Origin of the sequence: Demequina sediminis, from assembly GCF_039545075.1 — a bacterium.
GTDB lineage: Bacteria > Actinomycetota > Actinomycetes > Actinomycetales > Demequinaceae > Demequina > Demequina sediminis.
This window is the reverse complement of record NZ_BAABRR010000001.1, coordinates 54,764-169,562: the sequence shown is the minus strand read 5'-3', so window position 1 is coordinate 169,562 and position 114,799 is coordinate 54,764. Positions and strand designations below refer to the sequence as shown.

General features: G+C 70.4%; 101 protein-coding genes, 1 tRNA gene and 1 other RNA gene (2 of these 103 cut by a window edge). 51 read left to right on the top strand and 52 right to left on the bottom strand.

Going from position 1 to position 114,799, the window contains the following annotated elements; translation table 11 throughout:
* A protein-coding gene (locus tag ABEA62_RS00825; protein ID WP_345378035.1) for a LysM peptidoglycan-binding domain-containing protein crosses the window boundary here: on the top strand, positions 1-1,159 show its 3' portion. The gene continues 179 nt to the left of window position 1, outside the view; 1,159 of the gene's 1,338 nt are visible here — the last part of the coding sequence; its start codon lies beyond the left edge, outside the window; the stop codon is at positions 1,157-1,159.
* A gap of 65 nt (positions 1,160-1,224) precedes the next feature.
* Positions 1,225-3,180: a Stk1 family PASTA domain-containing Ser/Thr kinase gene (gene pknB / locus ABEA62_RS00820; RefSeq protein WP_345378033.1), complete on the top strand. Its 1,956-nt coding sequence runs from the start codon at positions 1,225-1,227 to the stop codon at positions 3,178-3,180.
* A 94-nt stretch (positions 3,181-3,274) separates the two neighbouring features.
* On the opposite strand, the gene ABEA62_RS00815 is transcribed toward pknB, so the two are convergent.
* The 4 genes from ABEA62_RS00815 to ABEA62_RS00800 form a co-directional block, all read right to left on the bottom strand.
* Entirely contained in the window at positions 3,275-4,645 is a 1,371-nt protein-coding gene (locus tag ABEA62_RS00815) for a class II 3-deoxy-7-phosphoheptulonate synthase (RefSeq protein WP_345378031.1), read from the bottom strand.
* 5 nt (positions 4,646-4,650) lie between these two features.
* Complete coding sequence (locus tag ABEA62_RS00810) at positions 4,651-5,850, bottom strand: pyrophosphate--fructose-6-phosphate 1-phosphotransferase (protein ID WP_345378029.1); 1,200 nt, start codon at positions 5,848-5,850, stop codon at positions 4,651-4,653.
* Positions 5,851-5,933: 83 nt separating this feature from the next.
* A complete protein-coding gene (locus ABEA62_RS00805; protein ID WP_286215791.1) occupies positions 5,934-6,647 on the bottom strand; it encodes a lysophospholipid acyltransferase family protein in 714 nt (237 codons plus the stop codon).
* Positions 6,648-6,654: 7 nt separating this feature from the next.
* Entirely contained in the window at positions 6,655-7,617 is a 963-nt protein-coding gene (locus tag ABEA62_RS00800; protein WP_286215790.1) for an ROK family glucokinase, read from the bottom strand.
* A gap of 84 nt (positions 7,618-7,701) precedes the next feature.
* Between ABEA62_RS00800 and ABEA62_RS00795 the strand changes: the two genes are divergently transcribed.
* Together ABEA62_RS00795 and ABEA62_RS00790 are read left to right on the top strand one after the other, a co-directional pair.
* Positions 7,702-9,495 carry an AMP-dependent synthetase/ligase gene (locus ABEA62_RS00795; protein ID WP_286215789.1) on the top strand — a complete coding sequence of 598 codons (1,794 nt, stop codon included), beginning with the start codon at positions 7,702-7,704 and terminating at the stop codon, positions 9,493-9,495.
* Positions 9,496-9,895: 400 nt separating this feature from the next.
* Complete coding sequence (locus ABEA62_RS00790; RefSeq protein WP_345378024.1) at positions 9,896-11,617, top strand: DEDD exonuclease domain-containing protein; 1,722 nt, start codon at positions 9,896-9,898, stop codon at positions 11,615-11,617.
* 67 nt (positions 11,618-11,684) lie between these two features.
* Here the strand turns inward: ABEA62_RS00790 and ABEA62_RS00785 are convergent, their stop codons facing one another.
* The 3 genes from ABEA62_RS00785 to ABEA62_RS00775 form a co-directional block, all read right to left on the bottom strand.
* Positions 11,685-15,332 (bottom strand): endo-1,4-beta-xylanase, encoded by a 3,648-nt coding sequence (locus ABEA62_RS00785; RefSeq protein ID WP_286215785.1) that lies wholly within the window; start codon positions 15,330-15,332, stop codon positions 11,685-11,687.
* A gap of 249 nt (positions 15,333-15,581) precedes the next feature.
* Complete coding sequence (gene trpD, locus ABEA62_RS00780) at positions 15,582-16,622, bottom strand: anthranilate phosphoribosyltransferase (RefSeq protein WP_286215784.1); 1,041 nt, start codon at positions 16,620-16,622, stop codon at positions 15,582-15,584.
* A gap of 10 nt (positions 16,623-16,632) precedes the next feature.
* Positions 16,633-17,061 carry a response regulator gene (locus ABEA62_RS00775; protein ID WP_286215783.1) on the bottom strand — a complete coding sequence of 143 codons (429 nt, stop codon included), beginning with the start codon at positions 17,059-17,061 and terminating at the stop codon, positions 16,633-16,635.
* Between the two features lie 156 nt (positions 17,062-17,217).
* On the opposite strand from ABEA62_RS00775, the gene ctaE reads away from it, so the two are divergent.
* From ctaE to ABEA62_RS00750, 5 genes are all read left to right on the top strand, one after another.
* Positions 17,218-17,847, top strand: a complete 630-nt coding sequence (gene ctaE / locus ABEA62_RS00770) for an aa3-type cytochrome oxidase subunit III (RefSeq protein ID WP_286215782.1) — start codon at positions 17,218-17,220, stop codon at positions 17,845-17,847.
* Between the two features lie 10 nt (positions 17,848-17,857).
* On the top strand, positions 17,858-18,643 hold the full coding sequence (gene qcrC, locus ABEA62_RS00765) for a cytochrome bc1 complex diheme cytochrome c subunit (protein WP_286215781.1): 786 nt from the start codon (positions 17,858-17,860) through the stop codon (positions 18,641-18,643).
* Positions 18,640-19,743, top strand: a complete 1,104-nt coding sequence (gene qcrA / locus ABEA62_RS00760; protein ID WP_425557934.1) for a cytochrome bc1 complex Rieske iron-sulfur subunit — start codon at positions 18,640-18,642, stop codon at positions 19,741-19,743. Before qcrC ends, qcrA begins: the two co-directional genes overlap by 4 nt.
* On the top strand, positions 19,743-21,365 hold the full coding sequence (qcrB, locus tag ABEA62_RS00755; RefSeq protein WP_286215780.1) for a cytochrome bc1 complex cytochrome b subunit: 1,623 nt from the start codon (positions 19,743-19,745) through the stop codon (positions 21,363-21,365). The genes qcrA and qcrB overlap by 1 nt, the downstream gene beginning before the upstream one ends.
* 225 nt (positions 21,366-21,590) lie before the next feature.
* Positions 21,591-22,211: a superoxide dismutase gene (locus tag ABEA62_RS00750; protein ID WP_286215779.1), complete on the top strand. Its 621-nt coding sequence runs from the start codon at positions 21,591-21,593 to the stop codon at positions 22,209-22,211.
* Between the two features lie 185 nt (positions 22,212-22,396).
* On the opposite strand, the gene ABEA62_RS00745 is transcribed toward ABEA62_RS00750, so the two are convergent.
* The 4 genes from ABEA62_RS00745 to ctaC all read right to left on the bottom strand — a co-directional run bounded on the left by ABEA62_RS00745 (position 22,397) and on the right by ctaC (position 27,890).
* On the bottom strand, positions 22,397-24,808 hold the full coding sequence (locus ABEA62_RS00745) for an ATP-binding cassette domain-containing protein (RefSeq protein WP_286215778.1): 2,412 nt from the start codon (positions 24,806-24,808) through the stop codon (positions 22,397-22,399).
* An 82-nt stretch (positions 24,809-24,890) separates the two neighbouring features.
* Complete coding sequence (locus ABEA62_RS00740; protein WP_286215776.1) at positions 24,891-25,292, bottom strand: cytochrome c oxidase subunit 4; 402 nt, start codon at positions 25,290-25,292, stop codon at positions 24,891-24,893.
* Between the two features lie 10 nt (positions 25,293-25,302).
* Positions 25,303-27,015: an aa3-type cytochrome oxidase subunit I gene (ctaD, locus tag ABEA62_RS00735; RefSeq protein ID WP_345378016.1), complete on the bottom strand. Its 1,713-nt coding sequence runs from the start codon at positions 27,013-27,015 to the stop codon at positions 25,303-25,305.
* Positions 27,015-27,890: an aa3-type cytochrome oxidase subunit II gene (ctaC, locus tag ABEA62_RS00730; RefSeq protein ID WP_286215774.1), complete on the bottom strand. Its 876-nt coding sequence runs from the start codon at positions 27,888-27,890 to the stop codon at positions 27,015-27,017. Before ctaC ends, ctaD begins: the two co-directional genes overlap by 1 nt.
* 32 nt (positions 27,891-27,922) lie before the next feature.
* On the opposite strand from ctaC, the gene ABEA62_RS00725 reads away from it, so the two are divergent.
* On the top strand, positions 27,923-29,056 hold the full coding sequence (locus tag ABEA62_RS00725) for a cysteine desulfurase family protein (protein ID WP_286215773.1): 1,134 nt from the start codon (positions 27,923-27,925) through the stop codon (positions 29,054-29,056).
* A 110-nt stretch (positions 29,057-29,166) separates the two neighbouring features.
* Here the strand turns inward: ABEA62_RS00725 and erpA are convergent, their stop codons facing one another.
* Positions 29,167-29,520, bottom strand: a complete 354-nt coding sequence (gene erpA / locus ABEA62_RS00720) for an iron-sulfur cluster insertion protein ErpA (protein WP_286215772.1) — start codon at positions 29,518-29,520, stop codon at positions 29,167-29,169.
* Positions 29,521-29,644: 124 nt separating this feature from the next.
* Positions 29,645-30,625, bottom strand: coding sequence for a glycerate kinase (locus ABEA62_RS00715; protein ID WP_286215770.1), 981 nt, complete (start codon positions 30,623-30,625; stop codon positions 29,645-29,647).
* Between the two features lie 39 nt (positions 30,626-30,664).
* Between ABEA62_RS00715 and nadA the strand changes: the two genes are divergently transcribed.
* The 4 genes from nadA (at position 30,665) to ABEA62_RS00695 (ending at position 34,332) form a co-directional block, all read left to right on the top strand.
* Positions 30,665-31,870: a quinolinate synthase NadA gene (gene nadA, locus ABEA62_RS00710; RefSeq protein WP_286215769.1), complete on the top strand. Its 1,206-nt coding sequence runs from the start codon at positions 30,665-30,667 to the stop codon at positions 31,868-31,870.
* 42 nt (positions 31,871-31,912) lie between these two features.
* Positions 31,913-32,482, top strand: coding sequence for a DUF3043 domain-containing protein (locus ABEA62_RS00705; RefSeq protein ID WP_286215768.1), 570 nt, complete (start codon positions 31,913-31,915; stop codon positions 32,480-32,482).
* A 136-nt stretch (positions 32,483-32,618) separates the two neighbouring features.
* Positions 32,619-33,626: an aldo/keto reductase family protein gene (locus ABEA62_RS00700; RefSeq protein WP_286215767.1), complete on the top strand. Its 1,008-nt coding sequence runs from the start codon at positions 32,619-32,621 to the stop codon at positions 33,624-33,626.
* A gap of 397 nt (positions 33,627-34,023) precedes the next feature.
* Complete coding sequence (locus ABEA62_RS00695; protein WP_286215766.1) at positions 34,024-34,332, top strand: phosphoribosyltransferase family protein; 309 nt, start codon at positions 34,024-34,026, stop codon at positions 34,330-34,332.
* Here ABEA62_RS00695 and ABEA62_RS00690 read toward each other — a convergent pair.
* Entirely contained in the window at positions 34,329-35,225 is an 897-nt protein-coding gene (locus tag ABEA62_RS00690) for a LysR family transcriptional regulator (protein WP_345378014.1), read from the bottom strand. The genes ABEA62_RS00695 and ABEA62_RS00690 overlap by 4 nt on opposite strands.
* Before the next feature lie 82 nt (positions 35,226-35,307).
* On the opposite strand from ABEA62_RS00690, the gene ABEA62_RS00685 reads away from it, so the two are divergent.
* Positions 35,308-36,393 (top strand): SLAC1 family transporter, encoded by a 1,086-nt coding sequence (locus tag ABEA62_RS00685; RefSeq protein WP_286215764.1) that lies wholly within the window; start codon positions 35,308-35,310, stop codon positions 36,391-36,393.
* Here the strand turns inward: ABEA62_RS00685 and ABEA62_RS00680 are convergent.
* Positions 36,380-37,396 carry a quinone-dependent dihydroorotate dehydrogenase gene (locus ABEA62_RS00680; protein WP_286215763.1) on the bottom strand — a complete coding sequence of 339 codons (1,017 nt, stop codon included), beginning with the start codon at positions 37,394-37,396 and terminating at the stop codon, positions 36,380-36,382. The genes ABEA62_RS00685 and ABEA62_RS00680 overlap by 14 nt on opposite strands.
* 33 nt (positions 37,397-37,429) lie before the next feature.
* Between ABEA62_RS00680 and ABEA62_RS00675 the strand changes: the two genes are divergently transcribed.
* The gene (locus ABEA62_RS00675; protein WP_286215762.1) at positions 37,430-38,866 is read left to right on the top strand and encodes a leucyl aminopeptidase; all 1,437 of its coding nucleotides are present in this window, start codon (positions 37,430-37,432) and stop codon (positions 38,864-38,866) included.
* 457 nt (positions 38,867-39,323) lie between these two features.
* On the opposite strand, the gene ABEA62_RS00670 is transcribed toward ABEA62_RS00675, so the two are convergent.
* From ABEA62_RS00670 to ABEA62_RS00660, 3 genes are read right to left on the bottom strand one after another with little or no spacing between them, the layout of a single operon-like run.
* A complete protein-coding gene (locus ABEA62_RS00670) occupies positions 39,324-39,653 on the bottom strand; it encodes a DUF3817 domain-containing protein (RefSeq protein ID WP_042329407.1) in 330 nt (109 codons plus the stop codon).
* Positions 39,650-40,222, bottom strand: a complete 573-nt coding sequence (locus ABEA62_RS00665; protein ID WP_286215760.1) for a TetR/AcrR family transcriptional regulator — start codon at positions 40,220-40,222, stop codon at positions 39,650-39,652. The genes ABEA62_RS00670 and ABEA62_RS00665 overlap by 4 nt, the downstream gene beginning before the upstream one ends.
* A 17-nt stretch (positions 40,223-40,239) precedes the next feature.
* Positions 40,240-41,739 carry an MFS transporter gene (locus ABEA62_RS00660; protein ID WP_345378005.1) on the bottom strand — a complete coding sequence of 500 codons (1,500 nt, stop codon included), beginning with the start codon at positions 41,737-41,739 and terminating at the stop codon, positions 40,240-40,242.
* 332 nt (positions 41,740-42,071) lie between these two features.
* Here ABEA62_RS00660 and ABEA62_RS00655 point away from each other — a divergent pair, with 332 nt between their 5' ends.
* The 3 genes from ABEA62_RS00655 to ABEA62_RS00645 are packed head-to-tail and all read left to right on the top strand — an operon-like array spanning position 42,072 to position 44,891.
* Entirely contained in the window at positions 42,072-42,674 is a 603-nt protein-coding gene (locus tag ABEA62_RS00655; protein WP_017836496.1) for a recombinase family protein, read from the top strand.
* 1 nt (position 42,675) lies between these two features.
* Complete coding sequence (locus ABEA62_RS00650) at positions 42,676-44,076, top strand: Mu transposase C-terminal domain-containing protein (protein ID WP_017836497.1); 1,401 nt, start codon at positions 42,676-42,678, stop codon at positions 44,074-44,076.
* Positions 44,073-44,891 carry an AAA family ATPase gene (locus tag ABEA62_RS00645; protein WP_017836498.1) on the top strand — a complete coding sequence of 273 codons (819 nt, stop codon included), beginning with the start codon at positions 44,073-44,075 and terminating at the stop codon, positions 44,889-44,891. Before ABEA62_RS00650 ends, ABEA62_RS00645 begins: the two co-directional genes overlap by 4 nt.
* 97 nt (positions 44,892-44,988) lie before the next feature.
* Here ABEA62_RS00645 and ABEA62_RS00640 read toward each other — a convergent pair whose 3' ends face one another.
* Complete coding sequence (locus ABEA62_RS00640; protein ID WP_286215755.1) at positions 44,989-45,318, bottom strand: oxidoreductase; 330 nt, start codon at positions 45,316-45,318, stop codon at positions 44,989-44,991.
* A gap of 87 nt (positions 45,319-45,405) precedes the next feature.
* Between ABEA62_RS00640 and lpdA the strand changes: the two genes are divergently transcribed.
* Genes lpdA through ABEA62_RS00625 form a run of 3 tightly spaced genes read left to right on the top strand, consistent with a single transcriptional unit; the run spans position 45,406 to position 49,539 of the window.
* Positions 45,406-46,794, top strand: coding sequence for a dihydrolipoyl dehydrogenase (lpdA, locus tag ABEA62_RS00635; protein WP_286216648.1), 1,389 nt, complete (start codon positions 45,406-45,408; stop codon positions 46,792-46,794).
* A 27-nt stretch (positions 46,795-46,821) separates the two neighbouring features.
* A complete protein-coding gene (gene sucB / locus ABEA62_RS00630; protein WP_286215754.1) occupies positions 46,822-48,633 on the top strand; it encodes a 2-oxoglutarate dehydrogenase, E2 component, dihydrolipoamide succinyltransferase in 1,812 nt (603 codons plus the stop codon).
* A gap of 6 nt (positions 48,634-48,639) precedes the next feature.
* Complete coding sequence (locus ABEA62_RS00625; RefSeq protein ID WP_286215753.1) at positions 48,640-49,539, top strand: TIGR01777 family oxidoreductase; 900 nt, start codon at positions 48,640-48,642, stop codon at positions 49,537-49,539.
* Here the strand turns inward: ABEA62_RS00625 and ABEA62_RS00620 are convergent.
* Both ABEA62_RS00620 and ABEA62_RS00615 read right to left on the bottom strand, forming a co-directional pair.
* Complete coding sequence (locus tag ABEA62_RS00620; RefSeq protein WP_286215752.1) at positions 49,523-50,782, bottom strand: protein kinase family protein; 1,260 nt, start codon at positions 50,780-50,782, stop codon at positions 49,523-49,525. The two genes, ABEA62_RS00625 and ABEA62_RS00620, sit on opposite strands and share 17 nt — an antisense overlap.
* Before the next feature lie 75 nt (positions 50,783-50,857).
* On the bottom strand, positions 50,858-53,005 hold the full coding sequence (locus ABEA62_RS00615) for an MMPL family transporter (protein WP_345378000.1): 2,148 nt from the start codon (positions 53,003-53,005) through the stop codon (positions 50,858-50,860).
* A 109-nt stretch (positions 53,006-53,114) separates the two neighbouring features.
* On the opposite strand from ABEA62_RS00615, the gene lipB reads away from it, so the two are divergent.
* The 3 genes from lipB to ABEA62_RS00600 are packed head-to-tail and all read left to right on the top strand — an operon-like array spanning position 53,115 to position 55,569.
* Entirely contained in the window at positions 53,115-53,807 is a 693-nt protein-coding gene (gene lipB / locus ABEA62_RS00610; protein WP_286215751.1) for a lipoyl(octanoyl) transferase LipB, read from the top strand.
* Entirely contained in the window at positions 53,804-54,820 is a 1,017-nt protein-coding gene (gene lipA, locus ABEA62_RS00605) for a lipoyl synthase (RefSeq protein ID WP_286215750.1), read from the top strand. The genes lipB and lipA overlap by 4 nt, the downstream gene beginning before the upstream one ends.
* A gap of 47 nt (positions 54,821-54,867) precedes the next feature.
* Entirely contained in the window at positions 54,868-55,569 is a 702-nt protein-coding gene (locus ABEA62_RS00600) for a DUF4191 domain-containing protein (protein WP_286215749.1), read from the top strand.
* Positions 55,570-55,583: 14 nt separating this feature from the next.
* Here ABEA62_RS00600 and ABEA62_RS00595 read toward each other — a convergent pair whose 3' ends face one another.
* Entirely contained in the window at positions 55,584-56,228 is a 645-nt protein-coding gene (locus ABEA62_RS00595; RefSeq protein WP_286215748.1) for an HAD-IA family hydrolase, read from the bottom strand.
* Positions 56,225-56,698, bottom strand: a complete 474-nt coding sequence (locus ABEA62_RS00590; protein WP_286215747.1) for an RDD family protein — start codon at positions 56,696-56,698, stop codon at positions 56,225-56,227. Before ABEA62_RS00590 ends, ABEA62_RS00595 begins: the two co-directional genes overlap by 4 nt.
* Positions 56,699-56,875: 177 nt before the next feature.
* On the opposite strand from ABEA62_RS00590, the gene glnA reads away from it, so the two are divergent.
* Entirely contained in the window at positions 56,876-58,309 is a 1,434-nt protein-coding gene (glnA, locus tag ABEA62_RS00585) for a type I glutamate--ammonia ligase (protein WP_345377995.1), read from the top strand.
* A gap of 169 nt (positions 58,310-58,478) precedes the next feature.
* Here glnA and ABEA62_RS00580 read toward each other — a convergent pair whose 3' ends face one another.
* The 7 genes from ABEA62_RS00580 to ABEA62_RS00550 all read right to left on the bottom strand — a co-directional run bounded on the left by ABEA62_RS00580 (position 58,479) and on the right by ABEA62_RS00550 (position 65,259).
* On the bottom strand, positions 58,479-59,279 hold the full coding sequence (locus ABEA62_RS00580) for a helix-turn-helix domain-containing protein (RefSeq protein ID WP_345377993.1): 801 nt from the start codon (positions 59,277-59,279) through the stop codon (positions 58,479-58,481).
* A complete protein-coding gene (locus ABEA62_RS00575; RefSeq protein WP_286215745.1) occupies positions 59,243-59,635 on the bottom strand; it encodes a DUF2249 domain-containing protein in 393 nt (130 codons plus the stop codon). Before ABEA62_RS00575 ends, ABEA62_RS00580 begins: the two co-directional genes overlap by 37 nt.
* 30 nt (positions 59,636-59,665) lie before the next feature.
* Entirely contained in the window at positions 59,666-62,290 is a 2,625-nt protein-coding gene (locus tag ABEA62_RS00570) for a multicopper oxidase domain-containing protein (RefSeq protein ID WP_345377991.1), read from the bottom strand.
* Positions 62,287-63,411 (bottom strand): hypothetical protein, encoded by a 1,125-nt coding sequence (locus ABEA62_RS00565; RefSeq protein WP_286215743.1) that lies wholly within the window; start codon positions 63,409-63,411, stop codon positions 62,287-62,289. Before ABEA62_RS00565 ends, ABEA62_RS00570 begins: the two co-directional genes overlap by 4 nt.
* A gap of 40 nt (positions 63,412-63,451) precedes the next feature.
* Positions 63,452-64,429, bottom strand: a complete 978-nt coding sequence (locus ABEA62_RS00560; protein WP_345377988.1) for a hypothetical protein — start codon at positions 64,427-64,429, stop codon at positions 63,452-63,454.
* Positions 64,416-64,937 (bottom strand): MarR family winged helix-turn-helix transcriptional regulator, encoded by a 522-nt coding sequence (locus tag ABEA62_RS00555; protein WP_286215740.1) that lies wholly within the window; start codon positions 64,935-64,937, stop codon positions 64,416-64,418. Before ABEA62_RS00555 ends, ABEA62_RS00560 begins: the two co-directional genes overlap by 14 nt.
* Before the next feature lie 76 nt (positions 64,938-65,013).
* On the bottom strand, positions 65,014-65,259 hold the full coding sequence (locus ABEA62_RS00550) for a hypothetical protein (protein ID WP_286216805.1): 246 nt from the start codon (positions 65,257-65,259) through the stop codon (positions 65,014-65,016).
* Positions 65,260-65,468: 209 nt separating this feature from the next.
* On the opposite strand from ABEA62_RS00550, the gene ABEA62_RS00545 reads away from it, so the two are divergent.
* Positions 65,469-66,164, top strand: a complete 696-nt coding sequence (locus ABEA62_RS00545; protein ID WP_345377985.1) for a fasciclin domain-containing protein — start codon at positions 65,469-65,471, stop codon at positions 66,162-66,164.
* An 89-nt stretch (positions 66,165-66,253) separates the two neighbouring features.
* Here the strand turns inward: ABEA62_RS00545 and ABEA62_RS00540 are convergent, their stop codons facing one another.
* Complete coding sequence (locus ABEA62_RS00540) at positions 66,254-66,973, bottom strand: GTP cyclohydrolase II (protein ID WP_425557932.1); 720 nt, start codon at positions 66,971-66,973, stop codon at positions 66,254-66,256.
* Positions 66,974-67,231: 258 nt separating this feature from the next.
* Here ABEA62_RS00540 and ABEA62_RS00535 point away from each other — a divergent pair, with 258 nt between their 5' ends.
* The 3 genes from ABEA62_RS00535 to ABEA62_RS00525 are packed head-to-tail and all read left to right on the top strand — an operon-like array spanning position 67,232 to position 70,872.
* The gene (locus ABEA62_RS00535) at positions 67,232-68,896 is read left to right on the top strand and encodes a glycoside hydrolase family 13 protein (protein ID WP_345378278.1); all 1,665 of its coding nucleotides are present in this window, start codon (positions 67,232-67,234) and stop codon (positions 68,894-68,896) included.
* 46 nt (positions 68,897-68,942) lie between these two features.
* The gene (locus ABEA62_RS00530; protein WP_286215739.1) at positions 68,943-69,980 is read left to right on the top strand and encodes a LacI family DNA-binding transcriptional regulator; all 1,038 of its coding nucleotides are present in this window, start codon (positions 68,943-68,945) and stop codon (positions 69,978-69,980) included.
* On the top strand, positions 69,973-70,872 hold the full coding sequence (locus ABEA62_RS00525; RefSeq protein ID WP_286215738.1) for a carbohydrate kinase family protein: 900 nt from the start codon (positions 69,973-69,975) through the stop codon (positions 70,870-70,872). Before ABEA62_RS00530 ends, ABEA62_RS00525 begins: the two co-directional genes overlap by 8 nt.
* On the opposite strand, the gene ABEA62_RS00520 is transcribed toward ABEA62_RS00525, so the two are convergent.
* The 4 genes from ABEA62_RS00520 to ABEA62_RS00505 are packed head-to-tail and all read right to left on the bottom strand — an operon-like array spanning position 70,826 to position 76,966.
* Positions 70,826-71,749 (bottom strand): hypothetical protein, encoded by a 924-nt coding sequence (locus ABEA62_RS00520; RefSeq protein WP_286215737.1) that lies wholly within the window; start codon positions 71,747-71,749, stop codon positions 70,826-70,828. The two genes, ABEA62_RS00525 and ABEA62_RS00520, sit on opposite strands and share 47 nt — an antisense overlap.
* A gap of 5 nt (positions 71,750-71,754) precedes the next feature.
* Positions 71,755-72,633 (bottom strand): hypothetical protein, encoded by an 879-nt coding sequence (locus ABEA62_RS00515; protein ID WP_286215736.1) that lies wholly within the window; start codon positions 72,631-72,633, stop codon positions 71,755-71,757.
* Positions 72,630-75,629, bottom strand: coding sequence for a bifunctional [glutamine synthetase] adenylyltransferase/[glutamine synthetase]-adenylyl-L-tyrosine phosphorylase (locus tag ABEA62_RS00510; protein WP_345377981.1), 3,000 nt, complete (start codon positions 75,627-75,629; stop codon positions 72,630-72,632). The genes ABEA62_RS00515 and ABEA62_RS00510 overlap by 4 nt, the downstream gene beginning before the upstream one ends.
* A gap of 2 nt (positions 75,630-75,631) precedes the next feature.
* Positions 75,632-76,966 carry a glutamine synthetase family protein gene (locus ABEA62_RS00505; RefSeq protein WP_286215735.1) on the bottom strand — a complete coding sequence of 445 codons (1,335 nt, stop codon included), beginning with the start codon at positions 76,964-76,966 and terminating at the stop codon, positions 75,632-75,634.
* Positions 76,967-77,040: 74 nt separating this feature from the next.
* Here ABEA62_RS00505 and ABEA62_RS00500 point away from each other — a divergent pair, with 74 nt between their 5' ends.
* Both ABEA62_RS00500 and panB read left to right on the top strand, forming a co-directional pair.
* The gene (locus ABEA62_RS00500; protein WP_286215734.1) at positions 77,041-78,687 is read left to right on the top strand and encodes an NAD+ synthase; all 1,647 of its coding nucleotides are present in this window, start codon (positions 77,041-77,043) and stop codon (positions 78,685-78,687) included.
* A gap of 23 nt (positions 78,688-78,710) precedes the next feature.
* The gene (gene panB, locus ABEA62_RS00495) at positions 78,711-79,517 is read left to right on the top strand and encodes a 3-methyl-2-oxobutanoate hydroxymethyltransferase (protein ID WP_286215733.1); all 807 of its coding nucleotides are present in this window, start codon (positions 78,711-78,713) and stop codon (positions 79,515-79,517) included.
* Positions 79,518-79,671: 154 nt separating this feature from the next.
* On the opposite strand, the gene ABEA62_RS00490 is transcribed toward panB, so the two are convergent.
* Complete coding sequence (locus ABEA62_RS00490) at positions 79,672-79,869, bottom strand: hypothetical protein (RefSeq protein ID WP_286215732.1); 198 nt, start codon at positions 79,867-79,869, stop codon at positions 79,672-79,674.
* A gap of 31 nt (positions 79,870-79,900) precedes the next feature.
* On the opposite strand from ABEA62_RS00490, the gene map reads away from it, so the two are divergent.
* From map to ABEA62_RS00465, 5 genes are all read left to right on the top strand, one after another.
* Positions 79,901-80,782 (top strand): type I methionyl aminopeptidase, encoded by an 882-nt coding sequence (map, locus tag ABEA62_RS00485; RefSeq protein ID WP_345377978.1) that lies wholly within the window; start codon positions 79,901-79,903, stop codon positions 80,780-80,782.
* Positions 80,779-81,645, top strand: a complete 867-nt coding sequence (gene ppgK / locus ABEA62_RS00480; protein ID WP_345377976.1) for a polyphosphate--glucose phosphotransferase — start codon at positions 80,779-80,781, stop codon at positions 81,643-81,645. Before map ends, ppgK begins: the two co-directional genes overlap by 4 nt.
* Before the next feature lie 31 nt (positions 81,646-81,676).
* A complete protein-coding gene (locus tag ABEA62_RS00475) occupies positions 81,677-82,288 on the top strand; it encodes a GNAT family N-acetyltransferase (protein WP_286216643.1) in 612 nt (203 codons plus the stop codon).
* A 68-nt stretch (positions 82,289-82,356) separates the two neighbouring features.
* Positions 82,357-82,797, top strand: a complete 441-nt coding sequence (locus ABEA62_RS00470; protein WP_286215730.1) for a DUF305 domain-containing protein — start codon at positions 82,357-82,359, stop codon at positions 82,795-82,797.
* A 43-nt stretch (positions 82,798-82,840) separates the two neighbouring features.
* Complete coding sequence (locus tag ABEA62_RS00465) at positions 82,841-83,626, top strand: leucyl aminopeptidase family protein (RefSeq protein WP_286215729.1); 786 nt, start codon at positions 82,841-82,843, stop codon at positions 83,624-83,626.
* A gap of 19 nt (positions 83,627-83,645) precedes the next feature.
* On the opposite strand, the gene ABEA62_RS00460 is transcribed toward ABEA62_RS00465, so the two are convergent.
* Positions 83,646-84,665: a GmrSD restriction endonuclease domain-containing protein gene (locus ABEA62_RS00460; protein WP_286215728.1), complete on the bottom strand. Its 1,020-nt coding sequence runs from the start codon at positions 84,663-84,665 to the stop codon at positions 83,646-83,648.
* A 47-nt stretch (positions 84,666-84,712) separates the two neighbouring features.
* Positions 84,713-85,183, bottom strand: a complete 471-nt coding sequence (locus ABEA62_RS00455; protein ID WP_345377969.1) for a MarR family winged helix-turn-helix transcriptional regulator — start codon at positions 85,181-85,183, stop codon at positions 84,713-84,715.
* A gap of 224 nt (positions 85,184-85,407) precedes the next feature.
* Between ABEA62_RS00455 and ABEA62_RS00450 the strand changes: the two genes are divergently transcribed.
* Positions 85,408-85,743, top strand: coding sequence for a thioredoxin domain-containing protein (locus ABEA62_RS00450; RefSeq protein ID WP_286215726.1), 336 nt, complete (start codon positions 85,408-85,410; stop codon positions 85,741-85,743).
* Here the strand turns inward: ABEA62_RS00450 and ABEA62_RS00445 are convergent.
* A complete protein-coding gene (locus ABEA62_RS00445; protein ID WP_286215725.1) occupies positions 85,740-87,143 on the bottom strand; it encodes an O-antigen ligase family protein in 1,404 nt (467 codons plus the stop codon). The genes ABEA62_RS00450 and ABEA62_RS00445 overlap by 4 nt on opposite strands.
* 215 nt (positions 87,144-87,358) lie before the next feature.
* Here ABEA62_RS00445 and ABEA62_RS00440 point away from each other — a divergent pair, with 215 nt between their 5' ends.
* Together ABEA62_RS00440 and ABEA62_RS00435 are read left to right on the top strand one after the other, a co-directional pair.
* The gene (locus ABEA62_RS00440; protein ID WP_345377965.1) at positions 87,359-88,234 is read left to right on the top strand and encodes an oxygenase MpaB family protein; all 876 of its coding nucleotides are present in this window, start codon (positions 87,359-87,361) and stop codon (positions 88,232-88,234) included.
* 67 nt (positions 88,235-88,301) lie between these two features.
* The gene (locus ABEA62_RS00435) at positions 88,302-91,028 is read left to right on the top strand and encodes an HAD-IC family P-type ATPase (protein WP_345377963.1); all 2,727 of its coding nucleotides are present in this window, start codon (positions 88,302-88,304) and stop codon (positions 91,026-91,028) included.
* On the opposite strand, the gene ABEA62_RS00430 is transcribed toward ABEA62_RS00435, so the two are convergent.
* Complete coding sequence (locus ABEA62_RS00430; protein ID WP_286215723.1) at positions 91,025-92,212, bottom strand: LCP family protein; 1,188 nt, start codon at positions 92,210-92,212, stop codon at positions 91,025-91,027. The genes ABEA62_RS00435 and ABEA62_RS00430 overlap by 4 nt on opposite strands.
* A 105-nt stretch (positions 92,213-92,317) precedes the next feature.
* Here ABEA62_RS00430 and ABEA62_RS00425 point away from each other — a divergent pair, with 105 nt between their 5' ends.
* The 3 genes from ABEA62_RS00425 (at position 92,318) to ABEA62_RS00415 (ending at position 96,235) form a co-directional block, all read left to right on the top strand.
* Entirely contained in the window at positions 92,318-93,010 is a 693-nt protein-coding gene (locus tag ABEA62_RS00425) for a GTP pyrophosphokinase (RefSeq protein WP_286215722.1), read from the top strand.
* Positions 93,011-93,018: 8 nt separating this feature from the next.
* The gene (locus tag ABEA62_RS00420; RefSeq protein WP_345377960.1) at positions 93,019-93,693 is read left to right on the top strand and encodes a uridine kinase family protein; all 675 of its coding nucleotides are present in this window, start codon (positions 93,019-93,021) and stop codon (positions 93,691-93,693) included.
* 157 nt (positions 93,694-93,850) lie between these two features.
* The gene (locus ABEA62_RS00415) at positions 93,851-96,235 is read left to right on the top strand and encodes a putative bifunctional diguanylate cyclase/phosphodiesterase (RefSeq protein WP_345377958.1); all 2,385 of its coding nucleotides are present in this window, start codon (positions 93,851-93,853) and stop codon (positions 96,233-96,235) included.
* 2 nt (positions 96,236-96,237) lie between these two features.
* On the opposite strand, the gene ABEA62_RS00410 is transcribed toward ABEA62_RS00415, so the two are convergent.
* Together ABEA62_RS00410 and rnpB are read right to left on the bottom strand one after the other, a co-directional pair.
* Positions 96,238-98,394, bottom strand: a complete 2,157-nt coding sequence (locus ABEA62_RS00410) for a DEAD/DEAH box helicase (RefSeq protein ID WP_286215719.1) — start codon at positions 98,392-98,394, stop codon at positions 96,238-96,240.
* A gap of 121 nt (positions 98,395-98,515) precedes the next feature.
* An RNA gene (gene rnpB, locus ABEA62_RS00405) (RNase P RNA component class A) lies at positions 98,516-98,898 on the bottom strand.
* 95 nt (positions 98,899-98,993) lie between these two features.
* Here rnpB and ABEA62_RS00400 point away from each other — a divergent pair.
* A complete protein-coding gene (locus ABEA62_RS00400; protein WP_286215718.1) occupies positions 98,994-99,767 on the top strand; it encodes a YaaA family protein in 774 nt (257 codons plus the stop codon).
* A 41-nt stretch (positions 99,768-99,808) separates the two neighbouring features.
* Complete coding sequence (locus tag ABEA62_RS00395) at positions 99,809-100,660, top strand: formate/nitrite transporter family protein (RefSeq protein ID WP_345377955.1); 852 nt, start codon at positions 99,809-99,811, stop codon at positions 100,658-100,660.
* Between the two features lie 23 nt (positions 100,661-100,683).
* Here the strand turns inward: ABEA62_RS00395 and ABEA62_RS00390 are convergent, their stop codons facing one another.
* The 5 genes from ABEA62_RS00390 to ABEA62_RS00370 form a co-directional block, all read right to left on the bottom strand.
* On the bottom strand, positions 100,684-101,724 hold the full coding sequence (locus tag ABEA62_RS00390; protein WP_286215717.1) for a zinc-binding dehydrogenase: 1,041 nt from the start codon (positions 101,722-101,724) through the stop codon (positions 100,684-100,686).
* A gap of 97 nt (positions 101,725-101,821) precedes the next feature.
* A complete protein-coding gene (locus ABEA62_RS00385; protein WP_286215716.1) occupies positions 101,822-102,772 on the bottom strand; it encodes a helix-turn-helix domain-containing protein in 951 nt (316 codons plus the stop codon).
* Positions 102,773-102,796: 24 nt separating this feature from the next.
* On the bottom strand, positions 102,797-103,624 hold the full coding sequence (locus tag ABEA62_RS00380; RefSeq protein WP_286215715.1) for a histidine phosphatase family protein: 828 nt from the start codon (positions 103,622-103,624) through the stop codon (positions 102,797-102,799).
* 11 nt (positions 103,625-103,635) lie between these two features.
* Positions 103,636-104,373 (bottom strand): zinc ribbon domain-containing protein, encoded by a 738-nt coding sequence (locus tag ABEA62_RS00375; protein ID WP_286215713.1) that lies wholly within the window; start codon positions 104,371-104,373, stop codon positions 103,636-103,638.
* 16 nt (positions 104,374-104,389) lie between these two features.
* Entirely contained in the window at positions 104,390-105,202 is an 813-nt protein-coding gene (locus tag ABEA62_RS00370) for a Nif3-like dinuclear metal center hexameric protein (RefSeq protein ID WP_286215712.1), read from the bottom strand.
* A 73-nt stretch (positions 105,203-105,275) separates the two neighbouring features.
* Between ABEA62_RS00370 and ABEA62_RS00365 the strand changes: the two genes are divergently transcribed.
* Positions 105,276-105,437, top strand: a complete 162-nt coding sequence (locus ABEA62_RS00365; RefSeq protein WP_286215711.1) for a hypothetical protein — start codon at positions 105,276-105,278, stop codon at positions 105,435-105,437.
* A gap of 111 nt (positions 105,438-105,548) precedes the next feature.
* Complete coding sequence (locus ABEA62_RS00360; RefSeq protein ID WP_286215710.1) at positions 105,549-105,830, top strand: hypothetical protein; 282 nt, start codon at positions 105,549-105,551, stop codon at positions 105,828-105,830.
* An 18-nt stretch (positions 105,831-105,848) separates the two neighbouring features.
* On the opposite strand, the gene ABEA62_RS00355 is transcribed toward ABEA62_RS00360, so the two are convergent.
* The 5 genes from ABEA62_RS00355 to ABEA62_RS00335 form a co-directional block, all read right to left on the bottom strand.
* Positions 105,849-105,922 (bottom strand) — tRNA-Val (locus ABEA62_RS00355).
* A gap of 56 nt (positions 105,923-105,978) precedes the next feature.
* Complete coding sequence (locus tag ABEA62_RS00350) at positions 105,979-106,635, bottom strand: hypothetical protein (RefSeq protein ID WP_286215709.1); 657 nt, start codon at positions 106,633-106,635, stop codon at positions 105,979-105,981.
* Complete coding sequence (locus tag ABEA62_RS00345; RefSeq protein ID WP_286215708.1) at positions 106,635-107,261, bottom strand: SatD family protein; 627 nt, start codon at positions 107,259-107,261, stop codon at positions 106,635-106,637. The genes ABEA62_RS00350 and ABEA62_RS00345 overlap by 1 nt, the downstream gene beginning before the upstream one ends.
* Positions 107,262-107,344: 83 nt before the next feature.
* A complete protein-coding gene (locus tag ABEA62_RS00340; RefSeq protein ID WP_286215707.1) occupies positions 107,345-107,809 on the bottom strand; it encodes a redoxin domain-containing protein in 465 nt (154 codons plus the stop codon).
* Positions 107,806-108,234 carry a DUF3052 domain-containing protein gene (locus tag ABEA62_RS00335; RefSeq protein WP_286215706.1) on the bottom strand — a complete coding sequence of 143 codons (429 nt, stop codon included), beginning with the start codon at positions 108,232-108,234 and terminating at the stop codon, positions 107,806-107,808. The genes ABEA62_RS00340 and ABEA62_RS00335 overlap by 4 nt, the downstream gene beginning before the upstream one ends.
* Positions 108,235-108,449: 215 nt before the next feature.
* Between ABEA62_RS00335 and aceE the strand changes: the two genes are divergently transcribed.
* From aceE to ABEA62_RS00315, 4 genes are all read left to right on the top strand, one after another.
* On the top strand, positions 108,450-111,164 hold the full coding sequence (aceE, locus tag ABEA62_RS00330; RefSeq protein WP_286215705.1) for a pyruvate dehydrogenase (acetyl-transferring), homodimeric type: 2,715 nt from the start codon (positions 108,450-108,452) through the stop codon (positions 111,162-111,164).
* Between the two features lie 485 nt (positions 111,165-111,649).
* Positions 111,650-112,819, top strand: coding sequence for a PucR family transcriptional regulator (locus ABEA62_RS00325; RefSeq protein ID WP_345377935.1), 1,170 nt, complete (start codon positions 111,650-111,652; stop codon positions 112,817-112,819).
* Between the two features lie 78 nt (positions 112,820-112,897).
* The gene (locus tag ABEA62_RS00320; protein ID WP_345377933.1) at positions 112,898-113,806 is read left to right on the top strand and encodes an ACP S-malonyltransferase; all 909 of its coding nucleotides are present in this window, start codon (positions 112,898-112,900) and stop codon (positions 113,804-113,806) included.
* On the top strand, positions 113,806-114,799 hold the 5' portion of the coding sequence (locus ABEA62_RS00315; protein WP_286215701.1) for a beta-ketoacyl-ACP synthase III. The gene runs 8 nt beyond the window's last position; the window shows 994 of its 1,002 coding nt (coding positions 1-994); the start codon lies at positions 113,806-113,808; the stop codon falls past the right edge of the window. Before ABEA62_RS00320 ends, ABEA62_RS00315 begins: the two co-directional genes overlap by 1 nt.

The following is a 114,799-nucleotide window of genomic DNA, read 5'->3' as shown; positions in this document are numbered from 1 at the left end:
GGTCGACGCGATCGTCGCGGCCAACAACCTCGACTCGCGCGCGACGCTCTACGCCGGCACCACGGTCGTCATCCCGTCCAAGGAGTCGTCCACGGCCGCGCGCCCCGGCAGCCACACCGTCTCGTCGGGAGAGACGCTGTCCGGGATCGCACTGCGATACGGCACCACCGTCGCGGCAATCGCTCGCGCCAACGGCATCGCGGACCCGTCGATCATTCGCGTCGGCCAGCGCCTCACCCTGCCCGGAGGCGAGGCAGGTGCCGCGGCGAGCACGAACGCGGCGCAGTCGGCGACCGTCCACACCGTCGTTGCCGGCGACACGCTGTCCGACATCGCGCAGCGCTACCGCAGCACCGTCGCCGCGATCGCGAAGGCCAACTCCCTCGCCAACGCCTCGCTCATTCACATCGGCCAGCGGCTCACGATTCCGGAGGCGGGCGCGGCGCGCGACGCACGCGCGGCCTCGACGGCCTCGACCGCCTCAACCACCTCGACCACCGCGACGAGTTCGACCGTCCACACCGTGCGCTCGGGCGACACGCTGTCCGCAATCGCCCAGCGACACGGCACCACTGTCGCCGCGATCGCGAAGGCCAACTCCCTCGCCAACGCCTCGATCATTCACGTGGGCCAGCGCCTCACGATCCCCGGCTCGAGCGGGGCTCCCACCGGCCTCGTGGGCGACACGTTCCTGGGACGCACGTATCCCAAGGACGTCGTCGCGGCGGCCAACGTCAACAAGGCCGCACTCAACGCGACGGATGTGCCCAGCCGGGCGGCGATGCAGCAGTTGATTGTGGACACCGCACGGGCGTATGGCGTCGACCCTGCCCTCGCGCAGGCGATCGCCTACCAGGAGTCGGGCTTCAACATGCGGGCCGTCTCGCCCGCGAACGCGATCGGCGCGATGCAGGTCATCCCGAGCTCGGGCGAGTGGGCTTCCGACATGGCGGGCCGCCCGATCGACCTGCTCGACCCCGAGGACAACGTGCTCGCCGGCGTGCTCATCCTCCGCTCGCTCACGCGCACCTTCGACCGCCTCGACCACGCGATCGCGGGCTACTACCAGGGGGCGGCCGCGGTGAAGCGCCACGGCCTCTACGACGACACCGTCGACTACGTCGCCGCGGTGCGCGCCCACATGGCCCGGTTCGCCTAGCATCCCCGCGCCGCGCCGCAACCGAGTCTCCTGAGCAACACCACACCGCGCCTACAATGAGCAGCGTGTCCAGCACCCTCACCGATCCCCTCCTCGGCCGCGTCATCGACGGCCGGTACGAGGTGCGCGAGCGGGTGGCAGCAGGGGGCATGGCGACCGTATATCTCGCCTTCGACCGGCGGCTTGAGCGCGACGTCGCGCTCAAGGTGATGCACCCCCACCTCGAGATTGATCCGAACTCGCGCGAGATCGTCGCGCGGTTCCGGCGCGAGGCCAAAGCCGCGGCGCGACTCACCCACCCCGGCATCGTCCGCGTGTACGACCAGGGAGTGGACGCCGACGTTTCGTACCTCACGATGGAGTACGTCGAGGGCGAGAACCTGCGCGAGCGCATGACCCACGAGGGAACACTCTCGCTCGGCGAGGCGCTCACGACGCTCGACCACGTGCTCGACGCGCTGGCCTCCGCGCACCGCCAGGGCCTGGTCCACCAGGACGTGAAGCCGGAGAACGTGCTCATCGACCCCGAGGGGCGCCCCAGGGTTGCCGACTTCGGGCTCGCGCGCGCCGTCACCGAGGTGACCGCGAGCACGTCAGGCACGATCCTCGGGACGGTCGCGTACCTGGGCCCCGAGCTCATCAGCAACGGCCACTCCGACGCGCGCACCGACGTGTACGCGGCGGGCGTCCTGCTCTACGAGATGGTCACCGGACGTCAACCGCACACCGGCGCGACGGCGATGCAGGTCGCGACCAAGCACGTCCACGAGGACATTCCCGCGCCGTCGACCGTAGTGCCGTGGCTGCCTCCCGAGATCGACGCGCTCGTCGAGTCGCTCACCGCGCGTGACCCCGATGCCAGGCCCGCCGATGCTGCGGCCGCCCTGCAGCTCGTGCGCCAGACCAGGATGGTGCTCGACGACCCGACCCTGGATCGCCGTGCCGACCCTCCGAGCGGGGCCCACCCCACGCGCGTGGATCCCGATGCCACCGCGGTGCTCGACGCGCCCGCGGCCGGCTCGACCGTGGCGCTGCCGATCGGGCTCGGCCATCCCTTCCCCGCAGTGGGCCAGCAGCTCGAGGAGATCCCCGAGGACGACCCCGAGGCCAAGGAGCCGCAGCGCACCGACCGCCGCGCGGGCTGGTGGATCGCCGCGGTGCTCATCGCCGTCCTCGCGCTCGGCGGCGGCGGCCTGTGGTGGTACAACTCGATCGGCCCCGGCGCCTACACGACCGTTCCCACCGTGGTGGGCGAGAAGGAAGCAGACGCGCTGACGGTGCTCGACGGCGCGGGACTGATCCCGAGCGTCGAGTACACGAACGACGACGAGATCCCGGAGGGGATCGTCATCAGCACGGATCCCGGCGCCCAGGGACGCATCGAGAACGGCGGCACTGTCGTGGTGACGGTGTCCGAGGGACCGCGCATGAGCGAGGTTCCGAACGTGGTCGATGCGATGCGCGACGAGGCCGAGAGCACGCTCGCCGAGCTCGGCTTCCCCCTCGGCGAGATCACCGAGACCTACTCCGACACCATCCCCGCGGGTCAGGTCATCTCGATGACCCCCGCCGCGGGAGAGACCGTGCGCCACGACACCCCCGTCGCGCTCGAGGTCTCCGGTGGGCCGGAGCCCATCACCTTCCCCGACGTCAGGGGCATGTCCGAGGCCGATGCGGTCGCGGAACTCGGTCGCTATGCGCTTGACGTGTCGATCGAGCGCGCCCGCACCGATGACGCCCCCAAGGGCGAGGTCTACCTCCAGAGCCCCGAGGCGGGCGCTGACGGCCGGCGCACCGATGCGATCACCATCACGGTCTCCGAGGGCCCGCCGCTCGTCACCGTCTCGGACTACGTGGGTCTGGGCGTCGAGGAGGCCGAGCGGGCCGCGAAGGACGACGGCCTCAAGGTCGAGCTGTACTCGAAGTGGCCGTGGAGTTCCCCCAACTCGATCGTCGACCAGTCGCTGGTGCCTGGCGCCGAGGTCGAGAAGAACACCTCGATCGTCCTCGTCTACAACTGACGCACGGCATCGTCCCCTCTCCTGCCGGCGCGGGAGAGGACGCCAATGCCCCGCCCCGGCGAACCGGGACGGGGCATGAGGGACGATGCTGGGGTTAGAAGATCTCTTCGCGCTCGGGACGGTGCTTCTTGAGCAGGTCCGCCACGAGGAACGCCATCTCCAGCGACTGCTGGTGGTTGAGTCGCGGGTCGACCTTGGTCTCGTAGCGCCGCGCGAGGCCCTCGTCGTCGATCTTCTCGGTGCCGCCGATGACCTCGGTGACGTCGTCACCGGTGAGCTCGACGTGGAGGCCGCCCGGCACGGTGCCCAGCGCCTCATGCACCTCGAAGAAGCCCGTGACCTCGTCGAGAATCGTGTCGAAGTTGCGCGTCTTGTAGCCCGATTCCGACGTGTACGTGTTGCCGTGCATCGGGTCCGTGAGCCACGTCACCGCGAGACCGGCGTCACGCACGCCCTCGACGATCGACGGCAGCGCGTCGCGCACCTTGCCCGCGCCCATCCGCGCCACGAACGTGAGGCGGCCGGCGATGTTGTCGGGGTTGAGACGCTCGGCGAGCGCGATCGCGTCGCCCGACGTCGCCGTGGGGCCGAGTTTCACCGCGAGCGGGTTGTGCACCTTCGACAGGAACTCGACATGGGCGCCGTCGAGCTGACGCGTGCGCTCCCCGATCCACAGGAAGTGGGCCGAGCAGTCGTACGGGAGGCCCGATCGCGAGTCGATGCGCGTCAGCGCACGCTCGTAGTCGAGCAGCAGCGCCTCGTGGCTCGAGAACAGCTCGACCGTCTTGAGCGCGTCGAAGTCCCCTCCCGCCGCCGCCATGAAGCGCACCGCGCGGTCGATCTCCTTCGCGAACTGCTCGTACTTTGCGTACGCGGGATTCGCGGAGAAGCCCTTGTTCCACTGGTGGACGCGGCGCAGGTCCGCGAATCCACCCTGGGTGAAGGCGCGGATGAGATTGAGCGTCGACGCGGACACGTGGTACGCGTCGAGCAGCCTCTCGGGGTTGGGGATGCGCGACTCGGGCGTGAAGGCCGACGAGTTGACGATGTCACCGCGGTAGACCGGCAGCGTGACGCCCCCGATCGTCTCGGTGTCGGCCGAGCGCGGCTTCGCGTACTGACCGGCCATGCGGCCGATCTTGACGACCGGAGTCGACGCGCCATACGTGAGGATCACGGCCATCTGCAGGATGGTCTTGATCTTGTTGCGGATGCGGTCGGCCGTGGCCTCCGCAAAGATCTCGGCACAGTCGCCGCCCTGGAGCACAAAGGCCTCGCCGCGCGACGCGGCGGCGAGCTGCTCGCGCAGCCGGTCCGCCTCGCCAGCGAACACCAGAGGGGGGACCTGCGTGAGACGGTCGGTCGTGCGGCGCAGCGCAGCGGCGTCGGGCCACTGCGGCTGCTGCTTCGCCTCCTTGGAGAGGTACGAATCCACACCCGCCGCCGTCAGGGCAGCCTCTGTCATGGTGATTAGGCCTGTCCGATCGCCGCGAGCGTGTCGACGTACCAGTCGGTGGTCGTGTCGAACGGCTTGTGGCCCGCGATGCGGGGGAAGGCGATCGCCTTGAGGCGGTCGCCGTCCTCCTCGTCGTGACCGATCACGCCGGCCTCGCCGCGCAGCGCGCACTCGACCGCGTAGTCCGTCATCGACTTGATGAGGCGCAGGTCCTCGGCGTTGGCCGCCGCGGCACGCGAGTAGTAGCCCGACTTCTGGACCATGACCTTCTCGGCACCCAGGCGCTCGGCGAACTGCTTCGCGAACCACTGGCCCGGGTTGATCTCGTCGAGACGCACGTGACCGAACGGGTCGCGGCGCACCTCCTGGCCGGAGGCCTCCATCTCCGCGATGATCTCGGGCACGCCGGCGCCCTCGGACAGGAAGATGTTGACGTTGCCGATCTCGTCCATGACGGTCCGCAGGCGTGCGGCCTCGGCGTCGAGGTCGATCTTCGCCTCGGGCACGTAGACGGCGTGGATGTCCCAGCGCTCCTTGCTGAGGCCGATTCCGGGCAGGAACTCACGGGTCTCGAGGTCCTCGCGGTACTTCATCGCGGCGGCCGCGGTGAGCCAGCCGCACGCGCGGCCCATGACCTCGTGCACGATCAGCATGCGCGGTCCCGAGCGGTGCTCGCCGATGATGTTGCGGGCGAATCCGGCGGCCTCCTCGGCCGCGGTCCATGCGCCGAGCGACTGGCGGATAGGCACCACGTCGTTGTCGATCGTCTTGGGCAGTCCCACGACGGTCAGTCCGTAGTCGTGCTGGGCGAGGTACGCCGCGAGGTCGGCTGCGGTGGTGTTGGTGTCGTCGCCGCCGATCGTGTGGAGCACGTCGACGCCGTCGGCCTTGAGCTGGTCGGCGGCCACCTGCAGCGGGTCCTGACCCTCCTGGACCAGTCCGCGCTTGACGCAGTCCGCCACGTTGGTGAGCTTGACGCGCGAGTTGCCGATCGGCGAGCCGCCGAACTCGTGGAGCAGTCCGGCCTTTGCGCGCACCTCGTCGTCGATGACGATCTTCTTGCCGAGCAGCAGGCCCCAGTAGCCGTGCTCATACGCGATGATCTCGACCTCGGGAGCGATCTCGGTGTAGCGCTCGATGAGGCCGCCCACGGCGGACGACAGGCAGGGGGCGAAGCCACCCGCGGTCAGAAGGGCAACACGGCGAACCGACATGACGAACCTTTCGATGGGTAACGTGCGGATTTCTTGGCTCATTCTAGGTGCGCGCACACGCGCGCGAGACCGGGACGGGGGACCTACTCCCCCGCCTCCTCGCGGGCCTGCTTGGCAAGCTCGCGCTTGACGATGGCGGCGTCGCGGTCGACATACTCCTGGCCCGACAGCTCCCTGATCGCCTGCATGATGCGGTCCGTTGCCTCGCGCAGGGCGGCACGGTCGGACTGGCGTCCCTGGAACTCCGCGAGGCTGATCGGGGCGCCGATGCGGGCGCCGATCGGGTGGCGCGACGGCACCTTCTGGCCGATCGGCTGGGCGATGTGCGTGTCGATCATGGCGACGGGAATGACGGGAGCGCCCGACTCGATCGCGAGTCGCGCCGCGCCGGACTTGCCACGATAGAGGCGGCCATCGGGGCTGCGCGTGCCCTCGGGGTAGATCCCCAGCAGCTCGCCGCCCTGCAGCACCTGAAGCCCTGTCCGCAGCGCGGCCTCGGACGCGCGCCCGCCTCCGCGGTGGACCGGAATCGTGCCCACGCCCTCCATGAAGGCGCGCGTCGCGAAGCCCTTGGGCCCCTTGCCGGTGAAGTACTCCTCCTTGCCCAGGAAGACCACCTTGCGCGAGATGACGAGCGGAAGCCACACCGAGTCGGAGAACGACAGATGGTTCGACGCGAGGATCGCGCCTCCCGTCTCGGGAACGTTCTCCGCACCCTCGACCCACGGCTTATAGATCGCCTTGAGCGGCGGGCCGAGCAGGACGTGCTTAAAGAGTCGGTAGTACGTGTCGCTCATGTGTTCCTCACCGGCGGGCGGAGGCGATGCGTGCGAGGTCGGCCGCACCCACGATTCCCGCGTCATTGCCCATCTGCGCGGGCACGATCGGCACGATCGGACGGTGTCCACGCGCGGGCAGGTTCTCCTCGAAGGCGTGGCGTGCCGAGCCAAGCAGGAGGTCGCCGGCCGCGATGACGCCGCCGCCGATCACGAAGAGCTCGGGGTCGAGCGCCGCGGCGAGCGAGGCACAGCCCTCGCCGATCCAACGCCCGAGCTCCGCGAGCAGCTCGATGCCGAGGTCGTCGCCCGCGACGGCGACCTGGGTCACCTGCGGGCCGGTGATCGCGGACGGGTCGCCGCCGGCGAGCTCGAGGAGCGCGGCGGCACGCACGGGACGCTCGATAGCGGCGCGGCGCGCCTCGCGCGTCAGCGCGGAACCCGACGCGTACTGCTCCCAGCAGCCGCGCAGTCCGCAGCCGCACGAGTGCCCGCCGGGCACCACGCGCAGGTGGCCGAGCTCGGCGGCGAAGCCGTACGCGCCGCGCACGAGCTTGCCGTCGACCACCATCGCCGCACCCAGACCGGTGCCGATCGTGAGCAGCACCATGTGCTGCACGTCGCGCGCGGCGCCGAAGGCGAATTCCGCCCACCCGGCCGCGTTCGCATCGTTTTCCACGACCACCGCGACATCATCGCGACCCAGCAGCGCGCGCACGTTGGCCGCGAGCGGATAGTCGCGCCACGCGATGTTGGGAGCGAACAGGACGTGCTCCTGGTCGGAGGACACGAAGCCGGCGGCCGCGAGGCCCACCGAGTGAAACTCGTGATCGACCGCGAGCTCGGCCACGGCATCGGCGATTGCGGCATCGATGCCCGCCGGGTCCTGCGGCTTGGTCTTGCGCTTGGTCTTCGCGACGATCCTGCCGTCCTCGTCCACCACACCGACCGCGATCTTGGTGCCGCCGATGTCTACGCCGATTGCATGCATGCTGTGTGTCGCCTTCCACTTCCCTGGGACTTCGTCAAGGCTATCTTGTGAGGGTCCCACCTACTGTCACTGGAGTCACGCCTCATGAGCCAGCCCGCGCGCGCGGACTACGCGCCGAACATCGCAGCACTCATCGCCGAGTCGTGGCGCCGCCACGCCGACGCGGTGGTCATGCGCTACGCCGACTCCGAGGACCGGTGGCACGACGTCACGGGAGCCGAGGCCCAGGCGCGGGTCACCGCGGTCGCCAAGGGCCTCATCGCGCGCGGCGTCGAGCCGGGTCAGAGCGTGGGGCTCATGGCCCGCACGCGCATCGAGTGGAGCATCCTCGACGTCGCGATCTGGACGGTCGGGGCGCTGCCGGTGCCGATCTACGACACCTCGTCGAGCGCGCAGATCGACTGGATCACCTCCGACGCCGAGATCTCTCTGCTCGTGGTCGAGACTGCGGCGCATGCCGAGCTGGCGCGCACGGTCGCGGGCGATTCCGAGAGCCCGGTGCGCGACATCCTCGTGATCGACGAGGGCGCGCTGGACGACCTCAGGGACGCCGGCGTGGGCATCCCCGACTCCGTGGTCGAGCAGCGGGCGGCGCTCGCGACGCTGGACAGCCCGGCCACCATCATCTACACGTCGGGCACCACCGGCCGCCCCAAGGGCGTGACGCTCACGCACTTCAACTTCGTGCGACACACCTACGGCATTCAGGACGAGCTCCACGACGTGCTCTTCGGGGAGGGCGCGAGCACGGTGCTGTTCCTCACGCTCGCGCACTCGCTTGCGCGGCTGGTGGAGGTCGCGCTACTGGCCTCGGGGACCGTGATCGGGTACTGCCCCGACGCCAAGAAGCTGGTGCCGTACTTCGCGTCCTTCAAGCCCACGCTCATCCTCGCGGTGCCGCGGGTCTTCGAAAAGGTCTACAACTCCGCCGAGCAGAAGGCCGCCGCGGGCGGCAAGGTGAAGATCTTCCGGTGGGCAGCGAAGCAGTCGATCGACTTCTCGCGCGCGCTCGCGACTCCCACCGGGCCCTCCCTCGCGCTCAAGGCGCGCCACGCGGTCGCCGACCGGCTCGTGCTGTCCAAGATTCGCGAGGTGCTGGGCGGCCGTGCGCGCCACGCGATCTCGGGGTCGGCGCCGCTCGGTGAGCGACTCGGCCACTTCTACAACGGACTGGGACTCCAGGTCCTTGAGGGATACGGGCTGACCGAGGTGACGGCCGCGTCGCACGTCAACCGCACCCGCCTGTCGAAGATCGGCTCGGTGGGCGCAGCCCTGCCCGGCTTCGAGGTGCGGATCGCCGACGACGGCGAGATCCTCATGCGCGGCGACATGCTGTTCGCCGGCTATCACCACAACGCCGAGGCCACGGCGGAGGCGATCGTCGACGGGTGGTTCCACACCGGAGACATCGGCCACCAGGACGACGAGGGCTACCTGTACATCACGGGCCGCAAGAAGGAGATCATCGTCACCGCCGGCGGCAAGAACGTCGCTCCTGCGGTGCTCGAGGACCGGCTCCGTAGTTATGCGCTCATCAGCCAGTGCGTCGTCGTGGGAGACGGCAAGCCGTTCATCGGCGCTCTGCTCACGCTCGATGCCGAGGCGCTTCCTGCCTGGTTGTCGGGCAAGGGCCTGCCGGCGATGACCGTGGCAGAGGCGGCCGCGCACCCCGTGGTGCGCGAGCACCTCGAGAAGGCGGTCGCGCGCGCCAACCGCGCGGTGTCGCGCGCCGAGTCGATCCGGCGCTGGGAGATCCTCGCCGACGACTTCACCGTCGACAACGGCTACCTCACGCCCTCGCTCAAGCTCAAGCGCGGTCAGGTGCTCCGTGACTTCGCGGATGACGTCGAGGCGCTCTACACCGAGGGCGCTCAGTAGGAGCGCTTCCCCGGTCCGTGCGTCTCAGGTCAGCTCGCGCGCGGTGGCTGCACCAGACGCAGAGGAGGAACGAGCCCTCCCTCCGCCAAGGCAGACAGCGCGCTCGACTGGTCGGCATCAAGCTCGACGCTCGACCGGTCGCTCGGCCGCACCTCGATCGTGAGAAACGACACCACACAGTCCCCGCACTCGCGTCCGCGCATCTCGCACGTTCCACAGTCGATCAGCATGGCTGCACTCCCTTCACCTCGTGCCGGTGCGTGGCGCTCGTGCGCAGCTCCGGCGGAGACCATGCGGTCACCGTGCTTGCCACGCTAGGGAGAGGGTCTGACATCACGCTGTACGGCCTGGTGAGAGGACGATGCGCGGTGATGTCTGAGCGCTGACGTACCGTCATCGCATGACGTCGCCCCCCGCCTCGATCGAGGAGCTGTTGCCCACGCAGCGGTCCTTCGAGGACATCGGCGAGCCCCTGTCGCAGACCACCTTCGTGGTGGTCGACCTCGAGACCACCGGCACGTCGCCCGGAGCCGCCGCGATCACCGAGATCGGCGCGGTCAAGACGCGCGGCGGTGAGGTGATCGGCGAGTTCCAGACTCTCGTCGATCCGGGTGCGCCCATTCCGCCCATGATCGTGGCGCTCACCGGCATCACGGATGTCATGGTGAGCGCGGCCCCGCGCATCGAGGCCGTCCTTCCCGCGTTCCTCGAGTTCCTCGGGGACGCGGTGCTCGTGGCCCACAATGCCCCGTTCGACACCGGCTTCCTGCGCGCCGCGTGCCGCGCGCACGGATACCGGTGGCCGGGCAACCAGGTGGTCGACACCGTGACGCTCGCCCGCCGCGCGACCACCAAGGAAGAGGCGCCCAATAAGAAGCTGTCGACGCTGGCGCGCGTGTTCGGCACCGCCGTCGAGCCCAACCACAGGGCCCTCGAGGACGCGCGAGCGACCTCGGAGATCCTGCACAGGATGCTCGAGCGGGTGGCCGCGTTCGGCATCACGCACCGCGAGGACCTCGAGTCGCTGCGCAATCCGATGCCCGAGCGCATCCGCAAGAAGTCGGCGATGGCGGCGGCGGTGCCCAGCAAGCCCGGCGTCTACACCTTCCGCGGGCCGCGCGGCGAGCGCCTCTACGTGGGCACCTCCAAGAACCTGCGCGCACGCGTCAAGTCCTACTTCACCACGGGAGAACAGCGCCGCTCGGTGCGCGACATGCTCGAGCTCGCGGTCGGCGTCGACACGATCGTCTGCGCGACCGAACTCGAGGCGAACGTGCGCGAGGTGCGACTCATCGCCGAGCATCGGCCCCGCTACAACCGGCGATCGGCGCGACCCGAGCGCACCTCGTGGGTGCGACTCACCGAGGAGCGCTACCCGCGGCTGAGCGTGACACGCGGGGTCGAGGGGCCGTCAGGAGCGCTCGGGCCCATGAGATCCGCCACCGACGCACGCCTGGCGATCGAGGTGCTGCAAGGGGCGATCGGCGTGCGGACCTGCACCACGAGGCTGCCGATCACCCCGCGCGCCTCCGCGCGCGCGTGCCTGCTCAAGGACCTCGGCGCCTGCGCCGCCCCGTGCGTGCGGGGGGCCGACTCGGGCTACGACGCCACGGCCCGCGCGGCTCGCGAAGCCCTCGAGAGGGACCCCACGACCGTGGTCTCGGTGGTCGAGCGCCAGATTGCCGATCATGCCGCCGGCCTTGACTACGAGCGCGCGGCCGAGCTGAGGGACGGGGTGAGCGCGGTGGTCGACGGCGCGATGCGCGCGCAGCGGCTCGGCTCGCTCGCGCGGTGTTCGATCGTCGCGGTGCGCCCCGACGGCGAATGGTGGGACGTGGTCGCCGTGCGCCGTGGAGCGCTCGTGGGTTCGGAGCGCGTGCGGGCCGGCGTGTGGGAGGCGGCAGACCGCCTTCGCGCCCTGACGTCCGACCTCGGTGTCGACTCACCGGTCCTGGTCGAGGAGCGCGAGCTCGTGTCGCGGTGGATCGAGACCCCCGGCACGCGCCTGCTCTACGTCGACGGCGAGTGGTCGAGCCCCGTCGACGGCGCGGGCCGTCACGCACGCTGGGTCGACGCGCGGCGCGCGGACCGGACCGTGACGGGCGTCCTGCGCCGCACGTGACGGAAGCGCGCCGCCACCCCCAGGCGGTGGGGATGGCGGCGCGCCGTCTTAAGGAGGAGAAGTCAGTTCAGGAATCGCCTCCTTCCATGTAGCGGTAGAGGAATGCCGCGAAGGCGTCGCGCGTCACCGGCCGCAGCGGCCGGAACGTGCCGTCCGACCAGCCGGTGCTGATGCCTGCCTCCGCGAGCCAGCTGATCTCGGTGTAGAACTCCGAGCCGGACGCGGTGACGTCGCTGAACAGCGGCGTCGCCGGCGCCTCATACCCGTCGACCTCGGCGAGACGGTAGAGGAACGCCGCCATCGCGTCGCGAGAGGTGCGACTCAGGGGACGGTAGGTGCCGTCGGAGAATCCCTGCGAGATGCCGCTCTCCCCCATCCAGCTGATCTCGGTGTAGAACTCCGTGCTCGTGGGAGTCACGTCGGAGAACACCGGGGTCGTGGGTGCCTCGTAGCCCTCGGGGGCCTCGAGGCGGTAGAGGAACGCGGCGATCGCGTCGCGGCCGATCGGGGCGTACGGACGGAAGGTGCCGTCCGAGAAGCCCGTCGTGAGACCGTTCTCCCACATCCACTGAATCGCCTCATAGTGCTCGAGGGACTCGTCGACATCGGAGAAGGGCATGCCCGCCGGCACGAGCTCGGCGACACCCCAGCGGGCGGTCGACTGGTAGCCGGCGCCGGTCGGGTCCGCCCAGTTGCGGATCGCCTGGCGAGCCCCGGCCGCGGCATCGTTCACCTGCACGTCGAGGCCGTGGAACGTGCCCTCGCCGCCGTACTCGAGGAGCGAGATCGCAACCTCGACCACGTAGCCGCCGTCGACGATGCTCGTCGCGGAGTCGACTCGGTTGGCCTGGAACGTCTCGTCGCCCGTGCCGAACGACACGACGTTCTCCGCGTTGATGCGAATCTGCGTGTCGTCGTACCGGTACGCGCCGTTCTTGGCGTTGCCCGCGTCGAGGTAGATCTCGACCGAGTCCTGGATCCACGGGTCGGAACCGGTGACATCCACCACCGGGTCCGCGATCTCCGCGTACATGTACAGGGTCTGGTCACGCCACAGCGTGTGGAACGTGCCGATCGCACCTCCGGTGCCCGACACCTCCTTGTCCGTGGTGAGGACGGCCGCGCCGTCCCACGCCGCGTCGCGCTCGCCGTCGATGACCGGCGCGTCGCCCGCCTCGGGGATCGAAGCGAACGAGAGCTCCTCGACCAGCGTGAGCGTGCCGAGGGCGCCCGGCGTGTTCCATCCGGACACCTCGCTGCCGTCCACCACGCGGACGTCGGCCTGCAGGGTGTCGTTGATCGCGGCCCCATCGAGCGGGACCTCGACCACGATGTCGTAGCCGTCGCCACGCTCGGTGACCACCGCGGGCGCGTCGCCCGTGCCGTCACGACCCACCGCGTAGGTGGCGGAACCGACCTCGATCTCGACCCCATCCGCGGCCTCGGCCACGGCATCGTCCACCGTCACGTAGGCGGTGAGGGCGTCCTCGCTCCACCGGAGCTGGAAGGCGCCGGCCGAGCCAAGGCTGTGCAGGGGCAGGCGGTCCCACTCCGGCGAGGACGTCGCCGAGTCATCGAGCGCCACGGCGCCGGCGAACACGTTGGCCGTCCGGGATCGCGGAGGCAGCGGCTCCTCGGAACCGTCGGGCTCCACGATGCCGTAGTAGGCGTACTTGGCCTGCAGGGCATCGTCGAATACGAGCGGTCCGCCACTCGAGTCCCGCCACGAGCGGGAGTCGATGAGACCCCACACGGTGACCGAGAACATCTCGCTGGCGTACGCCCTGAACACGTCGAACGCGTCCCGGAAGTAGTAGCCCTGGTCGATGAACTTGGCCTGCGACTCCGGAACGCCGGTGGTCACGTCGAACTCGGTGACGGCCTGGATGAGGCCCAGCTCCGAGGCGTCGACAATCGCCTGCTCGAGGTTCTCGACCGGCATCGCGAGGCTGACGTGGAACTGGTGGCCGATTCCATCCACGGGCGCGCCGCGGTCGAGGAGACGGTCGATCAGCGCCAGGTAGCGTCCACGCTTGCCCGCCTGCTCGGTGTTGTAGTCGTTGATGAACAGCGTCACGGGACGGTCAGCGGACGCGTCCGCATAGGTCTCGTTGAACGCCTCGTCGGCGTACTGGAAGGCCAGGTCGACAAACTCCTCGCCCAGGATCCGGTACCACTCCGAGCGGCGCATGCCGTCCGCGTACGCGGCGCTGTCATCGATGACCTCGTTGACCACGTCGAACGCGGTCACCGGGTTGTCGCCACCGAACTCTCCCCACCCGGTCGAGAGGTACTCGGCCACGTTGAAGATGTGCTCGCGCATGCGGTCGCGCAGGATCTGCTTGTCCTCCTCCGAGGTGGTCAGCGGCGTGCCGTCCTCGTGCTGGAAGAAGAACGCAGGGGTCTGGCTGTGCCACACGAGCACGTGTCCGTAGACGTCCAGGCCGTTGTCTCGCGCGAAGTCCATGACCGCGCCGATCTCGGATGCGTTCGGGGACCACTCGCCCGCGGCGTTGTACCAGGCCTCCGGCTTCATGTAGTTCTCGGCCGTGATCTGGCCGAAGTGACGGAGCGTGAGCTCGGCGGACGCACCCACGGTCTCGCGGCTGTCGATCGCGACACCCATCGGGAACGGGACGGTGTCCTTGATCGGCGTGAGGTCCTGGATCAGGGCCGGAGCCGCCGTGCGGACCTCGATGTCATCGACGTAGAAGTCCGACGTGTTGCCCGTCGCCCCTCCGTCCCAGGCCGTCTCGAAGTAGAGCAGGGCGGTGTCGAAGCTCGAGGGCGTGAAGCTCCCCGAGACCTCGGTCCACCCGGAGTTGGAGACGCCGGTGAAGGTGAGCAGGTTGTCGTAGGACGTCGTGCCGTCCGTGGTGCGGGCAAGCGAGAGGACGATGTCGTCGGTCGTTTGACCCTCGCCGAACCTCACCCACGCGGTGACGTCGTACGTGACCCCAGCGGTGAGCTCGTCCGTGATCGGGAAGCCGATTCCCGAGCCCTGGCTCGTGCGCGCGGTCACCGCCGCCGACTGCACGCCCTCGTGGGCGTCGTCGGTGGTCGTCGCCACGCTGTGGCTGCCGGCCTCGACCTCACGCGCGATCCAGCCATCGAGGCCGTCCTCGAAGCCGGTCGACAGCACCACGGTGATCCCGTCGCCGGTGTCCTCCGTCGTGGTGACGAGGATGTCGTCGACAAGGTACGTGTATGCGGTCGCGCCGCCGGAGAGATTGCCGGTGCCGATGTAGGCGCTCAGCGTCGCTGGATCCGCACCCGCGGGAACCGTGAACTGGCCCGTCACGGTCGTCCATGCCTCCGCGGACACTCCAGAGGTGTTGCCGATCCAGGTGTAGTCGGGCTTCATCACGAACCGAGCCGAGGTCGTGCCAGGCGTGCCCTCGGCGAGACGCATGCGCATCGACAGCGTGTAGGTCGTGTCGGGCTCGAAGATGCCCGTGGGGCTCTCGAGGCCCACGTAGTCGGCCGTGCGGGCGATCGACGCCACCTTGGTGTCGTCGTCGATCACCGAGAGGGTCGAGCCGTCACCGCCGGACTGCGTCCACGTTCCGGTGGTGCCGTCCTCGAAGTCGACGGAGGACACGGTGGTGGTGGCCGCCTGCGCCACGGACAGCGGCGACGCTGTCACGGCGAGGGTCACCAAGAGGGAGAGGGCCGCTATCGCGGCGGATGGTCGGATGGCATGAAGACGATGCACGTGCGCTCCTTTACGCGACGGGTCGCCGTCCCCCTGGGCCGAGCTTCCTTGCGCGCGGAGGGGACGGCGGTCTTACATCGATATCGTTATCGATAACGATGTCGCTGACGCTATCCCCCGACCGCGGCGGGCGTCAAGCATGTGACGGGGAGCCGGCAACATCGCAACGTTTCGCGCGGCACATCCGCGCGATGTGAACGTTAATCCTGGTAGGTCCGCATGTCGAGGGGTCGCCACGACGGCGGCGCGTCAGGACTGGGTGGCGACGACCCAGCGATCCAGGACGTCGGCCGCCGCGCCCGAGTCGATCGAGCGCGCCGCGTGTGCGAGCCCCGCGGTGAAACGCTCGACGAGCGTTCCACTGGCGGTTCCCTCGAGGGTGGCGTCCGCGACCAGCCCGGCGGCGGCGTTGAGGAGGACCGTGTCTCGCACCGCTCCCGCGTCTCCCGCGAGCACGCTGCGCACGACCACGGCGTTCTCGTCGGCGTCACCGCCGCGCAGATCGCCGATCGTGATGGGTGCGAGGCCGAGGTCGGCGATCGGGTCGAGCCGGAGCTCCGTCACCCCTGACCCGCGCACCTCCCACACCGTGGCCGCGCCCGTGGGCGCGAGCTCGTCGAGGCCATCGTCGCCGTGGAAGACGAGCGCCTCGCGCCCCTGCGACGCGATCACGCCCGCCAGGACGGGAGACACGCGCAGGGACGACGACCCGATGGCCGTGGCCTGAGGCTGTGCCGGGTTGGTCAGCGGGCCCAGGATGTTGAACGTGGTCGGGATCCCCAACTCCTTGCGGATGGGCATCGCGAAGCGCATCGACGGGTGGAAGACCTGGGCGAAACAGAACGTGATGCCGACCTCGGTCGCGAGCTCCTTGACGCGCTCAACAGGCAGGTCGAGCCTGACACCGAGCGCACCCAGGACATCGGCCGAGCCCGACCGCGAGGTCGCCGCGCGGTTGCCGTGCTTCACGACCGTGGGACCCGCACCCGCGATCACGATCGACGCCATCGTCGAAATGTTGACCGTGTGCGCACCGTCGCCGCCGGTGCCCACGATGTCGACCGTGCGTCCCGGCACCTCGAAGCGGATCGCGTGCGCGAGCATCGCCTCCGCGAGCCCCGCGACCTCGGCCGCCGTCTCGCGCTTGACGCGCAGCGCGGCGAGGAAGGCACCCATCGCCACCGGCGAGGCGGAGTCGGTGAGCACCGAATCCATCACGGCGGCGGTCTCCTCCGACGTCAGGTCCTCATGCTCGACCAGGCGCGCGAGGAGGTCCTGCAGCGTCGGCATCGCGTGTGCCTCAGGCGTCCGCGTCGGCGGGGACGAAGAATGCGTCGACGGCGTCGCGCACCGCGAACGGGTCGAGTGGGTGCGCGACCGCGGCATCGGCCTCGGACCACGTCGCGAGCCACGCGTCACCGGGCCGTCCCACGAGCAGCAGAATCGGCGGGCACACATACAGCTCGTGACGCATCTGGCGGGCGATTCCCATGCCGCCCACCTTCGCGGCCTCGCCGTCGAGGATCACGAGGTCGAACGTCGTCGAGTCGAGCTGAGCGGTGACCGCGGCGTGCGTCGCCGCCTCGACCCACTCGATGGGCCGGCCGTGGGTGGTGGGCCCGACGGCGAAACGCACCTTCTCGCGCACGTTGCGGTCGTCGCTGTACAAGAGGATCCGGGCCGGGCGGACGGAGACGTCGCCAGACTCGTGCTTCACCACGTCGCTCATGGCGCCCATTCTGGCATGACCGGGCGGGCACGATCCCCTGCCCACGGCCCCGGAGCGTCGCCACGTGCGGCGGAGGTCCCGGCACGGGGAACCCGTCGGACCTCGCGAGCGTTTCGCGTGTGTGAAGCGCGTGCTCCGTGCGCTTTAATGGGACCTATGTCCCACGCCACGACTGCGCCGTCGCCCATTCACGCGACCCGGCCCAATCAGGTTGCCGTCGGCACCATCGTGTGGCTGAGCTCCGAGCTGATGTTCTTCGCGGGTCTGTTCGCGATGTACTTCACGCTTCGCGCTCAGGTACCCGAGGTCTGGGCCGAGGCCACCGAGCTGCTCAACGTCCCCTTCGCGACCGCCAACACCGTGATCCTGGTGCTGTCGTCGTTCACCGCCCAGGCCGGCGTCTTCGCGGCCGAGCGCTATCAGCGCCGCCGCACCGGAAGCCTGTGGCAGGTGAAGACCTGGGGAATGCACGAGTGGTTTGTGCTCACCTTCATCATGGGCTCCGTCTTCGTCGGCGGCCAGGTGTACGAGTACGCCGTGCTGGTGTCCGAGGGCCTGACGATCTCGTCGAGCCCCTACGGCTCCGTCTTCTACCTCACCACGGGCTTCCACGGCCTCCACGTGATCGGTGGACTGCTCGCGATGCTCTTCGTGCTGGGACGCTCGTTCGCCGCCAAGAAGTTCGGCACGCACGAGGCCACGACGACCATCGTGGTCTCGTACTACTGGCACTTCGTCGATGTCGTGTGGATCGCGCTGTTCGCGGCGATCTACCTGATTCAGTAAGGGACAGCCGATGCACGCGCTCGCACGACACCGCTACCACCGGGCCGCCCCGGTGGTCCTTGTTCTCCTGCTGCTCGCCCTCATCGCCGGAGTGGCCGCCGCCGTCTCGACGGCATCGTCAGCCGAGGCCACCACCGCCACCGCCGACGACGTCGCCGAGGGTGAGAAGCTCTTCGCCGCCAACTGCGCCTCGTGCCACGGACTGGGCGCCGAGGGCCAGGACGGCGTCGCGCCGTCCCTCGTGGGCGTCGGCGCCGCCGCGGTCGACTTCCAGGTGGGCACCGGCCGCATGCCCATGCAGGCCTCGGGGCCCCAGGCCCCCGCCAAGCGCCCCCAGTTCTCCGCCGAGGAGATCTCGCAGCTCGCGGCCTTCGTCGCCTCGCTCGGCGCCGGCCCCGGAATCCCGACGGCCGAGCAGGTCGACCCCGCGCTGGGTGACCCCGCCAAGGGCATGGAGCTGTTCCGCACCAACTGCGCGATGTGCCACGGCTCGGTCGGTGGAGGCGGCGCCCTGACGCAGGGCAAGTACGCCCCCAACCTGTGGGAGACCACCCCCACGCACATCTATGAGGCCATGCTCACGGGACCGCAGTCGATGCCCGTGTTCAACGACGCGAACATCACCTCCGAGGGCAAGCGCGACATCATCGCCTTCCTCAAGGCCCAGGACGAGGGTTCGCCTGGCGGCCTGCGCCTCGGCACCATCGGCCCCGTGGCCGAGGGCATGTGGGGGTGGCTCGTCGCCCTCGGACTGATCATCGCCAGCACCGTGTGGATCGGAGCCCGTTCTTCATGAGCACCGCAGACCAGCCCGTCGGTCACGACTCGGCCGACTCCTCGACCGCGGCACAGGCCGACGAACAGACCCCGGAGATGTTCACCGATCCCGGCCTTCCCTACCACCGCCCGCGTCGCGCGGACGTCGACCCCAAGGCCGACAAGCGCGCCGAGCGTCAGGTCGCCGCCCTCTTCGGGCTGTCGATTCTGGGCACGATCATCGCGATCGGCTCCTACCTCGCTCTCGACATGACCGAGGAGATCGCCTCGATCCGATTCGTCAACATGATGATCGGACTGGGTCTCTTCCTCGCGATGATCGGAATCGGCCTGGGCGCCGTGCACTGGGCCAAGACCCTCATGCGCGACCACGAGATGGTCGAGGAGCGCCACGAGCTGCGATCCTCCGAGGAGGCCCGCGAGGGCGCCGTCCAGAACCTCAAGGACGGTGTCGAGGACTCGGGAATCGGCGGCGTGAAGCGCCGCCCGGTGCTCGTCGGCTCGCTGGTGGGCGCGATCGCGCTCGCACCCCTCGCCGTGCTGTTCCCGCAAATCGGCAACATGGGTGGCGACTGGAACACCAAGAAGTTCGCGCACACGATGTGGCGCAAGGGCACGCGCCTCGCGCGTGACCCCGACGGCACCCTCATCAAGGCCTCGGACGTCACCATCGGCTCGGCGTTCCACGTGATCCCCGATGGGCTCAACGAGCTTGAGCACCACCGCATCGAGGAGAAGGCCAAGGCCGTCGTGCTGCTGGTCCGCCTCGACCCGCGCGACCTCAAGATCCAGCCCGGACGCGAGGACTGGTCGTTCGACGGCATCGTCGCGTACTCGAAGATCTGCACGCACGTCGGCTGCCCCGTGGCGCTGTACGAGCAGCAGACGCACCACCTGCTGTGCCCGTGCCACCAGTCGACCTTCGACGTGGCCGACGGCGCCAAGGTGGTCTTCGGTCCCGCCAAGCGTCCCCTTCCGCAGCTTCCGATTGCGGTCGACGACGAGGGTTACATCGTCGCGCAGAGCGACTTCCACGAGCCGATCGGTCCGTCCTACTGGACGCGCCTCAAGCACACGTCCGACGGTCTGAACGACTCGTCCGAGGGGAGCAGCCACTAATGGGCGCGCGTCTCGATTCCGCCGCATCCGGCACCGCCAACTGGGTCGACGAGCGCACCTCGATCGGCTCGTTCGTCAAGTTCATTGCGCGCAAGGTCTTCCCCGACCACTGGTCCTTCATGCTGGGTGAGATCGCGCTGTACTCGTTCATCGTGCTGCTGATCTCGGGTGTGTTCCTCACCGCGTTCTTCGTGCCGTCGATGGGCTTCGTGACCTATGACGGCCCGCTCGAGACCATGCAGGGCGTGGAGATGTCCGAGGCCTTCGCCTCGACGCTCCACATGTCCTTCGAGGTACCCGGTGGCCTGCTCATGCGCCAGATCCACCACTGGGCAGCGCTGCTCTTCACGGCGGCAATCGTCACCCACATGGCGCGCGTGTTCTTCACGGGGGCCTTCCGCAAGCCGCGCGAGCTCAACTGGCTCGTGGGCTTCACCCTGATGATCCTGTCGCTCGCGGCCGGCTTCTCCGGCTACTCGCTTCCCGACGATGTCCTCTCCGGCAACGGCCTGCGCATCATCGAGGGCGTCACGCGCTCGATTCCGATCCTGGGCGAGTACATCTCGTACTGGATCTTTGGCGGCGAGTTCCCCGGCGAGATCATCATCCCCCGCCTGTTCACCATGCACATCCTGCTGGTGCCCGGCCTGATCCTGGGGCTGATCGCGCTTCACCTGTTCCTGGTGTTCCTGCACAAGCACACCCAGTACCCGGGCCCCGGCCGCACCCACAAGAACGTCGTGGGCCTGCCGCTGTTCCCCGTGTACACCGCGAAGGCCGGTGGATTCTTCTTCGTGGTCTTCGGCGTGATCGCGCTCGTGGCCGCGGTGTTCACCATCAACCCGGTGTGGAACTACGGACCGTACGATCCCTCCCCCGTCTCGGCGGGAACGCAGCCCGACTGGTACATCCTGTTCGTCGACGGTGCGCTGCGCCTCATGCCGGGCTGGCTCTTCGACGTCATCCCCATGGAGTGGGAGCTGTGGGGCTACACGCTGTCGTGGAACATCCTCATCCCCGCGGTGATCGTTCCCGGCCTGTTCTTCGGCTTCCTGGCGTTCTACCCGTGGATCGAGGCGTGGGCCACGGGTGACCGCGGCGAGAAGCACGTGCTCGACCGCCCGCGCAACGTGCCCGTCCGCACCGGCCTGGGCGTCGCGCTCATCATCTTCTACGTGATCCTCGTGCTCGAGGGCGCGAACGACATCATTGCGACGCTGTTCCACCTGTCGCTCAACGACCTCACGCTGTTCCTCCGCGTCGGCATCTTCGTGCTGCCAGTGCTCGGGTTCCTCATCACGCGACGCATCTGCTTCGGTCTCCAGCGCAAGGATCGCGAGCTGGTGCTCCATGGCAAGGAGACCGGGCGCATCGTCCGCCACGAGCACGGCGAGTACATCGAGGTCCACGAGCCGCTCACCGAGCACGAGCGCTGGATCCTCGTGTCGTACGACGACATCGCTCCGCTCGAGATCGCTCCCGAGTACAACGAGCGAGGCGTGCGCCGCAAGGGATACCGCTGGGATCGCTTTAAGCAGCGCCTGTCGCGCTTCTACTTCGAGCACCGGGTCTCCCCCGTCACGCCCGAGGAGCTCGAGTCGGCCTCGCACGCGCACCACTAGCACCACGCGATCCCGTCAGGGGCGTCCGGCATCGGCCGGGCGCCCCTGACGGCGTCTCCGGCCCGTGCCGGAATTCCTGGCAGGGACCGGAATGCCCGTGCCTCCACCGAGGTTGTCTCGGGTGTCCCACTTCGCTCCGAGACGTGCGTCTCGCTAGGCTCGGAGCGTTCCCGGAAACCCGGCCGTGCCGCCGTCGCGGCGCCGCGGCCCCACCTTGGAGGAAGAATGGCCGACTACACGCTGCCGGACCTCAGCTACGACTACGGAGCACTCGACCCGCACATCGCGGGCCAGATCATGGAGCTCCACCACAGCAAGCACCACGCGGCCTATGTCGCCGGAGCCAACACCGCGCTCGAGAAGATGGCGGCCGCGCGCGAGTCGGGCGACTTCGGCGCGATCGCGGGCCTCGAGAAGGCGCTCGCCTTCAACCTGGGCGGTCACACCAACCACTCCGTGTTCTGGACCAACATGTCCCCGGACGGCGGCGACAAGCCCACGGGCGAGCTGGCGGCGGCAATCGACGAGCACTTCGGCTCGTTCGACGGTTTCCGCGCCCACTTCACCAACAACGCGATGACCATCATGGGCTCCGGCTGGTCGATCCTCGCGTGGGACACGATCGGCAAGAAGCTGCTGATCGTCCAGCTCTACGACCAGCAGGGCAACGTCCCGGTCGGCCTCATCCCGCTGCTCATGCTCGACATGTGGGAGCACGCGTTCTACCTGCAGTACAAGAACGTCAAGGCCGACTACGTCAACGCCTGGTGGAACGTGGTCGACTGGGCGAACGTCCAGCAGCGCTTCGCCACCGCGTCCGCGACGCAGGGGCTCATCGTCTCCTAGGTTCACCCACGGCCTTCAGAAGGGCGGTCTCCGGGTTCGGAGGCCGCCCTTTGTGGTCTGCGGGCCCCGCCCTTTCCCCACGCCGCCTTTCCCCACGCCGCCTTTCCCCACCCCTGCACGCTATGGGACGGCCATGGTCGTTTCTCGAAGGTCTCAGCGCGCCATGGGACGCTCAGCGTCGCCGCTCACGCGATCCCGACGTACCGCGCCAGGTGCTCCCCCGTCAGCGTCGATCGCGCCTCGACCAACGCGGCGGGCGTCCCCTCGAAGACCACGCGCCCGCCGTCGTGGCCGGCGCCCGGCCCCAGGTCGATGATCCAGTCGGCGTGCGCCATCACCGCCTGGTGGTGCTCGATCACGATGACCGACTTGCCCCCGTCGACCAACCGGTCGAGCAGCGCGAGCAGCTGCGCGACGTCCGCGAGATGCAGACCGGTGGTCGGCTCGTCGAGCACGTAGACGCCGCCCGACTCGGCCATGTGGGTCGCGAGCTTGAGGCGCTGTCGCTCGCCTCCCGAAAGCGTCGTGAGTGGCTGGCCGAGCGCGAGGTATCCCAGCCCGACCTCGACCAGGTGGCCCAGCACCTTCGCAGCCGCCGGGTTCTTCGCTTCTCCCGCCGCGAACAGCGCGTGCGCCTCCTCCACCGGCATCTCGAGGACGTCGGCAATCGAGAGGCCCGCGAGACGGTACTCGAGCACGTCCTCGCTGAACCTACGCCCCTCGCAGGCCTCGCACACGCTCGCGACGGTCTCCATCACACCCAGCTCGGTGTAGATGAGCCCCGCACCCTTGCACACGGGACACGCCCCCTCCGAGTTGGCGCTGAACAGCGCGGGCTTGACCCCGTTGGCCTTCGCAAAGGCCTTGCGAATGGGATCGAGCACGCCGGTGTACGTCGCGGGGTTCGAGCGCCGCGAGCCGCGGATGGGCCGCTGGTCGACCGTCACCACGCCGGAGTCGGCCGGCAGCGCGCCATGGATGAGCGAGCTCTTCCCCGAGCCGGCCACCCCCGTCACGACCGTCAGCACACCCAGCGGGATGTCGACGTCCACGTCGCGCAGGTTGTTGAGCGAGGCACCCCGAATGGACAGCGCGCCCGCCGCGGTCCGCACCGCGTCCTTGAGCGCCGCGCGGTACCCGAGGTGCCTGCCCGTGAGCGTGTCGGAGGCGCGCAGGGCTGCGACGCTGCCCTCGAAGCACACGGTGCCTCCCGCGGTCCCCGCGCCGGGTCCCAGGTCGACCACGTGGTCCGCGATCGCGATCGCCTCGGGCTTGTGCTCGACCACGAGCACGGTGTTGCCCTTGTCACGCAGCCGCAGCAGCAGCCCGTTCATCCGCTGGATGTCGTGCGGGTGGAGCCCCACCGTGGGCTCGTCGAACACATAGGTGATGTCGGTCAGCGCGGAGCCGAGATGACGAATCATCTTGGTGCGCTGAGCCTCGCCTCCCGACAGCGTGCCCGCCGCGCGGTCGAGCGACAGGTAGCCCAGCCCGATCTCGACGAACGACTCGAGGGTCGAGCGCAGCGCGCTCACCAGCGGAGCCACGGACGGCTCGTCGAGGTCACTCATCCACTCGGCGAGGTCGGAGATCTGCATCGCTGCGAGGTCGGCGATCGACGCCCCGCGGATACGCGAGGACCGCGCCCGCTCGCTGAGTCGCGTGCCGCCACAGTCCGGGCACGTCGCGAAGGTCACCGCGCGGTCGACGAACGCACGGATGTGCGGCTGCATCGCCTCGGGGTCCTTCGACAGCACCGACTTCTGCAGCTTGGGGATGAGCCCCTCATAGGTCATGTTGATGCCAGCGATCTTGACCTTGGTGGCCTCCTTGTAGAGCAGCGCGTCGCGCTCCCGCGCCGAGTACTCCCCCACCGGCTTGTGCGCATCCAGGAACCCCGACTCGGTGTACATCCGCACGGCCCAACCGTCGGCGGTGTAGCCCGGGATAGTGATGGCCCCCTGCGCGAGCGACCTCGCACCGTCCACAATCTGGGTGATGTCGAGCTCGCTGATGCGGCCCGTGCCCTCGCACCGCACGCACATCCCGCCCGTCACGGAGTACTCGCGATGTTCGCGCGCGGTCGAGCCGTCCGTGCGGGTCACGGTGGCCGACCCCGAGCCGGAGGAGGACGCCACATTGAAACTGAACGCCTGCGGCGGGCCCACGTGCGGGTCACCTAGACGCGAGAAGAGGATGCGCAGCATCGCGTGGACGTCCGTCGCGGTGCCCACGGTCGAGCGGACGTTCGCCCCCATGGGCTCCTGGTCGACGATGATCGCGGTCGTGAGCCCCTCGAGCACGTCGACGTCCGGGCGCGACTGGCTGGGCATGAAGCCCTGAATGAACGAGCTATAGGTCTCGTTGATCATGCGCCGCGACTCCGCCGCGATGGTCTCGAACACGAGCGAGCTCTTGCCCGATCCCGACACCCCCGTGAAGACCGTGAGACGCCGCTTCGGCAGCGTGAGCGTCACGTCCTTGAGGTTGTTCTCGCGCGCGCCTTCCACGCGGATGAGGTCGTGAGAATCGGCGGCATGGGCGGGCGAGGACGTCACGGTTGCTCCCGTCGGTGGGGACGATGCGGCGCTCACCATTGTGCCCGGTGCCTGCCCCCTTGGGGAGACAGCGAAGCGGCCCGCCCCCTCACGGGGACGGGCCGCTGTCGCGCGCGGTCGCTCAGTGCGCGTGCTGCCCGCGCGAGAACTCGAACACCCAGCCGACGAGTCCGATCACGCCGACGATGGCGGCCGGAACCATGATCCACCAGCCCACGGCCATGGCCGTGAACGCCAGCGCGGCACCGAGGCCGCACACGAGCGGCCACCAGCTCCAGGGGGCGAAGACGCCCTGCTCGCCGGCGTCCTCCGAGATCTCGGCGTCCTCGCGGTCCTCGGCACGCTGACCGTGGCGCTTCTCGAGCATCTTGAAGTACACGCCGACCATGAGAAACATCGCGCCGGTGAGGTAGATGGCGAGGAAGCCCACCCACTCGGACCAGTCGGTGAAGTAGCCGTAGACGGTGCCCGCCACCAGGAAGAACGCGACGGGGATGTTGAAGAGATTGGCTTCGATGCGCATCGGTCTCTCCTTACGCGACGGGCGCGTGATCGGTGTTGTCACGCTCCGCCTGGTAGTGATCGCGCGCGGCGGCTCCCGGGTGGTGCAGATCGAACGCGGGACGCTCCGAGCGGATGCGCGGGATGGACGTGAAGTTGTGACGCGGCGGCGGGCACGAGGTCGCCCACTCGAGCGAGTTGCCGAAGCCCCACGGGTCGTTGACCGTGACCTTTGGCGCGCGGCGCGAGGTGATGTACACGTTCCACAGGAAGGGCAGCGTCGAGATCGCGGTGAGCACCGCGCCCACGGTGGATAGCTGGTTCATCCAGGTGAAGCCGTCCTCGGGCATGTAGTCGACGTAGCGCCGCGCCATGCCCCGAGCGCCCAGCCAGTGCTGGACCAGGAAGGTCATGTGGAAGCCGAAGAACAGCAGCCAGAAGTGGATCTTGCCCAGTCGCTCGTTGAGCATCTTGCCCGTGAACTTGGGCCACCAGAAGTAGAAGCCGGCGAACATCGCGAACACGACCGTGCCGAACACCACGTAGTGGAAGTGCGCGACCACAAAGTACGAGTCGGAGAGCGGGAAGTCCAGGACCGGCGAGCTCAGGATGACTCCCGTGAGACCACCGAAGAGGAAGGTCACGAGGAAGCCGATCGACCACAGCATCGGCGTCTCGAAGGTGAGCTTCCCTCGCCACATCGTGCCGATCCAGTTGAAGAACTTCACGCCGGTGGGCACCGCGATGAGCATCGTCATGAACGCGAAGAACGGCAGCAACACGGCGCCGGTCACGTACATGTGGTGCGCCCACACCGTCACCGACAGCGCGGCGATCGCGATGGTCGCGTAGACGAGGCCGTGGTAGCCGAACAGCGGCTTGCGCGAGAAGACCGGCAGGATCTCGGAGACGATGCCGAAGAAGGGCAGCGCGATGATGTACACCTCTGGATGGCCAAAGAACCAGAAGAGGTGCTGCCAGAGGATCGCTCCCCCGTTGTCCGGATTGAAGACTTGAGAGTCGAGCACGCGGTCCGAGCCGAGCGCGAAGAGCGCCGAGGCGAGCGGCGGGAAGGCGAGCAGCACGAGCATCGACGTCACGAGGATGTTCCACGTGAAGATCGGCATGCGGAACATCGTCATGCCGGGCGCGCGCATCGTGACGATCGTCGTGATGAAGTTGACCGAGCCGAGGATCGTGCCGAAGCCACCGAGCGCCAGGCCGAAGACCCACAGGTTGCCACCCACGCCGGGCGAGTACACCGCGTTCGACAGCGGCGCATACGCGAACCAGCCGAACGAGGCCGCGCCCTGAGGCGTGAAGAAGCCCGCCATCGCGATGACTCCGCCAAAGAGGTAGAGCCAGTACGCGAGCATGTTGAGACGCGGGAACGCCACGTCGGGCGCGCCGATCTGCAACGGCATGATGAAGTTCGCGAAGCCCGCGAACAGCGGTGTCGCGAACAGCAGCAGCATGATCGTGCCGTGCATCGTGAACAACTGGTTGTACTGCTCCGCGGACTGCACCACCTGGATGCCCGGCTCGAAGAGCTCGGCACGGATGAGCAGCGCGAGCAGTCCACCCACGATGAAGAAGAAGAACGACGTGATCAGGTACATGTACCCGATGGTCTTGTGGTCGGTGGAGGTGATCCACTTCACCACGATCGAGCCGGAGCGCGCGGGCGCGGTCGGGAGCGTCACGGTGCGGCGGTCGTCGCCTGCCTCGTGGGGGACGGTAGCCATCAGGACGCGGCCTCCTCGTGGGTCTCGGTGAGCTGAACCACCTGATCGCGGCTGTAGTCGTCGACGCCGATCTGCCCGGTGTAGCCCTCGTTGCGCAGCTCCTCCATGCGGGCGTCATACTCGGCGCGCGAGACGACGGCCACGTTGAAGAGCATCGAAGCGTGGTACTCGCCGCAGAGCTCGGCACACTTACCCTGGTAGATCCCCTCTTCCTGAGGAATGACCTGGAAGGTGTTGGTGCGCCCTGGCACGGCGTCGATCTTGTAGAGGAACGCGGGGATCCAGAACGAGTGGATGACGTCGCGCGAGTCGATCGTGAACTCGACGCGCTCGTCCACCGGCAGGTACAGCGTGGGGAGGGTCGCCTCGACGCCCTCCTCGCCCGTGAGGGCAGCCTGCACACCCGGGTCGTACACGTCGTCGTCGACGTAGTTGAAGTCCCAGCTCCACTGCTTACCCACCACGTTGATGTGGATGTCGGGAGTCGCCGACGTGTCCTTGATCGCCCAGATGTCCTCGGCGGTGTACTTGAACAGCACGCCGATCATCAGCAGAGGGACGATCGTGTACATCAGCTCCAGCGGAATGTTCGCCCTGGTCTGCACGGGCAGCTTGGTGTCGCCCTTGCGCTTGCGATAGACCACGACGGCCCACAGGATCAGCCCCCAGGTGATCACGCCGACCGTCAGGGCGGCGATCCAGGAGCCGTTCCAGAGGGTGATGATGCGACCCGTCTGGTTGGTGATGTCAGGGGAGCTGGGCAGCGCGCCATTCTCGATGCCGTTGGCGCATCCTGCCAGGAGGGACGTGAGTCCTACGACAGCGATGCCTGCCAGGGCTTTTCCGGGCACGCGGGGACGTGAAAGGAGGGACACACGGGCAGTCTAGCGCGCTGTACCGTGAAGGCATGCAGGTTGCGCGCATGTTCCTCGACGCCTCGGGTTCCGCTCCTTTGACGAACCGCACGCTCGAGGCGTTCCAGGCGGGTCTCGCGGACGGATGGGCGGACCCCGCAAGACTCCACGCGGAGGCGCGCCGGGCGCGTCAACTGCTCGACGGTGCGCGAGAGGCCATCGCCGAATCACTGGGCGCTCGCCCCGAGCACACGCACTTCGCTCCGACCTTTGCGATCGGCCTCGAACGCGTCATGGCGGGCATCTACGCCGCGCGCCGCGGTCGCGACCGGGTGGTGGCGACCGCGATCGAACGCGACGCGACCCTCCACTCCGCCGACTACGTCTCGGGCGGCGGGCTCACGCTCGTCGAGGTCGACGGCGCGGGCCACGTCGTCCTCGAACACCTGCGCGAGGCTCTCGACGTGCCCGACGTCGCGCTCGCCGCCGTCCAGCACGGCAACCACGAGATCGGCACGGTCCAGCGCCTGGGCGACGTCGCGGAGGTCACGACGGCTGCCGGCGTGCCGCTCGTCGTGGACGCGACGGCGAGCATCGGTCATGGGGAGGCACCCGAGGCGTGGGACGCGCTCGTCGCGAATCCCGCGGACTGGGGCGGCCCGGCCGGGGTGGGAGTCGTCGCGCTCCGCCCGCGCACCCGCTGGCTCCCCGTGTGGCCCGAGGGCGGCGACTGGGCGCCGGGCGGCGTGAGCGTGCCCGCCGCTCTCGCCGCTGCGGTCGCCCTCCAGGAACGGCGCGAGCACCTCGCCCAGACCGGCCCGCGCCTGCACGCGCTCATCGAGCGAGTGCGCCTCGAGGCCGCCTCGTGGCCAGGCGTCACGGTGGTCGGCGACCCCGACCACCGCCTCCCCCACATCGCCACGCTCTCGTGCCTCTACGTGGACGGAGAGGCGCTGCTCACGCGGCTCGATCGCCACGGCATCGCGGTCGGGTCTGGATCGGCCTGCACCACGAGCTCCCTCGAGCCCAGCCGTGTGCTCGAGAAGATCGGCGCGCGCGGACACGGCAACGTGCGGCTTGGTCTCCACCCCGGCGTGTCGGACGATGACGTCACGCGCCTTCTCGAGGTGTTGCCGCGCGTGATCGGCGACCTCCGTGCCGAGGCAGGAGCGCCCGCGCTGTCCTGACGTCGCGTCGCGCCTCGTCCGACCCCTCAGACAACACGTGACCCCAGAGACACCACAACGGGCGGCGAGGCCGTAGCCTCACCGCCCGTCGGTGCTGGTATCCCTGGGGATCAGCTGAAGGAGTCTCCGCAAGCGCAGGAACTCGCGGCGTTCGGGTTGTCAATCGTGAAACCCTGCTTCTCGATGGTGTCTGAGAAGTCAATCGTCGCGCCATCGAGGTACGGGACCGACATCTTGTCGACCACGACCCCCACGCCGTCGAAGTCGCGAACCGCGTCTCCGTCAAGCGTGCGCTCATCGAAATAGAGCTGGTAGATGAGGCCGGAACAGCCTCCGGGCTGCACCGCGAGGCGCAGCTTGAGGTCGTCGCGGCCCTCCTGCTCAAGCAGGCTCCTGACCTTCGCCGCCGCGGCATCGGTGATGACGACGCCGTGGGACGTGGTCTCGGTTGCGAGATCAGTCATAGACGCCTCCTCTCTCTCGGGTGTCTTGATAAGCGTACGCCGCGAGAGGGATATTCCGAACCCCGACGCGCGATGTGTGGATGCGTCATCTTCGTGACGCCACGCGCGGACAGTCGAGGTCGGGCTAGCGCGCGGGCGTCCAGGTGTGCGCGAGCCGGCGCACCTGGGCCGCCAGGCCCTCCTCACCACGCTCGCCCTCGTGCGCGCCGGCGATCCCTCCTGCCATGAGGTCGCGTCTGCCGACACCCAGGTGACCGGTGGCGACCACACACGGGGCGCCCCGCCTGCCCGCGAGCCACGCCGCCGCGGCGGCGGCGCCGTGGTCGAGGTCGGCCGCCCGCAGCCGAGCGACCACGGCGACCACCAGATCGGCCTCCTCAGCGGCATCGTTCAGGCCCACCATCTCCGCCACCGCGCGCGATCCCGGCACGAGCCGCGCACCCAGGGCCGCCAGCGCGTAGGCGAGGCCGCCCGCCGCTCCCGCACCCGGCTCGTCCGACAGCCGTCCCACGCCCATCAGGACCTTGCGCGATGCGACCGCGTCCGCCTCACGTGCGATAGCCGCCCACCGCTCCTCCTGTGCCTGCGCGGCCAGGGCGAGCGCGGCATCGGCCTCGCGCCCCTCCCTCACCGCGGCACTCATGCCGCGGAATCCGAGCAAGGGCCGGTCCGCACCCACGAGCGCGACGATGTCGAGACCGGCCACTGCGGCACGCGCCGCGGCGAGGCCGCCGCCCCACAGGTCGACCGCGTCGCCTGCGGGAGGCTCGTCGCCCACGGGCACGACGACCCGCGCGCTCTCCCCCGCGGCGGCGAGTCCCAGCAATGCCGAGGACAGCGCGCCCGGCTCCCATCGCGTGCCGCGCGCGGGAGCCAGCACCACGGCACCCCTCACGCGGCGGGCGATCGCGCCTCCGACGCTCCACCGCTCCCCGGTGAGCGCGTCGCCCGTGAGCGGTCCGCCGTCAGGGACCGCGCGCACGTCAAGCGCGACGTGTCCGGCGGCCTGGGTCCAGGCCTCGCGCGCGACCGCGGCGGTGCGCTCGGGGGTGAGGGATTCGGTGTCGGACAGGGGCCAACTCTGGGCGGCGACGGCAACACGCATCCCACCAGTGTGCCCGCTGCGTCATGCGACAATGTGCGAATGACCCAGACGTTCCACGAGCCCTCGCTGTCCCCCGCGCTGCTGCTCCTGGGTGAGCGACGCGATCCCCTGTCGGAGCGGGGCGTCGACTGTCCCGGCGACCTGCCGCCCGCATCGGACCCCGACCTAGTCGCGCGTGCGCGCGCCGCGAAGGAGGCGCTGGGTGACCGCGTCTTCATCCTGGGCCACCACTACCAGCGCGACGAGGTCATCCAGTTCGCGGACGTGACGGGCGACTCGTTCAAGCTCGCGCGCGATGCCGCCGCGCGTCCCGAGGCGGAGTTCATCGTGTTCTGCGGTGTGCACTTCATGGCCGAGAGCGCGGACATCCTCACGTCGGACTCCCAGGCCGTCGTGCTGCCCGACATGGCGGCCGGCTGTTCGATGGCCGACATGGCGAACATCAACCAGGTGGACGATGCCTGGGCACAGTTGGAGGAGGCAGGCATCGCCTCCCGGACGGTGCCGGTGACCTACATGAACTCGACCGCGGCCATCAAGGCCTTCTGCGGCGAGCACGGCGGGGTGGTCTGCACGTCGTCGAACGCCGAGGTCGCGCTGCGCTGGGCCTTCGACAAGGTGGGCGGCGTCGAGGGCGACGGCAAGGTCCTCTTCATGCCCGACCAGCACCTGGGACGTAACACCGCGGTCCTGCAGCTGGGGCTCTCGCTCGACGACTGCATCGTGTGGGATCCGCGCAAGCCTCTCGGCGGCAACACCCCCGAGGCGATCGAGGCCGCCCGCATGATCCTGTGGAAGGGTCACTGCAGCGTGCACGGCCGCTTCCGCAAGGAGAACGTCGACGCGATCCGCGCCAAGGTGCCCGGCGTCAACGTGCTCGTGCACCCCGAGTGCGCGCACGATGTCGTGACCGCGGCGGACTACGTCGGATCGACCGAGTACATCATCAAGACGCTCGACGCCGCCGAGCCCGGCTCCGCGTGGGTGATCGGCACGGAGCTCAACCTGGTGCGCCGCCTCGCGAACGCCCACGCCGACAAGGACGTGCACTTCCTCGAGGACACGGTGTGCTTCTGCTCGACCATGAACCGGATCGACCTCCCTCACCTGGTGTGGGCGCTCGAGTCGCTGGTCGCGGGCGAGGTGCCCAACCGGATCGTGGTCGATGACGAGACCCAGCGCCTCGCCAAGATCGCCCTCGACCGCATGCTTGCGCTACCCGCGCTGAACCCCGCCAAGGACTGACACAAGGGAGAGACAGCGGGGACGCACGTCCCCGTCACCACCATGAGCGACCACACCACGCCCGAGCCCGACGCGCCCGGCATCGAGACACCCGGCAAGAAGAACCGCCCCACGCCCAAGCGCAAGGAGCAGGAAGCCGCGCGACGTCGCCCGGTCATCGCCGACTCCAAGACCGCGCGCCGCGACCAGCGCGAGAAGCAGCGCCTCCAGCGCGAGAAGGAGTTCCAGGCGATGCGCGAGGGCGACGAGCGGAACATGCCGCTCGAGCACCGCGGTCCCGAGCGACGGTGGCTGCGCGACTACGTCGACGCCCGCACCTCCCCCGGCGAGTTCCTGCTGCCGCTGTCGATCGTGTTCGTCATCGCGTCGCTGGCGATCCCTGGCAACTCCGTGGCGGGCCTGCTGCTCATCGCGATCTTCTACATGCTGGTGCTCGCGGTCGCGATCGACACGTGGCTCATGATCCGTCGCATGAAGAAGCGGTTCGTCGCGAAGTTCGGCGCCACCAAGCTGCCGCGCGCCTGGACCTTCTACGTGATCGCGCGAGCGCTCAACATCCGCCGCTTCCGCGCGCCCAAGCCGCGTGTCGCGAGGGGCGAGTACCCGGTCTGACCCGGCGCGGGCATCGTCCTCCCCCACGGGAGGGCGCGCCTCGCGGCCGCGGCGCGCGCGCATTCCCACGTTCGCGTCGAGCCGAATCGACGTGATGAGCGGGCGAGGCACCCGCCACCGGCAATATCGTCGACACATGGTCAACTATCGATACCTGGGCAACTCCGGCCTCAAGATCACCGAACTCACCTACGGCAACTGGATCACGCACGCCTCGCAGGTCGAGAACGCGCAGGCGACCGCCTGCGTGCGCGCCGCGCTCGACGTGGGCATCACGTCCTTCGACACTGCGGACGTCTACGCCAACACGGCGGCCGAGGAGGTGCTCGGCGAGGCCCTCAAGGGCGAGCGCCGCGAGAGCCTCGAGATCTTCACCAAGGTCTTCTGGCCGACCGGGCCGGGCGGCGCGAACGACATGGGCCTGTCCCGCAAGCACATCATGGAGTCGATCCACGGCTCGCTGCGTCGCCTGCAGACGGACTACGTGGATCTCTACCAGGCGCACCGCTACGACTACGACACTCCCCTCGAGGAGACCATGAGCGCGTTCGCGGACCTGGTCCACTCGGGCAAGGTGCACTACATCGGCGTGAGCGAGTGGACGGCAGATCAAATCAGAGCCGGCGCGGCTCTCGCCAAGGAACTGCGCATCCCGTTCGTGTCCTCGCAGCCGCAGTACTCGATGCTGTGGCGTGTCATCGAGGACGAGGTGGTGCCCGCCTCGCGCGAGGTGGGAGTCTCGCAGATCGTGTGGTCGCCCGTCGCCCAGGGCATCCTCACCGGCAAGTACAAGCCGGGCCAGGCCCCGCCCGCCGGCTCACGCGCGACGGACGAGAAGTCGGGCGCGAAGTTCATCGAGCGCTTCATGCGTGAGGACATCCTCACCCGGGTTCAGCACCTCCGGCCGATCGCCGACGAGCTGGGCCTCACGATGGCGCAGCTGGCGATCGCGTGGGTGCTGCAGAACAGCAACGTCGCGGCGGCGATCATCGGCGCGTCCCGTCCCGAGCAGGTGCGTGACAACGCCAAGGCCTCGGGCGTCGAGATCCCCGCCGAGCTCATGACGCGGATCGACGAGGTCCTGGGCGACGTGGTCGAGCGTGACCCCGCCCGCACGGTCGAGGCGGGTCCGCGCTCGCGCTAACCGCACCCCTGACACACACGAAGGCCCCGGGAGTGATCCCGGGGCCTTCGCTGCATCAAAGGAGAAAACAATGCTTGCACGCCTGGCAGGTGCGTACATCGGTTCCAACGCGCGAATGCGCCCGCGCGTTCCCGGGCGCACACTGGAAGCGTGGAGCGCCTGAGGAACAGGGACGATGCCGGCGAGCGGCTCTCCCGCCTGCTCGCGCCGTTCCTCGAGGAGGCCCGCGGGGACGCTCCGCCGGTGGACGCTCCGCCGGTGGACGCTCCGCCAGTGGTGCTGGGGCTGCCGCGGGGCGGGGTTCCCGTCGCCGCGGGCATCGCCCGACGCCTCGGCCTCCCGCTCGACGTGATCGTGGTGCGCAAGCTCGGCGCGCCGGCTCACGGCGTATCGCGCGGTGCGACCGGCCCTGCCGCTCGGGGGGCGCACCGCGATTGTTGTCGACGACGGCATCGCGACCGGAGGCACGGCCCGCGCCGCTGCACTTGTCGCGCGCGCCAAAGGTGCGACCCGGGTGATCCTCGCCGCGGGAGTCGCGGCGCCGGACTCGCTCGCCGCACTCATGCGGGACGGCAGCGTCGACCATGCGCTCGCGGCCGTCATCCCCGACGCCCTCCACTCGGTCGGCGAGTGGTACGAGGACTTCGCGCAGACCCCGGATGACGAGGTGGTGCGGCTGCTGACGCTCGGGCTCGGCGACTCCTAGCCTCGACCGGCGGCGATCTCGAGAATCCTGCTCGCGGCGGGCGACAGGCGGCGCCGTGGGTCCCACACCGCGGCGAGCGGGCGGGTGAGCGACGGTCCGAGCACCGGGACGCGCACGAGCCTGCCCGCCTGCAGGTCGTCGTGCACCGCGCGCTCGCTGAGCGCGGCGACCCCGCCCCCCGCGAGCACCGTGGCGCGGATTGCCGCGGTGGTCGACAGCTCGGCGGCGGGCGCCACCACGGCGCCGGGACCCAGCGCGGCCTCGAGTGCGCGCTCGAGCGTGAGCCGCGTGCCTGAGCCGGCCTCACGGCTCAGGAGAGGGGTGCGTGCGAGCTCCTCGGCGGCGATGCCGCTGCGACGTGCCCACGTGTGACCGGGCGCGACGACGATCACCACCTCGTCGTGGGCGACCACCATCGCCGCGAGGCCCTCGGGCGCATCGGGCGTCTCGACAAAGCCCAGGTCATCGCGCCCGTCGCGCACCCGATGCTCGACCGCGGCGCTATTGACCGCGGTGAGCTCGACGTGCGCCGCGTCCGGCGTCGCGGCGTAGCGCACCAACCAGTGCGGCACGAGGTGCTCGGCGACCGTGAGACTTGCGCCCACGCGCACGCGCGCCGCACGCACGGTGCGCAGCGCCGCGACCGCGGACTCGAAGCCCTCGGACTGCTGAATCACCGCCGCCGCCCACCCGGCCACCATGACGCCGTGATCCGTGAGCACCGTCCCGCGCGTGGTGCGCGAGAACAACGACAGTCCCCAGCGTCTCTCGAGCGCGCGCATCCGTTGCGATACGGCCTGCTGAGTCACGCCCAACTCGCGGGCCGCGCCGGTGAGGCTTCCGTTGGCCTCGACCGCCACCAGCATGCGGAGCTCTTCGAGCGAGGTTGCCATTCTTCTCCGTCACAACTGTGGCTTGGGTGTCACCCGTATTCTTGCACTACCGCACCCCTGATGCGCTTGGGACGCTGGAGTCATGACCGAGCCCCGCCCGTCCACCATCGCTCCCCAGTGGTTCGCGGTCGTGATGGGAACCTCGATCATCGCGACCGCGTCGCACGCGCTCCCCGTCCGGCTGCCCGGGCTCGAGGCGCTCGCCTGGGTCGCGTGGTCCGTGGCCGGAGCGCTCCTCGTGTTGCTCAGCCTCGTGGCCGCGGTGCAGTGGAGCACCCGCCCCGGAAGCGTGCGAGCGCATCTGCTCGATCCCGAGGCTGCCCCGGGGTTCGGCGCGCTGTCCATGGCCTTCACGGCCTTCGCGGGTGCGACGCTCGCGGTCGCACAGCCCGCCCCCGGCGCGGGAGGGCTCGCGATCAGGGTTGCGGCGGCGCTGTGGATCGTCGGCACCGCGATCGGCGTCGCCACGGCCGTGTTGATCCCCGCCATCGCCTTCATGCACCACCGCGCCGCGTCCGACGCGGCATCGGGAACGTGGCTGCTGCCGGTGGTGCCGCCGATGGTGTCCGCCGCCGTGGGTGCGCTGCTGCTCCCCCACCTTCACGGGATCGCCGCACAGACCCTCGCCCTCGCGTGCTACGCGATGGTCGGCGCCGTCGGGCTGGGCGCCACCGTGCTCGTCGTGCTGCTGTGGTCGCGCCTCGCCCATCACGGCGCTGGCCCGGCGCGCACGACCCCGTCGCTGTGGCTCGTCCTGGGCCCGCTGGGCCAAGGGGTCACCGCGCTCGGGCTACTCGCCGACCACGCGAGTCCCGCTCTCGGAGTCGAGCCGCGCCTGCTGGTGATCGCTGCGGTCGGGCTCGGCGTGCCCTTCATGGGCTTCGCCCTCATGTGGCTCGCGATCACCGCGACCATGACCGCCGCCGCGGCACGCCGAGGGCTGCCGTTCTCGCTCGGGTGGTGGGCCTTCACGTTCCCCGTCGGCACCTTGGTGACCGGGGCATCGTCCCTCGCCCTGCACACGGGAGCGGCGGCCGCGACGTGGCTCGCGGCCGGCCTGTTCGTGCTGCTGCTGGCCGGCTGGGCCGTCGCCGCGACGGGGACGGTGCGCGGCCTTCGAGTCGTCGCTGCCCCGGCTCTCCGGGCCGCGCGAACTAGCGGCGCGTGAGGTCTCGATTGAGGCGCGCGACCCACCACGGTCCGCGGTACACGAAGGCCGTGTAGACCTGCAGCAAGGTCGCACCCGCCGCGAGCATGCGCCGAGCATCCTGCTCGGAGGAGATGCCACCCACCCCGATGAGGCACAGGTCGGGACCCACGCGGCCACGCAGGCGCGCGATGATCTCGAGGGCACGCGGCAGCAGCACGGGGCCGGACAATCCGCCGGGGCCGCGGTCGTGGGCGATGGTCGTGTTGGCGGCGACGATGCCGTCGAGGCCGAGTTCGAGCGCGAGATCCGCCGCGGCGTCGACGTCCTCGTCCGCGAGGTCGGGAGCGATCTTCACGAGCAGCGGCACGTGCCGGTCGGGTACGGCGGCGTCCGCCGCGGCCCGCGTCGCCGCGAGGATGGGGCGTAGAGTCTCGACCGACTGCAGGTCGCGCAGTCCGGGTGTGTTGGGCGAGGACACGTTGACCACCAGGTAGTCGGCGTAGCTCGCGAGCAGTCGCGCGGACATCGCATAGTCGTCCGCGGCGCGCTCGGCGGGCGTGTCCTTGTTCTTGCCCAGGTTGACGCCGAGCACCACGCGACGGCCCGCGCGGGTGGACCGCAGCGCCGCGAGTCGCTCGGCCATCGCGCCGGCTCCCGCGTTGTTGAAGCCCATGCGGTTGCGCAAGCCGTCGACGTCGCGCTCGCGCCACGACCGCGGCTTGTCGTTGCCCGGCTGACCCACGGGCGTGACGGTGCCGACCTCGACAAAGCCGAATCCGGCGGCCGCGAGTCCCGCGACCGCCTCGGCATCCTTATCCATGCCTGCCGCGAGCCCGACCGGAGCGGGAAACCGAAGGCCGAGCGCCTCGACCGCACCCGCGGGATCGGGGCGGGCCACGAGGCCCAGCCGCCGCATCGTCCGGAAGGCCCAGCCACCCCGCGCGAAGGCGAGGACCCCGAAGCGGTGGGCGGCCTCCGCGTCAAGGCGCGCGAGGATCAGGCGGTAGAGGGGACCGTACACGGGTCCCAAACTACCGGGGCTAGGCTCGACGGCATGACCTCACTCACCTCTACACAGGAATCCGTCGCGTCCCTCGAGGCCGACGCTCTCATCGTGGGCTGGACCGCCGAAGGACTCGCGGCTCACCCCCTTCTCCCCGCGGACGCCGCGGCGTCGATCACCGCCGGCGCCGAGGCGCTCGACGCATCGGCCAAGGCCGGCACCGTCGTCGTGGTGCCGGGCACCGCGGTGGCGGCACGCCGCGTCGTGGTGGTCGGGATCGGCTCCGGCGCGGCGGGCGACCTCCGTCTCGCCGCGGGCGAGGCCGCGCGGCGCGTGGGCAAGAAACCGTCCACGGTCGTGGTCGCGCTACCCGCAGAGGGCGACGAGCACGCCATCGCCGCCGCCGAGGGTGCCGTCCTGGGCGCCTACGCCTTCACGGACTACAAGTCGGATGAGGACGCGGCGACCGACACCGCGTGGATCATCGCCGGCGCCTCGGACGCGGCGATCCAGCGCGCCCAGATCACCGTCGCAGCGATTGCCGGCGTGCGCGACCTGGTCAACACTCCCCCGCTCGACCTCTACCCCGGTTCCTTCGCGGAGATCGCGGAGCAGCTGGGCGCCCAGGCGGGCGTCGAGGTGCGCGTGTGGGACGCGAACCAGCTCGCGCAGGAGGGGTTCGGCGGCATCCTCGCGGTCGGCATGGGATCCTCCCGCCTGCCGCGCCTGGTGCGCGTCGCGTATGCGCCCGAGGGCGCCTCGCAGACGGTCGCGCTCGTGGGCAAGGGCATCACGTTCGACACCGGTGGCATCTCGCTCAAGCCGCCGAAGTCGATGGAGACCATGAAGTCCGACATGACGGGAGCCGCGACCGTGCTGCACACCGTGATCGCGGCGGCGCGTGCCGGACTCCAGGTCGGCGTGACCGGCTGGCTGTGCCTCGCGGAGAACATGCCGTCGGGTACCGCTCAGCGTCCGTCCGACGTCATCCGCATCTACGGCGGCCGCACGGTCGAGGTGCTCAACACCGATGCCGAGGGACGCCTCGTGATGGCGGACGGCCTGGTCAAGGCGCGCGAGGAGAACCCCGACGTGCTGCTGGACGTCGCGACCCTCACGGGCGCGCAGGGCGTCGCGCTCGGCACCCGCACGTCGGGCGTCATGGGCACCCCCGAGATCCGCGACGAGGTCGTCGCGCGCGCCGACGAGGCGAACGAGGCGATGTGGCCGATGCCGCTGCCCGAGCACCTCCGCGAGCACCTCGACTCCAAGGTCGCCGACCTGCAGAACATCGGCATCCCGGAGGGCGGCATGCTGTCCGCCGGGCTGTTCCTGCGCGAGTTCGTGGGTGACACCCCGTGGGCCCACCTCGACATCGCGCGTCCCGCGTACAACGAGGGCAAGCCGTGGGGCGAGAACCCCGCCGGCTCGACCGGCCACTCGGTGCGCACGCTGCTGCGCTTCCTCGAGGCCCGCGCTTCGGCGTAGGCTCCCGCGCTTCGCGCGCAACGGCGGCTCGCGCGCGACCGCTGCGCCCCGTGAGGTGCTCAGTGCCCGATTCGATCGATTTCGGGCACTGAGCACCTCATTGCGCGTTGTGGGGTGGAGAGATCGAGGCCCACGCTGGCGCTCGTCCTCGAGGCTCACGCCTCCGCCTCGTCTCGCGCCACTCGCCCGCCGCCGCAGCGCCCTGTGAGGTGCTCAGTGCCCGATCTGACCGTTTTTGGGCACTGAGCACCTCACAGCGAGTCGAGGGCGGGCGCGGCGCAGAGTGCGCAGGACGAGGCGATGCGGCGGGGCGGCCTCGCGTGTGACCTTCGCCGGTAAATGGCGGTGTTCTGTCGATGCTCCGTGGCGGCTTTAGTTGGTGGTACCGATGACAAGCGTGGTCTGGCCGTCCGTGGTCGAGAGTCCTGCCGCCGATGCGAGGGCGGCAGTGCCATCGTCAGCAGCTGAGGTGTCCTCGTCGACGTAGCCAGATCTCCAGGGGAATGGTCGTCAGTGGCGGTACCGCGGCGATGATCGAGAGAGCAGTGACCCGCCATGGCCACCGCAGGGTGATGGCGGTGATGAGCGCTATGGCGAGGTAGATGAGGAACATGCCGCCGTGCAGGGCGCCGAAGATGCTGACACCGACGTCGGTTGTGCCCGTCACGTACTTGAGGAACATCCCCGCGAGCAGACCAGCCCAGGTGAAGGCTTCGAGAAAGGCCGCGACGATGGAGACTCTTGCCACAAGCGGAAGTCCATAACGCTGCTGGGTGCTTGCGCTCATTGGTTCGCCTCGTTGCTCGGGAGTTCGTCTGCGTCCGCGACGGAGCGGGCGAGGTGCTCTGCCAGCGCGGCGCGCAGCTGGTGGGGTAGTGGGATCGCGCCGACGGATTCGCTGAGCCAAAGACCGTCGGCAGCGAGGTAGGCGACCATCTTCTGCAGTGCCCGAGGGTCGGTCGGGTCGATGCTGGCGGGGTCGGGGACCCAGCGAGTGATGACTCGTTTCCACGGCTTGCTGAGCTCGCTGTGGGTGCTCGCTTCGAGCATAAGCAGTAACTCCGCGCCGGTGGCGCCGCGGGCGCTGACTCGGGCATAGGCGGCGAGTCGCTCATCCTGCGATGCCTCATCCGGGTCCTTGCCCAGTGCGTGGATCATCTCCTCGTCCCAGTGCTGGGCTTGATGTTCGTGCAGCGCGAGCATCATGGCGTCCTTCGAGGGGAAGTGGTGGAGCAGCCCGCCTTTGGTGAGTCCGGAGGCGGCGGCGACGGATTCGTACGTGAGCGCCGTGACGCCGTCGGTCTCGACAACGCTGAGGGCGGCCTTGAGGATCGTGTCCCGTTTACTGGTCCGCATGGGCGGTCCTTTCTCGGTCAGTGCTCGGAGTGCAGCTGTGACTGGGTGCCAGGCAGGTACCGGCGCAGAAGCACTCCGGTGATGACTGCGCCCACCGCGAGAACGACTGCGACGACCAGCATCACAACGAGGTAGGCGGAGTCGAAAGCCGTCGCCGCCGCCTGGAGGATCTCTGCGTCACCCTGCGCAGCAGCCTGTGCCTCAGCGATGCTGTTGCCAGCCGCGTCCGGGGCGCCGTCGGGTAGAACGACGCGTGCGCCGTAGATAGCCGTGAGCAGGCTCCCGAGCACGGACACTGCAATGAGGCTGCCGAACTCGTAGGAGACTTCTTCGATCGAGGCGGCCATGCCTGCTCGGCGCACCGGCACGTTCCCGATAATCGCGGTGGAGGCGACCGCCAAGGCGGCTCCGATACCAGCTCCGGTCAACAGCAGTCCGAGGATCAGCACGCCGAAGGACGACTGGAATCCGATGACCGTCACCACGACGCCGCCGGTGGCGAAGGCGAGACCGCCGGTGATGAGCGCGAGCAGTCCGGTGCGGTGCAGGAACGCGCCCCCCAGGAGCGCTGTCGGCAACGTGCCCACGGCGATCGCGGCGACCAAGAGCCCAGCTTCCAGCGGGCTGAATCCGGCGACCTGCTGGAATCGCTGCGTGGTGACGAGCTGGATGCCCCCGATCGCGAACATCGCGAACGACGCGGCCAGCACTCCGGCAGTGAACGCCGGGTTGCCGAAGATGGAGAACTCCAACAGAGGTTGCTCCATACCTCGCTGACGGCGCACGAACAGCCAGAACCCGATGGCAGCAACGAGCAGCGCAACAATGATGGTCGTTGCCGAGGGCGGCGCGTGGCCGATCTCTTTGATGGCCATCACCGTTCCGACAAGCCCGATCATCACCAAGATCGAGGAGATGGCATCCCATCGCTTCGAGGGATCCGGGTCGTTGGCCAGGCGGATCAGCCAGGTAGCGACCAGCGCCAGCACCACAACGGGCACGTTGATCAAGAACACCGAGCCCCACCAGAAGAACTCAAGGAGTGTGCCGCCAATAATCGGGCCGAGGGCGAACCCGATGACCGACATACTTCCCCAGACCGCGATGGCGATATTGCGCTCACGCTCGACCGTGAAAGTGGTGCGGATCAGCGCCAGGGTGGCCGGCATCATCGCTGCCGCACCGACAGCGAGCACAGCACGCGCAGCGATCAGGACCTCGGGTGACGGAGCGAACGCTGCCAGCAGGGAAGCCAGTCCGAAGATCACCAGACCGACAACAAACATCCGCGTGTGGCCGATGCGATCCCCCAGGGTTCCGCTGCCCAGCAACAGCCCCGCCATCACCAGGGGGTAGGCATTGATGATCCAGAGGTTCTGTGTGTTCGAAGCCTGCAGTTCCTCAGTCAGCGTCGGCAGGGCCGTGTAGAGAATCGAGTTATCCAAGGTGATCAGCAGCAGACCTGCTCCAACCGTCACCAGCAGCGACCAGCGTCGCCTCTTCGTCATCGCGGACATGCGCGTCTTCCCCTCGTCGTGAACGACATAACTGTACCGGATGGATGGTGTAGTTAAGTCGACGGAGGGAGAGACTCACGGCGCGCGCTATGCATGGCGTGCGGGCGGCGAAGCTTGGAAGGTTTTAGAGCGAAGGCGCGGCACTTCGATGCAGGCAAAACCGGACGAGCTGGTGCCTCAGTTGGGTACAGGTTTATGAGACTTTCAGCGGGTGGTCGGCCTCAGGTTCGCTTCCTGCGTGAACGCGCTCTCGGGATTGTCTTGCGAAGTCGTCTCGACGGAAAGTGCCTCAAGGCGGTGACTTCCAGGACTTTCTGCACCATGCTGGGGGTATGAGGCTTCTGGGATATACGCGGGTGAGCACGGCGACGCAGGACGCGCAGCTGCAAGTCGATGCGCTGGTGGAGGGCGGGGTGCAGAAGCGGGACGTGTTCTCCGATGTGACCTCGGGTAGCCGGACCGCGATCGAGCGACCGGGGATGAAACGTCTGCTGGACTACGCCGAGGACGGCGACACGGTGGTGGTGTGGCGCATCGACCGGCTGGGCCGGTCCCTGCTCGACGTCCTGAATACGGTCACGCTGCTGCGCGGCCAGGGCGTGAAGATCAGATCGGTCTCGGACGGGATCGACCCGGAGACGACATCGGGCCGGATGATGCTGGGCATGCTCGCGACCTTGGCCGAGTATGAGCGCGAGCTGATCACCGAACGCGTCAATGCGGGGATCGCCGCGGCGAAGCAGAACGGCACCCGCTTCGGCCGACCCCCGGTCGACCCGGCCGTGATCGCGGAGAAGCTCGAAATCGCGGGCGATGCCCGCGCGAAGGGCCGCACCGCCGAGGACGCCGCCCGACTCGTCGGCTGGTCCCGGGCGACGCTCTATCGCCATCGGCAGGCGGCCCGTGCCCGCGAGGCCGTCGCCGAGCAGGTGTGAGGTGGACGGGCCGGCGCGGTGGCGCATCCTGCGGCTGCACGTCGAGGACGGTATCCCGCTGAGCGCCCTGGCCCGGGAGACCGGGATCAGCCTGCGCACCCTGGAGCGCTGGCACGCCCGCTACCGTGCCGACGGGTACGCGGGCCTGGAGACAGGCCAGCGCTCGGACGCCGGCGCCCACCATCTGCCCAGGGAGCTCGTGCGGTTGATCGAGGGCCTGGCGCTCAGCAAGCCCCGGCCCGCGATCGCCACGATCCACCGCAAGGTCACCGACATCTGCGGTACCCGAGGGTGGCCGGTGCCTTCCTACGGGGTGGTCCGCTCGATCGCGGGTGCCCTCGATCCGGGCATGGTCACCCTAGCCCTGGAGGGCGCGGCGTCCTACCGGGACAAGCACGAACTGGTGCTGCGCCGGCACGCCGAACAACCGAATGCGATGTGGCAAAGTGACCACACGCTGCTCGACATTCTCGTGGTGGGCACCGACGGCAAACCAGTCCGCCCCTGGCTGACGACGATCCTCGATGACTGCTCCCGCGCGATCTGCGGCTACACCGTCTTCCTGGGTGCGCCGTCCGCGATGAACACCGCCCTGGCGCTGCGGCAGGCTATCTGGCACAAGAGCGACCCCGCGTGGCCGATGTGCGGGCTGCCGGACGTGCTCTATGTCGACCACGGCAGTGACTTCATCAGCCGCCACCTCGCCGGCACCGCTGTTGACCTGCACATCCGGCTGATCCACTCCACCGTCGCCCGTCCCCAGGGCCGGGGCAAGATCGAGCGGTTCTTCGGCACCGTCAACACCGAGCTTCTCGCTGACCTGCCCGGCCACATCACCGAGGGCCATCCCGCGCCGACGCCGAAGCTGTCCCTGGCCGAGCTCGACAGCGCGGTGGAGGGGTTCGTGGCCACCTACAACGACCGGACCCACAGCGAGCTCGGTGCCTCGCCGCGCACCGCGTGGATCGCCGAGGGCTGGCTGCCGCGCATGCCCGAGAGCCTGGAAGACCTCGACGGGCTGCTGCTCACGGTCGCCCAGTCCCGGGTGGTGCGCCGTGATGGCATCCGCTTCCAGGGGCTGCGCTACGTCTCCCCGACGCTGGCCGGCTACGTCGGACGGCCGGTGGTGATCCGCTACGACCCGCGCGATATCACTGAGATCCGCGTGTTCGACCACGACGAGTTCCTGTGCAAGGCCGTCAACCAGGACCATCACGACGAGAAGATCAGTCTCAAGGAGATCCAGGCTGCCCGCAACGCGCGCCGTCGCGCCCTGCGCCAAGGCATCAATGAACGCATTGCCGTCGTAGCCGCGCACACCACTGAGACGCCATCGACAGCCGAGCCGCCAGCCCCAGCACCGAAGCGGAAGCTGAAAGTCTACAAGGAGGACTTGAGGTGAGCCAGCGCTTCATCGTGACCAAAGAGCACCGCCGCTTCACCGAGTTCGCCGACGCTGTCCGCCGCGGCCACACCATCGGTCTGTGCTTCGGACCGGCCGGGGTGGGCAAGACACTCTCCGCGCGCCGCTACGCCCACTGGGAGAAGGCCTATGACCTGCTGACCTATTGGGGTCCGCGCGCCGACAGCGACGCCAAGATCTACGCCGCCCTCGCTCGGAGTCGTACCGTGCTCTACACCCCCAGCGTGCTCACCACCCCACGGGTGCTGAAGGATGAACTCGACCAGGCGATCACCCGCACCAATATCTGCATCGAGCAGCATCTGGAGGCAGTCGGTCAGATCACCCCGCAGACGTGGGGCCGACGGCACGGCAGGAACCACGTGCAGCTGGTCATCGTCGATGAGTCCGAACGGCTCCGCCCCACCGCGCTGGAGCTGCTGCGCGATCGCTACGACCGCGACAACATCGCCTTGATCCTGATCGGCATGCCCGGCCTGGAGAAGCAGTTCAGCCACTACCCGCAGTTCTACAGTCGTGTCGGCTTCGCCCACCAATACCGGCCCCTGGGCACGGACGAGCTGCTGTTCGTCCTCCAGCGCCACTGGCGCTCCCTGGGCAAGACCCTCGACCCCGAGGACTTCACCGACGCGCAAGCCATCGCTTCCATCACCCGCATCACCCGCGGGAACTTCCGACTGCTGGAGCGGCTCTTCCCGCAGATCGAGCGCGTCCTGAAGATCAACGAGCTCGACACCATCACCAACGACGTCATCGAAGCCGCCGCCAGCACCCTCGTCATCGGCACCACCTGAACAAAGACCGCCACTGAGCATCGACAGAACACCGCCATTTAACAGCGAAAGTCACAGGCCTCGCGGAACCGGCGCGGGGACGATGCCGGGGCCGGGTTCAGCCGTTGCGGTGCTTCTCGTTCCACTCGCGCATGCGGCTGGGGTAACCCGAGAGGTTGACGTCAAACGCGGGCACGCCGAACTGCTTGGCGAGCTTGCGCGCGGTCGCCTCATCGGGAACGCGCCGCCGCGTCCACTCGCCGGTGTCCGCGACCATGACCATGGTGGTCTGCGTCACGCGCGTCGGAGGTTCGATGAATGCCTCGCAGCCGGAGTGCGACTCGACGAACGCCGCGAAGTGCGCGACCGTCTCGCTCTTGGCGTCCTTGCCGGCTGCGGGGGCGGCCGTCGACTGCTTCGAACGCGACTTCCAGGAGAACAGACCCATGCGCTCAGCGTAGCCATGGCGCGCGGTTCGCGGGCGAGGCCCGCCGTGGCAAGATGGGCCGTACAGACATCCCTACAAGGAGATCCCATAGTGTCCGAGTCCACCCCACGCTCGTTTGATGTTCTGATTCTCGGTGGCGGTTCCGGTGGCTATGCCGCCGCACTGCGCGCCTCCCAGCTCGGCCTCACGGTCGGCCTGGTCGAGGAGTCGAAGGTGGGCGGCACGTGCCTCCACAACGGCTGCATCCCCACCAAGGCCCTCCTGCACGCGGCGGAGCTCGCCGACAACGCACGCGAGGGCGCCAACTACGGCGTCAACACCACGCTCCACGGCATCGACATGCTCAAGGTGAACTCCTACAAGCAGGGCGTCATTGACCGCCTCTACCGCGGACTCACTGGCCTGGTGAAGTCGCGCAAGGTCACCGTGATCGAGGGCCACGGACGCCTGGTGGGCCAGGACACCATCGAGGTGAACGGCGAGCGTTACACCGGCACGAACATCGTCCTTGCCTCGGGCTCGTACGCACGCTCGCTGCCCGGTCTCGAGATCGGCGGCCGCGTCATCACCTCGGACCAGGCCCTCCAGATGGAGTGGGTCCCGCAGCGCGCGATCGTCCTCGGCGGCGGCGTGATCGGCGTCGAGTTCGCCTCCGTGTGGAAGTCCTTCGGCTCCGAGGTGACGATCGTCGAGGCGCTCCCTCACCTCGCCCCGAACGAGGATGAGTCCCTGTCGAAGGGCCTCGAGCGCTCGTTCCGCAAGCGCGGCATCGACTTCAAGCTCGGCGCGCGCTTCCAGGGTGTCGAGCAGTCCGATGCCGGCGTCAAGGTGACGCTTGAGGACGGCAGCACTCTTGAGGCCGACATCCTGCTCGTCGCGGTGGGTCGCGGCCCCCGCACCGCCGAACTCGGCTACGAGGAGCAGGGCGTGCGTATGGACCGCGGCTTCGTCCTGACGGACGAGCGCCTCCACACCGGCGTCGCGAACATCTACGCGGTCGGCGACATCGTCCCCGGCCTCCAGCTCGCGCACCGCGGCTTCCAGCAGGGCATCTTCGTGGCCGAGGAGATCGCGGGCCTCGCGCCGCAGGCGATCGTCGAGGCCAATATCCCGCGCGTCACGTACTGCGACCCCGAGCTCGCATCGGTGGGCCTCACGGAGGCCAAGGCGATCGAGACGTACGGCGCGGACAAGGTCAAGGCGCTCGAGTACAACCTGGGCGGCAACGGCAAGAGCCAGATCCTCGGCACCACGGGCTTCATCAAGCTCGTGCGCGTGGTCGACGGCCCCGTGGTCGGCGTGCACATGATCGGCGCGCGCGTCGGCGAGCAGATCGGCGAGGCGCAGCTCATCGTGAGCTGGGACGCCCACCCCGAGGATGTCGCACCCCTGGTCCATGCCCACCCCACGCAGAACGAGGCGCTGGGCGAGGCGCACCTGGCGCTCGCCGGCAAGCCCCTGCACGCGCACGACTGATCCGTCACGAACGAGGGAGTTCCCACCATGAGCAATGACGTCACCCTTCCCGCGCTCGGCGAATCCGTCACCGAGGGCACCGTCACCCGCTGGCTGAAGTCCGTCGGCGACACCATCGAGGTCGACGAGCCGCTGGTCGAGGTCTCGACCGACAAGGTCGACACCGAGATCCCGTCGCCGTTCGCCGGCACGATCCTCGAGATCCTGGTGCCCGAGGACGAGGTCGCCGAGGTCGGCACCGTCCTCGCACGCATCGGCGATGCCGGCGAGTCACCCGCGGCGAGCCCGGCACCCGCCGCCGCGTCCGCGCCTGCCCCCGCCGCGACGCCCGTCGAGGCCGCGCCCGCTCCGCAGTCGGCGCCCGCACCGCAGTCCGCACCGGCTCCCGCCGAGCCCGCGCAGTCCGCTCCCTCGCCCGCCCCCGCAGGCGGAGGCCGCGACGTGACCCTTCCCGCCCTCGGCGAGTCGGTCACCGAGGGCACCGTCACCCGCTGGCTGAAGGCCGTGGGCGACTCGGTCGATGCGGACGAGCCTCTGCTCGAGGTGTCCACCGACAAGGTCGACACCGAGATCCCCGCTCCGTTCGCCGGTGTCCTCACCGAGATCGTGGTCGGCGAGGACGAGGTCGCCGAGGTCGGCGCCGTGCTCGCGCGCATCGGCGAGCCGGGCTCCGCGCCCGCCGCGGCACCGGCCCCCGCTCAGGTGAGCCAGCCCGCCGCCCAGGCACCCGCGGCCCCCGAGCCGCAGGCGGCACCCGAGCCCGAGGCCCCGGCTCCCCCGGCGCCTCCCGCCGCGCCGTCCGCGCCTGCCGCGGCATCGGTCCCGGCCCCGGCCGCGCCGTCCGCCCCGGTTGCACCCTCCGCACCGGCCGCGCCGTCCGCCCCCGCGTCGGCATCGGCCGCCTCGACGGGCTCTGGATACGTCACGCCGATCGTGCGCAAGCTCGCTGCCGAGAAGGGCGTCGACCTGGCGTCCCTCACGGGCACCGGAGTGGGCGGGCGCATCCGCAAGGAGGACGTCTTGTCGGCGGCCACCGCGCCTGCTCCTGCGGCGTCGTCGGCCCCCGCCGCTGCCGCCCCCGCGGCCCCGAAGAAGGCCGCGGCCGACGTCGAGGTCTCGGAGCTGCGCGGCCAGACGGTCAAGATGACCCGCATCCGCAAGATCACGGCCGACAAGATGATGGAGTCGCTGCACGGCATGGCGCAGCTCACCTCCGTGGTCGAGGTCGACTGCACCAAGATCTGGGCGCTGCGCGCAAAGTCGAAGAACGCGTTCTCCGAGAAGCACGGCGTGAACCTCACGTTCCTGCCGTTCTTCACGCGGGCCGTCGCGATTGCGCTCCAGGAGCACGCGTTCCTCAACGCCTCGGTGGTCGACGGCAGCATCGTCTACCACCCCGCCGTGAACCTCTCGCTCGCGGTCGACACGCCTAAGGGACTCATGCTCCCGACGCTCAAGGACGCCGACTCGAAGAGCATCGTCGAGCACGCCAAGGGGATCGTCGACCTCGCTGGCAAGGCCCGCAACGGCGGCCTCGGCGCGGACGAGATCTCGGGCGGCACGTTCTCGGTGACCAACACGGGCTCCGGCGGCACGCTGTTCGACACGCCGATCGTCCCGGCGCCGCAGGTGGGCATCCTGGCGACGTGCGCGATCGTCAAGAAGCCCGTGGTGGTCAAGGGTCCCGATGGCGAGGACGTCATCTCGATCCGCCCCATGTGCTACCTGCCGCTCAGCTACGACCACAGGATCGTCGACGGCGCGGATGCGGCTCGCTTCCTCCAGACCGTCAAGGCGATCATCGAGGCCGGCGAGTTCGAGTCCGAGCTGGGCCTCTAGGCACTCATGCGCGTCGTGATCTCCGGCTCCTCGGGGCTGATCGGCACGGCGCTCCGCACGTCCCTGCGCGAGGGCGGCCACGATGTGGTCGCCCTCGTGCGGCGTTCGGCCGCCGGTCCTCACGAGTCCCGCTGGGATCCCCGGGCCGGCGAGATCGACGTCAACCTGCTGTGCTCCGCCGATGCCGTCGTCAACCTGGCCGGCGCGTCGATCGGTGACAAGCGACTGACGTCCTCCTATGCCAAGGTCGTGCGTCAGTCGCGTCTCGACGCCACCTCGACGATCGTCGAGGCCCTGGTCGGCGGCTTCGATGGCGTGCTCATCCAGGGCTCCGCGATGGGCTTCTACGGCTCGCGCGGCGAGGAGGACCTGAACGAACGCTCGGGTCCGGGCGACACCCTGCTCGCGAGCATCGTCAGGGACTGGGAGGCCGCGGCCCAGCCCGCGCGCGATGCCGGGATCCGCACGGTGACCGTGCGCACCGGGCTCGTGCTCGCCCCGCACGGCGGCTTCGCCGAGCGGCTCCTGCCTCTTGTCACGCGCGGGCTGCTCGGCTCGCTCGGCAGCGGCGACGCGTGGCACTCGTGGATCTCGCTCGAGGACCACATCCGCGCGCTGCGCTTCCTCATCGACTCGGATCACCACGGCGAGGCCAACGCGATCGCCCCCCACCCCGCGCGCGACGCCGCTCTCCTGCGCGCGCTGTCCGAGGCGGCGGGCAAGCGGCCCGGCTTCCGGGTGCCCGCCTTCGTGCTCGAGGCGGCGATCGGTCCCGCGGTCGAGGACCTGCTCTCTTCGCAGAAGGCGACGCCAGGAGTGCTCACCCGGTTGGGCTTCGAGTGGCATCACCCGACCATCGAGGACGCCGCACGGTGGGTCATGGCGGGTGTCACGGAGGGTCGCTGACCTCCGCGACCCTCCAGACGGTCCCCGACCACTCGAGCGCGAGCAGCGCCGTCTGCGTGTGCGCCGGCACCGCGACGCTGTGCCCGTCGGGGTCGCTGCGCGCGTGTGGCGAGACCTCGTAGGTGACGGCCACCAAGGCACGCCTCGGCGCACCGTTGTCTCCCTCGACCGCGTCGCCCACCTCGACCTGCACCGCCCCGCGCTCGGCGATGACAAGCCCCTCGAACACCGTCCCCTCCTCGAGTGACCGCGCCTCGCGCGAGGCGGTCGCCCACGCGCCGCTGCCCGGCACCGTCATCGCGACCAACGCCTCGCCGTCGCCCACGGCGAGCGCCTCGCCTCGCGCCGTGGTCAGGGCGACGGCCGCCGCGACGGGCGCCGGAGGACTGAGCACCGGCGCCGGATCCGCCGGCACGGAGTCGGCGGCTAGTTCAGCGCCGCGCGCGGACGGCTCGCTCGCCGCGAGGTCGGGTCCCCACGCGATCCATGCGATCGCCGCCACGCAGGCAAGGGCGATCACCAAGGTGCGCACCGGTCGACGCACGAGTCTCCACGCCCACGCGCGAGGATCGCGCTCGGTGCGCGCGGGAGGCGGCGTGCCCTGGCGAGGGACGTCGGCCTCGGGGCGCCACCTCACCGGCGCCGCGCAGCGCGACAGCCCCGCCGCGACGGCCGCCGCCGTGGGGCGCGCGTCAGGATCCTGTGCGAGGAGAGGCACCATCCACGCCTCCGCCTGCGTGCGGATCGTGTCCCCCGCCACGGCGAGCGCGACCGCCCCGAGCGCATAGACGTCCGCCGCGGGAGATGGCCCTCCTCGCGCGCGCTCGGGAGCGGCGAAGCCCGGCGTGCCCCTCTCGCGGCCCAGCGCGGCCCCCACCAGATCGATCAGCACCGGCCGCACACCCACGATCACGTTGGCCGGCGACACGTCACCGTGGCTGAAGCCTGCTCGATGCAGCGCGGCGAGGGCATCGGCGAGGGACGCGACGAGCCACACCCACTCTCCCAACGCCTCGACCGGCCCCGCGCCGGAGAGCGCAACCCCGGCGACGCGGGGAGAGCACGCGACCACGGCATCGTCCTCGCGGGCGACATCCAGCGGGACGCACACGCCCGGGTGCGCGACCGACGCCAGGTCCGCCACGCGCTCCCGCGCCAGGCGCTCGTCCCTGTCGCCCCGCCCCACCACGCGCGAGACGCGATCCAGCGCGAGGGGTGCGACGCGGGCGGGTGCGGACGGCATGAGTCCACCGTCGCACCGTGAGACGCGTCGGGGCCCGTTCTCCACAGGGAGAACGGGCCCCGCCGGCCGGTGGCGCTAGTCGCGAATCTTCCGCGACGGCCACCACGCACGGCGGCCGATATCGCCGATCAGCCCGGGGATGAGCAGCGACCGCACCACGAAGGTGTCGATCAGCACGCCCGCCGCGACGATGAACGCGAGCTGGGCGAGGAAGATCAGCGGGATCACGCCCAGCGCCGCAAATGTCGCGGCGAGCACGATTCCGGCCGACGTGATGACGCCTCCGGTCACGGCGAGGGCGCGCCTGATGCCCTCGCGCGAGCCGTGGAGGAGCGACTCCTCCCGTGCACGCGACATGAGGAAGATCGAGTAGTCCACACCCAGCGCCACCAGGAACACAAACGCGAGCAGCGGGACCGCCGCATCGGTGCCGGGGAAGTCGAAGACGTGGTTGAAGACGATCGCGGACAGGCCCATGGTCGCCGCGAAGCTCAACACGTTCGCGAGGATGATGAGCACCGGCGCGAGCACGGACCTCAGCAACAGCATGAGGACCAGCAGGATGACCACAAGGATCGTGGGCAGGATCACGCGCAGGTCGCGCTCGGACGTCAGGCGCGTGTCGAGCGCCTCCGCCGCCTGACCGCCGACCAACGCACCGGGGTTGACGTCGTGGGCGACGGTGCGTACCTCGGCAGCGATATCGGTCGCCGCGGAGGACGATGCCGCGACGCGCGTGATCGCGTTGACCTCGACGCGACCGTCGATGACCAGCGGGTCCTCCTCAACCGCGCCGGGGGGCGCGCCCGCCGCGACCGCGGGGGTCAGCACGTACACGGTCTCGACGCCCTCGACCGCGGAGACGGCCTCGACCATCTCTGCGGCGGACTCCTCGGGGGTGATGATGCGCATGGGCGACGTCGCACCCGCGTCGAAGTGCTCCTCGAGGAGTTCGAAGCCGCTCACGGAGTCGGTCTGCTGCGTGAAGACGTCCCGCTCGCCCAGCCCGCCGGACTGGAACGTGGGCAGGAAGGCCGCGAGGATCGCGAGGCCCAGCGCGGCGGCAACCCACACGCGTCGCGGGTGGCGGTCGACGCCGCGCGAGACGCGGCCCCACACGCCAGAACGCCTCTCGACCTCCTCGACGGTGTCGGCCGTGGCGGTCGCCTCGTCACCGCGGTAGCGGGGCATCGCGGGCCAGAAGACGCCGCGCGCGTGCTTGCCGCCGATCAGCAGCAACGCGGGCAGCAGCGTGAGGGCCGCGAAGAACGATGCCGCGATGCCGATCGCGCCGGCGGGGCCGAGCGCGGAGTTCGACTTGAGGTCGCTCAGCAGCAGCACGAGCAGGCCGAGCACGACCGTGCCGGCCGATGCGGCGATGGGTTCGAGCGAGCGCTTCCATGCGGTGGCGAGCGCCGTGTAGGGCGATTCGGTGCGCAGCAGCTCCTCCCGATAGCGCGCGACGAGCAGCAGCGCGTAGTCGGTGGTGGCGCCCACCACGAGGATGAACATGATGCCCTGGCTCTGGCCGTTGAGCGTGATGACGTCCGCATTCGCGAGGGCGTACACCGCGATGATCGCTCCCGTGAGCGCGATCATCGAGGTCGACAAGACCAGGAACGGCAGCACGGGGCTGCGGTAGACGATCAGCAGGATAACGAGCACGACGCCGAGCGCCACGAGCAGCAGGATGCCGTCGATGCCGGCAAACGCGGCGGTGAGATCAGCGACCAGGCCGGCGGGGCCGGTGACGTATCCCGTGAGGCCCGTGTCGGCCTCCTCCCACGCCGCGCGCATCGTCTCCACAAAGACCTGTGCGAAGGACTCCTCACCCACCTGGGAGTCGAAGACCTCGGCGTCGATCGCGAAGGACACGAGGATCGCCTCGCCGTCCTCCGAGGGGATCGCCTGCGGGCCCTCCCCGCCGGGGCCGGTGAGCGTGACCTCGCCCACGGCGCGACCCTCGGGGTCGCCCTCGAGCGGCGCGCTCATGACCTCGTCCACAAAGGACTGCACGGTCGCGAGATCCTCGGCGCCGCCCTCGACGGCGAGAAGCGCGGGGACGGACGATGCGGGGGCGAACTCCGCGTGCGCCCTGGCGGCCGCGGTGGACTCCGCGCTCGAGGGCAGGAAGGCGGCCGAGTCGTTCTCCTGAACCTCGGAGAGCTTGCCGAAGGTCTGGCCGCCGGCACCTCCCACGGCGAGCCAAGCGACGATCACCACGAGGACGAGGATGGGGCGCAACCAGGGGCGCATGTTCGCGTGCATGACATGCACGAAGTCGAATGGCCCCCGGGGTATTCCCGCGGATTCGAAGAGTTACGCTTCTGTGATGCAGATCGTCCCCCTCGAGCTCGGTTCGCGCCTCATTCCGTACCACGAGGCGTGGGACCGTCAACGGGAGATTCACGCTCGGGTGGCGGCCGGAGAACGCGAGGACACGGTGCTGCTGGTCGAGCACGAGAGCGTCTACACGGCAGGCCGCCGCACGGCCACGTGGGACCGGCCCGTCGACGGAACGCCGGTGGTCGACGTCGATCGCGGGGGACGCATCACGTGGCACGGTCCGGGTCAGCTCGTGGGCTATCCGATCATCCGGCTCGCGGAGCCCGTCGATGTGGTGAAATACGTGCGCCGTCTCGAGCAGGCGGTGATGGACGCGTGCGCGGCCTTCGGCCTGGAGACGATGCGCGTCGAGGATCGCTCGGGCGTGTGGCTTCCCGCGTCGGGCGGGAAGAGGGAGCGCAAGATCTGTGCGATCGGCGTGCGCGTCGCGAAGGGCGTCACGATGCACGGCTTCGCGCTCAACTGCGCGCCCGATCTCGCATCGTTCGACCGGATCGTGCCGTGCGGGATCTCCGATGCCGACGTCACGTCCCTCGGGGCCGAGCTCGGCAGGGACGTCACGCTTGCCGAGGCCGCGGAGCCCACCGTGCGATTCCTGGAAAGCGCCCTGACGGACGTAAGGTGGGCCACGGCGCACACCAGCGTCCCCGACCCCCTCCCCACGAAGGAGCCCGTGTGACCATCGCACCCGAGGGCCGCAAGATGTTGCGTGTCGAGGCCCGCAACTCGGCCGTTCCGATCGAGCGCAAGCCCGAGTGGATCCGCACCAAGGCGACCATGGGTCCCGAGTACACGGACCTCAAGGGGCTCGTGAAGTCCGGCGGCCTGCACACGGTGTGCGAGGAGGCCGGGTGCCCCAACATCTTCGAGTGCTGGGAGGACCGCGAGGCCACGTTCCTCATCGGCGGTGACCAGTGCACCCGTCGCTGCGACTTCTGCCAGATCGACACCGGCAAGCCCGCGGCCTTCGACGCCGACGAGCCGCGCCGCGTCGCGGAGTCCGTGCGCCAGATGGGCCTCAAGTACTCGACCATCACGGGAGTCGCGCGCGACGACCTCGACGACGGCGGTGCGTGGCTCTACGCGGAGACCGTCCGCCAGATCCACGGCCTCGACCTGGGCGTGGGCGTCGAGCTGCTCATCCCCGACTTCAACGCCGAGCCCGACCAGCTCGCCGAGGTCTTCTCCTCGCGTCCCGAGGTGCTCGCCCACAACCTCGAGACCGTCCCCCGCGTGTTCAAGCGCATCCGCCCAGGCTTCCGCTACGACCGCTCGCTGTCCGTGCTCACCGCCGCGCAGGACGCCGGGCTGGTCACCAAGTCGAACCTCATCCTGGGCATGGGCGAGACGTTCGACGAGGCGATCGAGGCGCTGCGGGACCTTCATGCCGCGGGATGCGACCTCATCACGATCACGCAGTATCTGCGTCCGAGCCCCCGCCACCACCCCGTGGACCGGTGGGTCAAGCCGCAGGAGTTTGTCGAGCTCTCCGACGCCGCGACCGAGATGGGCTTCCTGGGCGTGATGTCCGGTCCCCTGGTGCGCTCGTCGTACCGCGCGGGCCGGCTGTGGGGGCAGGCGATGAAGCGCAAGGGACGGCCCATCCCGGCCGCCCTCGCTCACCTGGGCGAGGAGACCGAGTCGCGCCAGGAGGCCTCGGCACTGCTCAAGGCGCGCCCCGAACTCGGCTAGCACGCGGTCTCGGGACCCCGCGGCCCTGCGACTAGACTGTGCGCATCATGGCTAAGGACAAGACCCGCCCCAAGAAGCAGCGCTGGTACCACCTGGTCGCCCAGGCCTACAAGGTCACGGCGCCCCACGACAAGCTGCTGCTGCCCGGCATCCTCGTCATCGCGATCGGCGCGACCGGAATCGGCGTGCTGGTCGGCATCCTCATCGGCGGCATCGCCGCGATGATCTATGCCTCGCTGTTCGGCGTGATGACGGCGCTCCTGGGAGCGATGTTCTACCTCACGCGTCGCTTCGAGCGGAACGCCTACCTGCGCATGGAGGGCCAGACCGGAGCGTCGCTCGCCGTCGCGCAGGCCATCCGGTCCGGCTGGAAGTTCGAGGAGAACCCCGTCACGATGGATCCCCGCGGCAAGGCCGTGGTGTTCCAGGGCGTGGGTCGCGGCGGAATCGTGCTCCTCGCGGAGGGCGGCGCGGCCGCCCACAAGCCCGCCACTCAGGCGCAGAAGCGCATCGAGAAGCTCGTGCCCGGAGTGCCCGTCACCATCATCTACGTGGGGCGCGGCGAGGGCGAGGTGCCCCTGACGGGGCTCACCAAGGCGATTCGCCGCACGCCCAAGGCCCTCAAGCGCACGGACCGTGGCACCGTCGAGGCGCGACTGCGCGCGATCGGCGCGACGCGTCCGCCGCTGCCCAAGGGAATCGACCCCGTGCGCGCGCGTCCCGACCGCAAGGGCATGCGCGGGCGCTGAGTGCGCCCAGCGTCTCAGCCCAGCTTCACCCGCACGCCCTGCTCGGACGCACTGAAGCGCACGTCGCTCATGTCGCGCACGCGCGCGAGGCCCACCGTGGCATCGGTGTCGAGCGTGCCCACGACCACCACGGTCGCCCCAGCCGCGAGGGCCGCCCTCACCCCGGCATCGGCGTCCTCGAAGACCACGCACTCGCGAGGGTCGGCGCCCAGCGCCTGCGCGCCGCGCCGGTAGGGCTCGGGGTCAGGCTTGCCGCGCGCCACGTCCTCGGCGGCGATCATGACGTCGATCGCGGGGAAGCCCAGGCGCGCGAGGCGGCGCAGGGCCGGCTCGCGCAGCGCGGAGGTGACCACGGCCCAGCGCCCCGCGGGCAGCGTGCGCACCGCGGCGACCGCCCCGGGGATCTCGACGTCCGCGTCGAAGCGCTCGGCCTCCCACTGCGCGATCTGCGCGAACCATGGCTCGATGTCGGCGTGCTCGCCCAGGAAGCGTCGCAGCGTCGCGCGCGCGGGCACGCCGTGGACGGTCGCCAGCACCTCGGCGACGTCGAAGCCGGCCTGGCGGGCGAAGTCTCCCCACACCGTGTCGACGGTGGCGGTCGAGTCGATGAGGGTGCCGTCCATGTCGAGCAGCACGGCCGCCGCGTCGAGCGTGGTCATGAGTCGCCTCCCAGGCGTGTGATGCGGGTGTGGGCCACACGATCGTGAAGGCCGCGCCCGTCCGGCCCCCACACCACTGCGGGGATGACGAGTGCGAGCAGCACCGTGCGGATTGCCGCCTTGATGAGGCCCACCGCGGGAGCGCCGTCCTCGCGCACCACGCGCAGTCCCACGATCCGGTGGCCGATCGTGCTGCCCAGCGTGGCGACCAGCAGCAGGTGCTGGGCCGCCCACACCCCGAGCGTCGCGAAGGAGGACCCCGACAGCAGCGCGCGCTCGACCGCGCTCACCGCCTCGACCGGGTAGTCGGGGTCGGGAAAGAATGCCGACGAGATGAGCAGGCTCAGCACCCAGTCGATGCCGATGCCCGCGAGCCGGCGCGGGATCCGGGCGGACGGGGCGGCCGGCGTGTCCGGTGAGGAGGGGTCGGGCACAGGGTTGTCGGGCGCGGTGGTGTCGGGCGGCGTCACGAGACCCAAGGTTATCCGGCTGGGCGGTGCCCACTCCCCTGCCCAGGGACACGCGTCCACGCGTGCAAGCGGCCACAGTTAACACTTTGGAAACATGACGTGTACGTGGCGGCAACGGAGCCCCCTTAGGGTGTGAGGTGCCAGTCCAGGCCTGTCCATCTGTTCAAGGAGTACCGGATGTTCAAAGACGCCAACGAGGCGATCGAGTACGTGAAGAACGAGGGCGTCGAGTTCGTCGACATCCGCTTCTGCGACCTGCCCGGTCAGATGCACCACTTCAACATTCCCGCGTCGCAGTTCACCGAGGACGTGTTCACCGAGGGCGCCATGTTCGACGGCTCGTCGATCCGTGGCTTCCAGGCGATCAACGAGTCCGACATGAAGCTGCTGCCGGACGTCGCGACCGCATTCGTCGACCCGTTCCGCAAGGCGAAGACGCTGGTCATCAACTTCTCGATCGTGGACCCGTTCACGAACGAGCCCTACTCGCGTGACCCCCGCAACATCGCGGCCAAGGCCGTCGAGTACCTGAAGTCGACCGGAATCGGCGACACCGCCTTCTTCGCCCCCGAGGCGGAGTTCTTCATCTTCGACTCCGTGCGCTTCGACACGAACCAGCACGAGGGTTACTACCACATCGAGTCCTCCGAGGGCTGGTGGAACACCGGCGTCGAGACCGAGGCAGACGGCTCCGCCAACCGCGGCTACAAGACGCGCTACAAGGGCGGCTACTTCCCCGTCTCCCCCGGCGACCAGTTCGCTGACCTCCGCGACGAGATGTGCAAGGTCCTCGAGGAGGTGGGCCTGAAGCTCGAGCGTGCGCACCACGAGGTGGGCACCGCCGGTCAGCAGGAGATCAACTACCGCTTCAACACGCTGTTGCACGCGGGCGACGACATCCAGAAGTTCAAGTACGTCGTCAAGAACGTCGCATGGCGCGCGGGCAAGACCGTGACCTTCATGCCCAAGCCGCTGTTTGGTGACAACGGCTCCGGCATGCACGTCCACCAGTCGATCTGGAAGAACGGCGAGCCGCTCTTCTACGACGAGTCCGGCTACGGCGGCCTGTCCGACATCGCCCGCTGGTACATCGGCGGCATCCTCAAGCACGCGCCGTCGCTGCTCGCGTTCACCAACCCGACCGTCAACTCGTACCACCGCCTCGTGCCGGGCTACGAGGCGCCGGTCAACCTGGTGTACTCGGCTCGCAACCGCTCCGCCGCAGTCCGCATCCCGATCACCGGTTCGAACGCCAAGGCCAAGCGCATCGAGTTCCGCGCCCCCGACCCGTCGTCGAACCCGTACCTCGCGTTCGCGGCACTGCTCATGGCGGGCCTCGACGGCATCAAGAACCGCATCGAGCCCCCTGCCCCGGTGGACAAGGACCTCTACGAGCTCCCCCCGGAGGAGCACGCTCAGATCCAGCAGGTCCCGGCCTCGCTCCCCGAGGTGCTCGACGCCCTCGAGGCGGACCACGGCTTCCTCACCGAGGGTGGCGTGTTCACCGAGGACCTCATCGAGATGTGGATCGACCTCAAGCGCACGCAGGAGATCGACCCGCTGCGCTTCCGTCCGCACCCGCACGAGTTCGAGCTCTACTACGACTGCTAAGTAGCGCTTCAAGGAAGCCCCCGGCACCTCACCAGGTGTCGGGGGCTTCTGCGCGTTCCGGCACCGGGCATCGATGCCTTGCAATGGTTCAGCGTCAGCGCACGGACCTAACCGTGTGCTCGAGTGCTTCTCGGACAAGCGAGGACACGACGCTCGGCACCCCCACGCCTCAGCTCGCCGCGACCTCGACGCGGCACATGAGCGGCCCCTCGAACGGCAGCAGCCGCACGTCGACACTGTCCGCACCCGCGCCCCGCGCGAGACCCCGCAGCATCGCGGCATGAACCCCGCACACGACATCCGGGCGGTCGTGAGCGAGTGCGGCGAGGGGGCACGCCCCGATCTCGACGTGCACGGCGCCCGCGGAGGCACCCAGGTCCCCCGCTCCCCGCGCCTCCTCAAGCACGCGCGGCTCCATCCCCATCGACTCCAGCTCCCGCGAGACCAGCCCGACCACCGCGGTGACCCCGCCGACGGAACCGGCCGCCCGCCCAAGATCCTCGCCCCAGCGTGAGCCCTCTCGCTCGACGGCCGCGGCGGCCTCCTCGGGCCCGGTTCCGTAGTGAGAGAGGACGATGCGCAGCACCCGATCGCGCAGGTCGTGGGCCTCCGCTCCGGTCGCGGTGAAGGTGGCAGGCATTGCGGCCGCACCCGGCGACGGGACCGCCGCGTACAGCGCCCGCGGACGCCCCCGGCCCGTCCGCGGTCCGGGGAGGCGTTCCACGAGCCCCTCGGCGACCAGGACGTCGAGATGTTCGCGCGCGGTGTTGGGGTGCAGGCCAACTGCCGCGGCGAGGTCGTCGACTCCGACACCGACTCCGCCGGGTGCCGCACGCCGCCTCAGCTCGAGCATCAGCGCCGCGCGACGGGCGGGACCGCGCGCGAGCCGCGGCGCGACCGCACTCGTCTCCGAAACGCCGCCCGCGCCGGACATCAGCAGCAGCTGACGCGCGACACCGCCACGCGCCACAGCTCGGGGCCCGCCTGGAGGTAGTCGACCTGGAAGTCGCCAGCGACCTCCGCCTCGATCTCGTTGACCAGCCGCGCAGGGTCGTGAGGGGCGGCGATCACCACGGACTCGCCGGGCACCAGCGACGTCACCATGCCGATGACGCGCGCGTGCCTCACCTCGCGAGGGATCGCGCGCACGTCGATGTCGGTGTCGAGAGGCGCCGTGCTAAGCGACGGAATGGCGGACGGCGCGCCGTCGAGCAGCGAGTCGGCGGAGACGGTCTGAGCGCCGCCGCCACCGCCGCAGCCTCCTCCTCCGCATCCGCAGGCGTGACCGGTCTCGGCGGCGGCGGTGGTGCTGGTGATGTCTGACATGGGATCTCCTGTGGTTGAGGGTGGACGGGACTATTCGGTGACCGCGAAGGCGCCCGCGGCGCCTCGCTCGGCGTCGACCATGATGTGCGAGACGAAGGGGTAGCGGCCCGGCTCCGGAAAGCTCAGCTCGACAAATCCGCCCTGGCCCGGCTGGAGCGCGAGCGCCTGCGCGCCACCGGCGGCGCCGGGATCCCCGGGGCCACCCAACTGGTACGCGCCCTCGAAGTACACGGTGTCGAACTGCGAACCGACCACGTGAAAGGAACTCGCCCGGTTGGGCCCCACATCCACGACCCACACGCGCACGCGCTCGCCCACCGCTGCCTCGAGCGGGTGGTCCTTGTATTGCGTCGCGTGGCCGTTGAAGACCACCAGGTCGGGCGCCTCCGCCGCGATCTTGTCCGCGTCGGCGAAGCCGCCCTGATCGCCCAGGTAGTACTCGGACTGCACGAGCACATACTCGCGGTCCACGGGCTCCAGGTCGGGGGGATCGATGATGACCGCCCCCGCCATGCCGTTCGCGATGTGCAGCGACATGGGCATGGTCGAGCAGTGATACATCCACGCCCCGGCACGCTCCGCCACGAAGCGATATGTGAGGCTCTCGCCCGGCTCGATGGTCCTCATGACGTCGTCGGGCGCGATCCAGCTCGCGTGGAAGTCGATCGAGTGACCCATGTCCCCGTTGTTGACCAGCGTCACCTCGAAGACGTCGCCCACCTTGCCCCGCAGCGTGGGTGCGGGCACACCGCCGCCGAAGGTCCACAGCTCCTGCGTCACGCCGGGGGCCACCTCGGTCATGACGTTCTCGACTTCGAGGGTGACACGATGGACGGTCGCGTCCGGTGCGGGCTCGAGCGTCGCGTCGAACGGCGATCCCGACATGGGTGCCTGGAGATCGATGGTTGCATGCTCGCCTTCGCCGTGCACGCCCGACGGGGTCGGCGCGGCAGTCGCCTCGGCCACCGGGGCATCGTCCCCACCCGTGACCACCACGGCGAGGGTCATGCCCATCTGGCGGTGACCCGCGATCGAGCACCAGCCGTCGAGGGAGCGACCCACCACGCCCACGTCGAGCACGGCGGACTCCCCCGGCGCGATCCTGCCGCTCGCCTGCCCGCTGTCGAGGACCAGATCATGCGAGGTCGTGTCGGTATTGACCACCTCGATCACCAGCCGGTCGCCCGCCTCGATCTCGATGATCGAGGGCGTGAAGCGCATGTCGCGCGCCTCGACGCGCACCTCGACGGTGCGGCCGGTCGCGGTGACCTCCGCGGCCGCGGACTCTCCGACGCCCGCGGACGCGGGATCGGCGGCCACGGCCGCGGCGGTGCCCAGCAGCAGCGCGCACGCCGCGACCAGCGCGGCACCCCGGCCGCGCACGGTCGGCAGTTGCGCGGCCATCTGCACGGGGACGATGCGCGGGTTCCCGTCCGCGGGCGCCTCGCGCCGGGTGCGGAAGGACACGCGCACGGCGCGTCCGATCGCGGCGAGGGTCCACACCGCCGCAGCGAGCGCGAACATCGAGCCCGCCACGCGCACGAGGCTGGGCGTGGGCAGCACCCACAGCGCGACTCCCCCGTTGAGCAGCACGAACCTCGCGAGGGCACGGCGCTCGACGGCGTCGCGCGCGGCACGCACCGCGTGGGGTCCGCCACCCAGCACCATGGGCAACAGGTGAGTGAGGGCGCCCAGCAGCACCTGCGCGGCGCCGCCGGCCACGAGCGCGGCCACCACGCCGCCCATGCGCTGACGGGACTCCTCCCAGTCACCCGCGGTGGCGACAAAGGCGGCCCACGTCAGGGTCGCGCTCGCCATCCAGGTGACGGACGCCGCGAGATGCCACGCGGCGACGGTGCCTGGCACGCGGGAGCCGGAGACGCGAGGAGAGGCCGCGCGCAGCATCGGCACGGCGGAGAGCGCGATGCCTGCCGTCACGACGAGCACCGCAGCCGCGTAGGCCACGCGCGCCCCGACCACAAGCGCCGCGCCCGAGAGGACCACACCGGATCCCATGAGAACCAGCCCGGCGCGCCCGAACCGCACGCCGCCCTCGGGGATGCGCACCGCGAGCACGGTGGGCCACAGCGTGATGAGCGTGGCCATCACCGTGAGACCCACCCACCCCAGGATCATGAGCGTGACGTGGGCGAGGTAGAGCCGCGCCGCGATCGCGTCCGTCGCGGGTCCGCGCGCCAGCAGCACGCCGCACACGACTCCGCCGACCAGGCTGGCTCCCGCGGCGACATACGCCCAGGTGCTCCAGCCCAGCCGGTTCGACAGGGCGCCGCGTGCCGCGAGCGCGATCTCGACCGCATGCCACGCGACGGCGATGCCCACGACCGCCCCGCCCGCCACGACCGCGCGCGGCGACGGCGCAACCATGCCCGCGATCACCGCGACGGCACCCACCGTGTGGGCGGCGAGCCGCGCCACCTGACCCCGCCGCCCGGTCGGCAGCGAGCGCCGACGCAGGGCCTCGGCAAAGTGCGCGCTCCACACGAGGATCGCGGCGGACACCCCGCCCAGCATGAGGAGGTGCACCATGAGCCACTCGGACGCCGGCAGGACGCGATGCGCGGCGGCCGCCACGGCGGCGGCGACCAGCCACGCGGCCACGAGAGCATTGGCGCGCAGATGCCAGCGGGCCCTCATGACGCCACCTCCACGAGTCGCTCATCGACGACGGGAGCGAGTTGCGCGCGTCGCGTGCGGCGCGCGTCGCGTGCCGCCACCACCACGGAGCCCACCGCCGTCGCCGCGAAGCCAAGCACGGCCGCCACGTTGAGCACGCCGCCCCACGTCAGGGCCGCCTCGACCCCATACGCGTCGCCCGCAAGCAGCCGCAGCACCAACGATGCGTGAAGCAGCACCAGCGGGACGTACATGATCCGGCGGTACGGCAGGGCGACGCGGAGCACGGCCGGCAGAATAATGGGCGCGTGGGCCATGATCATCGACATCGTGAAGCCCAGGAACACGGCATGGATGACGGCGTCGTACGCGGCACCGTCGGGGACCCCGCCCGCGAGCCACACGGCACCCGCGACGGCCATCCACGCGTAGCCGGCCAGCATCGCGGCCGCGGCAAATCGCGGTAGTCCCGACGCGCGCACCATGCGCCGTGCGACGTCACCCGTCACGAGCACCGTACACAGCACGAGCACCGCGACGCCCAGCAGCGCAGTCCCCAGGTCCCCCGCGACGGTCGCCGCGATCACTCCCGCGCACACGGTCCCGCTCGCGAGCAGGCCGCGCGCGCCGATACTGGGGTTCTCGAGCCGCGCGAGCTCCGCCCGCTCTCCCGCGATGGTGAGCAGGACGAATCCGGCGAGCCACGGCAGCACGGTGGCCACGGGCGCTCCCGCGGTCCACAGGAGCGCGGCAGCGGCGGCCAGCGCGGCTCCCAGGACCTGCGTGGCGAGCTCGGGGCTCTCCTGTCGTTGCCACAGCGCGGCATACACCGCGAGGAGCATCATCGCGCCCGCGGTCAGCAGCGCCCCGCCCACACGAGGGTCAGCAGGCGTGAGCAGTGCGAGTCCCCCGAGCCCCAGCAGCGCGGGTGACGCCAGGGCCCACACGCGGCCGAGCGCGACGGCGCGTTCAAGGGAGATCACGGTGCCCACGAAGCCGAGCGTCATGAGGATGCCGTGCGCGGCGGCGAGTCGCTCGCCGTCGAAGGAGAGCACGCCGAGCAGGGCAAGGGCGCCGATGCTGCCCGCGACCAGCGCGATGCCGCCGGGTATCAGCAGCGCCAGCCGGGTCACCTTTTTCACGGGTTCAGCGTAAGAATTCCGCTGGCCCCCGGTGCGGGACCTATGTCCTTGACGCCGCCGCGGCTCGGGTCAGGATCGCGGCCACCGCCGACTCGCGCGGGACGGCGAGCGGCGCGCTCCACGCGCCCGCACGCAGCGCAATCACCGTCACGTCCGGGTAGTCGGGGTGCGCGGCGGCGTCGACGCCGTCGACCGCCCCCAGCGCCACCGTCAGGCGCGAGGCCGAGTGCACGGGCGTGGACCCCCGCACGAGCGCCTCATGCCTGCCCAGCACCTCGAGAGCGACCGAGTCGCCCGCGAGCACGCAGCCCTGCGCGACCATGGGCGACAGCGCATGCGACACGCGCCGCAACGCGCCGCGCATTCCCGTGCCGCCTGGCGCGACCCTCGCGCGGGCATGGCAGGCCCATGCACGCACGTCGGGGTGGGCGGCGCTCACCTCGCGGAGGTCGGCTCCCAAGGCGAGGTCGCCGCCCGCGTCGAGCGCCGCGAGACTCACCGCCCCAGGGGGCGCGGCATCGGCCAGCGTGCGACCGACCGAGCCGCGCCCCCACCGCACGAACTCCGCGCGCAGCGCGCCGGTGAGGAGACCGACGCTCGCGCGAGCAGAGCCGTTGAACCGCATCGTCAGCTCTCCGCCATCGTCCGTGGCGATGGACAGCCACCCCTCGAGCAGATTGACCGTGTCCCGCACCGCGACGATCCTCGCGAGCGGGATGTCCGCATGGTCGTAGCCGCCCCCCGCGCCCGGCTGGGCCCCGCGTGGGAGGTCGCGACCGCGACGGGACAGGACCGTGAGCGAGTCACGACCGAGCACGAGCAGGTGGTCGTAGAGGTCCATGTCGGGTGAAGCGTCGCGGCGCGCCACGTTGCGGGGCACCTTGAGCACGAGCCTCGCGGCAGCCAGGTCGACTCCATGCGGCCGGAACAGGCGCGGCACGTCCGCCTCCGTCTCGACCCGGTCGATCCACGGTCCGAAGCGGTCGTACTCGCTCACCGGGCGCTCAGGATTCGCCACGATCGCCCCCTTCGCGGGTCGACGTGCCGTCCCGGCCGATGCTGTCCAGGACGTCGGTGAATGCGGCCAGTGCCGTCGCGGGCACCCGATCCACAATCCTCGCCCGCGCGCTCGCGACGTGCAGCGGATCCACCTCCGCGAGCCGGTCGCGGCCTGCCTGTGTGAGACGCGCCTCGTGTCCGCGCCCGTCCGCCGCGCTCCGGCGGCGCTCCACGAATCCCTTCGCCTCGAGGGACTTCACGACCCGAGTCACCGCCCCGAGCGTCAGCGCCGTGAGGCGGGCGAGTTCGCCCATGCGCAGCGAGTGGGCCGGGGACTCGGACAGGTGTCTGAGGGTCACGTACTCGGTGAAGGACACGCCGGCCGCCGCTCCCAGGTCCGCCTGGAAGGCCCGGGGCACCACCACCAGCACCCGCACGAGAGCGCGCAAGAAGTCCTCCTCCTCCCGGCTCAGCGGTGCGGGGGCGGGGTCGTCCGCGTGTGCGCGGTCGGGCTGCGATGCCGTCATGAGATTACTTTAGGGCTAAAGCAAACCCGTGCCGTGCATCGTCCCTCCACCCGACCGCGCCGCACCCGTCAGAGACCTACCCGAACGTGAACGAGTAGACCTCGACCCCGCCCGTGACCTCGACGTCGAGGACGCGCGCGCCGCCGTCCACCCCCGCGGCGGCCGCGCCGACCCCGAGTCCCTGCACGGCCAGTCCGTTGCCCAGGTCGATGCGCGCGGATTGGGCGCCTCCCGTGAGGAAGATCACGGGAAGCACGGGCAGGATGCACGGCGAGATTCCGGTGATGAGCCCACCCAACAGGCCGATGATCGCGAGTGTCATGACGAGTCCCTTCGTGTGCCGGCGGTTCGGCACCACAACGGGTTCGGCCACAGCGGCTCTCCGGATTGCCGCGACGCGCACCGCCGAAAAGTCACCCCATCCGGCCGCCGATGCCGGGCGAACCTCCCGTGACGCCGCACCCGCGGCAGGCGCCCACCCGGGCGCTGGCAGCAGGATCCGCCGGGCGGATCCCGAGAACGGAGGCAGAGATGTCCACCACGATCAAGCACGCAGGAGCGATCACCCTGGCGATGGCGGGAGCACTGCTGCTCTCCGCCTGCGCAGGCGGCGATGCGGACACGGACGACGTGTCGACGATGCCCGCCGAGCCGACCATGGCGGCCGAGCCGAGCCCGTCGGCCACCGCCGGCGACGCGATGGAGGAGGACGCGATGGGCATGGACCCCTACGCCAACCTCGTGGGCGCGGCCTGCATGGACTACGACGAGCAGGTTCCCGACGGCGCGGGCTCGATCCAGGGCATGTCCCAGGACCCCGTCGCGGTCGCCGCGTCGAGCAACCCGTTGCTCACCACCCTGGTGGCGGCGGTCAGCGGCCAGTTGAACCCCGACGTCAACTTGGTCGACACCCTCAACGGCGACGAGTTCACGGTCTTCGCCCCCGTCGACGACGCGTTCGCGCAGATCGACGCCGACACGATCGCCACTCTCGAGACCGACGCCGACCTCCTCACGTCGATCCTCACGTATCACGTGATCCCCGGCCAGATCGAGCCGGACGCGATCGCGGGCACCCACACCACGGTCAACGGCGCGGAGCTCACGGTGACGGGCAGTGGCGACGCGATCATGGTCGGCGACGGTGCGACCGTGCTGTGCGGAGGCGTCCAGACCGCGAACGCCACGGTGTACTTGGTCGACTCGGTGCTCATGCCCCCGGCCTAAGCCGCAAACGCTCACGGCCCGCCGCACGCCAGGAACAGACCTGGGAGGTGCGGCGGGCCGTGTCGCGTGCGCTGCCGGAGGGAGGGTGCCTACGCGACGCCGGGCAGCGCGAGCGTGTGGTCGGTGTGCTCGACCTTGGTCAGCAGGTAGCGAGCGTTGGACTCGGCGAGGTGGACCCCGGTCGGCACGCGCTCCTCGACGTCGATGCCCAGCAGCTCGAGCTGTGCGGCCTTGTCGGGGTTGTTGCTGAGCAGCCGGATGCGCCCGGCGCCCACGGCGTGCAGCATCTGAGCCGCCGGCTCGTAGTCGCGCTCGTCCTCGCCCCTGCCGAGCGCGACGTTGGCCTCGTACGTGTCCAGGCCGGTGTCCTGGAGCGCATACGCGTCGAGCTTGGCGTACAGGCCGATCCCGCGACCCTCTTGGCGCAGGTACAGAAGGATTCCGCCCGCCTCGGCGATGCGCTCCACGGCCTCGCGCAGCTGCGGTCCGCAGTCGCATCGCTCCGAGCCGAGCACGTCCCCGGTGAGGCACTCGGAGTGCGGGCGCACGAGCGGAGCGGGACCGCCCGAGGCGGAGCGCTCGAGGGCGCCCTCCCAGTCGCCCAGGCCGATCGCGAGGTGCTCGCGCCCGTCGGCCAGGCCCGTGAAGGTCATGACGCGAGCGGTGGTCGCGTAGCCGTCGGCGAAGCGCAGCGGCACCGTGACGGCGGTGCGCACCTGCGCGCGCGTGGGCTCGAGCGGGTGCTCGCGGCCCGCCGCGGTCGAGGCGTCAATGCTGCGCACGCGGGAGCGCAAGAGGGGGCAGGTCACGGCCACGGCTGGTCCTTCCGTCGAGGGTGCGCTCGCGCGCAGGTAGCAGTGCCGACACACGTATGCGCGCGCATATTTCCGCCTGAATGAGAACGATGCGGTCACGGCTTGGTCACGTTCGCGCCGCACGCGCGCCACGGGTTTGCTCGCGACCCATGCAACCGCTTACATTGGTGGCCATCTCCCGCGGAGCTCAACGGTGCGCGCGCGGGCTTCCTCGCGTCCGAGATCCGGCGCGGGATCGATCGAGAGGACACCGTGGCCACGAACGTCGCCGGCTCCACCATCACTGCTCAGGAGTGGTGGCGCTCCTCCGTGATCTACCAGATCTACCCGCGCTCCTTCGCGGATTCCACGGGCACCGGCGTGGGCGACCTGCCTGGGATCACGGCGCGCCTGGACGCCCTGGCGGAACTGGGCGTGGACGCGATCTGGCTGTCGCCGTTCTACCGTTCGCCTCAGCGCGACGCGGGCTACGACGTCTCTGACTTCCGCGACGTCGACCCCCTCTTCGGCACCCTCGACGACTTCGATGCCATGGTCGCCCGCGCGCATGAACTCGGTCTGCGCGTGATCGCGGACATCGTGCCCAACCACACGAGCGACGAGCACGCGTGGTTCCAGGCCGCACTCGCCGCCGCTCCGGGCTCCCCCGAGCGCGCGCGGTACATGTTCCGCGACGGCCGCGGCGCGTCCGGCGAGCTGCCCCCCAACAACTGGGAGTCCGTGTTCGGCGGCCCCGCGTGGACGCGCGTGACGGAGCCTGACGGCAACCCCGGCCAGTGGTACCTCCACCTCTTCGACACCTCGCAGCCCGACCTCAACTGGGAGCTGGAGGAGGTGCGCGCCGAGTTCGACGACGTCCTGCGCTTCTGGCTCGACAGGGGCGTCGACGGCTTCCGCGTCGACGTGGCTCACGGCCTCATCAAGGCCGAGGGACTGCCCGACTTCGTGCAGGACGAGGACGAGGCGTCGATGGGCGGCGGCGCGGCGGAGGCCTCGCCGTACTGGGCGCAGGACGGCGTGCACGAGGTGTGGCGCCGGTGGCGACGCATCACGGACTCGTACCCCGGCGATCGCATCCTGGTCGCCGAGGCCTGGATCTACCCGCTCGAGCTGATGGCGCGGTGGGTGCGTCCCGACGAGATGCACCAGACGTTCAACTTCGGCTACATGGAGGCGCACTGGGACACCGCTCAGCTGCGTTCCGTGATCGACGACTCGCTCGCGACGTTCGGTGCGGTGGGAGCCCCGAGCACGTGGGTGCTGTCGAACCACGACATCGTCCGTCACGCGACGCGCCTCTCGCTGGGTGCGGACACCCCCCAGGGCCACGGCGTCGGCCCCGACAGCCCCGGCCTTCCCGACGTGGACGAGGGCATCCGCCGCGCGCGCGCCGCCTCTCTCCTCATGCTGTCGCTGCCCGGCGGCGCCTACATGTATCAGGGTGAGGAGCTTGGCTTGCCCGAGGCGGTCGACATTCCGGGAGAGGCGCGTCAGGACCCCACGTGGCACCGCACGCAGGGCGAGCGCTACGGCAGGGACGGCTGCCGCGTGCCGCTGCCGTGGGAGGCGGACTCCCCCGCGTTCGGCTTCTCGACCACCGGCGACTCGTGGCTCCCACAGCCCCGCGAGTGGCGAGCGCTCGCGCGTGACGCGCAGCGAGGCGTCGAGGGCTCGACGCTCGAGATGTATCGCGCGGCCCTGCGCGTGCGCCGCGAGAGTGGGCTCGGCACGGGCACGGTGACGTGGCGCGAGGCGCCCGAGGGCGTCCTCATCCTCGACAACGGGACCGTCCGCATCATCGCCAATGTCTCCGGCGACCCGGTCACCGTCGAGGGCGAGGTGCTCGTGGCGTCGTCCCCTCTCGACGGCGCGACCCTGCCCGCCGACACGACCGTGTGGGTCCGACTGCCCGAGTAGGATGCGAGGGCGCGCGGCGGCGCGCACACGTCGAGAGGAGCCGAGGGTGGCGACGATCCAGCGGGTCGCGGAACTGGCGGGCGTCTCGACGGCGACCGTCTCGCGCGCCCTCGCGGGCAAGTCGACGGTCTCAGCCGCTACGCGCCAGCGGGTCGAGGATGCCGCGCGGCAACTGGGCTACGTCGCCTCCGCGACGGCATCGTCGCTCGCCTCCGGCCGCACCCGCAACGTGGGCATGGTGATGCCCTTCCTGGGCAGCTGGTACTACGCGAGCGTTCTCAAGGGCGCGCACCGCGCGCTCGCCGACGCGGGCTACGACCTCACGCTCTATCACCTCGAGGACACGACGCGGCATCCGCGCAGGCGACAGCGCCTGTTCGAGGAGTTCCTCATGCGCAAGCGCGTGGACGCGTTCATCGCGGTCTCGCTCGAGCTCACCGCCGAGGAACTCACGCGCATCCACGACCTGGGCAAGCCCATGGTGGGTCTCGGCGGTCCGCTCGAGGACGTCACGACGCTCAGCATCGACGACCGCGCCGTCGCCGAGCTCGCGACCTCGCACCTCACCTCGCTGGGCCACCGCCGCATCGCGTACATCGGCGGCTCCGAGGGCTTCGACCTCGACTTCCACATGCCCGCCCACCGGCGCCAGGGCTACGAGGACGCGCTCATCGCCGTGGGGGTCACCCCGGATCCCGCGATGCGCCTCGCGGCCGACTTCACGATCCAGGGCGGCCACCAGGCGACGCTGCAGATCCTGGGCGACCCTCGCCTGCGCCCCACCGCGATCTTCGCGGCATCGGACGAGATGGCGATCGGCGCGGTCCTCGCGGCGCGCTCGCTCGGCCTGCGCGTCCCCGAGGACCTGTCGGTGGTCGGCATCGACGGACACGAGTTGGGCGCGTTCTTCGAGCTCACCACGGTGGACCAGCATCCCGTCGAACAAGGCCGGCTCGCGGCGCTCGCGCTGCTCGCCGAGCTGCGCCAGGACACGGCGGCCGAGGGTCATGCCAACCGCGCACTCCCGTACAACCTGCACGTGCGCAAGTCCACGGCCGTCCCGCCGGTGCGACGGCGTGACTGAACCCGACGTCCTCGTCATCGGGCCCACGAGCGAGAACACGATCGTCGAGCTCGACGCCCTTCCCTCCCCCGTCCCCCACACCGTGATGGCGCGCTCGACGCGCGAGGCGATGGGCGGCACCTCCGCGGGCAAGGCGCTCCACCTCACCGACCTCGGGGTACGCACGCTGCTGCTCACCACGCGTGGGGACGATGCCCTGGGCGAGGACCTCATGGACCGTCTCGCGGGGTGCGGGGTCGATGTGCAGGCGGTGCGCACCACCGGGCCGAGCGAGCGTCACCTCAATCTCATGACGCCGCGCGGAGAGCGACTGTCGATCTACCTGCACGGCGCGGGCGCCGTCGATCCGGAGGAGATGAGAGGAGCGCGGGCGACCGCGCGCAAGGCGCTCGGGCACGCTCGTGCCGTGTTCCTCGACCTCGCCGAGCTCTCGCGCGCGCTCATTCCCGAGGTTTCGGCGATGGGCCGCGAGGTGTGGGTCGACGCCCACGACCACGACGGCGTCGGCGGCTACGCGCTGCCGTTCCTCGAGGTCGCCGACGCCGTCATCATCAACGACGACGCGGTCGAGGACGCCGAGTCGTTCCTGCGCGCCGCGATCCAGCGCGGCGCGCGCCTCGCGATCTGCACGCTCGGTTCCCGCGGCGCGATCGCCGTGGGGGCGGACGGTTCCTTCGCTCGTGCCGACGCCCCGCGCGTGACCGTGGTCGATCCCAACGGGGCGGGCGATGCGTTCGCGGCGGGGGTGATGGGCTTCGCGCTGCGCCATGGTGGGGCCGCGGCGCTCGTGGGCGACGCGCTGTGGGAGGCGCTCGAGGCAGGCGCCGCGCAGGCGGCGCGCGCGGTCACGAGCCCCGAACTGTCGCCTCTGCTCGAGACCCCGCGCCGCTGACGTCCCGCGCGGCGCCTCGCCTGCGGTCGATCACGAGCGCGACGATCGCCGCCACGAGCGTGACGATTCCCACCTGCATCATGAGGTCCGTGAGCCCGGCGAGGCCCGAGTCCGACAGGAACGTCGACACGAACGCGCCGAGTCCGCCGGATTCGCCTCCTGGCATCGCGGAGGCCAGCGCGCGCGGCGCGACCGCACCCACCGCGAAGGCGACGGCGAGCGCGCCCACCGCGAGTCCCAGCACGCTCCAGCCCGCATAGCGCGCACGCCTGCGCGACAGCGCCATGCCGACCGCGAGCAGCGCGGCGCCAATCCACGCGAGCCAGTCACCGGCGAAGCGAATACCCGCGTACGCGGTGCGCACCTGATCGAACGTGGCGGCATCCACCACCTCGACCTCGACCGGCGCGATCTCGAGGTCGGGAGCGAACGCGCCGACCACGGGGACCTCGTCGAGGCGCGCGTTGAGCTCGGCCCCGATGTCGACTCCCACGGTGAACGGGGCCGTGGCCCGCTCGCGCGCGGTCAGCTCGTCGACCAGCCGCGTCTCGACGCGCGTGATGCCGGCCGCCACCGCGGTGCGCACCTGGTCAGAGGACAACACCTGGGCGGCCAAGCTCTCGAGCGGCCCCTGGAGTGCGGCGATCGCGAGGTCGCCCGCGCGCGAATCCGTGAGCTCCTGTCCCTGGGCGACCGCCGCCCTGGCGATCGCCTGCGAGGCCTGGGCCACGACATCGGCGTCCGCGAGGGCGGCCGTCGCGACGGTGCGCGCGGCCTCCCCCGACGTCACCGCGCGGTCGACCCGTCCGGCGACGAGTCCCAGCAGCACGCAGAGGATGCCCACCACCGCGGCGAGGGCCGCGAACGCCGGCCGCACGCGCGTCATCGTGGTGACCGAGGACGGCGCACCAGGGCGATCATGAGAGCGACACTACCGACACCCGCCGCCGCCGCGCCCACCGTGATGAGTCGCTCCTGCAGCACCGGCACGGTCTCCGCGGTGACGATGGCCGACAGCGCGGTGCCGGCAGGACCGTCCGCGCCGCCCGGGAGGGCCCCGGCGATCGTCTCGAGCCCCCACACCTCGAGCGCGATCCATGCCGCTCCCGCGAGCACCGCCACGGCAAGACCCGCCTTGGCCAGGAACCACCGCGTGCGCGGCGACACGATCAGGCCCAGGAGGAACAGGCCGAGGCCCACCCACAGCCCCCATCGGTGCGCGAACTGCGCGACGTCGTACGCGCGCCGCGTGTCCTCGAAGCGCTCCTCGCTCATCACCGTGACGGGCACGGGGGCGAGCTCGAGCTGCGGCGCCGCGGCGCCCACGACGGGCAGGGTCGCGATCTGACCGTTGACGTAGCCGCTCGCGTCCACCGTGATGACGAGCGGCGCCGGCGCGCGGTCCTCGGCGGTGAGTTCACGCGCGAACTGAACCCGCGCATCGTCCACCTGCGCCAGCAGCGCCTGCCGGAACTCGGGCGTGCGCGCCGCACCCGCCACCAGCTCCCGCAGCGGCGCGTCGAGGCCCACCACCGCGAGGTCGAGGCCCGCGTCCGCGAGCCCCTCCACGGCGGCATCGCCCAGGCTGGCGCCGATCGCCTCGACCACCGCGGGCTCCTCGAGCGCCGCGGTCGCGATGGTGCGCACGGCCGTGCCGTCCTCGACGGCACTCACCACGACCCCGCTCACGGCCCACAGCGCGATCGACACCGCCCCAGCCACGATCAGCAGCGCGGAGACGAGCGTGCGCAGGATCTTCATCGCCGGGACTCGTCCCAACCGAAGAACAGCCGCTCGGTCACGGCGCGCGCGAGCCTGGCCGCGCGCGAGTAGCGCTCGTCGAGCTCCGCGCCCGTCACCCTCATCCCAAGGATCTCGGCCAGCACGCCCAGCTCGCGCACGTCGCCTGGCAGCACGTCCGTGTCGCGTGCGTTGCCCCGCAGCGCGAGCGCGCCGCGCAGGTTGGTCGCGAGCACCCACGCGTCACGCAGAGTCTCGGCGTCGCCATCAGTGATCAGCCCCAGGCGGGTGCCCGCGGACAGCGCCTCGAGCGTCACGGTCGTGCGCAGCTCCGCGTGCGCGTGCCCGTGGCGCAACTGCATGAGCTGGACCACCCACTCGACGTCGGAGAGTCCCCCCGGCCCGAGCTTGAGGTGGCGGCGGGGGTCGATCCCACGCGGCAGGCGCTCGGCCTCCATGCGCGCCTTGAGCGTGCGCATCTGCTTGAGCGCGCTCGCAGGCAGAGCCGTCGGGTACCGCACGCCGTCGACCATCGCGACGAACGCGGCGGACAGGTCGGTGTCCCCCGCCACGGGTCGCGCGCGCAGCAGCGCCTGCGCCTCCCACGGGTCCGACCACCGCTTGTAGTAGTCCGTCGCCGAGGCGAGCGAGCGCGCGAGGGGTCCGCCGCGCCCCTCGGGGCGGAGGTCGGCATCGATGGAGAGGGGCGGCTGCGGTCCCACGCGCTGCAGGATCGAACGCAGCTCCTGGGCCAGCTGAACGGCGATTGCCTGGCCGTCGGGCGAGTCCCCGTCCCACACGAACTGGACGTCGGCATCGGACAGGTAGCCCATCTCGAGGCCGCCGTAGCGCCCCATCGCGACCACGGAGAAGCGAATCGGCAGCGCCTCGAGTCCCCTCGCATCCGCGACCACGCGCGTCGCGATGCGTAAACCGCCCTCGATGAGCATGTCAGCGGTGTGCGACACCGCCATCGCGGCATCGGCGGCATTGACCATGCCCAACACGTCCGCCGCCGCGATGCGCGCGAGCTCGCGCCTGCGCAGCCCGCGCAGCGCGACGGCCGCCTGCACCGGATCGTTCGAGCGACGCAGGATCGCGTCGGCCTCTCCCCACAGGCGCGCATAGTCGCGCGGCTCGAGGTCCTCGTCGCGGTCGAGCCACGTGACGGCCTCTCCGGAGGCGAGCAGGGCCTTCGCGACGTAGGGCGACGTCGATAGCACGCGCGCGAGGCGCTGCGCCGCGGTGCCGGAGTCGCGCAGCAGCTTGAGGTACCACTGCGTGTCGCTGAGCTGCTCGGAGAGCTGGCGGAACGCGAGCAGACCCGCGTCGGGGTCGGCACCTTGCGCAAACCAGCCGATCATCGCGGGCATGAGTTGGCGGCGGATTGCCGCGGACCTCGACATCCCCTCGGTGAGCGCGCTGATGTGCCGGTACGCACCCGCGGGATCGACGAACCCGACGGCCCCGAGGCGCGCCCGCGCGGCGGCATCGTCCAGCCGTGCCTCGTCCGCGCTGAGCCTCGCGACCACGGGCAGGATGGGCCGGTAGAACATCTCCAGATGCATCGCGCGCACGTCCCTGCGGATGTCCGCCCAGACCTCGTCCATGTACTCGACCGTCGCGAAACCCGAGGCGCGGGCCAGGACGCGGCGGTCCTGATCCGCGGCCGGCATGAGGTGGGTGCGGGTGAGCTTGCGCAGTTGCAGCCGATGCTCCCACACCCTCAGCTGGCGATACGAGCGGTCCATGGTGGCGGCCTGGGGACGGCCCACATAGCCGCCCGCGCGCAGACGCGCGAGGGCGTCGAGCGTGCCGCGCACGCGCAGCGACTCGTCCGCGCGGCCGTGGACGAGCTGCAGGAGCTGAATCGTGAACTCGACGTCGCGAAGTCCGCCGGGGCCGAGTTTGATCTGCCTGCCCGCCTCCTGCAGCGGCACGTGCTCCTCGACGCGGCGGCGCATCGCCTGCGCCGACTCGACAAACCCCTCGCGTTCGACCGCATTCCACACGAGCGGCCGGGTCTGCTCGACGTAGCGCTCGCCCACCTCGCGGTCTCCCGCGACCGCGCGGGCCTTGAGCAACGCCTGGAACTCCCAGGTCTGCGCCCAGCGCTCGTAGTACGCCAGATGCGAGGCGAGGTTGCGGACCAGCGGCCCGTCGCGGCCCTCGGGACGCAGATTGGGGTCGACCTCCCACAGCGCGGGCTCGACCCCCATGCTCGAGCAGGCCCTCGCCGCCGCGACCGCGAGGCGGGTCGCGACGCGCAGCGAGCGGTCGTCCTCGACGCCCTCCGCGGGTTCCGCGACGTAGATGACGTCCACGTCGGAGACGTAGTTGAGTTCGCGCGCGCCGCACTTGCCCATCGCGATGATCGCGAGGCGGGTGGCGGCGTGATCGGGCTCGTCGTGACGCGCGATCGCGAGGCCCGCCTCGAGAGCGGCGCCTGCGAGGTCCGCCAGCGCGGCACTCACGTCGGGCATGAGCGTGGCCGGCGACCGGGCAAAGAGGTCCTCGGCCGCGATGCGCAGCAGCGCGCGCCGGTACGCGACACGCATGGCCGCATGGCCGGCCGCGCCGCCCACGGACGCCACCGGGGCATCGGCCTCGGGATCGGCCCCGACGGCGGCGAGCAGGTCGCCCCTCACGTCGACCGCGGCGAGCTCCTCACCCACCGGCCAGCGCTCGAAGTCGGCGATCAGCTCGGGATGGCGGACAAGGAAGTCACCGAGTGCGAGCGAACCACCCAGCAGCACGCCCAGCCGCGCGCCTGCGGCGGTGCCCGCGAGACGTACCAGCACGTCGAGGTGGCCGGCGTCCCTCGCCGACTCCGCGAGCCGCAGCAACTGCAGCAGGCCGGCATCGGGATCCGCGAGGTAGGACACGGCGGTCGCGGGGTCGTCGAACTCGATTCCGGTGACGGCGAGGATCTCGCCGATCAACCCTTCCGCACGCGAGGGATCCGCGACGCCCGCGCGCCGCAGCAGCGTGGTGAGGGAGACCTCCCGTGCGCCCACGCCTACAGGACGGAGAGGTAGGTGTCGAGCTCGTAGGGCGTCACCTGGGCGCGGTACGACTCCCACTCGGCGCGCTTGTTGCGCAGCACGAAGTCGAACACCCTCTCCCCCAGCGTCGACGCGACCAGCTCCGACCGCTCCATCTCCACGATCGCCTCGGCGAGCGAGGTGGGCAGCGGCTCGTAGCCCATCGCGCGGCGCTCGGCGTTCGACAGCTCCCACACGTCGTCCTCGGCACCCTCGGGCAGCTCGAGACCCTCCTCGATGCCCTTGAGCCCGGCGGCGAGCAGCACCGCGAAGGCCAGGTACGGGTTCGCGGCGGAGTCCATCGCGCGGTACTCGACGCGCGTCGACTGGCTCTTGCCCGGCTTGTGCACGGGCACCCTGACCAGGGCCGAGCGGTTATTCGACCCCCAGCACACGTACGAGGGCGCCTCGGCGCCGCCCCACAGCCGCTTGTACGAGTTGACGTACTGGTTGGTGATCGCGGTGATCTCCGGGGCGTGGCGCAGCAGTCCGGCCATGAACTGGCGCGCCACCTGGGAGAGCCCCAGCTCCGCGCCGGACTCGTGGAACGCGTTGCGGTCGCCCTCGAAGAGGCTCAGGTGCGTGTGCATGCCCGATCCCGGCGCCTCGAACAGCGGCTTGGGCATGAAGGAGGCGAAGACGCCCTGCTCGAGCGCGACCTCCTTGATGACCGTGCGGAACGTCATGATGTTGTCCGCGGTGGTGAGCGCGTCCGCGTAGCGCAGGTCGATCTCGTTCTGACCCGGGCCGGCCTCGTGGTGGCTGAACTCGACCGAGATACCCATGTTTTCGAGCATCGTGATGGCCTCGCGGCGGAAGTTGTGGGCGGTGCCGCGCGGCACGTTGTCAAAGTAGCCCGCGCGGTCGACGGGCACCGGCTGCTCGCCCCGCTCGAACTGCTTAAAGAGGTAGAACTCGATCTCGGGGTGCGTGTAGAAGCTGAAGCCCTGCGAGGACGCCTTGTCGAGCGTGCGCTTGAGCACCTGGCGAGGGTCGGACATCGCGGGCTCGCCGTCGGGGGTGAAGATGTCGCAGAACATGCGTGCGGCGCCCTGACGCTCGCCGCGCCACGGCAGGATCTGGAACGTCGCCGGATCGGGCTTGGCGATCATGTCTGCCTCGTACACGCGCGTCAGGCCCTCGACGGCGGAGCCGTCGAACCCGATTCCCTCGGCGAACGCGTTCTCGAGCTCGGCGGGCGCGATCGCCACCGACTTGAGGATCCCGAGAACATCGGTGAACCAGAGGCGAATGAAGCGAATGTCGCGCTCCTCGACGCTGCGAAGCACAAATTCCTGCTGCTTGTCCATGGCGCCTATCCTGCCTCATCAACGTGACGAACGTGTGTCCTGGTCCCGCGCGCCGCGCGCCCTAGGCTTGGCGCATGGTCAACGCTCGCATCGCTCTCGCCCAGGTCAACCCCTGCGTGGGCGACATCGCAGGTAACACCGCTCTTGTGCTCGACACGTGTCGCGCGGCACACGCCCAGGGCGCGAGCGTGATCGCGTTCCCCGAAATGGTCGTCACGGGCTACCCGATCGAGGACCTCGCGCTGCGCGAGAGCTTCCAGCGCGCAGCCGCGGCCGCGGTCGAGCAGATCGCGGCCACGCTCGCGGCCGAGGGTCACGGCGATCTCATGGTGATCCTCGGCACGCTCGGGGTGTCCCGCTCCGGGCTGCCCTTCAACCAGGCCGTGGTGCTCTCCGGCGGCGCTGTGACGGCGCGCTACAACAAGCACCACCTTCCCAACTACGGCGTCTTCGACGAGCGCCGGATCTTCGCCGCCGGTGAGGACGCGTGCATCGTCTCCGCGGGCGACTCCCGCATCGGGATAGTGATCTGCGAGGACATCTGGCAGGACGGCGGGCCGGTCGCCCAGCTCACCGGGTCCGGGATCGACCTGCTGCTCGTGCTCAACGGGTCGCCGTTCGAGGAGGGCAAGGGTCGCGTCCGCACGGAGCTCGCGCGCCGCCGTGCCGCCGAGGTCGGCGCGCCGCTCGCGTACGTCAACCTGTGGGGTGGCCAGGACGACCTCGTCTTCGACGGCCACACGTTCGTCGTGGGCGCCGACGGGACATGGCTCGCCAACGCCCCCGGCTTCGAGGACGCGCTGCTGATGTGGGACCTGCCCGCCGCGGGCGCGCCGGCCTCGCGCGGCGACGTGGTCGACTTCGCGTCGGACGACGAGCAGGTGTACCGCGCGTGCGTGACCGGACTGCGCGACTACGTGCGAAAGAACGGCTTCCGGTCGATCGTGCTGGGCGTGTCCGGCGGGATCGACTCCGCACTGACGGCCGCAATCGCGGCCGACGCGATCGGCGGGGAGAACGTGGTGGGCGTGTCCATGCCGTCCTCCTTCTCCTCCCAGCACTCACGGGACGATGCCGCGGACCTGTGCGCGCGCATCGGCGCGGACTACCGCGTGCAGCCCATCGCACCGCTGGTCGAGGCCTTCCAGGCGCAGCTCCCGCTCGACGGCGTCGCGGAGGAAAACCTGCAGGCGCGACTGCGCGGCGTGATCCTCATGGGCGTGTCCAATGCCGAGGGCCACCTGGTGATCGCCCCGGGCAACAAGTCCGAGCTCGCGACCGGCTACGCGACCATCTACGACGCGGGGAGCATCGGCGGCTTCGCGCCGCTCAAGGACGTCGACAAGACGCGCGTGTGGGACCTGGCGCGGTGGCGCAACGCCCTCGCAGCATCGCGTGGCGAGACCCCGCCGATCCCCGAGAACTCGATCACCAAGCCGCCCTCGGCCGAGCTCCGTCCGGGCCAGACGGACCAGGACTCGCTGCCCCCGTACGAGCTCCTCGACGAGGTCCTCGACGCGTATGTCGAGCACGCCGAGGGCCGCGCGGAGTTGCTGGCGCGCGGCTTCGACCCCGCCGTCGTGGACCGCGTGCTCGCGCTCGTGGACCGGGCCGAGTGGAAGCGACGCCAGTACCCGCTGGGCCCCAAGGTCACCGCGCTCGCGTTTGGGCGCGACCGCCGCCTACCCGTCACTAACCGCTGGCGCGAACCGTCCCAGTAGTCCGCGCGTGAGAAGGTGGAGCCATGAGCCGCAAGAAGGTCAGGATCCACCACTTCAAGGAGATGAAGCAGCGAGGCGAGAAGATCGCCATGCTGACCGCGTACGACTTCCCCACCGCACGGGCCTTCGACGCCGGCGGCGCCGACATGCTGCTCGTGGGCGACTCGCTGGGCGACAACATGCTGGGCCTCGAGTCCACGGTGCCGCTCACTCTCGACGAGATGATCCCGTTCGCGCGGGCCGTCGTTCGCGGTGCCGAGCACGCCTTCGTGGTCGCCGATCTCCCCTTCGGGTCGTACGAGATCTCGCCCGAGCAGGCCGTCGAGTCGTCGATTCGCATGATGAAGCTGTCGGGCGCGCAGGCGATCAAGTTCGAGGGCGGGCGCCGCATCGCTCGCCAGGTCAAGGCCGTGACCGATGCCGGCATCCCGTTCTGCGGCCACCTGGGCTTCACTCCGCAGAGCGAGAACGCGCTGGGCGGACGCCGCATCCAGGGTCGCGGCGAGCACGGGGTCGAGGAGCTGGTCGCCGATGCGCTCGCGTTGCAGGAGGCCGGAGCCTTCGCGGTGGTGCTCGAGATGGTGATCGCGCCAGCAGCTAGGGCCGTAACCGAGGCGCTCGAGATCCCCACGATCGGGATCGGGGCCGGGCCGGACACGGACGGCCAGGTGCTCGTGTGGCTCGACATGGCCGGCGTGGGCGACTGGCACCCGAGCTTCTCGAAGCAGTTTGGGGCCGTGGGCAAGGCGATGACCGATGCCGCGGCCGGCTACGTGGGCGAGGTCAAGTCCGTGACCTTCCCTGGTCCGGAGCACACGTTCGAGAGCTGAGGCTCTGCCCTTTCGTTCCCCTGCCGCAAGTCACACATCTGAGGCCGGGTGCGCGGCGATTCGTGCTCAGACACGGACCCACGTGGCGCCAGATGTGTGACTTACGAAAGCGCGCGGGGGGCGGCGTGGTCGCGGGGCCGAGGCGCGGCCGTGGCTACGAGTCGTCTCCCCAGTCGTCATCGTCGTCCCACGTGTCGTTGCGGGCCTTGGCGATCTCAAGCGCACCCGCGGCCTCCTCGGCGGTCGGGTACGGACCCATCAGGTGCTCCCAGGAGCTGACCCGGCCCTTCTCGACCATTCGCGTGCGCGTGTTGAAGTAGTACTCGACCGGCTGATCATCGTCGTTGGACATGGGCATCGCCTCCGTGAATAGACTGCCAGGCATGAGCCCCGTCCGCGAAAGCATCTCCAAGGGCACCGTGTCCCCCCTCCGCGAGGTCCCCGCCGGGATCGCCCGGCCCGAGTACGTGGGCAAGAAGCGCGCGACGCTGTGGAACGGCGGTGACGTTCACGACGCCGAGACCATCGACCGCATCAGGGTGAGCGCGAAGATCGCCGCGCAGGCCCTCGCGGAGGTCGGCCGCCACGTCGTGCCCGGCGTCACCACCGACGAGCTCGACAGGATCGGCCACGAGTTCGTGCTCGACCACGGCGCATACCCCTCGACCCTGGGCTATCCGGGAGCCGCGGGCCGCCCGGCGTTCCCCAAGGCACTGTGCACCTCGGTCAACGAGGTCATCTGCCACGGCATCCCCGACTCGACCGTGATCGAGGAGGGCGACATCGTCAAGGTCGACATCACCGCCTTCAAGGGCGGCGTGCACGGCGACAACTGCGGCTCGTTCATCGCGGGCGAGGGTTCCGCCGACGCCACCAGGCTGGTCGAGGTCACCCACGAGGCGATGATGCGCGGCATCAAGGCCGCCCAGCCGGGCCGCGCGGTCAACGTGATCGGGCGCGTGATCGAGAAGTACGCGACGCGACACGGCTTCGAGTCCGTGCGCAACTACACGGGCCACGGGGTGGGACCCGCCTTCCATACCGGCCTCGTGATCCCCCACTACGACGCGGCTCCGCATCACGCCGACATCATCGAGCCCGGCATGGTCTTCACCGTCGAGCCGATGCTGTGCATGGGTTCCGAGGAGAACCACGAGTGGGACGACGGCTGGACGGTCGTCACCAGCGACGGCTCGTGGGTCGCGCAGTTCGAGCACACGATCGTCATCACGGAGACCGGACCGGAGGTTCTCACGCTGCCATGAGCAAGCACATCGCCATCGGAGTCGATATCGGAGGAACGGGCATCAAGGCCGCGCCCGTCGACCTCAGGACGGGTGAGTTCCTCGAGGAGCGCTACCGCATCCCCACGCCCCAGCCCTCGACGCCCGACGCGATCGCGCGCACGGTCGCCAAGGTCATCACCAAGTTCAACCCGCCCACCAAGGTCCCGATCGGCGTGGCCTTTCCCGGGGTGGTGCAGCACGGGATCGTCAAGACGGCCGCGAACGTCGACGACAGCTGGATCGGCACGGACCTTCGCGCGATCATCAGGGACTATGCGGGCCACGACGTCCACGTGCTCAACGATGCGGACGCCGCGGGCTACGGCGAGTTCAAGTACGGCGCGGCACACGGCCGGTCGGGCTCGATCCTCATGACGACCCTCGGCACCGGAATCGGCACCGCGATGATCGTCGACGGCACCCTGGTACCCAACCTCGAGCTCGGCCACATCATGATCGACGGTCACGATGCCGAGGACCGTGCGGCGGAGTCGGCACGCGACCGCCACGGCTACGACTGGGAGCAGTGGATCGAGCAGCTGCAGAAGTACTACTCCGAGATGGAGCGGCTCCTCTGGCCGGACCTCATCATCGTGGGCGGCGGCGTCTCCAAGTCGCACCACATGTTCCTGCCCAAGCTGCGCCTGCGCGCGCCCATCATCCCTGCCGAGCTGCTCAACGGCGCCGGAATCGTCGGCGCCGCCGCCGCGGCAGCGGTGTCGACGCGGCGGGAGAAGGACGAGTCCAAGGCCGCCGAGAAGTCCGCCAAGGACGCGGCCAAGAAGGCTGCGAAGGCCGCGGCCAAGGCCGCCCAGGCGACGCCCCCCGCCGCCGGCGCCTGAGACGACCCGACCCGACCCAGGCATCGTCCCCATGTCCTTCTCTGCCACCCCAGTCCTCGAGCATGCGCTCGCGCGTCTCGAGCCGCTGTCCCAGTCCCACCGCGACGACCTTGCCGATGCCGTGACGCCCGGCGAGCTGTGGCGCACCTGGTACACGCGCATTCCCTCGCCCGATGAGATGGTCGCGGAGATCGAGGCGCGGCTCGCGGCGCAGGCCCGCGGCGAGGTCGCGCCGTGGGCCGTGGTCGACGCCGCGACCGGACGCGCGGTGGGCATGACCACCTACCTGCATCTCGATGAACACCACCGCCGGCTCGAGATCGGCAGCACGTGGCTCGGCCGCGACGCGCACGGCACGGGCATCAACCCCGCGATGAAGCTCCTTCTCCTCGAGCGGGCGTTCGACGTGCTCGGGTGCATCGCGGTCGAGCTCCGCACGCACTGGCACAACCACCAGTCCCGCGCCGCGATCGCGCGGCTGGGCGCCCACCAGGACGGCGTGCTGCGCCAGCATCAGGTGTGGCACGACGGCACGCTGCGCGACACCGTGGTTTTTTCGATCCTCGACCGCGAGTGGCCCGCCGTGCGCTCCGGGCTCGAGGCACGCCTCGCGACCCGAATGGCGGGTCTCGAGGTTCGCTGACGCCGGAGCCGCGGAATACCGCAGGCTCCCCTCCCCTTGTCTCCTACGAGACGCAAGGGAGGACAAGCATGAGCAAGCCGTACCTCAAGTTGGCGATCGCGCTCACCGCGAGCTTCATCGTGATGTTCGCGTTCAGCCTGATTCAGTCCGACCAGTGGAGCCACGCCTACCCGAACCTCAGCAACCTCTACATCAGCCTCATCGGCGTGAGCGCGATGGGGGTCATCATGCTCGTCGTGATGTGGGGGATGTACCCGTCCCGACGCCTCAACATCGGGCTGCTGGTGGGGTTCACCGGCCTCTTCGTCACGGGGATCCTCTTCGCACGCACCGAGGCATTCGTGGGCAACGATGCGTTCCTCTACTCGATGATTCCCCACCACTCGCGCGCGATTCTGGTGTGCGAGGAGGCGAGCATCACCGACCCCGAGATCGAGCGTCTGTGCGACCAGATCATCGAGGCCCAACGCGACGAGATCGCCCAGATGCAGCGCATGCTCGACGAGTAGGAGGGCACCGCGAGCGGCGCGCATCGCGGCAGGACTCGTGGGCGTGCGCGCGACCGTGGTCTCGCGCGACCTGGGCAACTCCCCCGCCGGCTTCCTCACCGCGACCGACCTCGCGGGCGTGGCCGCGGAGCTGGGCGCCGAGTTCGGCTTCGAGGTCGAGTCCTTCGACCGCGAGCAGCTCACCCGGATGGGCTACGGCGGGCTGCTGGGCGTCAACGCCGGCAGCGCCGAGGAGCCGCGCATGATCGTGCTGCGTTACACGCCCAAGGGCGAGTCGACCGGCCACCTGGGGCTCGTCGGCAAGGGCATCATGTACGACTCGGGAGGCATCAGCCTCAAGCCGTCCGACCCGATGCACCTGCTCATGAAGATCGACATGGGCGGCGCCGCGGCGGTGTTGGGCGCGTTCACGGCGCTGAGGGACCAGGGCGCGACCGCGACGGTCACCGGCTGGCTCATGTGCACCGACAACATGCCGTCGGGCACCGCGACCAAGCTGGGCGACGTGCTCATCGCGCACAACGGCACGACGGTCGAGGTGAAGAACACCGATGCCGAGGGCCGCTTGGTCATGATGGACGCCCTCGCGCTCGCGGTCGAGGAGGGCGTGGACGGGATCGTGGACATCGCGAACCTGGGCGGACCCCACGCGGGCGCCACCACGGCGGCGCTGTTCCTGGCGGAGTTCGTGGGTGACACCCCGTGGGCGCACGTCGACATCGCCGGCACGATGCAGGCCGAGGCCGACGGCTCGTGGCGCTCGGTCGGGGCGACCGGCTTCGGCGCGCGGCTCCTCGCGGGCGTCGCGAGGGTCTTCACCGCGTCGTAGCGGCGCTCCTCACGCGCCGCTACTCGCAGACGGTGCCGTCGGAATCTCCGTCGCGGTAGTACCCGTATTCGACGTCCTCGCCGCGCACGTACGGCCCGTATCCGGCGGCCTTCGCGGCCGTGCACGTCCCCATGTCGGGGTCGGGCTCGGAGACGGGGTCCGCCGAGGCGTCGGTGTCGGAGGACGGCTCCGCGGGCGCCGATGGTGCCCGACCGACGTTGTCCGCGAGGACCGGCTGGTCGCCCGGTGCGGGCAGCGGCTCTCCCGGGCACGTCCCGAGCACGCGCAGCATCGCGTCGAGCTCGGCCTGCGTGACCCAGACGCCGTACTTGGCCTTCACCGCCACCTGCCTCGCGACATACGTGCAGCGGAAGTCCCTGTTCGGGGGTAGCCACGTCGCGGCGTCGCCGTCGCCCTTGGCCCTGTTCTGTCCGGCGTCGACCGGCTCGAGGTTGAGCGGATCGTTGGCGAATGCGACGCGCTGGGCGAACTCCCAGGTCGCGGCGCCCTTCTGCCACGCGTCGGACAGCGCCACCAGGTGATCGATGTCGACCTCGCTGTCTCCCCCACGCACGAAGCGCAGGGTCGCGCCGGTGAAGGGGTCCTCGAGCGTGCCCTCGAGCACGCGGCACGGCCCCGACATGACGGTCTCGCTCAGGCGCAACCCGAGCATGTCGTTGCGGGTGTCGCACCCGTTGCGGTCCACGTCCACCCAGCCGTCCCCGAACTGCTCGCGCGAGTAGCCGGTCTTTGGGGCGCGCCCCTTCACGGTGAGCTCGAGCGCGGCGGCCTCCGCCGTCCCCGCCGACGGACCCGCGGTGGGCGTGGGCGCAGCGGGGGTCGGCGTGGCGGAGACGGGCACGGTGGGCGTGGCGGGCGACGCCGACGGGGAGGCCACCGCCCGGGTCGGGCCCGGCTGCGCCCCCACCGCCAGAGTCGCGGGCTGCGCACACGCGGACAGCGCCATCGCCCCCGCGATCACGAGCGCGGCCACGGCGGGCACGCCACGGCGCGCGCGAACCAGGGGTGTCCTCAGCATCAGGAGAACGTATCGAGCCGCGCGTCCAAGCGGGACGCGCCACACCGTCAGCCCGGCGAGTCGGCTCCGTCCGCGGCGAGCCTGCGCAGCGTCGCACGCAGCGAGTCGACGGTCGCGTCGCCGAGCTCGTCCCGCCACGCGTGCTCGGCGGACCGCATCATCTCGGTTGCCTTGGCGCACAGTGCGGCGCCGTCGGCCGTGAGCGTCACCAGGGTTGCCCGCCGGTCCGTGGGATCCGGCTCAAGGGCCACCATCCCCGCGCGCTCGAGATCCCTCACGAGCGCGGCGACGGACTGGCAAGTGTGGCCGATGCGCGCGGCGAGGTCCGCGACGCGGCTGCCGTGGGCATCGAGGGAGGCGATCACGGGGACGTGAGCGACGCGCACCCCCGAGGTGCCGTCGGGGTCCAGCGCGGCCAGCGCCCGCGCGTTGACCGCGCTCGAGGCCGCCATGAGCAGGCGCGCGATGTCCTGGTCGATCGCCGCGGCGAACGCCGCCAGCTCCGCCTCGTACGTCATGCGCCCTCCCGCCTCGTCCACGGCCCTTCACCACGGGGAATACGCAGGCGCCCTGCCCTGTTATGCAGGCTGCCTGCTCATCTCACGAACAGAGAACCGATGTCCACCCTATCCGCGCCCCTCACCGCCGGGGCCACGCTGCCGACCCTCACCCTGGTGAGCCCGACGGGCGAGCCCACGAGCCTCGACGCCTTCGCGGCATCGTCCCCACGGTCCTCTATCTCATGCGCACCGCGACGTGCCCGGTGTGCCACCAGCACCTTCGCCACCTCACCCGGATGGCGGCGGCGGGCGAGATCGGTGTCCCGCTCGTGATAGTGCCGGGAGACGCCTCCGAGGCCGCCTCCGTCGAGCGGCGTCATCCCGCGCTTGCCGGTCGGATCGTCGCGTCGGAGACCGCCCATGCTGCCCTCGGGCTGTTCGTGCGCATGGGCCTGCAGCAGTCAGGCACCTACGTGGTGGACGGCGGCAGGGTGCTCTACGCCCGGTACGCGACGGTACCGCTGGGCAGCTTCGACTCCGCCGAGACGGTCGCCGCGGTGCGCGGCGAGCGCTCCTAGGGGTAGCGCCGGGTCAGCACGTCGACGGGGTCGTCCGCCTGGGCAGCATCGCCAGGCGGCGCCCCCGTGTGCACCAGCTCGGGATCGACGATCGACAGCGTGAACACGCCAGGGCCCGAGCAGTACAGGACGACCAGCAAGAACCAGCCGCCCTCGACGAGCAGCCGCGACTCGGTGAGCGCCTGGAGCGCGAGAGCCGCGGTGAGCACGGCCCAGCCCAGCGGGATGTAGGTGTCGCCAAAGCCGGCGCGCTCGACGAGTCGCCACGCGCTTCCGAAGGACAGCACCACCATCACCAGGAGCAGCACGGCCCCGATGACGCCCAACTGGAACCATGCGTCGAGGAACGCGTTGTGCGCATGCGTCGCCATGACGCCCACGCGGTCGACGATCCCGCGGTAGGGCTCTTCCCAGATGGGCCAGTACCCCACGTAGCCCCAGCCCTCGGGGCGCTGCCACGCGTGAGCCACGACCTCGTCCCAGATGCGCGTGCGGTTCGAGGCGTCGGGGCTGCGGTCGAACATCGCGAAGATCTCGGCGCGGTACTTGAGCGTGAGCACCGCGACCAGCGCGGTGCACGCCAGCACCGCGAAGGACAGCCGCCGCTTGAGTGACGGCCGCGCGCGGCGGATCAGCAGCGCAGCGATCCCCAGTCCCGCGAGGTAGATCCCGGCGACCGTGACCGTCGCGGACTCCGTGAGCAGGTGCACGAGCAGCGCGAGCGCGAGCGTGACGTACCCGTCGACGGGGCGCACGCGGCGCTCCAGCAGCAGGATCACCGCCACGATCGCAGCGAACAGCGCGATCGCCGCGAAGGGGTTGCGGTTGCCCACGAACCCCTGGATGGGTCCGCCCTCGAACAGCAGCCCCTGGGACCACTTGATGGGCTGACCCGCGGCATCGACCTTGGCGACGCTCGACAGGTCCGTCGCGAGCGGTGCGAGCGGGCCGCGGATCACGATCGCCACGAACAGCTCGAAGAGCACTCCGACCACGAGGCTCGCCTGGAGCCCGCGGTACAAGGCGGCCATAAACTGGCCGCGGCTGGTGCCGCGCGCGACCAGCACCGCGATCACGGTGGTGATCGCGAGCACCCCGGCCGCGAGCGCCGTGACCACACGCGTCTGGGACCACAGCACGGACAGCGCGGCAAGCGAGGTGAACATCGCAACCAGCGGCGGCACGTTGACCCGGCGTACGAACCCGCGATACGACACGAGCACGACCCCGACGGTCGCGATGACCAGCAGGGTGTAGAGCGGAATGCCCAGCAGATAGCGCAGCCCCTGGCCGGAGAAGAGCAGGAACACGGTCCAGGCCGCGACCCAGGCGCGCGGGCGCGGATGCTTGCTGCGCTCCCACAGCTCGGCGAGACGGGTCGACACCATCGGTCCGCTCACTCTCCTTCCCCGGGCGACGTGCCCGGCGACGGCCGGCAAGGCGGGCGTGACGCACGGCCTCAGGGGCTCCCCACTCAGCGAGACCGGCGCTCCATCGTACGGGCGCACCCCCGCATACCCGCGCGACCGCACCCCGGTCGTGACCCAGTCGTGACCTCAAGGGGCCCCGCTGCCAGGGGTCTCGTGGGCCACCCGGAGCGGGTGATACTGGCACCATGGCCGCCACCTCCCGACCGATCGCGCGGGCGCGCGAGCGACTGGGCAGCGCGCTGTTCGCTCGCGTCGGCGGCCAGGACGGCCCCGCCATCCGCTCGCGCGTCCACGACACCCCCGGCCCGCGGTGGTTTCCTCCCGGCGCCGCGATCCGTCGCGTGCACGGCGACGCGTCGATGTACGTGGGCGGCCTGCGCGCGCTACTCCTGCAATCCCTCCACCCCCTCGCGATGGCAGGGGTCGCGGGCCACTCGGGCTATCGCGGGGACCCGTGGGGACGGCTCGCGCGCACCGCGACCTTCCTCGCCTTCACCACGTTCGGCACCCAGGACGATGCGGCGGAGACGGTCGCACGGATCCGCGCGATCCACGCGCGGGTGCGGGGGAAGGCGCCCGACGGGCGCCCCTACCGCGCGGACGATCCGCACCTCCTCACGTGGGTGCACGTCGCCGAGGCCGATTCGTTCCTCGCCGCGCACCAGCGCTACGGCGCGCGCCCGCTGTCCCCCGCCGGTGCGGACGAGTACGTCGCGCAGTCCGCCCGGGTCGCGCGCGAGCTGGGCGCGACGGACGTCCCCGTGACCGTCGCGGAACTCCACGCTGCGATCGTGCGCTACCGCCCCGAGCTCGCGGCGACGCCCGCGGCGCTCGACGCCGCGCGCTTCCTGTTGCACGAGCCGCCGCTGGGCCGCGGAGCGCGGCTCGGCTATGCGCCGCTCGCCTCCGGCGCCGTCGCCCTCCTCCCCCGCTGGGCGCGCACGGAGCTCGGCCTCGACGGCCGCGTCACCCGCGCCGTCGGTCCGCTCGCCGGCGGCCTCGCGACCCGCGCGATTCGGTGGGGAACGCAGGACATGCGACCCACGAGCCACGTCGACTGACGCCGCGCATCGTCCCCTGCCTCGGGCATCGTTCCCGCCTCCCGCCGTTTCGTGCGAGGCTCGACCCATGACAGTGACACCCGCCTCCCCCGCACCCGCCGTCCACGCCAAGCCCGCCCGCGCGGTCCTCGACGCCCTCGAGAGCACGCCCTCGGGACTCACCGCCGAGGAGGCCGCCCGCCGCCTCGAGTCGCACGGGCCCAATCGGCTGCCCGCCCCCGAGCGTCCCAGCGTGCTGCGGCGCATCCTGGGCCACTTCCAGGACGTGCTCATCTACATCCTGCTCGCGGCGGCGGTGCTCAAGGCGCTCCTGGGCGACTGGATCGACTTCGGGGTGATCCTCGCGGTGGCCGTCATCAACGCCGCGGTCGGCTTCATCCAAGAGGGCCAGGCGGAGAAGGCGCTCGACGGGATCCGTCAGATGCTGTCGCTCGACGCGCAGGCGTGCCGCGACGGCGAGTGGGCCATGGTCGATGCCGAGGACCTGGTCCCCGGCGACGTGGTGCGGCTGCGCTCGGGCGCGCGCGTGCCCGCCGACTTGCGCATTCTCGAGGCCACCAACCTTCAGGTCGACGAGGCCGCCCTCACGGGAGAGTCGGTGCCCTCGGTCAAGCAGGTCGATCCCGTCGAGCACGACGCGGGCGTGGGCGACCGCGCGTCGATGCTGTACTCGGGGACCATCGTCTCCGCGGGAAGCGGGATCGGCGTAGTCGCCGCGACCGGCTCGGGTACCGAGATCGGGCGCATCCAGCAGATGGTGTCCGAGGCCGACCAGCTCGACACCCCCCTCGCACGCCAGCTCGCGCAGTTCGGGACGATGCTCGCGTGGGGCATCCTCGGGATGGCCGTCTTCATGCTCGTGGTGGGCTACGTGGTGCATCAGTTCGCGTGGGCGGACCTGATCTCGGCCGCGATCGGATTCGCGGTCGCCGCGGTGCCGGAGGGGCTGCCCGCGCTGGTCACCGTGACGCTCGCCCTCGGGGTCCAGCAGATGGCGCGGCGTCACGCGATCACGCGCAAGCTCACCGCGGTCGAGACGCTGGGGTCGGTCACCACGATCTGCTCCGACAAAACCGGCACGCTCACCACGAACGAGATGGTCGTGCGCCACGTCGCAACCGCCACCGCGACGTACGACGTCGAGGGCAAGGGCTACGCGCCCGAGGGCCGCATTCTGCTCGACGGCGAGGTCGCGACCCTCGCCGCGCACGACGACCTCGCGGCACTCGTCGCCGCCGCGGCATCGTGCAACGACGCCCGCGTGGTCGAGGAGGACGGCCGCTGGCGCGTGGTCGGCCAGCCCACCGAGGGCGCCGTGGTCTCGCTCGCGCTCAAGGCCGGCGCGGACACGGCGGGTGTCGAGCGCCTCGCGGTGCTGCCCTTCGAGTCGGACACCAAGTACATGGCGACGCTCGACCTGGTGCCCGGCGAGGGCCCCCACACGGGCCGCATGGTGCGCGCGATGGGCGCGCCCGACCGCCTCCTCGAGCGCTGCGCCCTCCAGCGCACCGCCGACGGCACCCTCGAGCCGCTCGACCACGCGTACTGGGACGGCGTCATCCACTCCCTCGCGCAGCAGGGGCTGCGCACTCTCGCCGCGGCGGAGCGGCCCGCGGAGCACGAGGACGACATCCTGGACCACGAGCACGTCGAGGAGGGGCTGGTCTTCCTGGGCGTGTTCGGGATCATCGACCCGCCCCGGCCCGAGGCCGTCGCGGCGATCGCCGAGTGCCACCGCGCGGGCATTCGCGTGAAGATGATCACCGGCGACCACGTGGGCACCGCGACGGCGATCGCGCGCGACCTGGGGCTCGCCCCCGCGCAGGGCGAGGTGCGTGCGCTCACGGGCGCGGAACTCGAGGCGATGTCGGACGCCGACCTCGAGGCCGTGGTGCGAGACGTGGACGTCTACGCGCGCACCAGCCCCGAGCACAAGATCAGGATCGTGCGGGCGCTGCAACGCCACGACGAGGTGGTCGCGATGACGGGAGACGGCGTGAACGATGCCCCCGCACTCACGCGCGCCGACGTGGGCATCGCGATGGGCATCAAGGGCACCGAGGCCACCAAGGAGGCCGCCGACATCGTGCTCGCCGACGACAACTTCGCGACCATCGAGCGTGCGGTCGAGGAGGGACGCCGGATCTACGACAACATCCGCAAGTCGGTCGTGTTCCTGCTGCCCACCAACGGCGCCCAGTCGCTCGTGGTGCTCGTCGCGATCTTGGTGGGATTCACGCTGCCGCTCGCGCCGGTGCAGATCCTGTGGGTCAACCTGGTCACCGGTGTCACCCTGTCCCTCGCGCTCGCATACGAGCGGGCCGAGCCGGGCATCATGGACCGGCCGCCGCGAGGCAGCGCGGGGTCGGTGCTGTCACGTTCCGCACTCCTGCACGTGGTGATCGCATCGCTCATCATCGGCGGCGCGACCCTCGCGGTGTCGTTCATCGTGCGCGGATGGGGAGTGAGCGCGGAAACCGCGCAGACCACCACGGTGACGATCCTCGTGCTCGGTCAGCTCGCGTACCTCTTCAACAGCCGCTTCCTCAGCCGGTCCAGCCTCACGCTCGGCGTGCTGCGTGGCAACCGCGCGCTGTGGGTCGCCGCGGGCTCGTTCCTCGCCTTCCAGCTCCTCTTCACGTACGCGCCGTTCATGCACGTCGCGTTCCAGTCCACGCCCATCGGGCTGCGCGAATGGGGTCTCGCCGCGGCGTTCGCCGTGGTGGTCTTCCTCGCGGTCGAGGCGATGAAGGCGGTCACGCGGGCCCGCCACCGCGCGCGAGACCGCGCCTAGCCCACCCCGCCCACGACGGAGCCCGGCTCGAGCGTGCCCGCGGCGATGTCCGCCCAGAACTGATCGATCGTGTCGGGATCGAGCAGGACGGTCGAGCCCACGCCGTCGACCCGGTAGCCCATGTCGGCGATCGGCGGCGTGCCCGTGATCGCGTCGTCACCGCGCGCGGCGTTGAAGTCGAGCGCGACGCGGGCCAGATCAAGGGCGCCGGTGCCGTCGCTCACCCGGAACGCGTCAAGGCCGGCGTCGACTGTCGGCACGAGCGTGAACGGGTTGAGCACGGTCGACGGGTTGAGGAGAGTGTCCGCCACCGCGGACACCAGCTGCTGCTGACGCTGCGCCCTGCCGATGTCCCCCAGGGGGTCGGAGTACCGCATGCGCGCGAAGGCGAGCGCGTCCGCTCCCCCGGCGACGTGACAGCCCGCCTCCCACTGCATGCCCGAGCGCCAGTCGTCGACGTCCTCGTCATAGCAAAGCTCGACCCCGCCGATCGCGTCGACCAGTCCCCCGACTCCGGTGAACCCGACCTCGAGATACGTGTCGATCGTCAGCCCCGTGTGCTGCTCGACCGTCGCCACCAGCAGCTGCGGTCCGCCGAACGAGAAGGAGGCATTGATCTTGTTGTCGCCGTAGCCGGGAATCTGGACCAGGGAGTCGCGCGGAATCGAGATGAGCGCGGTCGGCCCGTCCTCGGGCCGGTGCAGCACCATGATCGTGTCGGTGCGCTCGCCCTCCGTCGGGTCGTTGCTGTCGAAGCCCTCGCGCGAGTCGGAGCCCACGATCAGCGTGGTGCTGCCCGCCGTGTTCGCGGCGCCGCTGAGCGCGTCGACGTGGGTGATGCGCGACTCGACCCAGATCCAGAACACCACCAGCGCGGCGAGCAGAAGCACCAGGAGAGTGACGAGCGTGCGGCGTACCGGGTGACGGCGCCGCGTGCGCGCCGGAGACTGGCGAGGGGACGATGCCGGGGCCGGGCGGGCGGGCGCCTGCTGCGGCCGCTGGGGTGAGGCCTGGGGACGCTGCGCGGGTGCGGGAGGCTGCGTGTGCTGGGAGCGTGACGCGGCGGCGGGCGCGGGCCTCACGCTCTCGCGGCGGACCGGCTGGGCGGGCCGCGCGACCCCGGGACGCTCGCGGTCGCCCCGCGGCGGGACCGACGGCGGGAGGCGGCGCGGCTCATCATTCACCCCGCGAGGGTATCTCGCGTTCGCGCGGGAACCACAGCGACGCCACGCGCGTCAGGAAGACTAGGGACGGCATCGGCCGTCAGCGCCACGACGACAAGGACACTCATGCCCGACCCGGATCCCGCCTCCTCTCAGGCCATCTCGCTGCTCAGCACCGGCGCGGGCTCGGTGACCTCCGAGCAGCTGCGGGACCTCAGCCAGGAACTGCAGCGTTTCCTGCTGCAGTACGAGTTCGGGCTGCGCGAGATCGAGACCAAGCTGTCCATCCTGCGTGACGAGTTCCTCTCGCTGCACGACTACAACCCGATCGAGCACATCTCGAGCCGCGTCAAGGCGCCCGAGAGCCTGGTCGACAAGCTGCGCCGCAAGGGCCTCACGTTCGAGCTCGCGACGGTCCGCGAGCAGATCACCGACATCGCCGGCGTGCGCGTCACGTGCGCGTTCTCGACGGACGTCTACCGGCTCTTCGACCTGCTCACGCAGCAGGACGACGTCACGGTGCGCAGTGTCAAGGACTACATCGCGCACCCCAAGCCCAACGGCTACCAGAGCCTGCATGCGGTGATCGAGATCCCCGTGTTCCTGTCCTCGGAGCGCGTGTCGGTCCCCGTCGAGGTGCAGTTTCGGACCATCGCGATGGACTTCTGGGCGAGCCTCGAGCACAAGATTTACTACAAGTACTCGGCGGCGGTGCCCGACGGACTGCTCGACGAGCTGAAGTCCGCGGCCGCCACCGCGACCGAGCTCGACGCGCGCATGGAGCGCCTGCACCGTCAGCTCCACGGCGACCGGTCGTGACGGCCTCGATGACGCTCCCCGCGGGCGAGCCGCCGGCGGGACCGTTCGAGTGCGGTACGGTCGCGTCCCTCGCGACGATGCTGGGGCTCGCAGGGCGGGCACCCGGACGGCCGTGGGTGGTCGCCGTCGACGGGCGAGGCGGAGCGGGCAAGTCGACGCTCGCGCGCCTGCTGGCCGCGGAGCTGGGACCCGCGGCCGTGGTGCACACGGATGATCTCGCGTGGCACGAGCCGTTCTTCGGGTGGGGCGGGCTGCTGCGAGTGGGCGTGCTCGAGCCCCTGCACCGCGGCGAGGCGGTCGACTTCCGCCCGCCGCAGTGGGTGGCGCGAGGCCGCGAGGGGTCGATCGCGGTGCCGGCGGGACTGCGCGCCGTCGTGGTCGAGGGTGCGGGTGCTCGTCAGCAGGAGTACGCGGACCTCGTCGATGCGACGGTGTGGGTGCAGGCGGACGTGGTGGAGGCCGAACGGCGCGGCGTCGCGCGCGACGTCGCCGAGGGCACCAATGGCGACGAGGATGAGGCACGGGCGTTCTGGCGCGAGTGGACGTCGCACGAGACTCCGTTCTTTGCCTCCCAACGACCGTGGGAGCACGCGCTCGCGGTGGTCGCGGGGACGCCTGTGCCTCGGTTCAACGGTCTCGGTGAGGGTGAGCTGGCGATCGCGCGGGGTCCCCTGCGAGGCTAACGGTGCCCTGATCGGGCATCGGGTGACCAACACCTCACGGGATCGCAGGCACGCGCAGCACGCTCGTTGCTAGGGTGCTGGAAACGAGCAAAGCACGGCACGACCGTCATCGATCTCCCGGTGAACGGGCGCGCGGTCCGGCCCGGAGGAGGATCTCGTGAGACTCGATCCCGCACTCCATCACCTGCCAATGCCCGCAGCCCTCACGAGCGCGGTGGGCAAGACGCCGTGGATCGTCGCTGAAGCCAACGCCGCCTTCGTGCAAGCGGTGGGCGAGACACGCGACGTCCGCGGGGCTGACCTTCGCACCCTGCTCGACGCGCCTCTGGGCGGGGTCACCGCTGACGAGGCACGGGACGTGGTTGAGCTTCCCGGGTCTCGGCCGGCGATGGACGGCACGCGCCGCCCGGTGGTGGTCACCGTCGTGCCGCTCGGGGGGCCGGATCCCTCTCGCTCCCACGTGGTCTATGTGCGGGACCTGTCGGGCGATGAGATCGGTGCGCAGGTTCAGCGGACATACGACTGGTTCCGGGGGATGTTTCACCACACGCCGGATGCGAACATCGTTCTTGATCGCGACGGCCACCTGATGGAGATCAATCCTGCAGGTGAACGGATACTGGGCTTCAGTCGTGATGACCTGATGCGCGGCGGCTATGAACAGCGGGTGCACGAGTCACAACTCCCGCTCGCGCAGGGCGTCTTCCGGCGGCTCCTCGAGGGAGAGGTACAGCGATTCGAGCTGTCGCTCACGGACAGTGCGGGCGAGGTGAGGGACCTCGACATGTTGGCACTGCCCATGATCGAGGGCGATGAAGTCGCGGGCGTGTTTGTCCAAGCGCGCGACGTGACAGAGCGCAATGCAACGGAACGGCGACTTCAGGAAAGCGAGCAACGCTACCGCGCGCTGTTCGAAGACAACGTCGATTCGGTGGTCTCCTTTGACACGGAGGGCGGCTACGAGTACCTCAACCCCGCGACCGAGGCGCTCACGGGCTACTCCGAGAGGGAACTGCGCGAGCTCACGTACGTCCCGCTGCTCGTGCCCGATCAGCGGGACTTTGTGCTCGCCGAGTTCACGCGGGCCTTGGAAGGTGAAACGCGCCAGTACGAGACGGCGATGTACAACCGTGCGGGCGAGGTGGTGGACCTCCACATCACGCTCATTCCCATCATCATTGACGGCGAGACCCGTGGCATTCACTGCGTGGGCAAGGACATCACGCAGCAGAAGCGACTCGAGCGAGAGCTCAGCATCATGGCCTACACCGACTCGCTCACTGGCCTGGGAAACCGAAACGCAGCAGCAGAAGACATCGCACACCGCGTCGCCGACGGCCGCCCGTTCGCCGTGATCGCGATGGACCTCGACCGGCTCAAGTCCGTCAACGACACGTGGGGCCGTGACACGGGCGACATGCTGCTCACCTCGATCGCCCAGCGGCTCGCTCACCGCCTCTCTGACCGCGCGACCGTGTACCGCTACGCCGGCGACGGCTTCATTCTCACGTTGGACTCCGGCGATCCCCACGTGGCGACCGCCGTCGCCGAGGACCTCCGCGAGCTTGTGCGCGCCCCGCTCATGCTGGGCGGGCACGAGGTCACGATCTCGGCGACACTTGGCATCAGCACCTACCCCGACGATGGGTGCGATGCGGAAACGCAGATGCGCAACGCTGAGACCGCGCTGTACGGCGCAAAACGGCGAGGCTTGAACCAGGTCGCGCTCTACCGGTCCATAGCGACCCCCGACGATGACCGCCGGGTCCACATTGAACTTGAGCTGCGCCGCGCCCTCCAGCGCGATGAACTCTCTGTCGTGTATCAGCCCCAAGTGTCACTTCCCACCGGTGAACTCCACGGCGCGGAGGCGCTCATGCGCTGGAACAGCGCCACGCTCGGCGCAGTGTCTCCCGACACCTTCATCCCGGTCGCCGAGGACACGGGACTCATCGGCGAGATGGGACGGTGGGTCATCGAGACCGCATGCCGTCAACTCGCCGAGTGGACCCGCCGAGGGTGGGAGCTGACCGTCTCAGTCAATATTTCGATGAGCCAGTTTGGCGATGACGGGTTCGTCGGCCACCTTGAGCGCACCCTCGCGACAACCGGCATCGACCCCCACCTGCTGGTGCTCGAGATCACGGAATCGATCGCGAGCCGCGTCGACATCGCCGTCGCGCGCCTCCACCAGTTGAGGGAGCTAGGCGTACAGATCGCGATCGACGACTTCGGCACCGGCTACAGCTCGCTGCAGTACCTGCGCGACTTTCCTCTCGACTATCTGAAGATCGATCGCGGATTCGTGAGCCAGAGCACCCACCACGCCCGTGACCGCGACCTGGTGGCGACCATCGCCCAGCTCGCCCGCAACTTCGGCCTGCGGACCGTCGCGGAGGGCGTCGAGTCACAGGCCGAGGTCGATCTGCTCACCGACCTGGGAGCGGACCTCGCCCAGGGTTACCACTTCTCGCGACCACTCGACCCCGAGTCATTCGAGGCGTGGGTCGAGGCGCACCTCGCGGCGTTCCCGCAGGCCTAGCCTCAGTCCTCCAGGGCCTCCACGAGGAGCGCGACGAGCGCCTCGAGTTGCACGTCCGTCGACGAGTCGCCCTCCTCGACAGCGACGCCGTCGAGCGCCTGAGCGGCGAGCCCGGACTTGGCGTCGATGAGCTCGGCAATCTTCGCGTCGATGGTCTGCGCGGCGATGATGCGCCACGCGGTGACGGGCTCGGACTGGCCGATCCTGTGGATGCGGTCGATCGCCTGGGTCTGCTCGGCATCGGTCCACGACAGCTCCGCGAGGACCAGGTTCGAGGCCACCTGCAGGTTGAGCCCCACTCCCGCCGCCATCAGCGAGCACACCACGATCGACACCTCGGGGTCCTCGGTGAACGCGGTGACGTTCTTCTCGCGCACCTTGGCGGTCTGGTCGCCCCTGATCGAGGCGAACCGGATGCCGCGGTCGGCAAAGATCTGCTCCGCCTGGTCCATGACGTCGATGTGCTTGGCAAAGAACACCACCTTGCCCACGTTGCGCACCAACTGGACGGCGTAGTCGGCCGCAAGTCCAGCCTTCGCCTGGCCGATGCGCCGGACCATCGTGAAGACGTTCTCGCCCGAGGTCTTCGAGCTCGCGTCCTTGAGCTCCGCCGCCGCGACGCGGCGCGCCAGCTCGAGGTCGATCCCGCCGTCGTCGGCGTGGTCCGGGCGCGCGGCGACGGCCCGGCGGTAGCTGTCGACCATGCGGCTCGCGAGGGCGGCCTCGGCGGCGCGAATCGACCGTCCCACGGGTCCGTCGAGCTCGACGGGAAGGTCGGCGACGCGGCGTGCGGGGATGTCGGCGGCGACGTCGGCCTTGCGGCGGCGCACGATTCCCATGTCGATCACGGCCGCGCGCGCCGCGGCGTAGAAACCACGGTCGGTGGGGATGAGTCCCGTGTCCTCGAGGGCCGCCATCAGCGCGCCGAGCGGCTTGTCGTCGTCGATCCAGCCCAGGAACTGCCAGATCGCCCGGAAGTCCTCGATGTCGTTGATGAGCGGCGTACCCGTGAGGGCCATGAGCAGCGGGCGCGCAGCGCGCTCGCGGATCCGCTGCGCGAGCGCGAGCACGTGCTGCGAGCGCTGCGAGGACCGATTCTTGATGAAGTGTGCCTCGTCGACCACCATGCCGCGGAAGCCCAGGTCGCCGAACCAGCCCACGTGCCGATCGAGGATGTCGTAGTTGACGATCACCACGTCGGCGAAGGCGTCGACGTCCTCGCCGTCGCCATGGACCACGCTCGCGCGCCGATGCGGGGTCCACAGCGAGACCTCGTGCGCCCAGTTGGTCTTGACGACGTTGGGGACCACGACGAGCAGCGGGTAGGCATCGGCCGCCTCGGCGGCGAGCAGCGCCTGCGCGGTCTTGCCCAGGCCGGGCTCGTCCGCGAGCAGGAAGGTACGGTGACCGCGCGACGACGCCGCCACGACCTGGGCCTGGTGCGGCATGAGCGCGCGGCCGAGCGGGACGGGGATCGACCGCGCCGTGAGCGAGTCCGGCTCGGGCAGCTCCATGCACGCGCGCACCCCGTTGGTGTCGTGCTCGAAGGACCTGAACAGCGGCTCGAGCAGCTCCCACCCGGCGAGTCGCCGCGGCCGTGCCGTCACGCGCTCGCTGGCCGCCGAGAAATCGGGGGCAAGGAAGGGGTTGGCGAGCTGGCGAGAGATCGCGGACTGCGGCACCACGCGCTTCTCCTGCGCGGGAGTCGGTTCGCTCGGCGCCGGCGGCTCGGGCTCCTCGGGAGCCTCCCGTCCGGCGGCACCCAGCACCGTGGCCTTGTAGGCGCGCGCGGCGTCGGACACGCGCGCGTCCTCGGCCAGCAGCGCCAGGAGCGACGTGTCACGCGCGGCGATCTTGGCCAGCAGCGTGGCCACGCCGTCGAGTCGCTTGAGCTCCTCGCCGCGACGCGATACGGACATGGCCTCGTCCGCCTTGACGCGTGCGCGCTCCTCGCGCGCCAAGAGCGCCACGACCTGGAACTTGGTCCGTAGCGCGGGACGCGTCGGCGGGCGCTGCACGACGCGGTCGACGTCTCTGGCGATCCCCGCGAGGATCGCGATGAGGTCCTGGTCGGCCGCGCGCGTGGCGCGACGGCGTGAGGTCCCGGCATCGGTGCGCGCGCGGCTGCGCCGCTGGCCCGACTGGCCTGGTCGTGACACCTTGCCTCCTGCTGTCCTGCGCGTCGCACGTGCGCCGCGCCACTTCTCACGGGGATGCGCCGGCCTTCGCCTCGCACACCCGGGGGGCACCGTCACGGTGCCCCGGGTCATCGCCTCAATGCGGATGAGCTGGCCGATACGCCGGGTTCTGTCACTCACGCCGCGTTGCCGCAGCGCGAGGGGCGACCATCCATCTAGGCCCTGGATTGCTCCAGGGCTCAAGCAGCCTACCCGGATGCTCGGGCGGGCAGCCCTCGAACGCATCCTGTCTGGCCTTGCTCCGGGTGGGGTTTACCGTGCCGCTCCCGTCACCGGCAGCGCGGTGAGCTCTTACCTCACCCTTTCACCCTTACCTCCCCGTGCCCGAAGGCGCCGAGAGGCGGTTTCCTTTCTGTGGCACTGTCCCGCGGGTTACCCCGGGTGGCCGTTAGCCATCACCCTGCCCTGCGGAGCCCGGACGTTCCTCGAGACCCCGAAGGACCGCGCGGTCGCCTGGCCAACTCATCCGCATGCCCAGCGTACCGGGCGCGACCCTGCCACCGCATCGTCTCCGCACGCACGAACCGCGACACGTGCACGCAGCCCCTACCCTGGTCCCCGTGCTGATCCTGCTCCCGCCCTCCGAGGGCAAGACCGCCCCCGCCTCCGGCGCCCCCGTGGACCTTTCGTCCCTGTCCCACCCCGCGCTCGAGGATCACCGACGCCGCGTGGGCGACGCCCTCGTCAGGGTGAGCGGCCAGCGCAACGCGAGCGAGGTGCTCGGCGTCGGACCCAGTCTGAGCCCCGAGATCGAGCGCAACCGCACCCTGTGGGACAACCCCGCTGCACGGGCCGCCACCGTCTACTCCGGCGTCCTGTACGACGCGGCAGGCATGGCGACGTGGGACGCGCCCACCCTTGAGCGCGCGCGGGCTCACGTGCGCATCGTCTCCGCGCTGTGGGGCGCCGTCTCCCCCGCCGACCCCATCCCCGCCTACCGCCTGTCGATGGGCACGAGCCTGGGTCGCATCGGCCCGCTCGCGGCGCTGTGGCGACGCCATCTCCCCCGCGAGCTCGACGCCGTCGCGGACGGCCGCCTCGTGATCGACTGCCGCAGCGCGAGCTACGTCGCGGCCTTCCGGCCCGCCGCCTCCCCGTGGGTCTCCGTGGGCGTCCAGCGCGAGCTGGCGGGCAAGCGCGCGGTCGTGAGCCACATGGCCAAGCACACGCGCGGACTACTCACGGCACACCTGCTGAGGGACGATGCCCTGCCCGAGACCGCGCAGGACCTCGCCGATGCCGCGGCAGGGATGATCGGAGACGCGCTCGTGGACGTGGCGCTGACCCCGCGAGCCAAGGGCCCGGACGAGCTCACTCTGGTCATCGCGGGCTGAGGTCCCGACCGACGCGCAGCGCGCCGTGAGAACCTAGGCCCATGACCGATCAAAGCCAGCTGTTTCCTGGCAAGTACTTCATCTCGACGGTGCTGGACGCGCTCGATACCAAGACCGCCATGAGCGGGACCCTGGCGCGCGTCTACCTCATGCGTGCGGCCATGGCCGGCGGCCTGATTGGCGTCATGTACCTGGCGTACTACACCGTGGTGTCGACGTTTGGCGCTCTCGGCGACGACTCGCTGGGACTCGGCAAGATGGTCGGCGGACTGGTGTTCGGCTTCGCGCTGGTGTTCATCTACTACAGCAAGTCCGAACTCCTGACGTCGAACATGATGATCGTGTCGATCGGCGCGTACTACCGGCGCACCACCCCCCTCAAGTCCCTGCGCATCCTCCTCCTGTGTTACGGCGGCAACTTCGTGGGCGGCCTCGCCGTCGCGCTCCTCGTGCTGGGCTCGAGCCTCGCGGACGGTGCGATCGGTGAGCAGATGGCGCACTCCGTTGATCACAAGGTGGGTCTCGTCGCGGAGGGCCTCGCGGGCTGGTCGGACCTGTTTGTGCGCGCGGTGCTCTGTAACTTCATGATCAACCTCGCGATGCTGCTGGTCTACAACGGCATGATCAAGGACGACTTTATGAAGTCGCTCGCGATGATCATGAGCGTGTTCGTGTTCGCGTTCCTGGGCTTTGAGCACTCCGTCGCCAACACGGTGCTGTTCACGATCGTCGGTCTTCACGATGGCATCGATGTGGGTCTCGCGCTGGGCAACCTCGCGATCGTGCTCGCCGGCAACTTCGTGGGCGGCGGACTGTTGATCGGCTACTACTACGCGTACGCCAACGACGACCGCAAGCACCTGCTGCGCCGCGGCCTGACCCCCAGCGAGTAGCGACCGGGGGCCAGGCGCGTTCGCTATGCGCGCGGGTCGATCATGACCTTGAGGGCCTCACGCGCGTCCATCGCCGCGTAGCCCGCGGGCACCCCGTCGAGGCCGACCGTCATGTCGAAGACCCTGCCCGGCTCGATGCGACCCTCGAGAACCTCCGGGATGGCAGCCTCGATGTAGGCGCGCACGGGCGCCGGGCCGCCGGTCAGCGTCACGTTCTTGCCGAACAGCGAACCGAATCCCACGGGAGCGTCCTCGTACTGCGGCACGCCCACGCGGGAGATCACGCCGCCGGGCCGCACCACGCCGTACGACTGCTCGTACGCGGGCATGTGCCCCACGGCTTCGAGTACCACATGGCTACCCTCGCCACCCGTGAGCTCCATGACCTCCGCGATGCCCTCGGCGCCGCGCGCGGACACCACGTCCGTGGCGCCCCATTCGCGGCCGAGGGTGGTGCGCGACGCGTGGCGACCCATGAGGATGATGCGCTCGGCGCCCTTCTCCCGGGCAGACAGCACCGCGGACAGTCCCACCGCGCCGTCACCGATCACGGTGACGGTCTTGCCCGGAGCGACGCGGCCCATGTGGGCGGCGTGCCATCCGGTCAGGTAGACGTCGGACAGCGTGAGCAGCGACGCCAGCAGCGCGTCGTCGGCGGTGTCCGGGTCGACGCCGGGGACCTTAACCGCGGTGCCGTCGGCCTGCGCCAGGCGGAGCGCCTCGCCCTGCCCGCCGCTCAGCCACGAGCCGTGCACGCACGACGTGGGGAAGCCCTCGCGGCAGAACACACAGGTGTTGTCCTGGATGCCGAACGGCACGATGACGAAGTCGCCCTTGGTCAGCGTGCGGACCTCGGAGCCGATCTCCTCGACCACGCCGATCGCCTCGTGCCCCATGTGCCTGCCTGTCTCCGACGCGGGCATCGAGTGGAACGGGTGGAGGTCGGAGCCGCAGATGCAGCCGCGCACCACGCGGATGACCGCGTCGGTGGGCGCCTCGATCCGCGGGTCGGGGACCTCGATGACGCGGACGTCGCCCGCACCGAACATAAAGGTGGCTCGCATGGTTCTCCTTGTGTCAGGGATGGAGGGAACGGCTCAAGCATCGCGACGATGCCGGGGTGGCGGGAGTCTCGCTCGACAGGGGTACCGGCGGTACCCCCTAGATCGCAGGGGCGTCACGACTCGCGGCCTGCTGAGTCGCCCACCAGCTCGCGAGCAGACGCAGCCGCTCGGCGGAGTCCGATCCTGGGGCGGCGGTGTAGAAGGTCAGTCCAAGCCCGGGGTCCGCCGGAAGCTCGAGCACGTTGTACTCGAGTTCAAGCATGCCGACAACAGGATGGACAAGTCGCTTGAGCCCCTGAATGTGGAGGCGCACGTCGTGACGAGCCCAGCGCACGCGGAATTCGTCGGATCGCGTCGACAGCTCTCCCACGAGGTCGGAGATCGCCCGGTCGAACGGGTCGCGCCCGGCCGCGGTCCGCAGGCTCGCGACGGAGCCGTCGGCGATGTCCTCCCAGTCGGGGTAGAACACGCGTGAGGCGGGATCGAGAAAGACGAATCGCGGGTAGCTCACAGCGTCACCCTGAGCCCTGAAGAGGGGGTCGTAGAGCGCCCGCGCGAGCGCGTTGGTCGCGACAATCTCCCCGCGCGCGTTGCCGACCACGCCCGCGGCATCCGTGGTCGCGTCCAACAGGTGGCGCAGCCCCTCGCGCATCCGGGGGCGTGGCGCGGCGCGCCGTCTGGCGCGCGCGCCCGCATTCGCCACCCTGGCGAGGTCGAAGAGGTGGGCGCGCTCGGCATCGTCCATGCGCAGTGCGGAGGCGATCGCCTCCAGCACCTCGTCGGAGACCCCGCGCAGGTCCCCGCGCTCGACCTTCGTGTAGTACTCGACGCTCACGCCGGCGAGGATCGCGACCTCGCCGCGGCGCAGCCCAGGAACGCGGCGCGCACCGCCCTCGGGCAGGCCCACCATGGCGGGAGTGACGCGCGCACGGCGCGTCACGAGGAACTCGCGGACATCCTCGCGGGAAACGGTCATGTCTCCCAGGCTAAGAGCGCTCCCCCACACTTGGGAGTCCCTGCCGGTACCCCGCTGACGAAGCGCCCTCACGCGGCGGGCGTCGGTCGCCGCGCGTCACTCGACCGGCGCACCCACGCACAGCACGTGCTGCTCGGCGATCGTCCCATCGCGCCGCGCACGCACCTGCAGGATCGTGATCGACGCGGGCGACGGCCAGATGGCGCCCCAGTGCGAGGCCGGCATCCCGAGCGCGGTGCCCACGATCGACTTGATCGCCACCGCATGCGAGACGAGCGCGATGCCCCGTGCCACGTCGCGGCCCGCCATGCACTCCGCCGCGTGGTCACGCGCGAGCTCCTCGACGAGCGCGTAGCCCCGCTCGCCCACCTGGGTGATCGACTCCCCGCCGGGCGCGAGCGTCTCCGCACGCCTCCAGTGGTGGATCGCGTCGCCGTCGCGCTCGACGATCTCGGGGACCGTGAGACCCTCCCAGTCCCCGAACACGACCTCGCGCAGCCGCTCCTCCGTCTCGACGTGTGCACCCACCCTGCGGCCGATCGCCGCGGCGGTCTCCTGCGTCCTCACCAGCGGCGACGCGAGCACGCGCGTCACATGCGGAAGGTTCATCCACGTGCGTCTACCGATCCCGTACGCGAGGTCGGCGGCCTTCGCGGCCTGCACGCGGCCCGGGGCGCTGAGCGGCGGGCCAGGCACTCCCCCACCCGACATGCGCCGCGACGTGGTCATCTCCGTGACGCCGTGGCGCACCAACACGAGCGTGAGGGGTGCGACCAGGTCGTCCTCGTGGGGAGAGAACGGCGACTGAACGCGCGCCTGAGAGGACGATGCCGGGGTCGCCGGAGAGTCGGCGTCCAGGTCCGTTCCCTCGGGCAGTGGATGGGGCCGGTGGGGCACCGGCGGCTCGACGTGCGTGTCCGTCATCGCTGTGCCGCCTACTTGCCCGCGCCGCGCACGAGGATGCGGCCACACTCCTCGCAGCGCACAATCGTGTCGGGCGACTTCGCCTCGATGTCGCGCAGGTCGCCGGGGTTCATCGGCATGCGGCATCCGAGGCACTGGCCCTGCGCGAGCGCAGCGGCGCCGATTCCACCGTGCGCATCGCGCAACTTGACGTAGAGCGCGAGCAGGCCTGCGTCGAGGCCAGCCGCGGCCGCCTCACGCTCGGCGGCCAGCCCGGCCAGCTCGGCATCGATCTGGGCCCACGCCGCGTCGCGCTCGACGGCGAGCTCCGCGATCTGCGCGGTGATGGCATCGACCTGCTCCTTGGCGGAGGCATGCTCCGACTCCGCCTGCTCGAGCGACTCCATCGCCTCGAGCTCGACGTCCTCGAGTTCTGCCTGACGGCGGACCAGGATCTCGAGCTCCGCCTGCAGCGCCTGCAGGTCCTTGGGCGATCCGGTGCCGGACGCGAGGCGAGCACTGTCGCGGGCGGCGCGGTCGCGCACCGACTGCACGTCATCCTCGGCCTTCTGCACCGCGCGGCGCAGGTCGGAGGCCCGGGTCGCGCTCGCCACGCGTGCCTCGTCGAGGTCGACCAGCCGCGCGGTGAGTTCCGCGATCTGCTCGAGCACCGGGAGGTGGTCGCGGCGGTGGCGCGCCTGCTGCGCGCGCAGGTCGAGGGCCTGCACGTCGAGGAGGCGGATCTGGTCTGCTGCGGGTGCTGAGGGCACGTAGTACTCCTTCGCGCTAGAAGCGCGCGGTCCAGGGGTCGGTGATGAGGGTCGAAACGATGGTGTCGATGCCGGTGGCGTCGCCGAGGTACTCGGCGGCCGCCTCGAGCCACGTCCACTCGGACGCGTAGTGAGCGACGTCGACGAGGAAGGGCGTGCCGCCGGCGAGGAGCGCGGCCTCGCGCGCATCCGACGCGGGGTGGTGACGCAGGTCGGACGTGAGGTAGACGTCGGCGCCGGCGACTCTGGCGGCCTCGAGGAACGAGTCTCCCGCGCCGCCCACGACGGCCACGGTCTGGACGGTCGCGTCGAGGTCGCCCGCGACGCGCACGCCGTGTGCGGTCTGCGGGAGCACCGCGGCCGCACGCTCGGCGAAAGCACGCAAGGTGATCGGCGCATCCAGGCGACCGATGCGCCCGGTGCCTTGTTCGGCATCGTCCCTCAGCGGCACGAGCGGCAACGCGCCCGACACCCCCAGGACCTCGGCGAGCGCCTCCGCAACCCCGCTGCCCGCGTGGTCGGCGTTGGTGTGCGCGTTGTACAGCGCGATCCCGTGCTCGATGAGCGCATGGATGACGGCTCCCTTGGGCGTCGCCGCGTTGACCGTGGTCACCCCGCGCAGCAACAGCGGGTGGTGCGTCACGATGAGGTCGCAACCGGCCTCGACGGCCTCGTCGACCACCGCGAGGGTGGGGTCGACGGCGAAGAGCGCGCGCGTCACGGCGGCGTCGGGCCTGCCCACGCACAGGCCGTTGACGTCCCAGTCCTCCGCGAGGTCGAGGGGGAAGCGACTCTCAAGCGCGTCCATCACGTCGGCCACAGAGGTCATGCGCTCAGGCTACTCGCTGCGCGCCCGCCGGCGATGCCGGTATGGCGCACGCCCGCACAGCTGGCATGACGGCGTGCCCGTACCCGAGATTCCAGCGCTGACGCCCGCGCGCCGCAAGGTGTTGGCCTTTGTGCTGAGGGTCGCGGTAGCCGCCGCGGTGGTGTGGATCGTGAGCGGGTTGATCGGCCGCATCGACTGGCGCGCGGATGCTCCTCTCAACGACGAGGAGGACTGAGCTCTTCGAGGGCTTCACGCGCGTGGCGATGCGGGCGCGATCGTCACCCTCACCGCGAACGCCGGCACGCTCCACGCGCAGCTCGACGCGCCCTGCCTCAACGTCGAGGACGTGCTCGACGGCTCGCACCTCGAGGACGCCGCGTACTCCGTCGCCCGCGAGTACGGGTGGGAGCGCATCTTCGCCTCGGTCCCCTGGGCGTCCGACGACGAGGCCCCCGCACGATGGGTGCTGCGCCGTTCCGACGGCGCCTTGCCCGCGGAGCGAGACCTCCGCGTGCTCGCGCGCGCCATCGCCACGTGCCTGGGTGTGCCCGCCCGGTACAGCTATTGCGAGCGGCTCATGCTCACCGAGGACGTGTTCTACCCCTCCGCCGACCACGCGCGGGCATGACAGCAACCTTGCTCTGCGTGGGCCCTGCCGGACTCGAACCGACGACACCTGCGGTGTAAACGCAGTGCTCTAACCAACTGAGCTAAGGGCCCGCGGACCATTGTGGCAGGACGATGCCGTGGTCGGGTTCAGGCGCGGCGTCGTAGGGCTACCGCAGCGTCGCGATGAGCAGCGCGCCCGCGCCGGCGAGCGCCCAGCTGACCAGGCTTCCCACCAGGAACTCCTCGGCGGCGGAGCCCCGTGCCCTGTCGCCCGAGATCTCGGGGAAGCGGCCGATTCCCTTGGCCGCCATGAGGCCCACGATCACGCCCTCCGCACCTACGAGCGCAAGCGCGACGATCAGCCATCGCTCGAGCGGCCCGATGAACCGGCCACCGCGCAGCCGCGACGGGTCGGCCGGCGGGTCGCCCGGCTCGTCGGACTCTTCAGGGGCCGCCCGCGCGCGCCGGATCACGTCGCGGCACACGTCATTGGCCCCGTGGGCGAGGAAGGCGGCCACCGCGACGGTGGCGACGATTGCCGCCGCACGGTCCGGCCCGTCGCCCGCCAGGAGCAGGACCGCGGTGCCCGCGAGGAGGACGCCCGCCGCGGCATCGGCCCCTACCGAGGTGCGCACCGCGACCCACAGCGCGGCGCCCAGGGAGGCGCCTGCCGCCCACCACGGGGCCACGTCGCCCAGGATCACGCCGCTCGCGAGCACGGCGGCGAGCCACGCTGCGACGGCGAGCGCACGTGCTCCCCCGCGCAACTGCCACATCGCGAGGTCAACCCCCGCGACCATGGCGACCAGCATCGCGGCGGCCATCAGGCGGTCCCGGCCCGCGCCTCGAGAGCCGCAAGCGCCTCGCGCAGCGCGACCGCGCCGGAGCGGTGAGCGTTCTGCGACACGGCGGCCTGCGTGATCGACTCGCGCGTCGCGATCGCCGCCTGCGGCTCACCCTCGAGCAAGGCGGCGGCGATCCTGCGCTCGCGCGCCTTCATGCGCGCGAGCACGTGGTCGCGAAGGAGCAGGACGGCGGAGGCCATGGGACCATCCTGCCCGTCGCCTCCGACACACCAGGCGCGAACCGCGGACTCCCCCGCATCCTCGCGGCGGTGCGCCTCGTCGATCGCCTCGCGCGCACGCCACCACGCGGAGCCGTCCGAGATGTCGCCCTCGACCTCGACCACCTCGCCCAAACCGATCCCGGAGCGCACCTCGAGTCCATCGGGGAGCACGAGTGCGGCGAGAGTCGTGACGCGCAGCGCATCGGCGAGCGTGCGGTAGACGCCCTGGAACTCGTCTCCCACCGTCGCCGCGAGCGGGCGGACGGCGTGGGCATCGCGCTCGGCCCGCGCGAAGGCCTCGAGCACCTGGGACTGCGCCAAGGCGCGATCGGGAAGCGCGCGCGAGCGCACGATGTCGACGATGACCGCGGCGACGTGTTCCATGAGCCCACACTAACGCTTATAAGCGAGAGATATAAGTGTTTTCGCGGATCTGGTTCCGCGCGGGTCGCCGCGGCCCTCGCACGTCAGCCCAGCAGCGTCTCCACGGCTCCGCGGTACTCGGCGACGTCGCGCGCCTCACCCTCCGGGTTGACGATCGCCCATCGCACCACGCCCTCAGCGTCGACGAGGAAGCTGCCCCGCGTCGCGAGGCCCTTGCGCGCATTGAAGACGCCGAAGTGGCGCGACACGTCTCCGTGCGGCCAGAAGTCGGACAACAGGTCCGCCTTGTAGCTGTGGGTGTCGGCCCACGCCTTGAGCGTGTAGACCGAGTCGCAGCTCACCACGATCACCTTGAAGCCATCGCGGTTCAGGAGGTCATCGGCCGCGCGCAGGTCGATGAGCTCGTTGGTGCACGTGTCGGAGAACGCAAACGGCACGAACACCAGCAGATACGCCGTGCCGAGCAGCGACTCGGACGTCACCGTCCTGCCGTGGGTGTCGGTCATCTGGAAGGCGGGCGCGGGCCTGCCGACCATGGGGTGGGTCACTTGCTGCGACCCTTCTCCACCAAATGCGTGGCGGTCCAGCCGCCACCAATCACAAACGTCGAGGTCGCGTGCAGGCCGGCGACCGATGCGCCCTCCTGCACCTCGCGCGGCTGCACGTGACCGGGCTGGCCGGCCTTGGGCGTGCACACCCACACGGACGCGCCGTCGTCGAGCAGGCTCTGTGCGTCCATCAAGAGGTCGGCAAGATCGTCGTCGCCGTCCCTGAACCACACGAGCGTGCCGTCGGTGACGTCGCCGTAGTCCTCGTCCACCAGCGCTTCGCCGGTCGCCTCCTCGAACGCGGCGCGGAAGTCCGCGTCCGTGTCCGTGTCGTAGCCAAACTCCTGGATGATCTGCCCGGGCTTCAGCCCAAGCCTCGCGATGACATTGTCAACCGCTGCCTTCGCGTCCTCCTGTGTCGCCACGTCGGCGGAACCCCCTTCGTACGGTTCTGCTCGCACCAACGCGAGCCTCGCGTCCACAGTAGAGGCACGGCGCGTGACGGTGCAATCGGCCACGGTCCCAGGCTGGCGTGACATTCCCGAAACTTGTGGGAACAATGTGGGGGATGGCGGCTTACCCGCCGCGCGAACTCCCACCCACTGGCGCGCCACCGCGCGCCCGAGAGGAAGGTCCCCCTGTGGCACATCACGGCGAGGTTGACAAGGACCCAGGCGAGACGCAGGAGTGGCTCGAGTCGCTCGACGGCCTCATCGATGCGGGCGGGGAAAGCCGCGCAGAGTACATCGTGGACCAGCTCGTGGAGCACGCGGCCAAGAAGCAGTTGAGCGTCCCGCTCAGCCTGAACACGCCGTACGTCAACACCATTCACGCCGACGACGAGCCCGACTTCCCCGGCGACGAGGAGATCGAGCGCCGCTACCGCGGCTGGATCCGCTGGAACGCCGCCGTCATGGTGACGCGCGCGCAGGCGGGCGGCAAGGGCGTGGGCGGACACATCTCCTCGTACGCCTCCGTGGCGACCCTGTATGAGGTGGGCCTCAACCACTTCTTCCGCGGCAAGGACCACCCCGGCGGCGGCGACCAGGTCTACTACCAGGGCCACGCCGCGCCCGGCGTATACGCCCGTGGCTATGTCGAGGGCCGCTTCAGCGAGGAGGACCTCGACTCGTTCCGCCAGGAGAAGTCCGGCCTCGGCCGCGGCCTGTCCTCGTACCCGCACCCGCGTCTCATGCCCGACCTGTGGGAGTTCCCCACCGTGTCCATGGGACTCGGCCCGGCATCGGCCATCTACCAGGCCTGGACCAACCGCTACCTGCACCTGCGAGGCATCAAGGACACCTCACAGCAGCACGTGTGGGCGTTCCTCGGCGACGGCGAGATGGACGAGCCCGAGAGCCGCGGCATGCTCCAGCTCGCCGCGAACCAGCAGCTCGACAACCTCACGTTCGTGGTCAACTGCAACCTGCAGCGCCTCGACGGACCGGTGCGCGGCAACGGCAAGATCATCCAGGAGCTGGAGGCGTTCTTCCGCGGCGCCGGCTGGAACGTGCTCAAGGTCGTGTGGGGCCGCAACTGGGACCCGCTGCTCGCCCGCGATGAGGACGGCGCTCTCGTCAACCTCATGAACACCGTGCCGGACGGCGACTTCCAGACCTTCCGCGCCGAGTCCGGAGCGTTCATCCGCGACCAGTTCTTTGGCGGCGACCCGCGCGCCAAGGAGCTCGTCAAGGACATGACCGACGACGAGATCTGGGCGCTCAAGCGCGGCGGACACGACTACCGCAAGCTGTACGCCGCGTACGCTCGCGCCACCACCCAGAAGAACGGCAAGCCGACGGTCATCCTCGCGAAGACCATCAAGGGCTACGGACTGGGTGCCAACTTCGCGGCGCGCAACTCGACGCACCAGATGAAGAAGCTCGCGGCGGCCGACCTCAAGGTGCTGCGCGACACCTTCGACATCCCGTTCACCGACGAGCAGCTCGAGGCCGACCCGTACCACCCGCCGTACTACCACCCCGGCTTCGACGACCCGGCCATTCAGTACATGCTGAAGCGTCGCCAGGAGCTCGGCGGCTTCGTGCCCGAGCGTCGCGACAACCGCAAGGAGATCAGCCTCCCCGGCGACAAGGCATACGAGCTGCTCGCCAAGGGATCGGGCAAGCAGGAGGTCGCCACCACGATGGCCTTCGTGCGCCTGTTCAAGGACCTGGTGCGCGACAAGGAGTTCGGCCACCGGCTGGTGCCGATCATCCCCGATGAGGCGCGCACGTTCGGCCTCGACGCGATCTTCCCGAGCGCCAGGATCTTCAACACGCAGGGACAGAACTACCTGCCGGTCGACCGCGAGCTCATGCTCTCCTACAAGGAGTCCGAGTCGGGCCAGATCATGCACACGGGAATCAACGAGGCCGGATCCGCTGCCGCGTTCCAGGCCGTCGGCACGTCGTATGCGACGCACGGCGAGCCCCTGGTGCCGTTCTACATCTTCTACTCGATGTTCGGCTTCCAGCGCACCGGCGACCAGTTTTGGGCGGCGGGCGACCAGCTCACGCGCGGCTTCATCGTGGGTGCGACCGCAGGCCGCACGACGCTGGCCGGCGAGGGTCTCCAGCACGGCGACGGCCACTCGCCGCTGATCGCGGGCACCAACACCGCGGTGGTCCAGTACGACCCCGCGTACGGCTACGAGATCAGGCACATCGTCAAGGACGCGCTCGAGCGCTGGTACGGACCGGACTCGGGACGCGACCGGAACGTCATGTACTACCTCACGGTCTACAACGAGCCGATCGTCCAGCCGGCCGAGCCCGAGGACGTGGACGTCGAGGGAATCCTCAAGGGCATCCACCGCGTCTCTGCCGCTCCCGAGGGCCACGGCCCGGAGGCGCAGATCCTCGCCTCCGGCGTCGGAGTGCCGTGGGCCTATGAGGCTCAGGCGCTGTTGCTGCGCGACTACGGAGTCCGGGCCGCCATCTGGTCCGTGACCTCGTGGAACGAGCTACGTCGCGAGGCACTCGCGTGCGAGGAGGCTAACTTCCTCCGCCCCGAGGAGGGCTTCCGCACGCCGTACCTCACGCAGAAGCTGCAGGGAGCAGCGGGACCGTTCGTCGCGACCTCGGACTACGACCACCTGGTGGCCGACCAGATCCGGGCGTGGGTCCCCGGCGACTACGCGACGCTCGGTGCGGACGGCTTCGGCTTCTCCGACACCCGCGCCGCTGCGCGCCGTTTCTTCCACATCGACGGCCCCTCGACCGCGGTGCGCGTGCTCCAGCTGCTCGAGCGCCGTGGTGAGGTCCAGCCCGGCACGTTCGCCGAGGCGATCCGTCGCTACGAACTCCACGACGTCCGCAAGGGCACGTCGGGCAACGCGGGCGGCGACGCCTGAGCCGCGCATTCGATCACGGCTCAGGGCCGGGATCCTCGCCTTCGGGTGGGGTCCCGGCCCTTCGTCGTGGTTGACGTGCAAGGCCTGGCGCGGCTCCGCCACACGCCGAGCGCGCCAGCCGCGGCCCCCACCCCACGGCTCCGCCACACGCCGAATGCACAGTGGGGCACTCATGGTCGCTTCTGGCAGGTTGAGGCGCGCCATGGGACACCCATGGTCGATTGCGTGTGGCGGAGCCGCGAGACAGCGTTCGTGTGGCGGAGCCGCGAGACAGCGTTCGTGTGGCGGAGCCGCGAGAGCACGCGCGTGTGGCGGAGCCGCGAGAGTCCACCCGTGTGGCGGAGCCGCGAGAGTCCACCCACCCCGCCCTCATGTCGGATTCCACCAACCGCGCCCGCCTCACCGCACCGCCGCCACACCCGAGCCACCGTCTCGCCCAGGGCACCGATTGTGCTCTCCCTACAATCGCGCACTAGCCTGAGTGAATGGTCACCCCCGAGATGCGCGCCGAGACCCTCCGCCGCCTCCGGGCCGGCACCGGCCGCCTCGCCACGATCGCACTGAAGACCCTCGACTCCGAGTACCCATGGTTCAGGGAGCTGCCCGCGCAGGAGCGCTCGTGGGTGGGCACGGTGGCGCAGGCGGGCATCGCGTCGTTCGTCACGTACTTCGCCGATACCTCCGCCGGCCACCGCGGCGCCCTCGAGATGTTCGCGTCCGCTCCTCCCGAGCTCACCCGCTCGATCTCGCTCCAGCACACGCTGACGATCGTGCGCACCTTCGTCGCGATCGTCGAGAACCACTCCGACGAGTTCGCCGCCCCCGGAGCCGAGGCCCACCTGCGCGAGTCGATCCTGAGGTACTCGCGCGAGATCGCCTTCTCCGCCGCCGAGGTCTACGCGCGTGCCGCGGAGTCACGCGGCGCGTGGGACGCCCGGCTCGAGGCGCTCGTGGTCGATGCGCTGGTGCGCGGGCAGGTCGACGACGATCTCCCCTCGCGCGCCGCCGCGCTCGGCTGGAAGCCCGGCCCCACGCTTGTCATGGTCGGACGCACGGAAGGCCCGCTGGGCGAGGTCCAGTCTGCGGAGTTGCGGCGCACGATCCGCCGCGCGGCGCACGGAGCGCTCGCCGGCATCCACGGCGAGGACCTGGTGGTAATCGCCCGTTCCGATTCCGCGCTCGACGAGGTCACCAAGGCGCTGCTGCCCACCTTCGGCAGCGGCCCGGTCGTCGTCGGTCCGCCGGCGATCACGCTCGTCGAGGTGGCCCGCTCCACGCGCGCCGCGATCAACGGCGCGAGCGCAGCCCCCGCGTGGGCCCTCGCCCCGCGCCCGGTCAACGCGGACGACCTCCTCCCCGAACGCGTGCTGATTGGCGACTCCTCGGCGGCCGAGCGCCTCATCGCCGTCGCCTACGACCCCATCGCCTCGGCAGGAGGCTCGCTCAAGGAGACGGTCGCGACGTTTCTGGACTGCGGCCGCTCGCTCGAACTCGCGAGCCGCACCATGTTCGTCCACGCCAACACCGTGCGCTACCGGCTGCGCAAGGTCGCGGACCTCACAGGTTGGGACGTGCTCTCCACGCGCGACGCCCACGTCCTCGAGACCGCGTTCGCGCTCGGCAGGCTGCGCGACGCGGCCGCGCTGTCTTTGTAGGAAACCAACAAGAACTCGGGCCCGAATCGGTACCAGGATGCCGGTAGGGGTTCCACCATGTGAGGCAGGCTATAACCCGTGATTGCCATTCTCTGCCCGGGACAGGGCGCGCAGACCCCCGGGATGCTCGCTCCGTGGCTCGACATCCCCGCCGTCGCTGAGCGTCTTGGCGCGCTGTCGGAGGCGGCCGGCATCGACATCGTCGGTCACGGCACCACCTCGGACGCGGACACGATTCGCGACACCGCGATCGCTCAGCCGTTGCTGGTCGCGACCGCGATCGCGACCGGCCGTGAGCTGCTCGGCGACGCGGTCCCCGCCCTCGCCGCGGGTCACTCCGTGGGCGAGCTGGGCGCCGCCGCCCTCGCGGGCGTCTTCACGGACCGCGAGGCGATGTCCCTGGTCGCGGTGCGCGGCGCGGCGATGGCCCGCGCGGCGGCCGCGAGCGAGCCCACGTCGATGGCGGCGGTTCTGGGCGGCGACCCCGAGGAAGTCGCGGCCGCGCTCGCCCAGCGAGGCCTCACGGCTGCGAACGTCAACGGCGGCGGCCAGGTGGTCGCCGCGGGTGCCAAGGACGCGATCGTCGCGCTCGTCGCGGAGCCGCCCGCCCGCGTGCGCGTCATCGAGCTCCAGGTGGCGGGCGCCTTCCACACGACGTACATGGCTCCCGCGGTCGCGGACCTCGAGGCGGCCGCTGCGGCCGTCTCCCCCGCCGCCCCAGGCGGCATCCTGCTCTCCAACGCCGACGGCGCCCAGGTGACGGACGGCGCCGATGCCCTCGCGCGCATCGTCCGCCAGGTCGCTAACCCCGTGCGATGGGACCTGTGCATGGAGACGATGCTCGAGCTGGGTGTGACCGGTATCGTCGAGCTCGCGCCCGGTGGCGTCCTCACCGGGCTTGCCAAGCGTGCGATGAAGGGAATCCCCTCCGTCGCGCTGAAGTCCCCCGACGACCTGGCCGCCGCGCGCGACCTCCTGGAGGCCTGATGACCACGCTCACCGTTCGCCGCGGTCCCGAGTTCACGCGCATCCTCGGCCTGGGCGTCGCCCGGGGCGAGAACGCGGTGCCGAACGAGGACCTCATCGAGCCGATCAACTCGTCGGACGAGTGGATCCGCAAGATGACCGGAATCGTCACGCGCGTGCGCGCCAACCGCGACACGTCCGTGATCGACCTGTCCGAGCGCGCGGCGCTCGGCGCGATCGCACAGGCGGGAATCGACCCGTCCGAGATCGACGCGGTCATCCTGTCGACCATCTCGTTCCCGCACATCACGCCGGGCGGCGCGCCCGTGCTGGCCGAGCGCCTGGGCGCGACCCCCGCGGCCGCCTACGACATCTCCGCGGCATGCGCGGGCTATTGCTACGGCATCGGTCAGGCCGATGCCCTGGTCAGGTCGGGCGCGGCCCGCAACGTCCTCGTCGTGGGGGCCGAGAAGCTGAGCGACTTCGTCGACCCCGAGGACCGGTCGATCTCCTACCTGCTGGGCGATGCCGCCGGTGCGGTCGTGATCGGCGCCTCCGACACCGCGGGAATCGGCCCCACCGTGTGGGGATCGGACGGCGGCGGCGCAGAGCTCATCCGTCAGACGTCCTCGTGGCTCGACATCCGCGACAACCGCGACCTGCCCTTCCCGACCCTGCGTCAGGAGGGTCCCAGCGTGTTCAAGTGGGCCTCGTTCAAGATGGCCCCGGTCGCGCTCCAGGCCATCGAGGCGGCCGGGGTCACCCCGGAGGACATTCAGGCCTTCATCCCTCACCAGGCCAACACCAGGATCATCGACCAACTCGTCAAGCAGATCGGGCTGCCCGCGCACGTCGCGGTCGGCAAGGACATCGTGGATTCCGGCAATACGTCGGCCGCGTCGATCCCGCTCGCGACCGAGCGCCTGCTGCGCGACGGCGATGCGAAGTCGGGAGACCTCGCGCTGCAGATCGGGTTCGGCGCCGGACTCGTGTACGCCGCGCAGGTGGTGGTCC

What these genes read in the sequence shown, in the direction of transcription:
- ABEA62_RS00555 (WP_286215740.1), bottom strand. Translation starts at nt 64,937, where the DNA reads ATGACGGCATCGCAGCCCGACCGCGCACACGCGGACGACCCCGCCCCC.
- ABEA62_RS00665 (WP_286215760.1), bottom strand. Translation starts at nt 40,222, where the DNA reads ATGCGGACCAGTAAACGGGACACGATCCTCAAGGCCGCCCTCAGCGTT.
- ABEA62_RS00595 (WP_286215748.1), bottom strand. Translation starts at nt 56,228, where the DNA reads ATGACCACGCTCGACGCGGCGGCCGTGCTGCTCGACATGGACGGCACC.
- qcrB (WP_286215780.1), top strand. Translation starts at nt 19,743, where the DNA reads ATGGGCGCGCGTCTCGATTCCGCCGCATCCGGCACCGCCAACTGGGTC.
- ABEA62_RS00475 (WP_286216643.1), top strand. Translation starts at nt 81,677, where the DNA reads ATGTCCTTCTCTGCCACCCCAGTCCTCGAGCATGCGCTCGCGCGTCTC.
- sucB (WP_286215754.1), top strand. Translation starts at nt 46,822, where the DNA reads ATGAGCAATGACGTCACCCTTCCCGCGCTCGGCGAATCCGTCACCGAG.
- ABEA62_RS00420 (WP_345377960.1), top strand. Translation starts at nt 93,019, where the DNA reads ATGACGCTCCCCGCGGGCGAGCCGCCGGCGGGACCGTTCGAGTGCGGT.
- ABEA62_RS00740 (WP_286215776.1), bottom strand. Translation starts at nt 25,292, where the DNA reads ATGCGCATCGAAGCCAATCTCTTCAACATCCCCGTCGCGTTCTTCCTG.
- ABEA62_RS00440 (WP_345377965.1), top strand. Translation starts at nt 87,359, where the DNA reads ATGGCCGCCACCTCCCGACCGATCGCGCGGGCGCGCGAGCGACTGGGC.
- ABEA62_RS00545 (WP_345377985.1), top strand. Translation starts at nt 65,469, where the DNA reads ATGTCCACCACGATCAAGCACGCAGGAGCGATCACCCTGGCGATGGCG.
- ABEA62_RS00455 (WP_345377969.1), bottom strand. Translation starts at nt 85,183, where the DNA reads ATGACGTACGAGGCGGAGCTGGCGGCGTTCGCCGCGGCGATCGACCAG.
- ABEA62_RS00775 (WP_286215783.1), bottom strand. Translation starts at nt 17,061, where the DNA reads ATGAGCGACGTGGTGAAGCACGAGTCTGGCGACGTCTCCGTCCGCCCG.
- ABEA62_RS00575 (WP_286215745.1), bottom strand. Translation starts at nt 59,635, where the DNA reads ATGTCAGACATCACCAGCACCACCGCCGCCGCCGAGACCGGTCACGCC.
- ABEA62_RS00395 (WP_345377955.1), top strand. Translation starts at nt 99,809, where the DNA reads ATGACCGATCAAAGCCAGCTGTTTCCTGGCAAGTACTTCATCTCGACG.
- ctaD (WP_345378016.1), bottom strand. Translation starts at nt 27,015, where the DNA reads ATGGCTACCGTCCCCCACGAGGCAGGCGACGACCGCCGCACCGTGACG.
- ABEA62_RS00685 (WP_286215764.1), top strand. Translation starts at nt 35,308, where the DNA reads ATGACCGAGCCCCGCCCGTCCACCATCGCTCCCCAGTGGTTCGCGGTC.
- ABEA62_RS00470 (WP_286215730.1), top strand. Translation starts at nt 82,357, where the DNA reads ATGAGCAAGCCGTACCTCAAGTTGGCGATCGCGCTCACCGCGAGCTTC.
- panB (WP_286215733.1), top strand. Translation starts at nt 78,711, where the DNA reads ATGAGCCGCAAGAAGGTCAGGATCCACCACTTCAAGGAGATGAAGCAG.
- qcrC (WP_286215781.1), top strand. Translation starts at nt 17,858, where the DNA reads ATGCACGCGCTCGCACGACACCGCTACCACCGGGCCGCCCCGGTGGTC.
- ABEA62_RS00795 (WP_286215789.1), top strand. Translation starts at nt 7,702, where the DNA reads ATGAGCCAGCCCGCGCGCGCGGACTACGCGCCGAACATCGCAGCACTC.
- lipB (WP_286215751.1), top strand. Translation starts at nt 53,115, where the DNA reads ATGCAGATCGTCCCCCTCGAGCTCGGTTCGCGCCTCATTCCGTACCAC.
- ABEA62_RS00390 (WP_286215717.1), bottom strand. Translation starts at nt 101,724, where the DNA reads ATGCGAGCCACCTTTATGTTCGGTGCGGGCGACGTCCGCGTCATCGAG.
- glnA (WP_345377995.1), top strand. Translation starts at nt 56,876, where the DNA reads ATGTTCAAAGACGCCAACGAGGCGATCGAGTACGTGAAGAACGAGGGC.
- qcrA (WP_425557934.1), top strand. Translation starts at nt 18,640, where the DNA reads ATGAGCACCGCAGACCAGCCCGTCGGTCACGACTCGGCCGACTCCTCG.
- map (WP_345377978.1), top strand. Translation starts at nt 79,901, where the DNA reads ATGAGCCCCGTCCGCGAAAGCATCTCCAAGGGCACCGTGTCCCCCCTC.
- ABEA62_RS00670 (WP_042329407.1), bottom strand. Translation starts at nt 39,653, where the DNA reads ATGAGCGCAAGCACCCAGCAGCGTTATGGACTTCCGCTTGTGGCAAGA.
- ABEA62_RS00815 (WP_345378031.1), bottom strand. Translation starts at nt 4,645, where the DNA reads ATGACAGAGGCTGCCCTGACGGCGGCGGGTGTGGATTCGTACCTCTCC.
- ABEA62_RS00435 (WP_345377963.1), top strand. Translation starts at nt 88,302, where the DNA reads ATGACAGTGACACCCGCCTCCCCCGCACCCGCCGTCCACGCCAAGCCC.
- ABEA62_RS00500 (WP_286215734.1), top strand. Translation starts at nt 77,041, where the DNA reads ATGGTCAACGCTCGCATCGCTCTCGCCCAGGTCAACCCCTGCGTGGGC.
- ABEA62_RS00460 (WP_286215728.1), bottom strand. Translation starts at nt 84,665, where the DNA reads ATGCTGAGGACACCCCTGGTTCGCGCGCGCCGTGGCGTGCCCGCCGTG.
- trpD (WP_286215784.1), bottom strand. Translation starts at nt 16,622, where the DNA reads ATGCCGACGCTGCAGGACCTCCTCGCGCGCCTGGTCGAGCATGAGGAC.
- ABEA62_RS00550 (WP_286216805.1), bottom strand. Translation starts at nt 65,259, where the DNA reads ATGACACTCGCGATCATCGGCCTGTTGGGTGGGCTCATCACCGGAATC.
- ABEA62_RS00750 (WP_286215779.1), top strand. Translation starts at nt 21,591, where the DNA reads ATGGCCGACTACACGCTGCCGGACCTCAGCTACGACTACGGAGCACTC.
- ABEA62_RS00490 (WP_286215732.1), bottom strand. Translation starts at nt 79,869, where the DNA reads ATGTCCAACGACGATGATCAGCCGGTCGAGTACTACTTCAACACGCGC.
- ABEA62_RS00810 (WP_345378029.1), bottom strand. Translation starts at nt 5,850, where the DNA reads ATGTCGGTTCGCCGTGTTGCCCTTCTGACCGCGGGTGGCTTCGCCCCC.
- ABEA62_RS00515 (WP_286215736.1), bottom strand. Translation starts at nt 72,633, where the DNA reads ATGAAGATCCTGCGCACGCTCGTCTCCGCGCTGCTGATCGTGGCTGGG.
- ABEA62_RS00745 (WP_286215778.1), bottom strand. Translation starts at nt 24,808, where the DNA reads ATGGTGAGCGCCGCATCGTCCCCACCGACGGGAGCAACCGTGACGTCC.
- ABEA62_RS00790 (WP_345378024.1), top strand. Translation starts at nt 9,896, where the DNA reads ATGACGTCGCCCCCCGCCTCGATCGAGGAGCTGTTGCCCACGCAGCGG.
- ABEA62_RS00380 (WP_286215715.1), bottom strand. Translation starts at nt 103,624, where the DNA reads ATGACGGACACGCACGTCGAGCCGCCGGTGCCCCACCGGCCCCATCCA.
- ABEA62_RS00640 (WP_286215755.1), bottom strand. Translation starts at nt 45,318, where the DNA reads ATGGGTCTGTTCTCCTGGAAGTCGCGTTCGAAGCAGTCGACGGCCGCC.
- ABEA62_RS00350 (WP_286215709.1), bottom strand. Translation starts at nt 106,635, where the DNA reads ATGGCCGCCGCGATGCTGGTCGCCATGGTCGCGGGGGTTGACCTCGCG.
- ABEA62_RS00675 (WP_286215762.1), top strand. Translation starts at nt 37,430, where the DNA reads ATGACCTCACTCACCTCTACACAGGAATCCGTCGCGTCCCTCGAGGCC.
- ABEA62_RS00450 (WP_286215726.1), top strand. Translation starts at nt 85,408, where the DNA reads ATGCGCACCGCGACGTGCCCGGTGTGCCACCAGCACCTTCGCCACCTC.
- ABEA62_RS00655 (WP_017836496.1), top strand. Translation starts at nt 42,072, where the DNA reads ATGAGGCTTCTGGGATATACGCGGGTGAGCACGGCGACGCAGGACGCG.
- ABEA62_RS00620 (WP_286215752.1), bottom strand. Translation starts at nt 50,782, where the DNA reads ATGCCGTCCGCACCCGCCCGCGTCGCACCCCTCGCGCTGGATCGCGTC.
- ABEA62_RS00345 (WP_286215708.1), bottom strand. Translation starts at nt 107,261, where the DNA reads ATGGAACACGTCGCCGCGGTCATCGTCGACATCGTGCGCTCGCGCGCG.
- ABEA62_RS00700 (WP_286215767.1), top strand. Translation starts at nt 32,619, where the DNA reads ATGGTCAACTATCGATACCTGGGCAACTCCGGCCTCAAGATCACCGAA.
- ABEA62_RS00805 (WP_286215791.1), bottom strand. Translation starts at nt 6,647, where the DNA reads ATGAGCGACACGTACTACCGACTCTTTAAGCACGTCCTGCTCGGCCCG.
- ABEA62_RS00715 (WP_286215770.1), bottom strand. Translation starts at nt 30,625, where the DNA reads ATGCGTGTTGCCGTCGCCGCCCAGAGTTGGCCCCTGTCCGACACCGAA.
- ABEA62_RS00690 (WP_345378014.1), bottom strand. Translation starts at nt 35,225, where the DNA reads ATGGCAACCTCGCTCGAAGAGCTCCGCATGCTGGTGGCGGTCGAGGCC.
- ABEA62_RS00725 (WP_286215773.1), top strand. Translation starts at nt 27,923, where the DNA reads ATGCAGGTTGCGCGCATGTTCCTCGACGCCTCGGGTTCCGCTCCTTTG.
- ABEA62_RS00370 (WP_286215712.1), bottom strand. Translation starts at nt 105,202, where the DNA reads ATGACCTCTGTGGCCGACGTGATGGACGCGCTTGAGAGTCGCTTCCCC.
- ABEA62_RS00625 (WP_286215753.1), top strand. Translation starts at nt 48,640, where the DNA reads ATGCGCGTCGTGATCTCCGGCTCCTCGGGGCTGATCGGCACGGCGCTC.
- ctaE (WP_286215782.1), top strand. Translation starts at nt 17,218, where the DNA reads ATGTCCCACGCCACGACTGCGCCGTCGCCCATTCACGCGACCCGGCCC.
- ABEA62_RS00705 (WP_286215768.1), top strand. Translation starts at nt 31,913, where the DNA reads ATGAGCGACCACACCACGCCCGAGCCCGACGCGCCCGGCATCGAGACA.
- ppgK (WP_345377976.1), top strand. Translation starts at nt 80,779, where the DNA reads ATGAGCAAGCACATCGCCATCGGAGTCGATATCGGAGGAACGGGCATC.
- ABEA62_RS00570 (WP_345377991.1), bottom strand. Translation starts at nt 62,290, where the DNA reads ATGAGGGCCCGCTGGCATCTGCGCGCCAATGCTCTCGTGGCCGCGTGG.
- ABEA62_RS00600 (WP_286215749.1), top strand. Translation starts at nt 54,868, where the DNA reads ATGGCTAAGGACAAGACCCGCCCCAAGAAGCAGCGCTGGTACCACCTG.
- ABEA62_RS00505 (WP_286215735.1), bottom strand. Translation starts at nt 76,966, where the DNA reads ATGGACAAGCAGCAGGAATTTGTGCTTCGCAGCGTCGAGGAGCGCGAC.
- ABEA62_RS00660 (WP_345378005.1), bottom strand. Translation starts at nt 41,739, where the DNA reads ATGTCCGCGATGACGAAGAGGCGACGCTGGTCGCTGCTGGTGACGGTT.
- ABEA62_RS00325 (WP_345377935.1), top strand. Translation starts at nt 111,650, where the DNA reads ATGGTCACCCCCGAGATGCGCGCCGAGACCCTCCGCCGCCTCCGGGCC.
- ABEA62_RS00800 (WP_286215790.1), bottom strand. Translation starts at nt 7,617, where the DNA reads ATGCATGCAATCGGCGTAGACATCGGCGGCACCAAGATCGCGGTCGGT.
- erpA (WP_286215772.1), bottom strand. Translation starts at nt 29,520, where the DNA reads ATGACTGATCTCGCAACCGAGACCACGTCCCACGGCGTCGTCATCACC.
- ABEA62_RS00425 (WP_286215722.1), top strand. Translation starts at nt 92,318, where the DNA reads ATGCCCGACCCGGATCCCGCCTCCTCTCAGGCCATCTCGCTGCTCAGC.
- nadA (WP_286215769.1), top strand. Translation starts at nt 30,665, where the DNA reads ATGACCCAGACGTTCCACGAGCCCTCGCTGTCCCCCGCGCTGCTGCTC.